This is a genomic window from Nocardioides sp. GCM10030259 (assembly GCF_042666375.1).
Classification (GTDB): Bacteria; Actinomycetota; Actinomycetes; order Propionibacteriales; family Nocardioidaceae; genus Nocardioides.
Window position 1 is genome coordinate 1 of the sequence record NZ_JBHTDF010000006.1, and the last position, 112,121, is coordinate 112,121.

At 72.6% G+C, this 112,121-nt stretch carries 107 protein-coding genes, 1 tRNA gene, 1 rRNA gene, 2 pseudogenes and 4 riboswitches (1 of these 115 running past the window's edge); of the genes and pseudogenes, 65 read left to right on the forward strand and 46 right to left on the reverse strand.

Annotation, left to right across the window (positions count from 1 at the left end; translation table 11 throughout):
• Positions 1 to 78 (forward strand): 5S ribosomal RNA (gene rrf, locus ACFQQI_RS06860); the annotation flags it as partial.
• Between the two features lie 435 nt (positions 79 to 513).
• On the opposite strand, the gene ACFQQI_RS06865 is transcribed toward rrf, so the two are convergent.
• Positions 514 to 918 (reverse strand): VOC family protein, encoded by a 405-nt coding sequence (locus tag ACFQQI_RS06865; protein ID WP_378559907.1) that lies wholly within the window; start codon positions 916 to 918, stop codon positions 514 to 516.
• 18 nt (positions 919 to 936) lie between these two features.
• Positions 937 to 2,259 (reverse strand): annotated as a pseudogene (locus ACFQQI_RS06870) (ISL3 family transposase).
• Between the two features lie 224 nt (positions 2,260 to 2,483).
• On the opposite strand from ACFQQI_RS06870, the gene ACFQQI_RS06875 reads away from it, so the two are divergent.
• Positions 2,484 to 2,855, forward strand: a complete 372-nt coding sequence (locus ACFQQI_RS06875) for a single-stranded DNA-binding protein (protein ID WP_378559910.1) — start codon at positions 2,484 to 2,486, stop codon at positions 2,853 to 2,855.
• Here the strand turns inward: ACFQQI_RS06875 and ACFQQI_RS06880 are convergent.
• Entirely contained in the window at positions 2,833 to 3,951 is a 1,119-nt protein-coding gene (locus ACFQQI_RS06880; protein ID WP_378559913.1) for a DUF1015 family protein, read from the reverse strand. The genes ACFQQI_RS06875 and ACFQQI_RS06880 overlap by 23 nt on opposite strands.
• Before the next feature lie 67 nt (positions 3,952 to 4,018).
• Between ACFQQI_RS06880 and ACFQQI_RS06885 the strand changes: the two genes are divergently transcribed.
• From ACFQQI_RS06885 to ACFQQI_RS06945, 13 genes are all read left to right on the forward strand, one after another.
• On the forward strand, positions 4,019 to 5,002 hold the full coding sequence (locus ACFQQI_RS06885; protein ID WP_378559916.1) for an HAD-IIA family hydrolase: 984 nt from the start codon (positions 4,019 to 4,021) through the stop codon (positions 5,000 to 5,002).
• A gap of 10 nt (positions 5,003 to 5,012) precedes the next feature.
• Positions 5,013 to 5,234, forward strand: coding sequence for a hypothetical protein (locus ACFQQI_RS06890; protein ID WP_378559919.1), 222 nt, complete (start codon positions 5,013 to 5,015; stop codon positions 5,232 to 5,234).
• A 2-nt stretch (positions 5,235 to 5,236) separates the two neighbouring features.
• Positions 5,237 to 6,076, forward strand: a complete 840-nt coding sequence (locus ACFQQI_RS06895; protein ID WP_378559922.1) for a TlyA family RNA methyltransferase — start codon at positions 5,237 to 5,239, stop codon at positions 6,074 to 6,076.
• Entirely contained in the window at positions 6,073 to 7,071 is a 999-nt protein-coding gene (locus ACFQQI_RS06900) for an NAD kinase (RefSeq protein WP_378559925.1), read from the forward strand. The genes ACFQQI_RS06895 and ACFQQI_RS06900 overlap by 4 nt, the downstream gene beginning before the upstream one ends.
• Entirely contained in the window at positions 7,064 to 8,815 is a 1,752-nt protein-coding gene (gene recN / locus ACFQQI_RS06905) for a DNA repair protein RecN (protein ID WP_378559928.1), read from the forward strand. The genes ACFQQI_RS06900 and recN overlap by 8 nt, the downstream gene beginning before the upstream one ends.
• Before the next feature lie 57 nt (positions 8,816 to 8,872).
• Positions 8,873 to 10,504 (forward strand): methyl-accepting chemotaxis protein, encoded by a 1,632-nt coding sequence (locus tag ACFQQI_RS06910; RefSeq protein ID WP_378559931.1) that lies wholly within the window; start codon positions 8,873 to 8,875, stop codon positions 10,502 to 10,504.
• A 104-nt stretch (positions 10,505 to 10,608) separates the two neighbouring features.
• A complete protein-coding gene (gene steA, locus ACFQQI_RS06915; protein ID WP_378559934.1) occupies positions 10,609 to 11,781 on the forward strand; it encodes a putative cytokinetic ring protein SteA in 1,173 nt (390 codons plus the stop codon).
• A complete protein-coding gene (locus ACFQQI_RS06920; protein ID WP_378559937.1) occupies positions 11,778 to 12,644 on the forward strand; it encodes a copper transporter in 867 nt (288 codons plus the stop codon). Before steA ends, ACFQQI_RS06920 begins: the two co-directional genes overlap by 4 nt.
• 11 nt (positions 12,645 to 12,655) lie before the next feature.
• Positions 12,656 to 14,347 carry a CTP synthase gene (locus tag ACFQQI_RS06925; RefSeq protein ID WP_378559940.1) on the forward strand — a complete coding sequence of 564 codons (1,692 nt, stop codon included), beginning with the start codon at positions 12,656 to 12,658 and terminating at the stop codon, positions 14,345 to 14,347.
• Between the two features lie 3 nt (positions 14,348 to 14,350).
• A complete protein-coding gene (locus tag ACFQQI_RS06930) occupies positions 14,351 to 14,953 on the forward strand; it encodes an NUDIX domain-containing protein (protein ID WP_378559943.1) in 603 nt (200 codons plus the stop codon).
• Positions 14,954 to 15,004: 51 nt separating this feature from the next.
• Positions 15,005 to 16,120, forward strand: a complete 1,116-nt coding sequence (gene ald, locus ACFQQI_RS06935) for an alanine dehydrogenase (RefSeq protein ID WP_378559946.1) — start codon at positions 15,005 to 15,007, stop codon at positions 16,118 to 16,120.
• Positions 16,121 to 16,132: 12 nt separating this feature from the next.
• Positions 16,133 to 17,065: a site-specific tyrosine recombinase XerD gene (gene xerD / locus ACFQQI_RS06940; protein WP_378559949.1), complete on the forward strand. Its 933-nt coding sequence runs from the start codon at positions 16,133 to 16,135 to the stop codon at positions 17,063 to 17,065.
• A complete protein-coding gene (locus ACFQQI_RS06945) occupies positions 17,058 to 19,568 on the forward strand; it encodes a DEAD/DEAH box helicase (protein WP_378559952.1) in 2,511 nt (836 codons plus the stop codon). Before xerD ends, ACFQQI_RS06945 begins: the two co-directional genes overlap by 8 nt.
• 19 nt (positions 19,569 to 19,587) lie before the next feature.
• On the opposite strand, the gene ACFQQI_RS06950 is transcribed toward ACFQQI_RS06945, so the two are convergent.
• A complete protein-coding gene (locus ACFQQI_RS06950; protein WP_378559955.1) occupies positions 19,588 to 20,688 on the reverse strand; it encodes a glycerophosphodiester phosphodiesterase in 1,101 nt (366 codons plus the stop codon).
• Positions 20,689 to 20,783: 95 nt separating this feature from the next.
• Here ACFQQI_RS06950 and ACFQQI_RS06955 point away from each other — a divergent pair, with 95 nt between their 5' ends.
• The 6 genes from ACFQQI_RS06955 to ACFQQI_RS06980 all read left to right on the forward strand — a co-directional run bounded on the left by ACFQQI_RS06955 (position 20,784) and on the right by ACFQQI_RS06980 (position 24,985).
• Complete coding sequence (locus ACFQQI_RS06955) at positions 20,784 to 21,095, forward strand: GNAT family N-acetyltransferase (RefSeq protein ID WP_378559957.1); 312 nt, start codon at positions 20,784 to 20,786, stop codon at positions 21,093 to 21,095.
• Between the two features lie 253 nt (positions 21,096 to 21,348).
• Positions 21,349 to 22,293 (forward strand): ParA family protein, encoded by a 945-nt coding sequence (locus tag ACFQQI_RS06960; protein ID WP_378559960.1) that lies wholly within the window; start codon positions 21,349 to 21,351, stop codon positions 22,291 to 22,293.
• The gene (locus tag ACFQQI_RS06965) at positions 22,278 to 22,619 is read left to right on the forward strand and encodes a hypothetical protein (protein WP_378559963.1); all 342 of its coding nucleotides are present in this window, start codon (positions 22,278 to 22,280) and stop codon (positions 22,617 to 22,619) included. Before ACFQQI_RS06960 ends, ACFQQI_RS06965 begins: the two co-directional genes overlap by 16 nt.
• Entirely contained in the window at positions 22,616 to 23,539 is a 924-nt protein-coding gene (locus tag ACFQQI_RS06970; protein ID WP_378559966.1) for a segregation and condensation protein A, read from the forward strand. The genes ACFQQI_RS06965 and ACFQQI_RS06970 overlap by 4 nt, the downstream gene beginning before the upstream one ends.
• Positions 23,532 to 24,233 (forward strand): SMC-Scp complex subunit ScpB, encoded by a 702-nt coding sequence (gene scpB, locus ACFQQI_RS06975; RefSeq protein ID WP_378559969.1) that lies wholly within the window; start codon positions 23,532 to 23,534, stop codon positions 24,231 to 24,233. The genes ACFQQI_RS06970 and scpB overlap by 8 nt, the downstream gene beginning before the upstream one ends.
• Complete coding sequence (locus ACFQQI_RS06980; RefSeq protein ID WP_378559972.1) at positions 24,230 to 24,985, forward strand: pseudouridine synthase; 756 nt, start codon at positions 24,230 to 24,232, stop codon at positions 24,983 to 24,985. Before scpB ends, ACFQQI_RS06980 begins: the two co-directional genes overlap by 4 nt.
• A gap of 12 nt (positions 24,986 to 24,997) precedes the next feature.
• Here ACFQQI_RS06980 and ACFQQI_RS06985 read toward each other — a convergent pair whose 3' ends face one another.
• Entirely contained in the window at positions 24,998 to 25,399 is a 402-nt protein-coding gene (locus ACFQQI_RS06985; protein ID WP_378559975.1) for a VOC family protein, read from the reverse strand.
• A gap of 51 nt (positions 25,400 to 25,450) precedes the next feature.
• On the opposite strand from ACFQQI_RS06985, the gene ACFQQI_RS06990 reads away from it, so the two are divergent.
• The 11 genes from ACFQQI_RS06990 to ACFQQI_RS07040 all read left to right on the forward strand — a co-directional run bounded on the left by ACFQQI_RS06990 (position 25,451) and on the right by ACFQQI_RS07040 (position 33,584).
• Complete coding sequence (locus tag ACFQQI_RS06990) at positions 25,451 to 26,257, forward strand: helix-turn-helix domain-containing protein (RefSeq protein WP_378559978.1); 807 nt, start codon at positions 25,451 to 25,453, stop codon at positions 26,255 to 26,257.
• The gene (locus tag ACFQQI_RS06995) at positions 26,254 to 26,646 is read left to right on the forward strand and encodes a VOC family protein (protein WP_378559981.1); all 393 of its coding nucleotides are present in this window, start codon (positions 26,254 to 26,256) and stop codon (positions 26,644 to 26,646) included. The genes ACFQQI_RS06990 and ACFQQI_RS06995 overlap by 4 nt, the downstream gene beginning before the upstream one ends.
• A 152-nt stretch (positions 26,647 to 26,798) precedes the next feature.
• On the forward strand, positions 26,799 to 27,185 hold the full coding sequence (gene aroH / locus ACFQQI_RS07000) for a chorismate mutase (RefSeq protein ID WP_378559984.1): 387 nt from the start codon (positions 26,799 to 26,801) through the stop codon (positions 27,183 to 27,185).
• Entirely contained in the window at positions 27,178 to 28,275 is a 1,098-nt protein-coding gene (locus ACFQQI_RS07005; RefSeq protein ID WP_378559987.1) for a prephenate dehydrogenase, read from the forward strand. Before aroH ends, ACFQQI_RS07005 begins: the two co-directional genes overlap by 8 nt.
• Positions 28,276 to 28,286: 11 nt before the next feature.
• Positions 28,287 to 28,988, forward strand: a complete 702-nt coding sequence (gene cmk, locus ACFQQI_RS07010) for a (d)CMP kinase (protein ID WP_378559990.1) — start codon at positions 28,287 to 28,289, stop codon at positions 28,986 to 28,988.
• Positions 28,985 to 29,749: a lysophospholipid acyltransferase family protein gene (locus ACFQQI_RS07015; RefSeq protein ID WP_378559993.1), complete on the forward strand. Its 765-nt coding sequence runs from the start codon at positions 28,985 to 28,987 to the stop codon at positions 29,747 to 29,749. Before cmk ends, ACFQQI_RS07015 begins: the two co-directional genes overlap by 4 nt.
• Positions 29,746 to 31,098, forward strand: a complete 1,353-nt coding sequence (gene der / locus ACFQQI_RS07020) for a ribosome biogenesis GTPase Der (protein WP_378559996.1) — start codon at positions 29,746 to 29,748, stop codon at positions 31,096 to 31,098. The genes ACFQQI_RS07015 and der overlap by 4 nt, the downstream gene beginning before the upstream one ends.
• Complete coding sequence (locus tag ACFQQI_RS07025) at positions 31,095 to 32,024, forward strand: hypothetical protein (protein ID WP_378559999.1); 930 nt, start codon at positions 31,095 to 31,097, stop codon at positions 32,022 to 32,024. The genes der and ACFQQI_RS07025 overlap by 4 nt, the downstream gene beginning before the upstream one ends.
• A gap of 38 nt (positions 32,025 to 32,062) precedes the next feature.
• Positions 32,063 to 32,587 (forward strand): DinB family protein, encoded by a 525-nt coding sequence (locus ACFQQI_RS07030; protein WP_378560002.1) that lies wholly within the window; start codon positions 32,063 to 32,065, stop codon positions 32,585 to 32,587.
• 82 nt (positions 32,588 to 32,669) lie between these two features.
• Positions 32,670 to 32,743 (forward strand) — tRNA-Pro (locus tag ACFQQI_RS07035).
• Between the two features lie 214 nt (positions 32,744 to 32,957).
• Positions 32,958 to 33,584, forward strand: a complete 627-nt coding sequence (locus ACFQQI_RS07040) for an alpha/beta hydrolase (protein ID WP_378560005.1) — start codon at positions 32,958 to 32,960, stop codon at positions 33,582 to 33,584.
• A 65-nt stretch (positions 33,585 to 33,649) separates the two neighbouring features.
• On the opposite strand, the gene ACFQQI_RS07045 is transcribed toward ACFQQI_RS07040, so the two are convergent.
• Positions 33,650 to 35,011: a DUF2786 domain-containing protein gene (locus ACFQQI_RS07045; RefSeq protein ID WP_378560008.1), complete on the reverse strand. Its 1,362-nt coding sequence runs from the start codon at positions 35,009 to 35,011 to the stop codon at positions 33,650 to 33,652.
• A 118-nt stretch (positions 35,012 to 35,129) separates the two neighbouring features.
• Positions 35,130 to 35,417, reverse strand: coding sequence for a DUF1330 domain-containing protein (locus ACFQQI_RS07050; RefSeq protein ID WP_378560011.1), 288 nt, complete (start codon positions 35,415 to 35,417; stop codon positions 35,130 to 35,132).
• A gap of 39 nt (positions 35,418 to 35,456) precedes the next feature.
• Here ACFQQI_RS07050 and ACFQQI_RS07055 point away from each other — a divergent pair, with 39 nt between their 5' ends.
• Both ACFQQI_RS07055 and ACFQQI_RS07060 read left to right on the forward strand, forming a co-directional pair.
• Entirely contained in the window at positions 35,457 to 35,999 is a 543-nt protein-coding gene (locus tag ACFQQI_RS07055; protein ID WP_378560014.1) for a hypothetical protein, read from the forward strand.
• 66 nt (positions 36,000 to 36,065) lie between these two features.
• Positions 36,066 to 37,214 carry an NDMA-dependent alcohol dehydrogenase gene (locus ACFQQI_RS07060; protein ID WP_378560017.1) on the forward strand — a complete coding sequence of 383 codons (1,149 nt, stop codon included), beginning with the start codon at positions 36,066 to 36,068 and terminating at the stop codon, positions 37,212 to 37,214.
• A 120-nt stretch (positions 37,215 to 37,334) separates the two neighbouring features.
• On the opposite strand, the gene ACFQQI_RS07065 is transcribed toward ACFQQI_RS07060, so the two are convergent.
• Positions 37,335 to 38,144 carry a siderophore-interacting protein gene (locus ACFQQI_RS07065; protein WP_378560020.1) on the reverse strand — a complete coding sequence of 270 codons (810 nt, stop codon included), beginning with the start codon at positions 38,142 to 38,144 and terminating at the stop codon, positions 37,335 to 37,337.
• Positions 38,145 to 38,208: 64 nt separating this feature from the next.
• Between ACFQQI_RS07065 and ACFQQI_RS07070 the strand changes: the two genes are divergently transcribed.
• From ACFQQI_RS07070 to ACFQQI_RS07105, 8 genes are all read left to right on the forward strand, one after another.
• Entirely contained in the window at positions 38,209 to 39,876 is a 1,668-nt protein-coding gene (locus ACFQQI_RS07070; protein WP_378560023.1) for an ABC transporter ATP-binding protein, read from the forward strand.
• The gene (locus ACFQQI_RS07075; RefSeq protein ID WP_378560028.1) at positions 39,873 to 41,609 is read left to right on the forward strand and encodes an ABC transporter ATP-binding protein; all 1,737 of its coding nucleotides are present in this window, start codon (positions 39,873 to 39,875) and stop codon (positions 41,607 to 41,609) included. The genes ACFQQI_RS07070 and ACFQQI_RS07075 overlap by 4 nt, the downstream gene beginning before the upstream one ends.
• Before the next feature lie 65 nt (positions 41,610 to 41,674).
• The gene (locus tag ACFQQI_RS07080) at positions 41,675 to 42,628 is read left to right on the forward strand and encodes a hypothetical protein (RefSeq protein WP_378560031.1); all 954 of its coding nucleotides are present in this window, start codon (positions 41,675 to 41,677) and stop codon (positions 42,626 to 42,628) included.
• A gap of 45 nt (positions 42,629 to 42,673) precedes the next feature.
• A riboswitch (cobalamin riboswitch) is annotated at positions 42,674 to 42,797 on the forward strand.
• A 26-nt stretch (positions 42,798 to 42,823) separates the two neighbouring features.
• Positions 42,824 to 46,369 carry a cobaltochelatase subunit CobN gene (locus ACFQQI_RS07085; protein WP_378560034.1) on the forward strand — a complete coding sequence of 1,182 codons (3,546 nt, stop codon included), beginning with the start codon at positions 42,824 to 42,826 and terminating at the stop codon, positions 46,367 to 46,369.
• Positions 46,366 to 47,136 (forward strand): precorrin-6A synthase (deacetylating), encoded by a 771-nt coding sequence (gene cobF, locus ACFQQI_RS07090; RefSeq protein WP_378560037.1) that lies wholly within the window; start codon positions 46,366 to 46,368, stop codon positions 47,134 to 47,136. Before ACFQQI_RS07085 ends, cobF begins: the two co-directional genes overlap by 4 nt.
• Positions 47,136 to 47,657 carry a 2'-5' RNA ligase family protein gene (locus tag ACFQQI_RS07095; protein ID WP_378560040.1) on the forward strand — a complete coding sequence of 174 codons (522 nt, stop codon included), beginning with the start codon at positions 47,136 to 47,138 and terminating at the stop codon, positions 47,655 to 47,657. Before cobF ends, ACFQQI_RS07095 begins: the two co-directional genes overlap by 1 nt.
• Positions 47,654 to 49,150, forward strand: a complete 1,497-nt coding sequence (locus ACFQQI_RS07100; protein WP_378560043.1) for a cobyric acid synthase — start codon at positions 47,654 to 47,656, stop codon at positions 49,148 to 49,150. The genes ACFQQI_RS07095 and ACFQQI_RS07100 overlap by 4 nt, the downstream gene beginning before the upstream one ends.
• Positions 49,147 to 49,902 (forward strand): cobalt-precorrin-6A reductase, encoded by a 756-nt coding sequence (locus tag ACFQQI_RS07105; RefSeq protein ID WP_378560046.1) that lies wholly within the window; start codon positions 49,147 to 49,149, stop codon positions 49,900 to 49,902. Before ACFQQI_RS07100 ends, ACFQQI_RS07105 begins: the two co-directional genes overlap by 4 nt.
• Here the strand turns inward: ACFQQI_RS07105 and ACFQQI_RS07110 are convergent.
• On the reverse strand, positions 49,814 to 50,698 hold the full coding sequence (locus ACFQQI_RS07110; RefSeq protein WP_378560049.1) for a cobalamin biosynthesis protein: 885 nt from the start codon (positions 50,696 to 50,698) through the stop codon (positions 49,814 to 49,816). The two genes, ACFQQI_RS07105 and ACFQQI_RS07110, sit on opposite strands and share 89 nt — an antisense overlap.
• 2 nt (positions 50,699 to 50,700) lie before the next feature.
• On the opposite strand from ACFQQI_RS07110, the gene cobU reads away from it, so the two are divergent.
• Entirely contained in the window at positions 50,701 to 51,219 is a 519-nt protein-coding gene (gene cobU, locus ACFQQI_RS07115) for a bifunctional adenosylcobinamide kinase/adenosylcobinamide-phosphate guanylyltransferase (protein ID WP_378560052.1), read from the forward strand.
• A 38-nt stretch (positions 51,220 to 51,257) separates the two neighbouring features.
• Here cobU and ACFQQI_RS07120 read toward each other — a convergent pair whose 3' ends face one another.
• The 9 genes and pseudogenes from ACFQQI_RS07120 to ACFQQI_RS07160 all read right to left on the reverse strand — a co-directional run bounded on the left by ACFQQI_RS07120 (position 51,258) and on the right by ACFQQI_RS07160 (position 60,540).
• Positions 51,258 to 51,956 carry an adenosylcobinamide-GDP ribazoletransferase gene (locus ACFQQI_RS07120; RefSeq protein ID WP_378560783.1) on the reverse strand — a complete coding sequence of 233 codons (699 nt, stop codon included), beginning with the start codon at positions 51,954 to 51,956 and terminating at the stop codon, positions 51,258 to 51,260.
• Positions 51,957 to 51,958: 2 nt separating this feature from the next.
• Positions 51,959 to 52,996, reverse strand: coding sequence for a nicotinate-nucleotide--dimethylbenzimidazole phosphoribosyltransferase (gene cobT, locus ACFQQI_RS07125; RefSeq protein WP_378560055.1), 1,038 nt, complete (start codon positions 52,994 to 52,996; stop codon positions 51,959 to 51,961).
• Positions 52,993 to 53,751 carry a CbtA family protein gene (locus ACFQQI_RS07130; RefSeq protein ID WP_378560058.1) on the reverse strand — a complete coding sequence of 253 codons (759 nt, stop codon included), beginning with the start codon at positions 53,749 to 53,751 and terminating at the stop codon, positions 52,993 to 52,995. Before ACFQQI_RS07130 ends, cobT begins: the two co-directional genes overlap by 4 nt.
• A gap of 14 nt (positions 53,752 to 53,765) precedes the next feature.
• On the reverse strand, positions 53,766 to 53,984 hold the full coding sequence (locus tag ACFQQI_RS07135) for a CbtB-domain containing protein (protein ID WP_378560061.1): 219 nt from the start codon (positions 53,982 to 53,984) through the stop codon (positions 53,766 to 53,768).
• A 58-nt stretch (positions 53,985 to 54,042) separates the two neighbouring features.
• A riboswitch (cobalamin riboswitch) is annotated at positions 54,043 to 54,119 on the reverse strand.
• Between the two features lie 15 nt (positions 54,120 to 54,134).
• Positions 54,135 to 56,559: pseudogene (locus ACFQQI_RS07140) on the reverse strand (cobyrinate a,c-diamide synthase).
• Positions 56,556 to 57,170, reverse strand: coding sequence for a cob(I)yrinic acid a,c-diamide adenosyltransferase (gene cobO, locus ACFQQI_RS07145; protein ID WP_378560064.1), 615 nt, complete (start codon positions 57,168 to 57,170; stop codon positions 56,556 to 56,558). The pseudogene ACFQQI_RS07140 and the gene cobO overlap by 4 nt, the downstream one beginning before the upstream one ends.
• A gap of 1 nt (position 57,171) precedes the next feature.
• A complete protein-coding gene (gene bluB, locus ACFQQI_RS07150) occupies positions 57,172 to 57,801 on the reverse strand; it encodes a 5,6-dimethylbenzimidazole synthase (RefSeq protein WP_378560067.1) in 630 nt (209 codons plus the stop codon).
• Positions 57,798 to 59,798, reverse strand: a complete 2,001-nt coding sequence (locus tag ACFQQI_RS07155; protein WP_378560070.1) for a VWA domain-containing protein — start codon at positions 59,796 to 59,798, stop codon at positions 57,798 to 57,800. The genes bluB and ACFQQI_RS07155 overlap by 4 nt, the downstream gene beginning before the upstream one ends.
• 33 nt (positions 59,799 to 59,831) lie before the next feature.
• A riboswitch (cobalamin riboswitch) is annotated at positions 59,832 to 59,986 on the reverse strand.
• A complete protein-coding gene (locus ACFQQI_RS07160) occupies positions 59,980 to 60,540 on the reverse strand; it encodes an AAA family ATPase (RefSeq protein ID WP_378560073.1) in 561 nt (186 codons plus the stop codon). (Overlaps the previous riboswitch by 7 nt.)
• Before the next feature lie 40 nt (positions 60,541 to 60,580).
• On the opposite strand from ACFQQI_RS07160, the gene cbiE reads away from it, so the two are divergent.
• Both cbiE and ACFQQI_RS07170 read left to right on the forward strand, forming a co-directional pair.
• Positions 60,581 to 61,792: a precorrin-6y C5,15-methyltransferase (decarboxylating) subunit CbiE gene (gene cbiE / locus ACFQQI_RS07165; protein ID WP_378560076.1), complete on the forward strand. Its 1,212-nt coding sequence runs from the start codon at positions 60,581 to 60,583 to the stop codon at positions 61,790 to 61,792.
• The gene (locus ACFQQI_RS07170; protein ID WP_378560079.1) at positions 61,789 to 62,529 is read left to right on the forward strand and encodes a cobalt-precorrin-4/precorrin-4 C(11)-methyltransferase; all 741 of its coding nucleotides are present in this window, start codon (positions 61,789 to 61,791) and stop codon (positions 62,527 to 62,529) included. The genes cbiE and ACFQQI_RS07170 overlap by 4 nt, the downstream gene beginning before the upstream one ends.
• Here the strand turns inward: ACFQQI_RS07170 and ACFQQI_RS07175 are convergent.
• The 4 genes from ACFQQI_RS07175 to ACFQQI_RS07190 all read right to left on the reverse strand — a co-directional run bounded on the left by ACFQQI_RS07175 (position 62,506) and on the right by ACFQQI_RS07190 (position 65,998).
• The gene (locus ACFQQI_RS07175; RefSeq protein ID WP_378560082.1) at positions 62,506 to 64,026 is read right to left on the reverse strand and encodes a precorrin-2 C(20)-methyltransferase; all 1,521 of its coding nucleotides are present in this window, start codon (positions 64,024 to 64,026) and stop codon (positions 62,506 to 62,508) included. The two genes, ACFQQI_RS07170 and ACFQQI_RS07175, sit on opposite strands and share 24 nt — an antisense overlap.
• Positions 64,023 to 64,679 carry a precorrin-8X methylmutase gene (locus tag ACFQQI_RS07180; protein ID WP_378560085.1) on the reverse strand — a complete coding sequence of 219 codons (657 nt, stop codon included), beginning with the start codon at positions 64,677 to 64,679 and terminating at the stop codon, positions 64,023 to 64,025. Before ACFQQI_RS07180 ends, ACFQQI_RS07175 begins: the two co-directional genes overlap by 4 nt.
• A complete protein-coding gene (locus ACFQQI_RS07185; RefSeq protein WP_378560088.1) occupies positions 64,676 to 65,485 on the reverse strand; it encodes a nitrite reductase in 810 nt (269 codons plus the stop codon). Before ACFQQI_RS07185 ends, ACFQQI_RS07180 begins: the two co-directional genes overlap by 4 nt.
• 56 nt (positions 65,486 to 65,541) lie before the next feature.
• A riboswitch (cobalamin riboswitch) is annotated at positions 65,542 to 65,727 on the reverse strand.
• A gap of 31 nt (positions 65,728 to 65,758) precedes the next feature.
• On the reverse strand, positions 65,759 to 65,998 hold the full coding sequence (locus ACFQQI_RS07190; RefSeq protein WP_378560091.1) for a hypothetical protein: 240 nt from the start codon (positions 65,996 to 65,998) through the stop codon (positions 65,759 to 65,761).
• 90 nt (positions 65,999 to 66,088) lie between these two features.
• On the opposite strand from ACFQQI_RS07190, the gene ACFQQI_RS07195 reads away from it, so the two are divergent.
• Complete coding sequence (locus ACFQQI_RS07195; protein WP_378560094.1) at positions 66,089 to 66,880, forward strand: spermidine synthase; 792 nt, start codon at positions 66,089 to 66,091, stop codon at positions 66,878 to 66,880.
• On the opposite strand, the gene ACFQQI_RS07200 is transcribed toward ACFQQI_RS07195, so the two are convergent.
• Positions 66,837 to 67,493, reverse strand: a complete 657-nt coding sequence (locus tag ACFQQI_RS07200) for an NAD(P)-dependent oxidoreductase (RefSeq protein WP_378560097.1) — start codon at positions 67,491 to 67,493, stop codon at positions 66,837 to 66,839. The genes ACFQQI_RS07195 and ACFQQI_RS07200 overlap by 44 nt on opposite strands.
• A gap of 146 nt (positions 67,494 to 67,639) precedes the next feature.
• Here ACFQQI_RS07200 and ACFQQI_RS07205 point away from each other — a divergent pair, with 146 nt between their 5' ends.
• Positions 67,640 to 68,596, forward strand: a complete 957-nt coding sequence (locus ACFQQI_RS07205; RefSeq protein WP_378560100.1) for an AraC family transcriptional regulator — start codon at positions 67,640 to 67,642, stop codon at positions 68,594 to 68,596.
• Between the two features lie 9 nt (positions 68,597 to 68,605).
• Here the strand turns inward: ACFQQI_RS07205 and ACFQQI_RS07210 are convergent, their stop codons facing one another.
• The 6 genes from ACFQQI_RS07210 to ACFQQI_RS07235 all read right to left on the reverse strand — a co-directional run bounded on the left by ACFQQI_RS07210 (position 68,606) and on the right by ACFQQI_RS07235 (position 74,875).
• Positions 68,606 to 68,941: a hypothetical protein gene (locus ACFQQI_RS07210; protein WP_378560103.1), complete on the reverse strand. Its 336-nt coding sequence runs from the start codon at positions 68,939 to 68,941 to the stop codon at positions 68,606 to 68,608.
• Between the two features lie 78 nt (positions 68,942 to 69,019).
• Positions 69,020 to 69,226 (reverse strand): hypothetical protein, encoded by a 207-nt coding sequence (locus ACFQQI_RS07215; RefSeq protein WP_378560106.1) that lies wholly within the window; start codon positions 69,224 to 69,226, stop codon positions 69,020 to 69,022.
• A gap of 42 nt (positions 69,227 to 69,268) precedes the next feature.
• On the reverse strand, positions 69,269 to 70,840 hold the full coding sequence (locus ACFQQI_RS07220; RefSeq protein ID WP_378560109.1) for an MFS transporter: 1,572 nt from the start codon (positions 70,838 to 70,840) through the stop codon (positions 69,269 to 69,271).
• Between the two features lie 63 nt (positions 70,841 to 70,903).
• Positions 70,904 to 72,451 (reverse strand): long-chain-fatty-acid--CoA ligase, encoded by a 1,548-nt coding sequence (locus ACFQQI_RS07225; RefSeq protein ID WP_378560112.1) that lies wholly within the window; start codon positions 72,449 to 72,451, stop codon positions 70,904 to 70,906.
• Between the two features lie 114 nt (positions 72,452 to 72,565).
• Positions 72,566 to 73,678, reverse strand: a complete 1,113-nt coding sequence (locus ACFQQI_RS07230; protein WP_378560115.1) for an acyl-CoA dehydrogenase family protein — start codon at positions 73,676 to 73,678, stop codon at positions 72,566 to 72,568.
• Between the two features lie 6 nt (positions 73,679 to 73,684).
• A complete protein-coding gene (locus ACFQQI_RS07235; protein WP_378560118.1) occupies positions 73,685 to 74,875 on the reverse strand; it encodes an acyl-CoA dehydrogenase family protein in 1,191 nt (396 codons plus the stop codon).
• A 95-nt stretch (positions 74,876 to 74,970) separates the two neighbouring features.
• Here ACFQQI_RS07235 and ACFQQI_RS07240 point away from each other — a divergent pair, with 95 nt between their 5' ends.
• From ACFQQI_RS07240 to ACFQQI_RS07255, 4 genes are all read left to right on the forward strand, one after another.
• Complete coding sequence (locus ACFQQI_RS07240; RefSeq protein ID WP_378560121.1) at positions 74,971 to 76,140, forward strand: Rieske 2Fe-2S domain-containing protein; 1,170 nt, start codon at positions 74,971 to 74,973, stop codon at positions 76,138 to 76,140.
• 1 nt (position 76,141) lies between these two features.
• Positions 76,142 to 76,435 carry a hypothetical protein gene (locus ACFQQI_RS07245; RefSeq protein ID WP_378560124.1) on the forward strand — a complete coding sequence of 98 codons (294 nt, stop codon included), beginning with the start codon at positions 76,142 to 76,144 and terminating at the stop codon, positions 76,433 to 76,435.
• A 4-nt stretch (positions 76,436 to 76,439) separates the two neighbouring features.
• Positions 76,440 to 77,537, forward strand: a complete 1,098-nt coding sequence (locus ACFQQI_RS07250; RefSeq protein WP_378560127.1) for a 2Fe-2S iron-sulfur cluster-binding protein — start codon at positions 76,440 to 76,442, stop codon at positions 77,535 to 77,537.
• A 107-nt stretch (positions 77,538 to 77,644) separates the two neighbouring features.
• Positions 77,645 to 78,283, forward strand: a complete 639-nt coding sequence (locus tag ACFQQI_RS07255; protein WP_378560130.1) for a hypothetical protein — start codon at positions 77,645 to 77,647, stop codon at positions 78,281 to 78,283.
• Between the two features lie 22 nt (positions 78,284 to 78,305).
• On the opposite strand, the gene ACFQQI_RS07260 is transcribed toward ACFQQI_RS07255, so the two are convergent.
• Both ACFQQI_RS07260 and ACFQQI_RS07265 read right to left on the reverse strand, forming a co-directional pair.
• A complete protein-coding gene (locus tag ACFQQI_RS07260; protein WP_378560133.1) occupies positions 78,306 to 78,983 on the reverse strand; it encodes an MBL fold metallo-hydrolase in 678 nt (225 codons plus the stop codon).
• 1 nt (position 78,984) lies between these two features.
• On the reverse strand, positions 78,985 to 79,689 hold the full coding sequence (locus ACFQQI_RS07265; RefSeq protein WP_378560136.1) for a maleylpyruvate isomerase family mycothiol-dependent enzyme: 705 nt from the start codon (positions 79,687 to 79,689) through the stop codon (positions 78,985 to 78,987).
• A gap of 147 nt (positions 79,690 to 79,836) precedes the next feature.
• On the opposite strand from ACFQQI_RS07265, the gene uvrA reads away from it, so the two are divergent.
• Positions 79,837 to 82,809 carry an excinuclease ABC subunit UvrA gene (uvrA, locus tag ACFQQI_RS07270; RefSeq protein WP_378560139.1) on the forward strand — a complete coding sequence of 991 codons (2,973 nt, stop codon included), beginning with the start codon at positions 79,837 to 79,839 and terminating at the stop codon, positions 82,807 to 82,809.
• Positions 82,810 to 82,815: 6 nt separating this feature from the next.
• On the opposite strand, the gene ACFQQI_RS07275 is transcribed toward uvrA, so the two are convergent.
• Positions 82,816 to 83,403: a hypothetical protein gene (locus tag ACFQQI_RS07275; RefSeq protein ID WP_378560142.1), complete on the reverse strand. Its 588-nt coding sequence runs from the start codon at positions 83,401 to 83,403 to the stop codon at positions 82,816 to 82,818.
• A 116-nt stretch (positions 83,404 to 83,519) separates the two neighbouring features.
• On the opposite strand from ACFQQI_RS07275, the gene ACFQQI_RS07280 reads away from it, so the two are divergent.
• On the forward strand, positions 83,520 to 83,933 hold the full coding sequence (locus ACFQQI_RS07280) for a Rieske (2Fe-2S) protein (protein WP_378560145.1): 414 nt from the start codon (positions 83,520 to 83,522) through the stop codon (positions 83,931 to 83,933).
• A 29-nt stretch (positions 83,934 to 83,962) separates the two neighbouring features.
• On the forward strand, positions 83,963 to 84,460 hold the full coding sequence (locus ACFQQI_RS07285) for a Rieske (2Fe-2S) protein (protein ID WP_378560148.1): 498 nt from the start codon (positions 83,963 to 83,965) through the stop codon (positions 84,458 to 84,460).
• A 3-nt stretch (positions 84,461 to 84,463) separates the two neighbouring features.
• On the opposite strand, the gene ACFQQI_RS07290 is transcribed toward ACFQQI_RS07285, so the two are convergent.
• Positions 84,464 to 85,756, reverse strand: a complete 1,293-nt coding sequence (locus tag ACFQQI_RS07290; RefSeq protein ID WP_378560150.1) for a pyridine nucleotide-disulfide oxidoreductase — start codon at positions 85,754 to 85,756, stop codon at positions 84,464 to 84,466.
• Between the two features lie 105 nt (positions 85,757 to 85,861).
• On the opposite strand from ACFQQI_RS07290, the gene uvrC reads away from it, so the two are divergent.
• From uvrC to ACFQQI_RS07340, 10 genes are all read left to right on the forward strand, one after another.
• Complete coding sequence (gene uvrC / locus ACFQQI_RS07295) at positions 85,862 to 87,862, forward strand: excinuclease ABC subunit UvrC (protein WP_378560153.1); 2,001 nt, start codon at positions 85,862 to 85,864, stop codon at positions 87,860 to 87,862.
• 17 nt (positions 87,863 to 87,879) lie between these two features.
• On the forward strand, positions 87,880 to 88,770 hold the full coding sequence (gene rapZ / locus ACFQQI_RS07300; protein ID WP_378560156.1) for an RNase adapter RapZ: 891 nt from the start codon (positions 87,880 to 87,882) through the stop codon (positions 88,768 to 88,770).
• A gap of 7 nt (positions 88,771 to 88,777) precedes the next feature.
• Complete coding sequence (gene yvcK, locus ACFQQI_RS07305; protein ID WP_378560159.1) at positions 88,778 to 89,767, forward strand: uridine diphosphate-N-acetylglucosamine-binding protein YvcK; 990 nt, start codon at positions 88,778 to 88,780, stop codon at positions 89,765 to 89,767.
• Positions 89,768 to 89,827: 60 nt separating this feature from the next.
• Complete coding sequence (gene whiA / locus ACFQQI_RS07310; RefSeq protein ID WP_378560163.1) at positions 89,828 to 90,814, forward strand: DNA-binding protein WhiA; 987 nt, start codon at positions 89,828 to 89,830, stop codon at positions 90,812 to 90,814.
• Between the two features lie 463 nt (positions 90,815 to 91,277).
• Complete coding sequence (gap, locus tag ACFQQI_RS07315) at positions 91,278 to 92,276, forward strand: type I glyceraldehyde-3-phosphate dehydrogenase (protein WP_378560166.1); 999 nt, start codon at positions 91,278 to 91,280, stop codon at positions 92,274 to 92,276.
• Between the two features lie 3 nt (positions 92,277 to 92,279).
• A complete protein-coding gene (locus ACFQQI_RS07320; protein ID WP_378560169.1) occupies positions 92,280 to 93,479 on the forward strand; it encodes a phosphoglycerate kinase in 1,200 nt (399 codons plus the stop codon).
• Between the two features lie 6 nt (positions 93,480 to 93,485).
• A complete protein-coding gene (gene tpiA, locus ACFQQI_RS07325; protein ID WP_378560172.1) occupies positions 93,486 to 94,280 on the forward strand; it encodes a triose-phosphate isomerase in 795 nt (264 codons plus the stop codon).
• Between the two features lie 31 nt (positions 94,281 to 94,311).
• Positions 94,312 to 94,542 carry a preprotein translocase subunit SecG gene (gene secG, locus ACFQQI_RS07330; RefSeq protein WP_378560175.1) on the forward strand — a complete coding sequence of 77 codons (231 nt, stop codon included), beginning with the start codon at positions 94,312 to 94,314 and terminating at the stop codon, positions 94,540 to 94,542.
• Positions 94,543 to 94,602: 60 nt separating this feature from the next.
• Positions 94,603 to 94,962 (forward strand): RNA polymerase-binding protein RbpA, encoded by a 360-nt coding sequence (locus ACFQQI_RS07335; protein ID WP_378560178.1) that lies wholly within the window; start codon positions 94,603 to 94,605, stop codon positions 94,960 to 94,962.
• 12 nt (positions 94,963 to 94,974) lie between these two features.
• Positions 94,975 to 95,946, forward strand: a complete 972-nt coding sequence (locus tag ACFQQI_RS07340; RefSeq protein WP_378560181.1) for an N-acetylglucosamine kinase — start codon at positions 94,975 to 94,977, stop codon at positions 95,944 to 95,946.
• Here the strand turns inward: ACFQQI_RS07340 and ACFQQI_RS07345 are convergent.
• From ACFQQI_RS07345 to tkt, 11 genes are all read right to left on the reverse strand, one after another.
• A complete protein-coding gene (locus tag ACFQQI_RS07345) occupies positions 95,943 to 96,845 on the reverse strand; it encodes a MurR/RpiR family transcriptional regulator (RefSeq protein ID WP_378560184.1) in 903 nt (300 codons plus the stop codon). The genes ACFQQI_RS07340 and ACFQQI_RS07345 overlap by 4 nt on opposite strands.
• A gap of 26 nt (positions 96,846 to 96,871) precedes the next feature.
• On the reverse strand, positions 96,872 to 97,768 hold the full coding sequence (locus ACFQQI_RS07350) for a carbohydrate ABC transporter permease (RefSeq protein ID WP_378560187.1): 897 nt from the start codon (positions 97,766 to 97,768) through the stop codon (positions 96,872 to 96,874).
• Positions 97,765 to 98,763 carry a carbohydrate ABC transporter permease gene (locus ACFQQI_RS07355; RefSeq protein WP_378560190.1) on the reverse strand — a complete coding sequence of 333 codons (999 nt, stop codon included), beginning with the start codon at positions 98,761 to 98,763 and terminating at the stop codon, positions 97,765 to 97,767. Before ACFQQI_RS07355 ends, ACFQQI_RS07350 begins: the two co-directional genes overlap by 4 nt.
• Positions 98,760 to 100,175 (reverse strand): N-acetylglucosamine/diacetylchitobiose ABC transporter substrate-binding protein, encoded by a 1,416-nt coding sequence (ngcE, locus tag ACFQQI_RS07360; protein ID WP_378560193.1) that lies wholly within the window; start codon positions 100,173 to 100,175, stop codon positions 98,760 to 98,762. The genes ACFQQI_RS07355 and ngcE overlap by 4 nt, the downstream gene beginning before the upstream one ends.
• Positions 100,176 to 100,203: 28 nt before the next feature.
• On the reverse strand, positions 100,204 to 100,965 hold the full coding sequence (locus ACFQQI_RS07365; RefSeq protein WP_378560196.1) for a sugar isomerase domain-containing protein: 762 nt from the start codon (positions 100,963 to 100,965) through the stop codon (positions 100,204 to 100,206).
• Positions 100,966 to 101,177: 212 nt separating this feature from the next.
• Complete coding sequence (gene pgl, locus ACFQQI_RS07370) at positions 101,178 to 101,897, reverse strand: 6-phosphogluconolactonase (RefSeq protein ID WP_378560199.1); 720 nt, start codon at positions 101,895 to 101,897, stop codon at positions 101,178 to 101,180.
• Positions 101,894 to 102,805, reverse strand: a complete 912-nt coding sequence (locus tag ACFQQI_RS07375) for a glucose-6-phosphate dehydrogenase assembly protein OpcA (RefSeq protein WP_378560202.1) — start codon at positions 102,803 to 102,805, stop codon at positions 101,894 to 101,896. Before ACFQQI_RS07375 ends, pgl begins: the two co-directional genes overlap by 4 nt.
• A 70-nt stretch (positions 102,806 to 102,875) precedes the next feature.
• A complete protein-coding gene (gene zwf, locus ACFQQI_RS07380) occupies positions 102,876 to 104,420 on the reverse strand; it encodes a glucose-6-phosphate dehydrogenase (RefSeq protein WP_378560205.1) in 1,545 nt (514 codons plus the stop codon).
• Positions 104,417 to 106,075, reverse strand: a complete 1,659-nt coding sequence (pgi, locus tag ACFQQI_RS07385; protein ID WP_378560208.1) for a glucose-6-phosphate isomerase — start codon at positions 106,073 to 106,075, stop codon at positions 104,417 to 104,419. The genes zwf and pgi overlap by 4 nt, the downstream gene beginning before the upstream one ends.
• Positions 106,072 to 107,181 (reverse strand): transaldolase, encoded by a 1,110-nt coding sequence (gene tal / locus ACFQQI_RS07390; protein ID WP_378560211.1) that lies wholly within the window; start codon positions 107,179 to 107,181, stop codon positions 106,072 to 106,074. The genes pgi and tal overlap by 4 nt, the downstream gene beginning before the upstream one ends.
• A 42-nt stretch (positions 107,182 to 107,223) precedes the next feature.
• Positions 107,224 to 109,260 carry a transketolase gene (gene tkt, locus ACFQQI_RS07395; protein ID WP_378560786.1) on the reverse strand — a complete coding sequence of 679 codons (2,037 nt, stop codon included), beginning with the start codon at positions 109,258 to 109,260 and terminating at the stop codon, positions 107,224 to 107,226.
• 182 nt (positions 109,261 to 109,442) lie between these two features.
• On the opposite strand from tkt, the gene ACFQQI_RS07400 reads away from it, so the two are divergent.
• Complete coding sequence (locus ACFQQI_RS07400) at positions 109,443 to 110,387, forward strand: heme o synthase (protein ID WP_378560214.1); 945 nt, start codon at positions 109,443 to 109,445, stop codon at positions 110,385 to 110,387.
• Between the two features lie 263 nt (positions 110,388 to 110,650).
• Here ACFQQI_RS07400 and ACFQQI_RS07405 read toward each other — a convergent pair whose 3' ends face one another.
• Both ACFQQI_RS07405 and ACFQQI_RS07410 read right to left on the reverse strand, forming a co-directional pair.
• Positions 110,651 to 111,535 carry a heme A synthase gene (locus ACFQQI_RS07405; RefSeq protein ID WP_378560217.1) on the reverse strand — a complete coding sequence of 295 codons (885 nt, stop codon included), beginning with the start codon at positions 111,533 to 111,535 and terminating at the stop codon, positions 110,651 to 110,653.
• A protein-coding gene (locus ACFQQI_RS07410; RefSeq protein WP_378560789.1) for an ABC transporter permease crosses the window boundary here: on the reverse strand, positions 111,526 to 112,121 show its 3' portion. 154 nt of this gene lie beyond the right edge of the window; only the last 596 of its 750 coding nucleotides appear in the window; the start codon falls outside the window, past its right edge — the gene reads right to left on this strand; its stop codon occupies positions 111,526 to 111,528. The genes ACFQQI_RS07405 and ACFQQI_RS07410 overlap by 10 nt, the downstream gene beginning before the upstream one ends.

Here is a 112,121-nt window from a genome sequence, read left to right on the forward strand (position 1 = left end):
CCGAACCCGGAAGTTAAGCCTTTCAGCGCCGATGGTACTGCAACCGAGAGGCTGTGGGAGAGTAGGACGCCGCCGGACATACTTTTTGAACAGGGCCGTCCCTTCGGGGGTGGCCCTGTTCGCATTTGCGCCGCATTGTCGAAGTGCGTAGCCGTTCTCTGTGGGCTGGATTCCGGCCCACTTTCCAGGCTCATCCCAATCGAGGGTGTAGGTGGGGTCTGAAGCCGCCGGTCTCGAGCACGTCGTCGTAGGCCGCGCGGCGGCCCCGCGGCCGGGCCGCCGGCACCCCCCGGGGGGGAGGCTGAGCAGCTGGTGATGGATCCGACGTACGTCGGCCGCGATCCGCTCGATCGGAGGGCCGGCAGGCCCCCGGCGCAGGGGGCGTGGTCGATCGCTGGGACGAGCGGCCGGCGACGAGGTTCGAGCGCAAGGGACTGCCGCCGGCCGCGGCATCGCCGACCTGCGGTACCGACGGACAGCCTGACCGACCGGGCGCAGCGCGGATCGGGTAGGTCAGCCGCCCCCGGCGATGTTGACCAGCCACGAGGTCCCGAACCGGTCGACGCACATCCCGAACTCGTCGCCCCACGGCTGGGTGGCCAGCTCGACCGTCACGGTCCCTCCGTCCGACAGCGCCTGCCAGTAGCCGCGCAGTTCCTCGGTGTCGTCCCCGCCGAGGCTGACCGCGAGGTTGTTCCGCAACGTCTCGCCCGGCAGCATGTCGGCGGCCATCAGCGTGAGGCCAGACGCTGTTTCCAGCTGGCCGTGCATGACCTGGTCGCCCATGCCGTGGTCGTCGGTGCCGAAGTCGCCGAAGTGGTTGATCGTGAGATCGCCGCCGAAGACGTCCTGGTAGAACGCCAGGGCGGCCGAGGCATCACCCGCGAAGCTGAGGTAGGGGTTCAGTCGAGTGGTCATGGACCGACGATAGAGGGCTCATTCCAATCGAGGGTGTAGGAGTTGGGGTCTGAAGCCGCCGGTCTCGAGCAGCGATCTGGCGATGTAGTTGGTCAGGTTGCGGAACCCGAGTGCGGACCCGCGGAGGTGCTCGAGGCGCCCGTTGAGCGCCTCGGTAGGGCCGTTGCTGGTGCCGGGTCGGTCGAAGTAGGCGAGCACGTCGGGGGCACGCTTCTTCAGCGTCCGGCCGAGGGTGATGACCTCGGTGAGCACTTCGGTACGCCGGTGCTGATCGATTCGATCAGCTTCACCATCGTCTCTCGGCCACGCGCCCGGTCCTCGTCGCGGTAGGCGGCGACCATGCGCTGGTAGATGCCCCAGATCGCTTCGACTTCGACGTGCGCGTCGTCGGCGAACAGTGCGGTGAGCCTGGTGATCTGCTTGTCGGTGAGCAGGCCGGTGCCGGCGTGCAGGGTCCGACGGACTTGTAGAGCGGGTCGTCCTTGAACCCGCGGTGGCCGTGGATGGCGTGCTGGACTCGTCGTCGGCACTTGTCGAGTGCGTCGCCAGCCAGGCGGACCACATGGAAGGGATCCATCACCGCGACGGCGTCGGGGACTTCCTCAGCAGCTGCGGTCTTGAAGCCGGTGAACCCGTCCATCGCGACCACCTCCACGGCGTCGCGCCACGCCTGCGGACGCTCGTTGAGCCAGGTCTTGAACGCCTGCTTGGAACGGCCCTCGACCATGTCCAACAGGCGGGCTGGTCCGGTGCCGTCCCGCACGGGAGTGAGATCGATGATCACGGTGACGTACTTGTCGCCGCGCCTGGTGTGGCGCCACGCGTGCTCGTCGACCCCGATGACTTTCACCCCGTCGAACCGGGCCGGTTCGTTGATCAACAGCCGCTTGCCCTCCGTCAGAACCGCGTTGTTCGCGGTGTCCCAGCGACCCCGAGGCCTTCGGCGATCCGGGCGACCGTGAGGTGCTGCACGACGATGCCCGTCAACGCCCAGGCCAACCCGGACCGCGAGAGCTTCGCCCTGGGCTCGGCTGCGGCGCTGGTGTCCTGGCGCCACACGTGACCGCACTCGCTGCAACGGTAACGGCGGACGACGACTTCCAGCATCGCTGGCCGCCAACCCAGCGGCTCGTGGGCAAGTCTTCGGACCACGCTGTCGCGCGGCGCGCCTTCACAACCGCAACGCCTGCACCACTGATCGGGTTCGGCGACCCGGCACGCGAGGACCGCACGGTCAGGCTCGAGTCGCTGTCCAACGACTTCGAGGCCGAGCCGGTCGAGCCGGGCGAAGGTGGTCAGGTCGGGGCGGCCGAAGCCGGCCGGCGGGGTAGCGTCGGGCACGTCGAGGTCTTCCAGATGGCGAGCGTGAGAACTTCCAACTTCGGGAGGCCTCGACTCCTACCCGCTCAACGACGCGCCGACGAACCCACAGCGCTACACCCTCATCTGGGAAGAGCCACTTTCCATCCACAGCGCAGCCCGCGGCGTCTCCGTCCACAGGTGCCTCGCAGCGCGTCGCTGATTGTCGGTCGCCGGCGGAATCGTCGCTGCCGGAGGTGGTGCAGATGGCAGCACACGAAAAGGCAACGAAGGCGAAGAAGGCGGCGCCCGAGCCCGCCGTCAACGAGGTCCGGCTGGTCGGGCGCGTGTCCCAGGCGCCCGAGGAGCGGGTCCTGCCCAGCGGCGACGTGCTCTGGACGTTCCGGGTGGTCGTGCAGCGGCCGAAGGCGCAGGGCCGGACCACGGTCGACGCACTCGACTGCGCGGCGTGGAGCTCGAGGGCGCGACGCTCGGTCGCGTCCTGGGCGCCCGACGACGTCGTCGAGGTGACGGGGGCGATGCGACGGCGGTTCTTCCGGACCGGCGCCGGCGCGGCGTCCCGGGTGGAGGTGGAGGTGACCCGCGGCCGGGTGCTCAGGCGCGCAGGGAGCGGATGAGCACCCCGACGCTCGGCTTCGGCTGGAAGGAGGTGACCTTCTCCGGCAGCAGTCGCCCGATGCTCGCGACATGCAGCACGTCGGCGAAGTCCGGTGCGGGCATGAGCACGGCCAACCCGCGCCGACGCGCCACGGCTCGGAGCGCGTCGTCGACGGAGTGGGCATGAGCGATCGCGGTCGGAGCCCGCCCGAGCAGGGGGAGCACGTCGTCCTGGAGGATCTCCACGGTGAGGCGCTCGTCGTCGTGCGGCAGGCGGATCGTCGCCCACTCGCGCCCATCGGTGGCGACCACGGTGTCCTGGGACAGCGCGGCGACCGCTTCCTGCGGACCCAGCCCGCGCTGGACCTGCGGACCGGGACGATCGAGGTCGGAGATGCGGAGTCCGAGGAGCACGCGATGGATCGCGCCCAGGAAGAGCGGGGTGTCCTCCTGGTCCACGAGCATCGCGAGCCCGGCGTCGGTGGCCGGCGCCAGCTCGGGGTGGTCGGTCCGGAGCAGGCCGTAGGCGGCGTACCGGTGATGGCCGTCGGCGATCAGTGCTCGGCTGCCCTCGAGGGCGTCCTGGATCGCTGCGATCGTGGCGGGGGTGCGGATGGTCCACAGCCGGTGGTACTGACCGGAGCGGTCCGTGAACTGCCGATCTGCCGGCGCCGACCGAACGGCACGCAGGAGCTCGCGCAACACGGCGGGTGCGCGGTGGGTCAGGAGGATCGGGGCCGGGTTCATGGCCATCTCAGCCATCCGGTCCGCGAGCTCGCTGGCCTGGGCAGGGTGCACACCCTCGTGCGGGAAGACGGCGATCTCGTCACGAGACGCCGCGCGCCGGGTGAGCGCGAGGGCGCCGACGAGTCCGCGGATGGTGACGCCGGAGGTGGTGTACTCGTGCAGGTACAGCGCCGGTTCGGTGTCGTGCGTGACCTGGCCGGAGCGCTGCCAGGCAGCGAACCGGTCGGCGACCTCCGTGTAGGGACGGCTGAACGCTCGAGCGGCTGCCTGGGCGCCGATCCGGTTCGGGGCGAGCATCAGGGCCGGGAAGGGCTCCAGTCGCAACGGTCGCGCCACGAGCGCCGGGGTGGCCACGACTCCGGAGTCCATCGGAGCATCGTAGGGTGCGGGCACGTGCTGAGAACGAAGGGAGGCGCGTGTGCTCGGCGAGTCGGCGATGCCCCTGAGCCAGGCCTACGACCTCGCGATGCTCGACCTCGACGGGGTCGTCTACATCGGCGGCGACGCCGTCCCGGGTGCCGCCGCACACCTGGGCTCCGCGCGCGTGGCGGGGATGCGGATCGCGTTCATCACCAACAACGCCTCGCGGACGCCCGACCAGGTCGCCACGCACCTGCGCGAGCTGGGCGTCGACGCCGCGGCGGCGGACGTGGTGACCTCCGCCCAGGCCGCGGCGCGGCTGCTGGCCGAGCGGTTCGGTGAAGGCGCGCGGGTGGTCTGCCTCGGCGCGGACGGCCTCGAACAGGCCCTGCGTGCGAACGACCTGGTCCCGGTCGGCGCGGAGGACGAGGCGGTGGCGATCGCGACCGGCTACGGCCCTGAGGTGCGCTGGCGCGAGATCATGCGGGCCGCGGTGCGGATCCGCGACGGGCTGCCGTGGGTGGCGAGCAACACCGACCACACCTTCCCGGCGGCCTTCGGGGTGGCGCCGGGACACGGGGTGCAGGTCGCGATGCTGCGGGACTTCACCGGGGTGGAGCCCACGGTGGCCGGGAAGCCGGCGCGGCCGCTGCTCGACGAGACGATCCGGAGGGTCGGCGGGGAGCGGCCGCTGATGGTCGGTGACCGGCTGGACACCGATATCGAAGGCGCGAACGCGGTGGGCCTGGACTCGTTGTTGGTGCTCACCGGGGTGACCGGGCTCGCGGAGCTGGCGCGGGCGCCGCGCGAGCTGCGGCCGACGTACGTCGCGACGGACCTGCGTGGCCTGCTCGAGCCGCAGCCGGCACCGGCTGCTGCGGCGGGGGAGCAGCGCCTGGACGGGTGGGCTGCGAGCGTGGACGCCGGAAGCCTGCGGGTGGTCGGGTCCGGCTCGCCTGCCGACTGGTGGCGGGTGGCCGTCGCGGCGTCGTGGCAACACCTCGACGCCACCGGCGAGCCGGTGGACCTGGCTGCCACCACCGCGCCCGCCGACGAGTAGCCTCGACCTCATGAGCGAGGACCCCGGCGTGCCCGTCCCCGAGGAGCCCGAGGGGACCCCGCCCGAGCCCGAGCGGGTGCGCACCGGGGTCGAGCACGTCGAAGAGGTGATCACGGCGGTCGAGGCGCTCGAGGAGCGCCCGCTGGAGGAGCACGTCGGGGTGTTCGAGACCGCGCACGCCGAGCTGCGCCGGGCGCTGGACGACACCGACCGGCCGGCCGACCCCGCCTGACCGTGCCGCCGAGACGTCTCCGCCTGGACGCCGAGCTGGTACGCCGCGGGCTGGCCCGATCGCGCGAGCACGCCAGCGAGATGATCGCCCAGGGTCGGGTCAAGGTGGGCGGTGCGCGTGCCACGAAGGCGGCGACCGGCGTCACGACCGACGTGGCGATCGTGGTCGCGGAGGACCCGGACCGGCCGGACTACGTGTCCCGGGGCGGGCACAAGCTGGCGGGGGCGCTGGCGGCGTTCGGGCCGCACGGGTTCGTCGTCGACGGACGGCGGTGCCTGGACGCGGGCGCGTCGACGGGTGGGTTCACCGACGTGCTGCTGCGCCACGGAGCCCGCGAGGTCGTCGCGGTCGACGTCGGGTACGGCCAGCTGGCGTGGAGGCTCCAGCAGGACGAGCGCGTCGTGGTGCACGACCGCACCAACATCCGCGACCTGACCGCCGAGCTGATCGGCGGCCCGGTCGAGGTGGTGGTGGGCGACCTCTCGTTCATCTCGCTCGAGCTGGTGCTGGACGCCCTGCTCGGCGTCGCGGCGCCCGGTGCGGACCTCGCGCTCATGGTGAAGCCGCAGTTCGAGGTCGGCAAGGAGCGCGTGGGCAAGGGTGGAGTCGTGCGCGACCCGGAGCTGCGCGCGGAGGCCGTCCTGAACGTCGCCGCCGCGTCGGCACGGCGTGGCTGGGGAGCGCGGATGGTCGCGACCAGCCCGCTCCCGGGACCGTCCGGCAACGTCGAGTTCTTCCTCTGGCTCCGGCAGGGGCCGGCCGAGCTCTCCGACGAGGACATGCACAGCACGGTGGTGGCTGCCGACCCGCAGGGGGTCGCGGGTGAGAGGCTGGACCCGTGACGACCTCGACCTCGCCGACCGACGCGTCGGCGCGCCGCGTGCTGTTGGTCGCCCACACGGGGCGCGACGAGGCCCGAGAGGTCGCGCGCGCGTTCGCCAAGGCCCTCGGCACCCACGGGATGGTGGTGCGCCTGCTGGCGGACGAGGCGGCCGACCTGGGACTGTCTCCCGCCGGCGACGGCGTCGAGATCGCCGAGGATGGCACGCCGAGCGGCGATTGCGAGCTGGTGCTGGTCATCGGCGGCGACGGCACGATCCTGCGCGCGGCCGAGCTGACCCACGCGTCCGGGACGCCGGTCCTCGGGGTGAACCTGGGACACGTGGGGTTCCTGGCCGAGGCGGAGTACGACGATCTCGAGTCGACCATCGACGCGATCGTGCACCGGCGCTACACGGCCGAGGAGCGGCTGACGCTCGACGTGACCGTGCACCGCGACGGTGAGGTCATCGACCGGACGTTCGCGCTCAACGAGGCCAGTGTCGAGAAGGCGGCTCGCGAGCGGATGCTCGAGGTCGTCGTCGAGATCGACGGGCGACCGCTGTCCCGCTGGGGCTGCGACGGCGTCGTCTGTGCGACGCCGACCGGGTCGACGGCGTACAACTTCAGCGCGGGCGGGCCCGTCGTGTGGCCGAGCGTCGAGGCGCTGCTGCTGGTGCCGATCAGCGCACACGCGCTGTTCGCGCGGCCGCTGGTGGTCGCACCGACGTCGGTGCTGGCGGTCGAGGTCCTGGCCAACACCGAGGGTTCGGGCGTGTTGTGGTGCGACGGGCGGCGCGCGGTCGACCTGCCGCCCGGCGCTCGCATCGAGGTACGCCGCGGCGCCACGCCGGTGCTCCTGGTGCGACTGCACGAGGCACCGTTCACCGACCGCCTGGTCGCGAAGTTCGGGCTGCCGGTCGAGGGGTGGCGCGGCTCGACCGAGCGCCGCCGCCGGCTGGCCCAGGAGCTCTCGCAGGACACCGCCCACCGAAGCGCAGAGGGGCACGATGCTTGAGGAGATCCGGATCAGCTCGCTGGGAGTCATCGACTCCTCGACCCTGGAGCTCGGGTCCGGCCTCACGGTGATCACCGGTGAGACCGGAGCCGGCAAGACGATGATCGTGACCGCGCTCGGGCTGCTGCTCGGCGGCCGCGCGGACACCGGGGCCGTGCGCACCGGCGCGAAGACCGCGCGGGTCGAGGGCGTGGTCCGGGTTGACGGCGTCGACGGGTTCGGCACCGCGATCGAGGACGCCGGCGGCGAGGTCGAGGACGACCGGGTGGTGCTGGCCCGCAACGTGTCGGCCGAGGGGCGCTCGCGGGCGTTCGTCGGCGGGGCGTCGGTGCCGGTCACCACGCTGGCGCAGGTCGCCGAGCCGCTGGTGGCGGTGCACGGCCAGTCCGACCAGCACCGGCTGCTGCAGGCGCGGGCGCAGCGGGAGGCGTTGGACCGGTTCGGCGGCGAGAAGCTCGCGAAGCTGCTGGCGACGTACGCCGACCTCCACCGCCGGCTCGAGGACACCGAGCGGGAGCTCGAGGAGGTCGTGGCGACGGCGCGGGAGCGCGCACAGGAGGCCGACCTGCTGCGGTTCGGCCTCGGCGAGATCGAGGCGGTGGCGCCCGAGGCGGGCGAGGACGCGACGCTGGCCGCCGAGGAGACGCGCCTCGGCTTCGCCGACACGTTGCGCACCGCCGCCGAGCAGGCGCGCGAGGCACTCTCGAGCGAGGACGGTGGCCCCGACGCGCTGACTACCGCGTCGGCCGCGCGCACGCTGCTCGACGGCGTCCGCGAGCACGACGCCGAGGCGGGCGAGCTGGCGGACCGGCTGGCGGAGCTCACGTACCTGCTGTCCGACCTGTCGGCCGACGTCGCGTCGTACGCCACCCGCATCGAGATCGATCCGGCCCGGCTGGCAGCCGTGTCGGAGCGCCGTGCGGCGCTGACGGCGCTGACCCGCAAGTACGGCGAGACCATCGACGAGGTGCTGTCCTGGGCGGAGCAGTCGGCCCGCCGGCTGCTCGACCTCGACCACACCGACGAGCGGATCGAGGAGCTGCGCGGCGAGCAGGAGAGCCTGCGCGCGCAGCTCGCGACCGCCGCGGCGGCGCTCTCGGCGGCGAGGTCGAAGGCCGCCACCCGGCTGGCGAAGGAGGTCACCGCCGAGCTCGGCCTGCTCGCGATGCCGCACGCGCGGCTGACCTTCGAGGTCCGGCAGACGGAGGTGGACGCGCCCGCGAAGCTCCTCCACGGCCCGCTCCACGTCGAGGGCCGATGGCTGCGGCACACGTCCTCCGGTGTCGACGAGGTCGAGATGATGCTGGCCGCCAACACGGGTGCCGAGCCGCGGCCGCTGTCGAAGGGCGCCTCCGGCGGCGAGCTGTCGCGGGTGATGCTCGCGCTCGAGGTCGCACTGGCGGGCACCAGCCCGGTGCCGACGTTCGTCTTCGACGAGGTCGACGCCGGCGTCGGCGGAGCGGCCGCGGTCGAGGTCGGCCGCCGCCTCGCCCAGCTCGCCCGCAGCGCGCAGGTGCTGGTCGTGACGCACCTGCCGCAGGTGGCGGCGTACGCCGACCGCCACGTCGTCGTCGAGAAGTCCTCGGACGGCTCGGTGACGAGCTCCGGCCTGACGATGCTCGACGACGAGCAGCGGGAGCGCGAGCTGTCCCGGATGCTCGCGGGTCTCGCCGACTCCGACACCGCCCTCGCCCACGCCCGCGAGCTGCTCGAGGTCGCGCAGGAGGCCCGCGACAGCGCCTGAGCCGAGGGTGAGCAGGGTCACCCTCAGGTCGATCGGGCGTGACCCGATGGGGCCGGTGTGACGGCAGACACCCGACGGTCCAGGCTGCGCCACCTCATCGGCGACCGCAGCATCCGCACCCGCGTCCTGGCGCTGGCCGCCTTCCTGGGGGTGATGACGCTGGTCGTGACGGTGACCGCCGCGGTCGGCGCCCGCCAGGTGGCCGGGTACGGCGACGACCTCGACCGCGCGGTCGCCGTGCAGGACTCCGTCGAGCAGGCCCGCTACGACCTGCTCTGGGCGTCGAACTGGCAGAACATCACCGCCTGGAAGTCGCGCTCCGAGGGCGGCGAGACCGCCGCGGCCCCCGACGGCGACAACCTGAAGAACTACCAGGACGGCGTCGACGGCTTCGAGCAGATCTTCGACATCGACCGGGCGGTGCTCACCGACTCGGCGGCGAAGAACCTCGAGACCATCCAGGCAGAGTGGTCGCAGCTGCTCGACTACAACGACCAGATCCACGACCTCTGGCACAGCGGCGAGCTGGACAAGGGCGACCAGGTCTCCGGCGGCCCGAAGTGGGACATCTACTACGTGATCGCGACGGCGCTCGACGAGCTGTCCGCGTCGGCCGACAGCCGGGTGGAGGCCATCCAGGTCGACACCGAGGCCGCCCAGGACCGCACCCGCACCCTGACGTACGCCGTCACCGCCGTGGCCCTGCTGCTCGGCGCGCTCCTGGCCCTCGGCCTGGCCGCCTCGATCATGGCGCCGGTGCGCCGGATGCGCGACGGCCTGGTGAAGGTGGCCGAGGGCGACCTGCAGGTGCGGGTGCCGGTCGAGTACGACGACGAGATCGGCCAGATGGCCGGGTCCCTCGACACCGCCTTGCAGTCGCTGCGCGGCCTCGTCGGCTCGGTCGCCGAGTCCGCGACCACGGTCGCGTCGGCGGCGGAGGAGCTGACCGCCACGGCGTCCTCGATCGAGGACTCCGCCCTGCAGACGTCCGCCCGGTCCGAGGCCGTCTCGGGCGCCGCGGACGAGGTCTCGCAGAGCGTCGGGGCCGTCGCGGCCGGTGCCGAGGAGATGGGCGTGTCGATCCGCGAGATCGCCGAGAACGCCCACCGCGCGGCCGAGGTCGCCTCGGACGCGGTCGCCGTAGCCGCCGCCACCAACGAGACGGTCGCGATGCTCGGCTCCTCCAGCGCCGAGATCGGCAAGATCGTCAAGGTGATCACCTCGATCGCCGAGCAGACCAACCTGCTGGCCCTGAACGCGACCATCGAGGCCGCGCGTGCCGGCGAGGCCGGCAAGGGGTTCGCCGTCGTCGCCGGCGAGGTCAAGGAGCTCGCGCAGGAGACCGCGCGCGCGACCGAGGAGATCGCGGTGCAGGTCGGCACCATCCAGAAGGACACCGCGGCCTCGGTCGCGGCCATCACCCAGATCTCCGAGATCGTCGGGTCGATCAACGACTACCAGACCACGATCGCCACGGCGGTCGAGGAGCAGACCGCGACGACCAACGAGATGAGCCGCCGGGTCGGCGAGGCCGCCGCGAGCTCGAGCCAGATCGCCGAGCACATCTCGGGCGTCGCGAGCAGCAGCTCGGCGACGACGGGAGCGGTCGACCAGACGACGACCGCGATCTCCGAGCTGGCCGGCATGGCCGAGTCGCTGCGGGCCCAGGTCAGCGCCTTCCGCTACTGATCCGCACCCCTCCCGGAGCCGGGCGCGCCACCCACGGGGGGCGACGCGCCCGGCTCCGCGTGGTTCCGGAATCGCCCTGACCGGTTTGGCACGATGACAGCGTCATGAGCAGCCCGATCACCTCCTCGGTCCAGCAACGCGCCGACACCGGCTCCGGGACGGTCGGGACCGCTCGGGTCGGCCGCCGTGCCCGCGACGTGGCGTCGCGCCTGCGGCCCGGCGACGTGGCGGTCGTCGACCACCTGGACATGGACCGCGTCAGCGCGCAGGTCCTCGTGGACGCCGGCGCCGCGGCGGTCGTCGACGCCGCGGCGATCATCTCGGGTCGCTTCCCGAACCTCGGCCCCCGCGCGCTCGCCGATGCGGGTGTGGTCGTGATCGACCAGGTCGGCGCGGCCGGCCTGGCGGCGATCAGCGACGGCGCCGAGATCCGCCTGGACGGCGGGCGCGTGCTCGTCGGCGGCGCCGAGGTCGCCAGCGGCCGGCGCCTGGACCGGGACGCCGTCGAGGCCGAGATGGAGCAGGCGCGCAGCGGGCTGGCGCGCCAGCTCGCCACCCTCACGCACAGCAGCACCGAGCTGCTGCGGCACGAGGAGGACCTGCTGCTGCACGGCGTGGGCGTGCCGCGGCTCACCACCCGGGTGGCCGGCCGGTCCGCCGTGGTCGTGGCGCGCGACTTCGAGCACGACGCCGGGCTCGCCGGGGTCCGGACCTTCGTCCGTGAGCAGCACCCGGTGGTCATCGGCGTGGGCGCCGCGGCCGACGCCCTCCGGGCAGAGCGGGTGCGCTGCGACGTGGTCGTCGTCGACGCCGGTGAGGACCTGCCGACGGCACCGACCCTGCGAGCCGCGCGCGACGTCGTGGTGCGTACGTCGGGTGGCAGCGCCGCGGCCGTCGTGGAGCAGCTCGAGCGGCTCGGCGTACGACCGTCGCTGATCCACACCGACGCGGCCGCCGAGGACGCCGCGCTCCTGGTCGCCGACGCGGCAGACCCGACCGTGATCGTCGGCGTCGGACTGCGGGCCGCGCTCGAGGAGCTGCTCGACAGCGCCCGGCCAGGGGTGGCCGGCACGGTCCTGACCCGCCTCAAGGTCGGTCCGCGACTCGTCGACGCGACCGCGGTGCCGCAGCTCTACGCCGGCCGCGTCCGGCCCTGGCACCTGCTGCTGGTGATGCTCGCCGGCCTGCTCGCCCTGGCCGCCGCGGTCTCCGTGACCCCCGTCGGCCAGGAGTGGGCCGACTCGTTCTCCGACACCATCCAGGGACTCTTCACGTGATCTCCTACCGACACCACATCGTGTCGCTGGTCGCCGTCTTCGTCGCGCTCGCCGTCGGGGTCGTCCTCGGCGGCGGCCCGCTGACCGACCTCGGTCGCGGCGACGAGCAGGCCGCGGCCACCGTCAGCGCGTCGCGCGCCAACGAGCGCACGGCGGAGTACGGCGACGCCTTCGCGACCGCCGCGGCCCCGACGCTGTACGGCGCCGGCCTCCAGCAGACCTCCGTCGCGATCGTGGCCATGCCCGGCGCGCAGGCCGAGGTCGTCGGCGCGCTCGCCGACCAGGTCGCCGCCGCCGGCGGCCAGGTCAGCGGCACGTACGACGTGCGTGCGGCGCTCGTCGACCCGGGCGAGAAGTCGCTCGTCGACACGCTCGGCTCCCAGCTCGCCGGCGAGCTCGGTGACGGTGTGGTCGCGCCCGACGCGTCGACGTACCCCCGGATCGGGCAGCTGCTCGGGCTCGCGGCCACTCCCGGGGACTTCGGCGCGGCCGGCGTCCGGGCGGTGCGCGAGAGCCTCGCGGGCGCGGAGCTGGTCGAGAGCCCCGCGGAGGCGGGCGGAGCCGGGCTGGCGCTGGTCGTGCTCGGCGACCGCACGGACCCAGCGGTGCTGAGCGGGATCGTCGCCGGCCTCGGGGCGAAGGCACCGGGGGTCGTGGTGGCGGGGGAGACCGCGGCAGCGGCCGCCAACGGCGACCTCGGGGCGCTGCGCGCCGAGCCGGTCGCGGACAACGTCGCCACCGTCGACGGCGCCGAGAACCCGCTCGGCCAGGTGACGACCGTCCTCGCCCTGATCCGGTCGCTCACCACGCCGGGAGGATCCTTCGGTGCGTCGGGTTCGGACGGAGCGGTACCTCTCACGTAGCATGGAGTTCCGTGATCAACGGGACGCCCACCAAGCACGTTTTCGTGACCGGAGGCGTCGCCTCCTCGCTCGGCAAGGGCCTGACGGCCTCCAGCCTCGGCAGCCTTCTCAAGGCTCGAGGGCTGCGGGTGACGATGCAGAAGCTCGACCCCTACCTCAACGTCGACCCCGGGACGATGAACCCGTTCCAGCACGGCGAGGTCTTCGTGACCAACGACGGCGCCGAGACCGACCTCGACATCGGGCACTACGAGCGCTTCCTCGACACCGACCTCAGCCAGATCGCGAACGTCACGACGGGCCAGGTCTACTCGAGCGTGATCGCCAAGGAGCGTCGCGGCGACTACCTCGGCGACACCGTCCAGGTGATCCCGCACATCACGAACGAGATCAAGGAGCGGGTCCTCGCAATGGGCGGGCCCGGGGTCGACGTGGTCATCACCGAGGTCGGCGGCACCGTGGGCGACATCGAGTCGCTGCCGTTCCTCGAGGCCGCGCGCCAGGTGCGCCACGACATCGGCCGCGACAACTGCTTCTTCCTGCACGTCTCGCTGGTGCCCTACATCGGCCCGTCCGGGGAGCTCAAGACCAAGCCCACCCAGCACTCGGTCGCCGCGCTGCGCCAGGTCGGCATCCAGCCCGACGCCGTCGTCTGCCGCGCCGACCGGGAGCTGCCCGACTCCATCAAGCGCAAGATCTCGCTGATGTGCGACGTCGACCAGGAGGCCGTCGTCACGGCGGCCGACGCGCCGTCGATCTACGACATCCCGAAGGTGCTGCACCGCGAGGGGCTGGACGCGTACGTCGTACGCCGTCTCGACCTGCCGTTCCGCGACGTCGACTGGACCGTGTGGGACGACCTCCTGCGCCGGGTGCACCACCCCAAGGAGGAGGTCACCATCGCGCTGGTCGGCAAGTACATCGACCTCCCCGACGCCTACCTCTCGGTCGGCGAGGCGCTCCGCGCCGGCGGCTTCGCCCACGAGGCCAAGGTCAACATCCGCTGGGTGGCGTCCGACGAGTGCCAGACCCAGGCGGGCGCCGCGAAGATGCTCCAGGACGTCGACGCCGTCTGCGTGCCCGGTGGCTTCGGGGTGCGCGGCATCGAGGGCAAGCTCGGCGCGCTCACGTACGCGCGCACCCACGGCATCCCGACCCTCGGGCTGTGCCTGGGCCTGCAGTGCATGGTCATCGAGTACGCCCGCACGGTGCTGGGCCTCGAGAAGGCCGGCTCCACCGAGTTCGACCCGGACACCCCGGAGCCGGTGATCGCCACGATGGAGGAGCAGCTGCGCTTCGTCGAGGGCGCCGGCGACCTGGGCGGCACGATGCGCCTGGGCCTCTACCCGGCCGCGCTCAAGGAGGGCAGCATCGCCCGTGAGGTGTACGGCGCCGCGGAGATCGACGAGCGGCACCGGCACCGGTACGAGGTCAACAACGCCTACCGCGACCAGCTCGAGGCCGCGGGGATCGTCTTCTCGGGGACCTCTCCGGACAACAGCCTGGTCGAGTTCGTCGAGCTCTCGCGCGACGTGCACCCCTACTACATCGCCACCCAGGCCCACCCCGAGCTGCGATCGCGGCCGACCCGGCCGCACCCGCTCTTCCGGGGGCTGGTCGGCGCGGCCATCGAGCGGCAGAAGGAGCTGCGCTTCCCGATCGACGAGAGCGGCCTGCGCCGCGAACCGGTCGACGAGGACTGACGCGTGCCGGAGCTCGCTGACCGCGACGAGCGGTGGCCGGTCGCCCGTTCGGAGGACCGGCACCGCGACGACTGGGTGGTCGCGCTGCGCGAGGACTGGATCCGGCGGCCCGACCACCCCGACGACGAGCCGTTCAGCCGCCTGGTGCTCGAGCATCCCGGCGCGGTCGTCGTGCTGGCGGTCGACGACCGGGAGCGGGTCTTCTGCCTGTGGCAGTACCGCCACCCGGCCGGGCGCCGGTTCGTCGAGCTGCCGGCGGGGCTGCTCGACGTCGACGGCGAGGACCCGCTCGAGACCGCGCGGCGCGAGCTGGTCGAGGAGGCCGGGCTCGAGGCCACCGACTGGGTGGCGCTCGGCACGGCGTACTCCTCACCGGGCATCTCCGCCGAGATCCACCACTACTTCGTGGCCCGCGGGCTCTCGGAGGCCGACCGCGGCGACTTCGTGGCCCGGCACGAGGAGGCCGACATGGAGACCGCATGGGTGCCGTACGCCGACCTGCGCGCCGCCGTCCTGGGCGGGCGGGTGACCGACGCCCACACGGTCCTCGGGGTGCTGCTGGCGGGGGACCGGGGCCTGGCGGGAAGGGCCGAAGGCCGGGAGTAGGCTCGCGGCGCGCCACAACGACGTGGCGCAGGTCACTGAAGGAGCACCAGGGTGAAGGTCGGCGTCCCCAAGGAAGTCAAGAACCACGAGTACCGGGTGGCGATCACCCCGATCGGTGTCCACGAGCTGGTGGCGCACGGGCACGAGGTGCTGATCCAGCAGGGCGCGGGCGAGGGGTCGCAGGTCCCTGACGAGGAGTACGTCGCGGCCGGAGCCCGGATCGTCCCGGACGCGGACGAGACCTGGGGCGCCGCCGACATGGTGCTCAAGGTCAAGGAGCCGGTCGCCGAGGAGTACCACCGGCTGCGCGAGGACCTCACGCTCTTCACCTACCTCCACCTCGCGGCCGACAAGCCGCTGACCGACGAGCTGCTCGAGACCAGGGTCACCGGCATCGCCTACGAGACCGTGCAGCTGCCCTCGGGCGGGCTGCCGCTGCTCTACCCGATGTCGGAGGTCGCCGGCTGCCTGGCGCCGCAGGTCGGCGCCTACTCCCTGATGAAGGCCCAGGGCGGCCGCGGCGTGCTGATGGGCGGCGTCGGTGGCGTCGCCAACGCGAAGGTCGTCATCATCGGCGCCGGCGTCTCGGGGCAGAACGCCGCGAACATCGCGCTCGGCATGGGCGCGGACGTGACGCTGCTCGACACCGACCTGGACAAGCTGCGGATGTCCTTCTGGCGCTACAACAACCGCGTGCACGGGCTCGCGAGCTCCAGGCTGGCGATCGAGCAGCAGGTCACCGAGGCCGACATGGTCATCGGCGCGGTGCTGATCCCCGGCGCGGCGGCGCCGAAGCTGGTCTCCAACGAGCTGGTGTCCCGGATGAAGCCGGGCTCGGTGCTCGTCGACATCGCCGTCGACCAGGGCGGCTGCTTCGAGGACACCCACGCCACCACGCACGCGGACCCGACCTACCAGGTGCACGGGTCGACGTTCTACTGCGTGGCGAACATGCCCGGCGCGGTGCCCAACACGTCGACGTACGCGCTGACCAACGCGACCATGCCGTACGTCGTGGCGCTCGCCGACAAGGGCTGGCAGCAGGCCTGCCGCGACGACCGCTCGCTGGCACTCGGCCTCAACACCCACGCCGGCCAGCTCACCAACGCCCCGGTCGGCGAGGCCGTCGGCATCGACGCGGTGAGTCTGGAGAGCGTGCTCGCCTAGGCTTCTCCCGCCATGGGAGATCCACAGCGCGCCGTGCGCACCTATCTCGACCACCTCTCGGTCGAGCGCGGCCTGGCCGCGAACACGCTGTCGTCGTACCGCCGCGACCTGCGGCGCTACCTCGACTTCCTCGCGCAGAGCGGGGTCGAGGACCTCGACCAGGTGAGCGAGGCGACGGTGACCGGGTTCCTGGTGCGGCTGCGCGAGGGCGACGCCGAGCACCCACCGCTGAGCTCGACGTCGGCGGCCCGTACCGTCGTGGCGGTGCGTGGGTTCCACAAGTTCGCGGTCGCCGACGGGCTGGCCACCGCCGACCCGGCCCACGGGGTCAAGCCACCGGCGCCGGCGAAGCGGCTGCCGAAGGCGCTGCCGCTGGCCGACGTCGAGGCGATCCTCGACGCCGCCGGGTCGCCCGGCACCACGCTCGCGCTGCGCGACCGGGCGCTGCTGGAGCTGCTCTACGGCACCGGTGCGCGGATCTCGGAGGCCGTCGGGCTCGACGTCGACGACCTCGATGCGGTCGAGGGGACCGTTCTGCTGCGCGGCAAGGGCAGCAAGGAGCGGATCGTGCCCGTCGGGTCGTTCGCCCGCGAGGCGCTGGACGCGTACCTCGTGCGCGGGCGGCCGGAGCTCGCGGCGGTCACGACGGGCCCGTCCACCGGGGGAGCGCTCTTCCTCAACGCGCGGGGCGGGCGGCTGTCGCGGCAGTCGGCGTGGGCCGTCCTCGTGAAGGCGGCCGACCGGGCGGGCGTGACGAAGGACGTCTCGCCGCACACGCTGCGCCACTCGTTCGCGACCCACCTGCTCGACGGCGGTGCCGACGTACGCGTCGTGCAGGAGCTGCTCGGGCACGCGTCGGTGACGACCACGCAGGTCTACACGCTGGTGACCGTCGACAACCTGCGTGAGGTCTTCGCCACGGCCCATCCGAGGGCCCGTGACTGACCTCCTCGACGAGATCACCGCCGCGGCCGCCGACCGCGGCCTGGAGCTCTATCCCCACCAGGAGGAGGCGGTCCTCGCGCTGCTGGCGGGGGACAACGTCGTGCTGGCGACGCCCACCGGGTCCGGCAAGTCGCTGGTCGCGGAGTCCGCCCACCGCGCGGCGCTCGCGGAGGACCGGGTGTCCTTCTACACCGCGCCGATCAAGGCGCTGGTCAACGAGAAGTTCTTCGCGCTGGTCGAGACGTTCGGCGCCGACGACGTCGGCATGCTGACCGGCGACGCGTCGGTGAACCCGGACGCCCCGATCATCTGCTGCACCGCCGAGGTTCTCGCCAACATCGCGCTGCGTGAGGGTGCCCGCGCGGACGTCGGGCTCGTGGTGATGGACGAGTTCCACTTCTACGCCGAGCCCGATCGCGGCTGGGCGTGGCAGGTGCCGCTGCTGGAGCTGCCGCAGGCGCAGCTCCTGCTGATGTCGGCGACGCTCGGCGACGTCACCGACCTCGCCGCCGACCTGACCCGTCGCAACGGGCGCGAGACCACGGTCGTCGCCGACGCCGAGCGCCCGGTGCCGCTGTCGTTCTCGTGGTCAGTGACGCCGATGGCCGAGACGCTCGAGGAGCTGGTGACGACCGGCCAGGCGCCGGCGTACGTCGTGCACTTCACGCAGAAGGACGCCGTCGAGCACGCGACGACCCTGCTCAAGGCGGGCTGGATCCCCAAGCCCGACCTCGGCACCCGCCTCGACCACGTGCGGTTCGGCAGCGGCTTCGGCAAGACGCTCTCGAAGCTGCTGCGGCGCGGCGTCGGAGTCCACCACGCCGGGATGCTGCCGCGCTACCGGCGGCTGGTCGAGCAGCTCGCCCAGGCCGGTCTGCTCTCGGTCATCTGTGGCACCGACACGCTCGGGGTCGGCATCAACGTGCCGATCCGGACCGTGCTGTTCACCGGGCTGGCGAAGTTCGACGGCAACCGGCAGCGGGTGCTGCGCACCCGCGAGTTCCTGCAGATCGCCGGGCGTGCGGGCCGCGCGGGCTTCGACACGGCGGGGTACGTCGTCGTGCAGGCGCCCGAGCACGTCATCGAGAACGAGAAGGCCAAGGCGAAGGCCGAGGAGCGGCGGGCCGCCGGGAAGAAGAACTCCAAGGCCCAGCTGAAGAAGCCGCCCGAGGGCACGGTGGTGTGGACCGAGCAGACCTACGAGAAGCTCGTCGGCGGCGTGCCCGAGCAGCTGGTCTCGCGGATGAAGGTCGACAACGCGATGCTCGTCAACGTCCTCGCCCGCGAGGAGGACGCGTTCCCCGTCATGCGGCGGCTGCTCACCGACAACCACGAGGACCGGCGCCAGCAGGTCCGGCTCGCCCGCCGCGCGTTGCGGCTGGCCCGGTCGCTGGTGCACTCGGGGGTGGTGACGCGGCTCGACCAGCTCGACGAGCTCGGCCGGCGCTACGTGCTCACCGTCGACCTGCCGGAGGACTTCGCGCTCAACCAGCCGCTGGCGCACTTCGCCCTCGCGGCGCTCGACGTGCTCGACCCGGAGGCGGTCGAGCGCACCCTCGACATCGTGTCGGTGATCGAGGCGGTGCTTGAGGGGCCGCGGCAGGTGCTGCTGCAGCAGCAGTTCGCCGCGCGCGGCGAGGCGGTCGCCGAGATGAAGGCCGACGGGATCGAGTACGAGGAGCGGATGACGCTGCTCGAGGACGTCACCTGGCCGCAGCCGCTGGCCGAGCTGCTGGGGGCGACGTACGAGATCTACCGACAGACGCACCCATGGCTGCCCGACGACGCGCTGCAGCCGAAGTCGATCGCGCGCGAGATGTACGAGCAGGGCATGTCGTTCACCGACTTCGTCTCGCGCTACCAGCTGGCGCGGTCCGAGGGGCTGGTGCTGCGCTACCTGACCGACGCCTACCGCACGCTGCGGCAGACCGTGCCCGAGCAGCACCGCACCCCCGAGCTCGACGACCTCGTCGAGTGGCTGGGGGAGACCGTGCGCCAGACCGACTCGTCGCTGCTCGACGAGTGGGAGGCGCTCGCCGACCCCTCGCACGTGCGCTCGGACGTGGCCCACCACGAGCCCCCGCCGTCCCCGCGGCCGATCTCGAAGCAGTCCCGGGCGTTCGCCGTGATGATCCGCAACGCGATGTGGCGCCGCGTGGAGCTCGTCGCGCGCGACGACCTCGACGGGCTGGTCGCGCTCGAGCGGATGGCGGCGGACCGCACCGATCCTCCTGGCGAGGTCGTGATGACGCGATCGGCGTGGGACGAGGCGATCGAGGACTACTACGCGGAGCACGACCGGGTGCGGCTCGACGCCGACGCCCGCGGGCCCGCGCTGCTGGCCGTCACCGAGTCCGGGCGCCGCTGGGAGGTGCGGCAGACGATCCACGACCCCGAGGGCCACCACGACTGGGTGATCGAGGCGGTCGCCGACCTCGACGCGTCCGACGAGGCCGGCGAGCTCGCGCTCTCGGCGGTGGCGATGCGGCGGCTGGGCGGCTGATCCGCCCGCTGGTCCGGCGTCAGCCGAGCCAGGCGTCGCGGGTCTGCACGGCGGTGTCGGGGTAGTCGGCGAAGAGGCCGTCGACGCCGGCGTCGAGGAACGCGGCGATCTCGGCCTCCACGTCACCTCGGGCGTTCGGGTCGGTGCCGATCCGCCAGACGGGCGCGAGGAACTGGTTCTCGTTGCGGATCGTCCACACCACGACCTTCAGGCGAGCCCGGTGCGCGTCGTCGACGACGGTCGTCTCCTGGGGCGCGGTCGCCGGCGGGATGACCCACGACTTGTTGGCGCCGAGCCAGTCGGCGTACGTCGCGATCGCCCTCAGCCCGGTGGGAGTGACCATCTGGGCGTACGTCGTGCCGGGCTGGTCGAAGGGGCCGCCGGCGCCGTCGACGAGCTGCACGAGCGGCACCTTCGTCATCCGGTCGAGGTCGCGGAGGTTGCCGATCTCGAACGACTGGACGGCGACGTCGGCGTGCTTCGAGTCCAGCCCGTGGCGGCGCAGCGTGCGCACCAGCGGCTCCTCCATCGACAGGCCGATGGAGTCGAAGTACGTCGGGTGCTTGGTCTCGGGCGCGACGCCGATGTCGCGGCCGCTCCGTCGCTCCGCGAGCCGCACGAGCCGCAGCACCTCGTCGAGCGTGGGGATCTCGAACTGGCCGTCGTACGCGGTGTTCCCGGGCCGCACCTGCGGGAGCCGCTCCTTGGCGCGCAGCGTCTTGAGCTCGGCGAGCGTGAAGTCCTCGGTGAACCACCCGGTCACGGCACGGCCGTCGATGGTCTTGGTGGTGCGCCGGTCGGCGAACTCGGGGTGCGCGGCGACGTCGGTCGTGCCGCTGATCTCGTTCTCGTGGCGAGCGACGAGGACGCCGTCCTTCGTGGACACCAGATCGGGCTCGACGTAGTCGGCGCCGAGGTCGATGGCGAGCTGGTACGCCGCGAGCGTGTGCTCGGGGCGGTAGCCGGAGGCGCCGCGGTGGGCGAAGACGAGGGGAGCGGCCTCGTGGCCGTGGCCGTGGTCGCGGCCACGGTCGTGTGCGGCGACCGGGGCGGCGACGAGGATCGGGGCGGCGATGATGCCGGCGACGGCACCCAGCAGGGGGATGGTCCGAGATGTCATGGCCGTGATCGAAGCGGCTCCGGGTGACCTCCCGGCGAGGCGCCGGTGAACAGGATGCCTCGGTTGGTCGCCCAAGCGATCCGTAGGCTGGCGGCATGGCCGACGTGCAGACCACCCAGAATCCGTCCGCGAGCCGCTACGAGGCGCACATCGACGGCGAGCTGGCCGGCTTCGCCGAGTACCAGCTCACCGACCAGCTGATCATCTTCACCCACACCGAGGTGGACGAGAGGTTCGAGGGGCAGGGCGTCGGCTCGGCACTCGCGCGCTTCGCTCTCGACGACGTCCGGGCCGACGGTTCCCGTCGGGTGCTGCCGCTCTGCCCGTTCATCAAGCGCTGGATCTCCAAGCATCGCGACTACGTCGACCTGGTCTACGGCGCCCCAGCGAGCACCGTGAACGACTAGCGGTCGTCCACAGGCCTGTGCACAGGGCAGCCCGTCCCTGTGCACCACCCGACTGCGCAGTACACACCTCATCAACAGATTTCCCGGTCGGCTTGGGGGTTTCGATCCCGGTGTTGTCGCTGTCGGAGGGCGGTCCTAGGCTCGCCCGGGAGTCGACCACAAGTCGCCGTGTCGACAAGTCGGGAGGAGAAATCGGATGAGTGCAGGTGGCACCTTCGGAGGACCGGTCCCCCCGTCCGGAGCGGCCGGTTCGATGCCGCCCCTGGTGCGCACCCCGACTCCTTCCCCCGACCCACGAGATGAGCTGCCCGTGTCGTCAGACCCCCTTCCCTTCGAGCGTCCCGCCGTCGCCGAGCGTGAGCTCGGCCCGACCGGCCGCCCGATCCCGGACCTGCCCGAGCCCCGGCCGTTGAGCACCCACGGCCGCGCCCGGGTGGTGTCGATGTGCAACCAGAAGGGCGGGGTCGGCAAGACCACGACGGCGATCAACCTGGGCGCGTCGCTGGCGGAGTACGGCCGCAAGGTGCTGCTCGTCGACTTCGACCCGCAGGGATCGCTGTCGGTCGGACTGGGGCTCAACCCCCACGAGATGGAGCTGACCGTCTACAACCTCCTGATGGAGAAGGACGTCGAGCTGTCCGAGGTCGTCGTCCCGACCGGCGTCGAGGGGATGGACCTGCTGCCGTCCAACATCGACCTCTCCGCCGCCGAGGTGCAGCTCGTCCACGAGGTCGCCCGCGAGCAGACCCTGCAGCGCGTACTGGCGCCGGCGATCGAGCACTACGACGTGATCCTCATCGACTGCCAGCCCTCGCTCGGCCTGCTGACCGTCAACGCCCTCACCGCGTCCGACGGCGTCATCGTGCCGCTGGAGTGCGAGTACTTCGCCCTGCGCGGCGTCGCACTGCTGAAGACGACCATCGACAAGGTGCGCGAGCGGCTCAACCCGCGCCTGGAGATCGACGGCGTGCTCGGCACCATGTACGACGGCCGCACGCTGCACAGCCGCGAGGTCATGGAGCGGCTGGTCCAGGCCTGGGGCGACCGGGTGTTCCACACGGTCATCCGCCGCACGGTGAAGTTCTCCGACTCGACCGTGGCCGGCGAGCCGATCACGTCGTACGCGTCGTCCTCCACTGGCGCCGACGCCTACCGCCAGCTGGCCAAGGAGGTGCTCGCCAGGTGGCCCGTCGCGTGAGCCTTCCCGCCGCCGACGACCTCTTCCGCCGCACCGCCCCCCACGCCGAGGACGCGCCCGCGGCAGAGGAGCCGGAGGAGGCGGCGTCCGGATCGAGCCGGCCCCGGCGGCCGAGCGGCCGGGTGCGGCACGACGAGAAGATGACGGTCTACGTGACCTCCGACGAGCTGCTCGACCTCGAGCACGCCCGGCTGGTGCTGCGTCGCTCGCACGGCCTCGCGGTGGACCGCGGCCGGCTGGTGCGCGAGGCGATCGCGATGGTGCTCGCCGACTTCGACGCGCACGGTGACGACAGCGCGCTGGTCCGACGATTGACCGAGGAATGACCGCGGGCGTCCAGCAGCCCGAGGGGACCGTCGATCCCGCCGTCGCACAGACGGCGGGGGAGGCCGCGCCCGCGTTCGAGGTGCGCCTCGCCAACTTCGAGGGCCCCTTCGACCTGCTGCTCAACCTGATCGCCAAGCACAAGCTCGACATCACCGAGGTCTCGCTCTCCAAGGTGACCGACGAGTTCATCGCCCACGTGAAGGCGATGGGCTCGTCCTGGGACCTCGAGCAGACCACGTCGTTCCTGCTCGTCGCCTCCACCCTGCTCGACCTCAAGGCCGCGCGGCTGCTGCCGCAGGGCGACGTCGAGGACGAGGAGGACCTCGCGCTGCTCGAGGCCCGCGACCTGCTCTTCGCCCGGCTCCTGCAGTACAAGGCGTTCAAGCTGGTCGCTGGCGTGATCGAGGAGCGGCTGGCGACGGAGTCGCGGCGGCACGCGCGGGCCGTGGGTCTCGAGGAGCGGTACGCCGGGCTCCTGCCGGACGTGCTGATCGGCATCGGGCTCGACCAGTTCGCCCAGCTCGCGGCGAAGGCGCTGGAGCCGAAGCCGGTGCTCGAGCTCTCGCTGCACCACATCCACGCCGCCAAGGTGAGCGTGCGCGAGCAGGCGGCGCTCGTGGTGGAGCGGCTGCGGCGCAGTGGCGCGATGACGTTCCGGGCGCTGTGCGGCGACTCGCCGGACCGGCTGACGACCGTGGCCCGGTTCCTGTCGCTGCTCGAGCTCTTCCGCGAGGGCGCGGTGGGGTTCGAGCAGCTCACGCCGTTGGGCGAGCTGACCGTACGGTGGACAGGAGACGACGACGCCGACGTCGACGACCTGGTCACCGACGAGTTCGACGGGGCGCCGCCCGAGGTCGCCGCTGTGTCGGAGAGCGGCGCAGGCGAAGCAGCAGACGAGGGAGATGACGGGGATGACTGAGGCCGAGGTCGAGGAGCAGATCGCCGTACCGGTCGCCGCCCTGCGGCCGTCGCTGGAGGCGCTGCTGATGGTGGCAGACCAGCCGATGGAGACGGTGGCGCTGGCGACGGCGGTGGGCTACCCCGTCGACGAGGTGACGGCTGCGCTGGGCGAGCTCGCGGCGGAGTACACCGAGCAGGGGCGCGGCTTCGAGCTGCGCAACGTCGGGGGCGGGTGGCGCTACTACACCCGCGACGAGTACGCCGCGGTCGTCGAGGGCTACGTGCTCGAGGGCCAGCAGGCCCGGCTCACGCAGGCCGCCCTGGAGACGCTCGCTGTCGTGGCCTACAAGCAGCCCGTGTCGCGCGCCCGGGTCTCGGCGATCCGCGGCGTCAACGTCGACGGCGTGATGCGCACGCTGCTGACCCGCGGGCTGGTCGAGGAGGCCGGGCAGGACCACGAGACCGGCGCCAACCTCTACCGGACGACCGGCTACTTCCTGGAGCGCATCGGCATCACGTCGCTCGACGAGCTGCCCGAGCTCGCGCCGTACCTGCCCGACATGGCGGACCTCGAGGACGAGCTCGCCGAGATGGTCGCGCCGGCGCCGGTCGCGACGGAGTCGGCGCCCGAGCCGGAGCCCGGGCCGCACCACCCGCACTCGCCGCACTCCGGTGACGGCACCGAGCCCGACGGCGGGACCGAGCCGACGTGAACCCTGCCGGTATCGAGACCGACGACGAGGGCCTGGTCCGGCTGCAGAAGCTGCTCGCGCAGTCCGGCGTCGCGTCGCGGCGCAAGTGCGAGGAGCTGATGCTCGACGGACACGTGGAGGTCGACGGCGAGGTCGTGACGCGACTCGGCACCAAGGTCGACCCGCGCACCGCGGTGATCCGCGTCGACGGGAAGCGTCTCCCGCCGATCTCGGAGAAGGTCTACCTGGTGCTCAACAAGCCCCGCGGCGTGGTGTCGACGATGTCCGATCCGGAGGGGCGCCGCACGCTCGGTGACCTCGTCGCCGACCGGCCGGAGCGGCTCTTCCACGTCGGCCGGCTCGACACCGACACCTCGGGACTGATCCTGCTGACCAACGACGGCGACTTCGCGCAGCGGATGGCGCACCCGTCGTACGAGGTCGACAAGACGTACGTCGCCGAGGTCGAGGGCGAGGTCTACCGCCGGATCGTCAAGCAGCTCCTCGAGGGCGTCACGCTGGAGGACGGCCCGGTGACCGTGCGGAAGGCCCGGATCGTGGAGGCGTCGGCGTCGCGGTCGATCGTCGAGCTCGTCATCCACGAGGGCCGCAACCGCATCGTGCGCCGGCTGCTCGACCACGTCGGCCACCCGGTCCGGCGGCTGACCCGCACCGCCATCGGTCCGGTCCCGCTGGGTCGGCTGCCGGTCGGCGAGATGCGGGAGCTGAGCCAGGCGGAGCTGGGGGAGCTGCTCGACCGGGCGCAGCTCTGAACGACGCGCGCGTCAGTGCCTGCTGAGCGGTGACCGGTCGCCGACCAGCCAGCGGTGCCCGAACGGGTCGTCGAAGCTGCCCTGGCGGTGCCGGCCCCACGGCATCTCGTGGTCGCGCACGGGGTCGCGGCTGCCGTCGGCGCCGGCGGCGACCGCCCGGGCCACGAACGCGTCCGGGTCGTCGACGAACACCTCGATCCTGACCGTCCGGGAGCCGAGGCGCTCGGGCGTCTCCCAGCCGTTGTCCTCGGGCTCGCCGAGGAAGAACGGCGCGCCGGCGACGGCCAGCCCGACGACGCCGCCGAGGTCCCACAGGACCTCGGCACCGAGCGCCTGCTCGTACCACGACCGGGCCGCGCTCGCGTCGGCGACGGCGAGCATCACCGAGATCGTCAACGCCGGCGGTTCGGCCACCGGACCATCGTGGTCCGACCGGGTGGGGTTGGCAACGTCTACTGTGGAGGCGTGGGCGCGGCGATCCACCCGGCGCTGGCGCCGTACGTCGCCTCGGTGACGGCGTACGACGTCGACCTCGGCGCGCCCGGGGTGCACCGAGGCCTGCCGGGGACGACGCTCACCTTCGTGCTGCCGGTGGGCGAGCCGCTGGACGTCGGGTGGCGGGGTCGGCCGGGGAGCCGGGGGACCCGATGGTCGACGCTGTCCGGACTCCATGCGGGACCGGCGGAGATCCACCACGACGGGCACCAGGTCGGCGTGCAGCTCGCGGTGACGACGGCCGGGGCTCGGGCGCTCTTCGGCCTGCCCGCCGCCGCGCTCGCCGGGGCGCTGGTCGAGCTCGACGACGTCGCGCCCGCGCTGCGGGACCTGCCCGAGCGGCTCGACGGCTGTCCGCCGGAGGCGCGCGTGCGGGTCGTCGAGGAGGCGCTGCTCCGGCAGCTCGCCCGCGACGACGCCCCCGGTCCGCAGGCGGAGGTCGGCCGAGCGCTCGCCCGGCTCACCCGGGGTGCCAGCGTGCAGGCGGTGGCCGACGACGTCGGCTACAGCCGCCGCCACCTCGGCACGCTCGTCCGCCGGGAGTGCGGACTGACGCCGCAGGAGGTGCGGCGGGTCGGCCGGTTCGAGCGGTCGCGCGCGGTGCTGGGCCGGATCCCGCTCGCCGACGCGGCGCAGCGGTGCGGGTACGCCGACCAGGCGCACCTCGCCCGCGAGTGGGTCACCCTGGCGGGCTGCCCGCCGACGACGTGGCTGCGCGAGGAGTTCCCGTTCCTTCAAGACCTGCACGCAGGTGCGGAGGGAGAGTCGGAGTCATGAGCAACGCAGCAGAGGTCAGGCTCTGGCACACCATGTCCTTCCGCGACGCCGACGCGATGATCGCGTGGCTGGGCGCCGTCGGGTTCGTGGAGCACGCGACGTACCGCGACGAGAAGGACCCGACCGTCGTCGTCCACGCGGAGTGGCTCTGGCCGGGTGGGGGCGGGCTGATGTTCGGCAGCCGGCGGCCCGACGCCGCCGTCGACAACGTGGGCGGCTCCGCGGCGTACCTCGTCACCGACGACCCGGACGCCGTCTTCCAGCGCGCGGTCGACGCCGGCGCGAAGGTCACCCGCGAGCTGGTCGACCAGGACTACGGCGGCCGCGGCGGCAGCGTCGAGGATCCCGAGGGCAACCACTGGTCGTTCGGGAGCTATCAGCCGTCGTAGCCGGGGTGTCGGTTTCCCCGGTGGGCCGGGGAAACCAGAACTTCCGGGCCGAAACTTCGGCCGAGAACGTCAGGCTTCCCCGGTGGGCCGGGGAAACCTCCACGGCTGAGACGGCGCGTCCGGTGCAGGCGGCCGCTCGTTAGGGTGGCCGCGTGGCAGTGAGGGCAGTGCGAGGAGCGACCCAGCTCGACGAGGACGTGCGCGACCACATGCTCGAGCGGGTCGCGGAGATGGTGACCGACGTGATGGAGGCCAACGGCCTCGACGTCGACGACTTCATCTCGGTGGTCTTCACGGCGACGTCCGACCTGCACTCGGAGTTCCCGGCGTACGCCGCCCGCCGGCTCGGGTTCGGCGACGTGCCGCTGCTGTGTGCGCGCGAGCTCGAGATCGAGGGGTCGATGCCCCGCGTCGTGCGGATGATGGCGCACGTCGAGACCGACCTGCCGCGCGCGGACATCACGCACGTCTACCTCCACGGTGCCGCCGCGCTGCGTCGCGACCTCACCCGCGTCCGCGCGGTGCCCGACGATGAGTGACGCCGCACCGACGACAGCACCGACGACAGCACCGACGCTGGTCGGCCCCGTCGAGGTCGTCGGCACCGGGCTGCTCGGCACGTCCGTCGCCCTCGCCTGCCGCCGGGCGGGCCTCGAGGTGCTGCTGTCGGACGTCGTGCCCGAGCACGTGCGAACGGCGTCCGCGCTCGGCGCCGGCCGCCCGCGCCGGGCGGAGGACCGGCCCCAGCTCGTCGTCGTGGCCGTGCCGCCCGACCACCTCGGCCCGGCGATCGCCGCCGCGCTCGATGAGGGTGACTCCGTCGTCACCGACGTCGGCAGCGTGAAGTCCGGTCCGCTCGCCGCGGTCGGCGACCACCCGGGAGTACGCCGCTACGTCGGCAGCCACCCGATGGCCGGCAGCGAGCGGTCCGGGCCGCTGGCGGCGTCGGCAGACCTGTTCGAGGGCCGCCCGTGGGCGGTCGCACCGCACCCGGACGCCGACGCCGATGCCGTCGCGCTGGTCGAGCAGCTCGTGAAGCTCTGCGCGGCCGTCGTCGTACGCCTCCGGCCCGAGGACCACGACCGGGCGGTCGCCCGGACCTCGCACGTGCCGCACCTGCTCGCGTCGCTCGCGGCCGGACGCCTGGCCGACGCGCCCGCCGACCACCTCAGGTTGTCCGGCCAGGGGGTGCGCGACGTGACGCGCGTGGCCGCCGGCAGCCCGGCGCTCTACGGCCAGATCGTCACCGCGAACGCCGACGCCGTGCTCGGCCTCCTCGGCGAGGTCCGCGGGGAGCTGGACGCGCTCATCGCCGCCATCGCGACCGCGGACGGCGACGCGCTCGCTGCGGTGCTCCAGCAGGGCGTCGCCGGCACCCACGCGATCCCCGGCAAGCACGGCGGACCGGTGCGGCCGACGGCGTCGGTGTTCGTCTCGGTGCCCGACGAGCCTGGCGTGCTTGCCCGGCTCTTCGCAGCGGCGGGGGAGAGCGACGTCAACATCGAGGACGTCCGCATCGACCACGACCTCGGCCGCGCCGTCGGCCTGGTCGAGCTCATCGTCGACGTGGCGAGCAGCGAGCACCTGCTGGAGTCGCTCGAATCTCGTGGGTGGGTGACACACCGGTAGGCTGCGGCCCCGTGAACAGCTCCGCGCGCATCGCTCCTGCCGGCCTCGTCGTCGCCATCGACGGCACCTCGGGCTCGGGCAAGTCGAGCACGTCGCGCGGGGTCGCCGATCGGCTCGGTCTGCGCTACCTCGACACCGGCGCGATGTTCCGCGCGATGACCTGGTGGATGCTCGAGCACGACGTCGACGTGCACGACCCGGCCGCGGTGGCCGCCCGCGCCGGCGACCCGGAGATCGTCTCCGGCACCGACCCGCTCGGGCCCACGATCACCGTCGACGGCACCGACGTCGCCGTCGGCATCCGCAGCGACGCCGTCAACGCCGCCGTCTCGCCGGTCAGCGCGGTCCCCGAGGTGCGCGCCCGGCTGCTCCAGCTCCAGCGCGCCGTCATCGCCGCCGAGACCGTCGCGGGCGGCATCGTGGTGGAGGGGCGCGACATCGGGTCGGTCGTCGCTCCCGACGCCCCGGTCAAGGTCTACCTCAGCGCCGACCCCGCTGCCCGGGCCGCGCGCCGCGCCGCCGAGCAGGGTGGCGCCGACGTGGCGACCACCCAGGAGTCGCTGCTCGCGCGCGACCGGATCGACTCGGGCCGGGCGACCGCCCCACTGGTGCAGGCCGACGGCGCCGTCCACATCGACACCACGCCGTACACCCTCGACGAGGTCATCGGCCTGGTCGTCTCCCTCGTCGAGGACGCCGGAGCGCGCAGATGATGACGCAGCGCGCCCACCTCGCCCCGCCGCGCAGCGACCGGGTCAAGGGAGCCCCGCGCTACCTGCTCCACTCGCCGCTGCGGCCGCTGTCGCGCTTCATCATCCGGCGGCGGTACGTCGTGCGCGTGCACGGCAGCGCGCAGGTGCCGACCGACGGCCCGGTCATCTACGCCTCCAACCACGTCGGAGTGATCGACGGGCCGATGCTCGCGATCTTCGGGCCCCGGCCCGCCCACGCCCTGACGAAGATCGAGATGTTCAGGGGCGTCCTCGGCCGCTTCCTGTGGCACTCGGGCCAGATCCCGCTGGACCGGTTCAACACCGACCCGCGCGCGGTGAAGACCTGCCTGCGTGCGCTGCGCGACGGCCGGGCGATCGGCATCTACCCCGAGGGCAGCCGCGGACCGGGCGACCTCGAGCGGTTCCACCGCGGCGCGGCCTACCTGGCGCTGGTGTCGGGCGCGCCCGTCGTACCCGTGATCATGCTCGGCAGCCGTGAGCCGGGCGGCACCAGCGGGTCGCTGCCCCGGCGCGGAGCCACGATCGACATGGTCTTCGGCGAGGTCTGGCGCACCGACGCGGTGCCGTGGCCGCGGACCCGGGAACAAGTCGAGAAGGCCTCGTTGTTGCTGCGGGAGCACATGCTGGTCCAGCTGGACCGGGCGCGCGCGTCGACCGGGAGAGAGCTCCCGGGTCCGCTGCCGCCGACCGACGTAGATCCCGACCCCGCTACCGGGGTCACCGATGAAGGAGCACCATGACCGAGCTCGAGCCTGCCACCGCGGAGGCGCTCGGCCCCGTCCCCGTCCTCGCCGTGGTGGGGCGACCCAACGTCGGCAAGTCGACGCTGGTCAACCGGATCATCGGCCGCCGTGAGGCGGTCGTCGAGGACGTCCCGGGCGTGACCCGCGACCGCGTGTCGTACGACGCGAACTGGAACGGCCGCGCCTTCACCGTGGTCGACACCGGCGGCTGGGACCCCGACGCCCGCGGCCTCGCCGAGCGGATCGCCGCGCAGGCGGAGGTGGCTGTCAGCCTGGCCGACGCGGTGCTCTTCGTGGTCGACGCGACCGTCGGCATCACCGACGCCGACGAGGCCGTCGTCAGGATCCTGCGGAAGTCCGGCAAGCCCGTCGTGCTGGCGGCCAACAAGGTCGACGACCAGCGGACCGAGGCGGAGGCCTACGGGCTGTGGAACCTCGGCCTCGGCGAGCCGTTCCCGGTCTCCGCGCTGCACGGCCGGGGTTCGGGCGACATGCTCGACGCCGTACTGGCGGCGCTGCCGGAGCCGCCGCCCGAGCGGGAGGCCGAGGTCGGCGGGCCGCGCCGGATCGCGATCGTCGGCAAGCCGAACGTCGGCAAGTCCTCCATGCTCAACAAGCTCGCGGGGGAGGAGCGCGTCGTCGTCGACAACGTCGCCGGCACGACCGTCGACCCCGTCGACGAGCTCGTCGAGCTCGGCGGCCGCACCTGGCGCTTCATCGACACCGCCGGCCTGCGCAAGCGCGTCAAGGAGGCCTCGGGGCACGAGTACTACGCCTCGCTGCGCACGTCGACCGCGATCGACCGCGCCGAGGTCGCCGTGCTGGTGCTCGACGCCGACCAGAACATCTCCGAGCAGGACGTCCGCATCCTGCAGACCGTCCGCGAGGCCGGTCGGGCGCTGGTGATCGCGTTCAACAAGTGGGACCTCGTCGACGAGGAGCGCCGCTACTACCTCGAGCGCGAGATCGAGCGCGAGCTCGTGCAGGTCCAGTGGGCGCCGCGGATCAACGTCACCGCGCGCACCGGTTGGCACATCGACCGCCTCGTGCCCGCGCTCGACAAGGCGCTCGAGGGCTGGGAGACGCGCATCTCGACCGGCGCGCTCAACGGGTTCCTGGGCCGCCTGGTCGCCGAGCACCCGCACCCGGTGCGTGGCGGCAAGCAGCCGAAGATCCTCTTCGGCACCCAGGCGACGACGGCGCCGCCGACGTTCATCCTCTTCACGAGCGGCAAGCTCGACGCGTCGTACGAGCGGTTCATCGAGCGGCGCCTGCGCGAGGAGTTCGGCTTCGTCGGCACGCCGATCGTGCTGCAGCAGCGGCCCCGGGAGAAGCGCAAGCGGTGATCTCCGTGCTCGCGGCCCTGGCGCTCGCCGTCGGTACGACGGTGGCTCCGGTGAGCGCGAGCCCGGTCGCGGGGACGTCGTGCCCGACGTTCCCCGCGGACAACTGGTGGAACGCCGACGTCAGGGACCTGCCGGTGCACCCGCGCAGCGACGCGTGGCTCTCGCACATGTCCACCGAGCGGGACCTGCACCCCGACTTCGGGGGCCGGTACGGCATCCCGATCACCGCCGTGAAGGGCTCGCACCCGAAGGTCCGGGTGCGGTTCGACTACGCCTCGGAGAGCGACCGGGTGCGCTACCCGCTGGGCCGCGACACCAGGATCGAGGGCGGCCGGGGCTCGGACGGCGACAAGCACGCGATCGTCGTCGACCGCGACCGCTGCCGGCTCTACGAGACCTGGAACACGCGGGTCCGGGGCGGTCGCTGGGTCGTCGGCTCCGGGGCGGTGTGGTCGCTGCGCTCCAACGCGCTGCGCCCCGACGGCTGGACGTCCGCCGACGCGGCCGGGCTGCCGATCCTGCCCGGCCTGCTCCGCTGGAGCGAGGTGCGGGCGGGCCGGGTCGACCACGCCATCCGGTTCACGACCGACGTCACCAGCCGGCACCACCTCTGGCCGGCGCGGCACGACGCCGGCTCCCGGTCCTCGCTGGCCTACCCGCCGATGGGGGCGCGGTTCCGGCTGCGGTCCGACTTGCCGACGCGCGGCTTCTCGGCGTACGCCGTCGCGGTGCTCGACGCGATGAAGACCTACGGCCTCGTGCTCGCCGACAACGGGTCGCCGTGGTACTTCCAGGGCGAGCAGAGCCGCCGCTGGCCCGCGGGGCTGGTGGAGGAGCTGAAGGAGATCCCGGCCGCCGCCTTCGTCGCCGTCGACACGTCCTCGCTGCGGGTCTCCCGGAACTCCGCCGAAGTCAGTCCCGATTGAGGACAGAATCTGGCCGCAGGGCTTCCTAGAGTCGTGGCATGACCACCGAACGCGACGACATCATCGACACCCTCCGCAAGCACCGCGAGTTCCTCCGCTTCACGGTGCGGGGCCTCTCCGACGAGCAGGCCTCGGCCACCCCGACCGCCAGCGAGCTCTGCCTCGGCGGGCTGATCAAGCACGTCACCGCCGTCGAGAGGAGCTGGGCCGACTTCGTCGTCAACGGCCCGACCCCGATGCCGGCCGTCGACTGGGAGAACATCGACTGGTCCGACCCGCCGGCCGCGGTGCTGGAGTACCGGGACGGCTTCCGGATGGTCGGCGACGAGACGCTCGAGAGCCTGCTCGCGGCGTACGACGGCGTCGCGGCGGCCACCGACAAGCTCGTCGAGACCGTCGACCTCGACCGGCGGCACCCGCTGCCGGAGGCGCCGTGGAACGAGCCCGGTGCCACCTGGTCGGCGCGGCGCGCGTTCGTGCACATCATCGCGGAGACCGCCCAGCACGCCGGCCACGCCGACATCATCCGCGAGACCCTCGACGGGCAGAAGACGATGGGCTGAGCCCGGGAGGACCCGATTCCGGGGATGCGGTCCGGCTGCGATAGGGTTCACGCGGTTTGCCGCTCACGAGGCGGCGACCGTTCGGGCTGTGGCGCAGCTTGGTAGCGCACTTGACTGGGGGTCAAGGGGTCGCAGGTTCAAATCCTGTCAGCCCGACCGATCCGCGAGGGTCAGAACTACGCTCTGACCGGCGGAACAGGCCCGGTGATCCACGGATCGCCGGGCCTGAAACGTTGGCGGCAAGGCGCTGTCGACGCCGGACTGGCGGCGCGGATGGTCAACACCAGGTCCGGTAGCCGTGGGAGTACGAGCCGAACCGTCGGTGCGATCACAGCGAATGACCTCACCACCCCCGGGGGACAGTAGGTCCGTGTCCGAGGCTCGCCTGATGACGACCTACGCGCCACGCCGCCCCGAGGCGGTTGTCCTGATCCTGCACGGCGGGTCGTCTCGCCCCGGCCGCACGCGGGTGAGTCCGGCGCAGCTGTCCGTGCTGCGCATGGTCCCCATCGCCCGCCGGATCGCCCGGGACGGGCGAGGTCGGGTAGCGGTGTTGCGGCTGCTCAACAGCCACCGCGGCTGGAACAACGCGCACACTCCGATCGAGGACGTGAGGTGGGCGCTGGCGCAGGTGGGGGCCAGGTACGGCGACCTCCCGATCGGTCTCGTCGGCCACTCGCTCGGGGGCCGTGCGGGGCTGCTGACCGGCGGCGAGGGCGGGGTCCGCAGTGTCGTCGCGTTGAATCCATGGGTCTATCCCAGCGACCGCTCCGATCTGGGTGGTCGACGTGTGCTGGTGGTGCACGGCACCGCCGACGCGGTGGCGGACATCGGCAAGGTCCGCGTGGTCGTCGCCGCACTCGCGACGACCACCGACGTCGAACTCCTCGAGGTCGAGGGCGGCAACCACTCCATGCTCCGCCAGGGCGCGACGTTCGAGCGCGCCGCGTCGTCGTTCACGCTGGACGCGCTGCTCGACGGTTCGCCATCGACGTGAGAGCCATCCGAGCAGCGCGACGCGGCCACGCGTCTGGAAACCACTGGCTCACGTCGGCCACGAGGTCACCGGCCTGACGGGAGCGGGCGCTCGGTGCCGAGACGGGCGCGGGCGGCCGCGGCGGTGCCCGCCTCCCAGGACCCGGGGGCCGCGGCGCCGGCGTGCAGCGCGCCGCGCCAGGTGCCGCGGACGCCGTGCTCGTCCTTCATGCGGGCGAAGTAGTCGACCACCTCGATCTCCTTGGCGCGCAACGCCAGCTCGGTCGAGACGGGCGCCGATCGGCTGGCGGCCGCGTCCTCGGCCCGCGCGCGAGCGTGCGCTCGTGCGGCCGCCAGGCGGTCCGCCACGTGCACCGTCCAGGCCTCGTAGAAGGCAGTTCGCGCCGTCGAGCCGTGGACCGCGCGGCTCACCCAGCGTCGTCGGCGCGGATCCCAGACCTCCTGACGGTCGGCCTTGTGGGCTCCGGAGCGCAGGTGGTCGTCGCCGTCGGCGACCATCTGGGTCACCAGGGCGGCGTAGAGCGCCTTCGCGATGGCGATGTCGCTCGGGTAGCCGTAGAGCGTGACCCGGGTGTTGTCGGAGTAGATCGCGGCCTCGAGGTCGTTGACCCTGGCGACCTCCAGGAGGAGCCGCACGTAGCGGGCCAGCGAGCGCTTGCCCGGCTCGCCGGTGCGGACCGTCTCGTAGGTGGGCTCCTCGCGTCGCTCCTCGTCGCCGGCGCTCGCGCGGGCGACCGCCAGCGCGATCTGGTGCCGGGTGGCCAGTGCCTGGGCCTTCGCGAAGAATGCCTCCCGTTCGGCGAGGTTGCCGGTCCGCTCGGCCTGGCGGAGCAGGCGGCCGATGCGCAGGAGGGTGCGGTCGTCGCCGTCGACGCCGGTGTCGAGGGACTGCAGCCGGTACGCCGTGTGGAGGAGCTCCGCCTGCACGGGGAGCCCGAGGTCCTCCAGCAGCCGGAGGTGGGTCGCGCGGAAGGCTGGCCCGTGGCCGCCGCCCGCGGTGAGGTGGTGGGCGACCTCGTGGAGGACGACGGCGGCCCGCAACGACCACCGACCGCCGACCTCCCTCGTGGGGAGCGCGATGACCCCGTGGTCCGGCAGCTCGTCGGCCTCGTAGACCGCGCGCAGGCGGCCGCGGCGGGGACGCACGCGGAGGGGGACGCGCGTCAGGTCGTGGCCGCCCCGATCCAGGTACGTCGCGTCGGTCGCGGCGAGGTGGTGGAGAACCCGGTCGACGTACGTCTGGACGTCTCCTGGGTCGGAGAAGCGGGGCTCGAGCTCGGGCTCGAAGGACCGGACCTCGTCGCCGACGCGCACGTGCAACGCCTGCCCGGGCGCTCGCCGCGCGTGGTCGAGCCAGGTGGCGTACAGGTCCTCGGCGGCATAGACGGCGCTGGTCTCGTCGTGAGCTGCATCGCGCGTCTCCGTCATGCGGCCAGCCTCTCAGGCGGCACCGACACCCATCGGTGCGGTGCGGGTCGGCTCGACGTCGCACGCGACCTTCGCCCAGGTCGGTCACCAGCTGACGCGGGTCGTCTTCGTCCTGCGGTCAGACGCCCGGCACGATGCGCAGGTCGCGGACGGCGCCGCCGTCGAGCGCGGTCAGTGCCTCCTGGTACGCCGGGCTCTCGTGCGCCGCGACGGCCCGCTCCACCGAGTCGAAGGCGATCAGCACCGAGCGCGTCGGCTGCCCTGCCTCGTAGACCGCCTCGGGGACGCCGCGCGCGAGGAACGTCCCTCCCGCGCCGGTGAGTGCCGGCCCGGCCAGGGCGGCGTACGCCGCCAGCTTGGTCTCGTCGGTGATCTCCACGTAGGTGCTGACCCAGTACGCCGTCATGCGGCCATCCTGCCGGACGGCGCCGGTAGGTTGCGAAGCGTGCTCTGCCACTCCTGCTACGCCGAGCCGGACCTCGTGCCGGACTGTGCCGCGTGCCGCGGCACCGGGCGCGCGACGTCGATGCCGCTGTGCGCCGACCCGTGGAACGAGGTGGTGCCGGGGCTGTGGCAGGGCGGCCACGACGTACGGTCCCAGTCGGCGACGGCGTGCGTCGTCGGCGCCGAGTTCGACCTGGTCGTCAGCCTCGCGACCCGGGACGGCCACGGACCCGCCGACGGGGTCGACCACGTCGTGCTCCGGATCGCCGACGCCACCCTCGACCCGGGCACGGCGGCCAGGGTGGACGTCGCCGCCCGGCAGGTCGCCGAGGCCGTCGCGGGCGGGCGGCGCGTGCTGGTGCGGTGCTCCGGAGGGCTCAACCGGTCGGGGCTCGTGGTCGCCGGTGCGCTGGTGCGGATGGGCCACCGGCCGGACGACGCGATCGCGCTCGTGCGTGCCGCGCGTGGCCCGTGGGCGCTGACCAACCCCGGGTTCGTCGACCACGTCCGCGGCCTCGTCCCGAACCTCCCCGGGAAGGCGTGACAGGGGACACACGACCGGCTACCTTGCAGGGACAAGAACGCGTTCTACTTTTCCCGAGGAGCCAGCATGAAGACCCGCGCCGCCATCTTGTGGGAACCGCACACCGAGTGGAGTGTGGAGGACATCGAGCTCGACCCGCCGAAGCAGGGCGAGCTCCTCGTCAAGCTGGCCGCCTCGGGCCTGTGCCACTCCGACGAGCACATGGTCACCGGTGACATGGTGCTCGACCCGGAGCTCGCGGAGGCGTTCGGGCTCAAGCAGTTCCCGGTCATCGGCGGCCACGAGGGCGCGGGCGTCGTCCAGGAGGTCGGTCCCGACACGGTCGGCTTCGAGGTCGGCGACCACGTGGTCTTCAGCTTCATCCCGTCGTGCGGCAAGTGCCCGTCGTGCTCGACGGGCCACCAGCACCTCTGCGACCTCGGCGCCTTCCTGCTCAGCGGCATGCAGCTCTCGGACTTCTCCTACCGCCACCACGCCAAGGACGGGCGCGACCTCGGGATCATGGTCGGCCTCGGCACGTTCTCGCCCTACACCGTGGTCAACGTCGACAGCGCGGTGAAGATCGACAAGAGCGTCCCGCTGGAGAAGGCAGCGCTGGTCGGCTGCGGCGTGACCACCGGGTGGGGCTCCGCGACGTACGCCGCCGACGTGCAGTCGGGCGAGACCGTGGCCGTGGTGGGCATCGGTGGGATCGGCATGAGCGCCGTCCAGGGTGCGGCGATGGCGGGCGCCCGGCACGTGGTCGCGATCGACCCCGTGGACTGGAAGCGCGAGAAGGCGCTCACCCTCGGCGCCACGCACACCGCGGCCTCGATGGAGGAGGCGCAGCCGCTGATCAGCGAGCTGACCCAGGGCGCCATGGCGGACAAGGCGATCCTCGCCGTCGGGCTCGCCACCGGCGACCTGATCGCGCCGATGATGAGCCTCGTCAAGAAGGCCGGCCGCGGTGTGGTGACCGCCGTCGCCAACATGATGGCGACCGACGTGCAGCTGAACCTCTTCGAGATGTCGATGATGCGCAAGGAGCTCGTCGGCTGCATCTTCGGCAACGCGAACCCGCGCTACGACATCCCGCGCCTGCTGAACCTCTACATGGACGGCAAGCTCAAGCTCGACGAGATGGTGACCACGACGTACACCCTCGACGAGATCAACCAGGGCTACCAGGACATGCGCGACGGCAAGAACATCCGCGGCGTCATCGTCTACGAGTGAGGTCGGGATCGGCGGGGTCTGTCGGCTCACCGGGTCTCGACACGCTCCGTCACGGCTTCGCAGGCTCAGCCGTGGTCGCTGCTCGACCACCAACGATCGGGTCCGCTGGCGCGGCCCCGATCACGCGACGTCCTCGTCCATCGCGGCGACGTAGTCGCGCTTGACCGCGCGCCAGGCCTCGTCGGTCATCGTGCGCCGCCAGTACGGCGAGCACGACATGGCCGCCCGGTCGAGCCCGCGGTCGGCGAGCAGGTGCCGGCGGATCGCGCGGATCTCGTCGGCCTCGCCGTGGACGAACGCGTGCACGCGTCCGGGAGGGAACACCAGGTCGGCGACGGCGTCGGGCAGCAGGTCGACGTCGTCGTCGGCGCCGGTGCGGTGCAGCCACTCCAGGTCGAGGTCGCCGGAGCAGCGCAGCGCGATCTCGTGCTCGGGGCCGTCGCAGACCAGGCGCACGACCGCGGCCGCGCCCGGCGGGATCGCCTCGAGCGACGCGGCGATCGCCGGCAGCGCCGACTCGTCGCCGACGAGCAGGTGCCAGTCGGCGGTGGGGTCGGGTCGGTAGCCGCTGCCCGGACCCTCGAAGACCAGCACGTCGCCGACGTGGGTGCCGGCGGCCCAGGGCCCGCCGGCGCCGTGGTCGCCGTGCACCACGAAGTCGAGCGTCAGGCGTGCAGCCTCGGCGTCCCAGCGGCGCACGGTGTAGCGACGGCGCGCCGGCCAGTGCTCCCGGTCGTGCTGCTCCCTGACCTCGGCGGGGGAGAAGACGCCGGCGTACGGCGCCCCCGCGGGCGGGATGGCGACGTTCACGTAGGCGTCGGTGGCGTCCGGGGATGCGAAGCCGGTGAGGCCCTCACCACCCAGTACCACCCGCACCAGCGCGGGGGTCAGCCACTCCATGGTCTCCACCTGTCCGTGCCACGTGGGCATCCGGTCTCCCTTCGTCGTACACCCGGTGAGGTAAGGGTAGCCTTACTTGGTTCATACTGTGCGCGTGACGTCCGATCCTCAGACCCCGGGCGGTCTGATCCGTCGGACCCTCCACCGCCAGCGGCGGCGCCTGGCCGGTGCGATCGCGCTGATCACCCTGTGGCAGGTCTGCGAGGCGGCGGTGCCGATCCTGATCGGCATCGTCATCGATCGCGCGATCGCGGCCGGGGACCTCGGTCGGCTGATCCTGTGGGGCGCCGTGCTGTGCGTGCACTTCGCGGTCCTGAGCCTGGCGTACCGGTTCGGCTCGCGCGTCGGGTTCCGGGCGTTCCAGGAGGAGGGCCACCTGCTCCGCACCGAGGTGTCGGCGCACGTGCTCGCGCCGCGCGGCGCGCGGCTGGACCGACTCCCGGGTGACGTGCTGGCCGTGGCGACCGGCGACGCCGAGGGCGTCGCGGCTGTCATCCGCCAGATCACGTTCACGGTGGCCGGCATCGCGGGGCTGGTGGTCAGCGCCGTCGTCCTGGCCACGATCGACCCCCTGATCGCGTCGGTCGTGCTGGTCGGCGTGCCGGTCGTCCTGGTGTGCACCCAGGTGCTCGCTCCGCGGCTCGCCCACCGAGCCCACGAACGGCAGGAGGCGATCGGCCGGGCGACGGGCCTCGCCACCGACCTGGTCCGCGGGCTGCGCCCGCTCAAGGGCATCGGCGCCGAAGCGGTCGCCCACGCGCGCTACCAGGGACAGAGCCGGAGCGCGATGCGCGCGAGCATGGTCGCGGCGCGGTCGGAGGGGGTGCTGTACGGGCTCACGAACGCGCTGAGCATGGCCTTCCTCGCCGTCGTCGCGCTGGTCGCGGGACGGCAGGCGCTCGACGGTGACCTGTCGATCGGCGAGCTGGTGTCGGTGGTGGGGCTGGCGCAGTTCGTCGCGGAGCCGATGGGGATGATCGCCTACCTGGTAGCCCAGCTCGCACGGTCGCGCGCGTCGGCTCGACGGCTCGTGGTGCTCTTCGGGGCGCCGCCGCTGGTCGAGGTCGGTGACCGCGTCTCGTCAGGGGTCGCGTCGCTCGTCCTGGGCGAGGTGACCGACGGGTCGCTCCGGTCGGTCTCTCTCGAGGTCGCGCCCGGCGAGACCGTCGCCGTCGTCGCGGAGGACCCGGCGGACGCCGAGGCCCTCATGCACCTGCTGCGCGGCGAGGGCCGGCCGACGTCCGGCCAGGTGCTCGTGGGCGGCGTACCGCTGACCGAGCTGCGCATCGAGGAGGCGCAGCGGATGCTGGTCGTGGCCGAGCACCACGTGGACCTGTTCGAGGGCACGCTCCGCTCCAACGTCGATCACGCCGACCGCCTGACCGACGAACGGTTCGCGACGGTGATGGCCGCCTCGTCGGCGACCGACCTCCCCGACGAGCCGGTCACCGTCGACGGCACCACGCTGTCCGGTGGCCAGCGGCAGCGACTCGGCCTGGCGCGAGCGCTGGCGGCAGACCCGCCCGTGCTCGTCCTGCACGACCCGACGACGGCCGTGGACGCGGTGACCGAGCAGCGGATCGCCGAGGGGATCGACGCCGTACGCCGTCCTGACGGTGCCACGCTCGTGCTCACGAGCAGCCCGGCCCTGCTCGCTCGCGCCGACCGGGTCGTGCACGTGGTCGACGGACGGGTGGCCGCCGTCGGCACGCACGCCGCGCTGGCGGAGCTCGAGGCCTACCGGGCGGCGGTGCTGCGATGACCAGGCTCCCCGTCTCCACCGCCCGCGAGGCGGCGGCCCTGTCCCGCCGGCTGCTCGGTCAGCGACCGTGGGCGCTCGGCGTCTGCATGCTGATGTTCGCCATCGAGGGCCTCGCCGGCCTCGTCGCCCCGTGGATGCTCGGCCGGATCGTCGACGTGGTGGTCGACGGCGGGTCGGCCTCGGACATCACCGGGCCGGCCCTGTGGATCCTCGGCGCCGCACTGGTCGGTGGCGTCGCGACGTACCTCTCGGTCGCGTTCCTCGCGCGCACGGCGGAGCCCGCGCTCGCGGACCTCCGCGAGACGGTCGTCGAGCGGGCACTCTCACTCGAAGCCGTGGAGCTCGAGGCGAGCGGCTCCGGGGACCTGCTGTCCCGGGTCGGTGACGACGTCCGCCTGATCACCGAGTCGTTCACCGAGGTGATCCCGATCCTCGTGAACTCGGTGGTCGCGGTGCTCTTCACCGTCGTCGGCCTGTTCGCCCTCGACTGGCGGCTGGGACTGGCCGGCCTCGGGGCGGTGCCGTTCTACCTCGCGGCATTGCGGTGGTACCTGCCGCGCTCCGGCCCGTACTACCGACGGGAGCGGGAGGCCAACAGCGAGCGCGCCGAGGCGCTGATCACCGGCCTCCACGCCAGCCGGACGCTGCGCGCCTACGGCATCGGCGGTCAGCACCAGGAGCTCACGACGGCCGCGTCGTGGCGCTCGGCGGCCCTCTCGATCGACGTCTTCCACCTGCTGACCCGCTTCTACGGCCGCAACAACCGCGCCGAGCTGGTCGGGCTGCTGCTGATCCTCGGCACCGGCTACGCGCTCGTGTCGCGGTCGCTGGTCACCGTCGGGGCGGTGACGGCCGCGGCCCTGCTCTTCCACCGGCTGTTCAACCCGATCGGCGCGATCCTCGGGCTGTTCGACGCGGTGCAGTCGGCCGGTGCCTCACTGGTCCGTCTGGTCGGGCTCGCCCAGCTGCCGGCGCCGGCCTCGTTGCAGGCACCGGAGTGCCCGGCGGACGGGCGCCTCGTCGTACGCGACCTGCACCACGAGTTCGTCGAGGGTCGAGCGGCCGTCGACACGGTCTCGCTCGACGTCGCGCCCGGCCACCGGGTGGCGGTCGTGGGTGCGTCGGGCGCCGGCAAGACGACGCTGGGCGCGGCGATCGCCGGCCGACTGGCCCCGACCCGGGGCTCGGTGGTGCTGGGCGGGGTGCCGCTGGCGCGCGTCGACGGGACCGGACGGCCGCCGGTGGCGATCGTCAGCCAGGAGGTGCACGTGTTCGCCGGCACCGTCCGGGACAACCTCACGCTCGCCGCACCGTCGGCCCCGGAGGACGAGCTCACCCGGGTGCTCGACGCCGTGGGCGCGCGGGCGGCGGTGGCGGCACTGCCCGACGGGCTCGCGACCGTGGTCGGCGACGGTGCCGTCACGCTGACGCCGGCGCTGGCGCAGCAGCTCGCGCTGGCGCGGGTGCTGCTCGCCGACCCCCTGGTGGTCGTGCTCGACGAGGCGACGGCCGAGGCCGGATCGGCCGGAGCGAGGTCGCTGGAGCGCGCTGCCGACGCCGTGACGGAGGGGCGTACGTCGCTGACGATCGCGCACCGTCTCACCCAGGCCGTCGACGCCCACGAGGTCGTCGTCATGGACGCGGGGCGGATCGTCGAGCGCGGCACGCACGCCGACCTCGTCGCCGCCGGCGGGGTGTACGCCGGGCTGTGGTCGGCGTGGGCCGCACGCTGAGCTCTTCCGAATCCTCGGCGAGGCGGGTCGTGTAACGGTGGCAGGTGGTGGCACGCTGTCCAGGCATGACGCCTTTCCGGATCCGCCGTCGGACCGTCGCCGTCGCGGCGGCGCTGCTCGCGATGGCCGGAGTCGGTCCGGTCACCCCGTCCTCAGCGGCCGACACGGGGTCCTGCCGCGGGAAGCTCCCGACGCTCGTCGCCACCAGCGACGGGCAGGTCATCAACGGGACGGACGGCGACGACGTGATCATCGCCTGGGGCTTCCGGGACGTCATCGTGAACGCCGGCCTCGGCAACGACCGCATCTGCGGCGACCCGGCGGTCGCCGACGGCGGTGACGGCAACGACGTGATCTACACGGTCGGCGGAGCTGTCGTCGGGGGCGCCGGGAACGACGTGGTGTCGCACGCCGGTGGCACCACCGACGGTGGTCCCGACAACGACCGCATCCGGCAGCGGCAGTTCGGCACCGTCCGTGGTGCCGACGGGAACGACTGGGTGACCGCGGCGATCTTCGTCGGCGTGGCCGACCCGCTGCTGCCGCCCTGGGAGACGGCCACCCCTGCCGGCGACCCTGTCTTCCACCTCGACGGCGACGCCGGCGCCGATCGCCTCACGGTCAGCGCCCCCACCGACGGCACGACCAGCAAGCGTTGCCCCGCCTGCGGCTTCTCGGTGGACGGCGGCGACGGACGCGACGCCGTCGGCGTGCGCGGGAACAGCGCGCGGATCAACCTGGCGAAGGGCACGGTCCGGTTCGCCGGCACGGAGGTGCGACCCCGCGACGTCGAGGGAGCCGTCGGCACCGCCGGCCCCGACCTGATCGTCGGCGACGAGCGCCGCAACACGCTGAGCGGCAAGGGCGGCCGGGATCGGATCCTCGGCGGACCGAGTGGGGACCTCCTCAAGGGCGGAGCCGCGCGCGACGTGCTCCTCGGGCAGGGCGGCCTCGACGGCGCGCTCGGCGGCGGCGGCAACGACAAGTGCCGCGCCGAGCTGTCCCAGAACTGCGAGTGACCTCCTGGGACGGGTGCGTGCGCACCCTGCTCGCCCACTAGGCTGACCCCACTCACGTCTCGTGGCGCAGGAACCCGGTGTGATTCCGGGGCGGTTCCGCCACTGTGAGGCCACTTCTCGGGCGAGGGGTGGCCGAAGCCAGACACTGGCCACGGGACCTCCGTCGATCAGGGGCGAGAACCCCAGGAGAAACCCGTGACGCTGGCGCTGCTGTCCACCTCCGACACCGACCTGCTCTCTGCCCGCGCGTGCGGGGCGGACTGGCTCTGGAGCAACCCGACCCGGGGGATCCCGGACCTGGACGGCGTCGACCTGGTCGTCGTACGGCTCCTCGGGTCGCCGCACGACCTCGAGCCGTGGCGCGACCGGCTGTTCGCCGGCGGCCGGCCGGTCGTGGTGCTCGGTGGCGAGGCCCAGCCGAGCGCGGAGCTCATGGAGCTCTCCACCGTCCCGATGGGCATCGCCGCGGAGGCGCACCGCTACCTCGCCGAGGGCGGCCCGGGCAACCTCGGCCAGCTGCACGCGTTCCTGTCCGACACCGTGCTGCTCACCGGCGAGGGCTTCGAGCCGCCCGTCGCGGTGCCCGGCTGGGGGGTGGCGGAGCGCCCGTCCGGGAAGCCGCGGGTCGGCGTGCTGTACTACCGCGCCCACGAGATCAGCGGCAACGACGCGTTCGCCCACGCGCTCGTGGACGCGATCGACGCGACCGGCGAGGCGGTCGGCGTGCCGGTCTTCGCCGGCAGCCTGCGGTCGGCGCCGGACGAGCTGTACGACGCGCTCGGCACGCTCGACGCGCTCGTCGTCACCGTGCTGGCCGCCGGTGGCAGCAGGCCGGCTGGCGCGAGCGCCGGGGGAGACGACGAGGCGTGGGACGTCGAACGGCTGCGGCGGCTCGACATCCCGGTGCTGCAGGGGCTCTGCCTCACGACCAGCCGGGAGGAGTGGGAGGCCTCCGACGACGGCGTCACGCCGCTCGACTCGGCCACGCAGATCGCGATCCCGGAGTTCGACGGCCGGATCATCACCGCGCCGTTCTCGTTCAAGGAGGTCGACGAGGACGGACTGCCGCGCTACGTCGCCGACGCCGAGCGGTGCGCCCGAGTCGCCGGGATCGCGGTCAACCACGCCCGTCTGCGCCACATCCCGACGAGCCAGCGGCGGATCGCGCTGATGCTCTCGGCGTACCCGACCAAGCACTCGCGGGTCGGCAACGCGGTCGGCCTCGACACCCCGGTCTCTGCGGTGCGGCTGCTGCGCCGCATGCGCGACGGGGGGTACGACGTCGGCGAGATCCCGGCGCTCGACCTCGCCGACGACACCGAGGCCGGTGACGCGCTCATCCACGCGCTGATCGCAGCCGGCGGCCAGGACGAGGAGTGGCTGACCAGCGCCCAGCTCACGGACGCGCACGTGCGGATCACCCGGGCGGAGTACGACGCGTGGACGGCTGACGTCCCGGCGGCACTGATGGACGAGATCGTCGAGGCGTGGGGCCCGTCGCCCGGGCGGCTCTTCGTCAACGACGCGGGCGAGATCGTGCTGGCCACGATCCAGGCGGGCAACGTGGTGCTGCTGATCCAGCCGCCGCGCGGGTTCGGCGAGAACCCGGTCGCGATCTACCACGACCCCGACCTCGCGCCCTCGCACCACTACCTCGCGGCGTACCGCTGGCTGGAGCACGGGTTCCGGGCACATGCGGTCGTCCACCTGGGCAAGCACGGCTCGATGGAGTGGCTGCCGGGCAAGAACGCCGCGCTGTCGGCGTCCTGCGCGACGGACGCGGCGATCGGCAACCTGCCGCTGGTCTACCCGTTCCTCGTCAACGACCCGGGCGAGGGCGCGCAGGCCAAGCGTCGCGCGCACGCGACGATCGTCGACCACCTGGTGCCACCGATGGCGCGGGCGGAGACGTACGGCGACATCTCGCGGCTGGAGCAGCTGCTCGACGAGCACGCCAACATCGCGGCGATGGACCCGGCGAAGCTGCCAGCCGTCCGCGGCGAGATCTGGCAGCTGATGCACGCCGCGGAGATGCATCGCGACCTCGGCCTGGACGAGCGACCGGAGGACGACGACTTCGACGACTTCCTGCTGCACGTCGACGGCTGGCTGTGCGAGATCAAGGACGCGCAGATCCGCGACGGCCTGCACGTCCTCGGCCAGGCGCCCGAGGGTGAGGCGCGGGTCAACCTGGTGCTCGCGATCCTGCGCGCCGCCCAGGTCTGGGGCGGCGAGGCGAACGCCGTGCCCGGGCTGCGGATGGCGCTCGGGCTCAAGGACGGCGAGTCGGTGACCGCGGTCGACGCCATCGAGGAGCAGGCGCGTGGGCTCGTGCAGCGGATGGAGGCGGCGGGCTGGTCCCCGGACGCCGCGGACGGACTCCACGACGACCCGGAGGTGCAGCGGGTGCTGCGCTTCGCCGCCGAGCAGGTGGTGCCGCGGCTGCGTCGTACGACGGACGAGCTGGACGCCGTGCTGCACGCGCTCGACGGCGGCTTCGTGCCGGCGGGGCCGAGCGGCTCGCCGCTGCGCGGGCTGGTCAACGTGCTGCCGACGGGCCGCAACTTCTACACGGTCGACCCGCGCGCCGTGCCGTCGCGCCTGGCCTGGCAGACCGGTCAGGCGATGGCCGACTCGCTGGTGCAGCGCTACCTGGAGGAGTCCGGCGACTACCCCTCGTCGGTGGGCCTGTCGGTGTGGGGCACGAGCGCGATGCGCACCTCGGGCGACGACGTGGCCGAGGTGCTCGCGCTGCTCGGCGTCCGGCCCGCGTGGGACGAGATGTCGCGCCGGGTCAGCGACCTGCACGTCGTACCCCTGGAGGAGCTGGGCCGTCCGCGCATCGACGTGACGGTGCGGATCTCCGGCTTCTTCCGGGACGCCTTCCCGCACGTCGTGGCGATGCTGGACGACGCCGTTCGGCTGGTGGCGGGCCTCGACGAGTCCGACGAGGCCAACTTCGTGAGGGCGCACGCAAGGGCGGACCTCGCCGACCACGGCGACGAGCGGCGCGCGACGAGCCGGATCTTCGGCAGCAGGCCGGGGTCGTACGGCGCGGGCATCCTGCAGGTGGTCGAGTCGGGCACGTGGCGGTCGGACGAGGACCTGGCCGAGGTCTACACGGCGTGGGGCGGCTTCGCCTACGGGCGCGACCTCGACGGGGCGCCGGCCGCCGACGACATGCGCGCCAACTACCGCCGCATCAAAGTAGCCGCGAAGAACGTCGACACCCGCGAGCACGACATCGCCGACAGCGACGACTACTTCCAGTACCACGGCGGCATGGTCGCCACGGTGCGCGCGCTCACCGGCGCCGACCCGAGGGCGTACGTCGGCGACTCGACGTCGCCGGACGCCGTACGCACCCGGACGCTGCAGGAGGAGACCAACCGCGTCTTCCGCGCCCGCGTCGTCAACCCGCGCTGGATCTCGGCGATGCAGCGGCACGGCTACAAGGGCGCGTTCGAGCTCGCCGCGACGGTCGACTACCTGTACGGCTTCGATGCCACTGCCGGCGTCGTGCAGGACTGGATGTACGAGGCGCTCGCGCAGGAGTACGTGCTCGACCAGACCAACCGCGAGTTCATGACCCGCTCGAACCCGTGGGCGCTGCGCGGCGTCGTCGAGCGGCTGCACGAGGCCGCGGACCGTGGGTTGTGGGAGTCGCCCGACCCGGAGACGCTTGCTGCCATGCAGGCCGTCTACCTCGAGCTCGAGGGTGACCTGGAGGACCGCGGGTGACCAAGCGCGTGCGCGTCATCGGTGTGGGTCCCGGCGACCCCGACCAGGTGACGCTCGAGGCCGTGCACGCGCTGCGCGCCGTGGACTACTTCGTCGTCACCGACAAGTCCGGCCGCGGCGGCATGCCCGACCCGCTCGTCAACGCCCGCGAGCGGCTGCTGGACCGGCACCTCGAGCGGCCGCCGGTGATCGTGCGCGTCGACGACCCCGAGCGTGAGCGGCGACCGGACCGCACCGCGACGCAGGAGGAGTACGACGCGGTCGTCGCGCAGTGGCACGAGGCGCGTCAGGAGGCGTTCGCGGAGGCGCTGCTCTCACGCGAGGGGGACGCGGGCTTCCTGGTGTGGGGCGACCCTGCCTTCTACGACTCGACCATCCGGATCCTGCAGTCGCTGCAGGAGCGCGGTCGCGTCGACCTGGCGATGGACGTCGTGCCGGGCATCTCGAGCATCCAGCTGCTCGCTGCGCGGCACCGGATCGTGCTGCACGAGGTCGGCCAGCCGTTGCACGTCACCAGCGGCCGCCGCCTCCTGGAGGCGGTCGAGCAGGGCCAGGACAACCTCGTCGTGATGCTCAACCGGGTGATCGACCTTCCGGGCCTCGACGACTGGATGATCTGGTGGGGCGGCAACCTCGGCACGCCGGCGGAGGAGCTGGTGGCCGGGCGCGTGGGCGATGTGGTGCCCGAGATCGACGCGGCGCGCGAGCGGCTGCGCGAGTCCGCCGGCTGGGTGATGGACATCTTCCTGCTGAGGAAGCCCGGCTGATGGCGCACACCGTGCTCGTCGTACCGGTGCCCGAGCTGGAGCCGTTCGTGCGCGAGCGGACCGAGCACTACGACGCGTCGTTCCTGTCCCCGGACCCGGCCTTCGTGCACGCGCACATCACGGTGCTCGGCCCGTTCCTGCCCGACCCGTCGCCGGCCGCCCTCGAGGTGGTCGCCGGCATCGTGGCCGACGTGGTGGCGTTCGACTTCCGGCTGGCGCGGCTGGGGGAGTTCGCCGACGGGATCATCCACCTGCCGCCCGACCCTGACGACGGGTTCCGCGAGCTGACCCGGCGACTGGTGGCGGCGTTCCCGCAGTGCCCGCCGTACGCCGGCGAGTTCCCCGACCCGGTCCCGCACCTGACCCTCGACCGGCGCTCGGCGGACATCACGCCGTCGTCGGTGCTGGCCGCGCTCGGCGGCGTCGTGCCCGCCACCTGCCGCGCCGACCGGGTCGCGCTGCACCGCTACGCCAACCACGACTGCCGCGTGCTGGCCGACTGGAAGCTGGGCACGCCGTGAGCGGCCTCCTGGTGGCCGGCACCACCTCCGACGCCGGCAAGAGCGTCGTCACCTCCGGGCTGTGCCGAGCGTTCGCGCGGCGGGGCGTCCGGGTCGCGCCGTTCAAGGCCCAGAACATGTCCAACAACTCGATGGTCGTGACCGCGGCCGACGGGACTCCCGGGGAGATCGGCCGTGCGCAGTGGGTGCAGGCGCTCGCCGCCGGGGTCGAGCCCGAGGTCGCGATGAACCCCGTGCTGCTCAAGCCCGGCAGCGACCACCGCAGCCACGTCGTCGTGCTGGGACGGCCGGCGGGCGAGGTGTCCGCGCGCGACTTCGTCGACGGCCGGGACCACCTGGCCCGCGCGGCGTACGACGCGTTCGACGACCTGTCGTCGCGGTTCGAGGTCGTGGTGGCCGAGGGCGCCGGCAGCCCGACCGAGATCAACCTGCGGTCCAGCGACTACGTGAACATGGGCCTCGCCCAGCACGGCGCCCTCCCTGCCGTGCTCGTCGGCGACATCGATCGCGGCGGCGTCTTCGCGTCGCTCTTCGGGAGCGTGGCGCTGCTGGCGCCGGAGGACCAGCGGCTGGTGGCGGGGTTCGTGGTCAACCGGTTCCGCGGCGACGAGTCGCTGCTCGCGCCCGGCCTGGCGGAGCTGGAGTCGCTGACGGGCCGTCGCGTGTACGGCGTGCTGCCCTTCAGCAGCGGCGTGTGGCTCGACAGCGAGGACACGCTCGACGTCGGCGACCGGCGCGTGGTCGACGGTCCGGCGCCGCTGCGCGTCGTGGTCGTGCGGTCGCCGCGGATCAGCAACTTCACCGACATCGACGCCCTCGGGCTCGAGCCGGGCGTCGACGTCGTCTACGCCTCGGACGGGCGCTCGGTCGCCGACGCCGACCTCGTCGTGCTCCCCGGGTCGCGGGCGACGCTCGCCGACCTCGCGTGGCTGCGCGACCGCGGCATCGATCGTGCGGTGGCCGCCCACGCGGCCGCCGGACGGCCGGTGCTCGGGATCTGCGGCGGCTTCCAGATGCTCGGCCGCTCGGTGCTCGATCCCGACGGCGTCGAGCGGCCGGCGGGCGCCTCCGCCGACGGGCTCGGCCTGCTGGACGTGACGACCACGTTCGCGCACGAGAAGGTGCTGCGACTGCCCCGCGGCGCCGCTCTCGGCACCGAGGTCGGCGGCTACGAGATCCACCACGGCCGGGTGACCGTGGGCTCGGGCGAGGAGTTCCTCGGCGGTGCCCGGGACGGCCACCTCTTCGGCACCATGTGGCACGGGTGCCTCGAGCACGACGCCTTCCGGTCGGCGTTCCTCCGCGAGGTCGCGTGGTTGACCGGACACGTGTGGACGCCCTCCAGCGTGAGCTTCCCGGCTGCCCGCGAACGCCGGCTCGACCTGCTCGGCGACCTCGTCGAGCACCATCTCGACGTCGACGCGCTGCTCGACCTCGCCACGTCCGGGGCGCCGGCCGGGCTGCCGGTGCTGCCGCCGGGGGACCGCCGATGAGGGTGCTGGTTTTGGGCGGTACGGCGGAGGCGCGGTCGCTCGCCGCGGCCCTGGTCGACGTCGGGTGCGACGTCACCACCTCGCTGGCCGGCCGCGTCGCCGAGCCGCGGCTGCCGGTCGGCGGCGTGCGGATCGGCGGGTTCGGCGGGGTGGCCGGGCTGGCGGCGTACGTGCGGGACTTCGACGCGGTCGTCGACGCCACGCACCCCTTCGCCGCGCAGATCTCGGCGCACGCGGCCGAGGCCTGCGTCGACGTACCCCTGCTGCGGCTGGAGCGACCCGGGTGGACCGGCGACTGGTTCCGGGTCGGCGACCACGATGCTGCGGCCGCGGCGACCGTGGGACTCGGGGTGCGGCCGTTCCTGACGATCGGGCGTCAGGCGCTGGACCGCTTCGTCGGGCCGCTGGCGGACCGCGCGGTGTTGGTCCGGGTGGTCGACGAGCCCGAGGTGGCGCTGCCGCCGTCGTGGGAGGTGTTGCGTGACCGGGGCCCGTACGCGCTCGAGGACGAGGTGGCGCTGATGCAGCGGCACGGCACCGACGTGCTCGTGACGAAGGACTCCGGCGGCGCGCACACGTGGCCGAAGATGCAGGCGGCAGCGGGCCTCGGCATCCCCGTCGTGGTGGTGCAGCGGCCGCCTGCGCCGGCCTGTGTGCCGACGGTCAGCGACGTCGACGACGCAGTGCGATGGGTGCGGTCACGACCAGCGCGGCGAGCCCGGTCCGACGCGCAAGACGTCGGGCGCGGGTGATGTCGTGGCGGTCCGGAGCCCGTCCGTCGCCCAGCGTGCTCCGGTCGTCGATGCGGCCCGCGTACACGTTCACCCCGCCGAGACGGACGCCGAGCGCGCCCGCGAACGCCGCCTCGACCGGCCCCGCGTTGGGGCTCGGGTGACCGGCGGCGTCGCGGCGCCAGGCCCGCCAGGCGCCGCGACGGTCGTCGCCGAGGAACACGGCCAGCGTGGCCGTGAGACGCGAGCCGGGGAGGTTGAGCAGGTCGTCGAGGCGGGCCGCCGCCCAGCCGAACCGCTCGTAGCGCTCGGTGCGGTGGCCGATCATGGCGTCGAGCGTGTTGGCCGCGCGGTGGGCGAGCAGCCCGGGTACGCCGGCGACCGCTCCCCACACGAGCGGGGCGACGACCGCGTCGGAGGTGTTCTCCGCCAGCGACTCGACGACCGCGCGCGCGACGCCCGCCTCGTCCAGGTTGCTGGTGTCCCTCCCCACCAGGTGGGTGAGCCGCTGCCGTGCGGCGGGCAGGTCACCGGCAACGAGGTGGGCCTGGACAGCGGCCGCTTCGCGGTCGAGGCTGCGGCCGCCGAGGACCGCCCACGTCGCGAGCGCGACCGGGATCGGGGCCCGACCGACGGCAGCCGCTCCGCCGACGAGGAGGGCGACGTGGAGCACGCCGGGCGCGCGACGGTCGGCGAAGGTGACGGCCTCGAGCGCCGCGGCGGTCCGCCCGAAGCCCGCGACGGGGTGCCAGCGCGTCGGGTCACCCAGCAGACTGTCGGCGGCGTAGCCGAGCACGAGGCCCAGAGCGAGGTTCATCGATGAAGGTCCTGGTCACCGGGGGAGTCCGGTCGGGCAAGTCGCGGCATGCGGAGTCGCTGGTCGCGGATGCGCCCGCGGTGCAGTACGTCGCGCCGGGGCCGGTCCGCGACGACGCGGACTGGCAGGAGCGGATCGCCGCCCACCGGGCCCGTCGGCCGGCGCACTGGACGACGGTGGAGACCGGCGACCTCGCGGCGGCGCTGGCGACCGGCGACGCCGTGCTGGTGGACTGCCTCGGCACTTGGCTGACCCGGCTGGTCGACGACGCCGGTCTGTGGGACGCCGCGATGCCCGACCTCACGGCGTACGTCGACGCGGAGGTCGACCGGGCGCTGGCACCACTGTCGGCGGCCGGTGGCACGGTGGTCCTCGTGACCAACGAGGTCGGGATGGGGGTGGTGCCGGAGCACCGGTCGGGCCGGGTCTTCCGCGACCTCCTCGGCTCGGTCAACCAGCGGTTCGGGGCGGCCTGCGACGAGGTGCACCTGGTGGTGGCCGGACGCGTCCTCATGGTGTAGGGCGTGGCCGCCGAATGGATAGCCACGCCCTGGCCCGCTCACAGCCACGCCCAGGTGAGGAGCGTGGTGGCGAGGGCGAGCTCGATCGCCGCGCCGAACACGTCGCCGGTGACGCCCCCGAAGCGGGCGGTCGCCCGGCGGACGAGCGCGAGCACGACCAGGCCGCCGGTGACCGAGAGCAGCAGGCCGCCGAGCGCGGCGACCGGCACGGGGACGGTGCTGGTGTAGGTGACCCCGAGGCCGTCGGCGCGCGCCGCCGGCACCCGGGTGCAACACACGATCCAGAGCGCGCAGCGGCTCAGGCAGACGAGGGCGCCCGCGAGCAGGGGGAGCGCGCCGGTGTCGACGTACGCCGTCAACGCGGCGGCCTGCACGCCCGCGACGACGACGGTCGCCGTGACTCCCGCGGGGCCGCTCGTGCCGGTCTTCATGACGGCGAGGGAGCGCTCGCGGTCGTACGACGCGGTGAGCCCGTCGGCGACGTCGGAGAGCCCGTCCCAGTGCAGCGCGCGGGAGCCGGCGGCGAGCGCGCCGACGGCCACGAACGCGACCGCCAGCGACGGAAGGGAGGCGAGCGCACCGAGCCACAGCAGCGCGGCCACGAGCGCGCCCAGCGGCAGCACCGCGAGCGGAGCGAGCAGCATCGCGCCGCGGGCGGTGCCCCGATCGATGCGCTCCGGGGGCCGGACCGGCAGGGCCGTCAGCGTCCCGGTCGCGAGGCGCCAGGCGTCACCCATCGTCACGCACGGAGGTCGGGCGGCAGCAGCTCCGAGAGCAGGGCGACGTCGCGGAGCAGCGCGACCGCGCTGCGCAGCACGGGCACCGCGGCCACGGCACCACTGCCCTCGCCCAGGCGCAGGCCGAGGTCGAGCAGCGGCTCGAGCCCGAGCTTGGCGAGCGCCAGCGACTGCGCGGGCTCCGTCGAGCGGTGGCCGGCCGCGAACCACGCGGCCGCCCCCGGCTCCATCCGGTCGGCCGTGAGCCCGCACGCGACCGCCATCAGCCCGTCGAGCAGCACGGGGACCCCCTGGCGGGCGGCCTCGAGCAGGTAGCCGGTGCTCGCCGCCAGGTCGGCGCTGCCGAGGGCGGTCAGGCACGCGACCGGGTCGTCGCGGCGGTCTCCGGCGCGGTCGAGCGCCTGCTGGACCACGGCCTCCTTGTGCGCGAGCGCGTCGCCGGCCACGCCGGTGCCGCGGCCCGTGACCTCCTGCGCCGGCAGGCCGAGCCCCGCCGCGACCAGTGCGGCGGCGGGGGTGGTGTTGCCGATGCCCATGTCGCCGCTCAGCAGCAGCTGGGCCCCGGCGGCGACCTCCTCGCGCGCCACGGCGGCTCCGGCCGCGAGCGCGCGCTGCGTCTCGTCGGCCGTCAGGGCGTCCTCGAGGTGGATGGCGCCGGAGGAGCGGCGCACCTTGTGGCGGCGAACGTCGTCGGGCACGCCGTCGAGGTCGTCGTCGACCCCGAGGTCGAGCACGCGGACGCTGACGCCGTGCGCCGCGGCGAGCGCCGAGACACCGGCCCGGCCCGCGACGAACGTGCGCACCATGGCGGCCGTGATCGCGGGCGGGTACGCCGAGACGCCGTGCCGCGCGACCCCATGGTCGCCGGCGAAGATCACGAGCCGCACGTTGTGGAGCTCGCGCGGAGGCACCGCGTCCTGGGTGGCCGCGACCCAGACCGCGAGGTCGCCGAGCCGCCCGAGCGCCCCCGCGGGGGTCGCCAAGGCGGCCAGGCGCTCGGATGCCGCAGCCGCGACCGCGGGGGACGGTGGGGCGATCACAGGCTCGCCGCCAGCTCACGCCGCTCGGTCACGGCCGACGCGCGGCTGTGCAGGCGGCCGACGAGACCGGTGAGACCGATGCCGATGGCGCCCCACAGCGTGGCCAGCGTCAGCAGCGACGCGCGGCGGAAGTACCAGAGCACGTCGGCCGGGAAGTCGCCGATCTCGTTGACAGCCGGCAGCAGCTGGCCCGTGACGACGACCGCGACGACGTAGAGGCCGGCGCCGGCGAGCACCGCGCCGTACGTGCCGATCTCGTCGAGCAGCCGGATGGCGAGCAGCGACGAGAGCGCCGCGAACGCGACCGAGATCAGCATGAAGCCGAAGTACCAGCTGGTGCGGTCACCGATGGTGTCGCCCGAGCCGACGGCCGGTGGCGTGGCGGGGTACTTCAGGAACGGCACCAGCGCCACCGAGACGAAGCCGATCAGGCAGACCAGTGCGGTGGACTGGCCCGGGCTGAGCCGGCCGATGCGGCCGACCACCGACGCGGCGACCAGGGCGACGAGCCCTCCGATCGCGACGCCGACGGCGACGGAGCCGGTGAGCAGGCCCCAGGTGCGCTGGTCGTGACGGGACACCGTGGTGCCCTCGTCCTCGTGGGAGTGCGCCGTCCCGTCCGCCGATGCCGCCTCCTCGAGGGCGATGGCGGTCTCGACGTGCGGTTCACCGACCTGGTGCGCGACGAGGAACGTCGCGAAGCCGGCGAGGAGGCCGACCAGCAGCCCCCGGACGAGGAACGCTCGTGCGGTCATGCTGGCGCCCCGTCTCAGTGGCAGGGGTAGCCGAGCAGGTGCCGGCCGTCATGGACCCACTCGTGGATCGCGGTTCCGGCCGGGATCGAGATGGCGCCCTGGTCGGCGCTGATGAAGAACAGGACGAGCAGCCCGAGCAACCCGAAGAAGAGCGCCCACGGGGCGATCTCCCGGAACGGGATCGAGGGAACCTCGACGACGGGCGAAACGGGTGCGGCAGACGTCTGCGACATGTGTCCTCCTCAGGGATTCGTGCGTCCCTGCTCGAATGGGGATTGGACGGACACTCGGGTCTGACTCCACCGCCCTCGAACTGGTCGGAGGCGGTGTCACAGTAGCGCGACTGTGCCGGATTCCCACCGGCTTCCTCGTGCCCGCGGGCGTCAGCCTAGGGCATCCACACCGATGGCGGACAGGGCGTCCAGCAGTGCGGTCGTGCGCGCCGGCGGACGCACTGCGATCCGCACCCACGACGGCCCGAGTCCGGGGAACGTGTCCGCCCGGCGTACGGCGACTCCCACTCGGCGCAGCGCGGTGTGGACGTCGGGGCCGACCTCGGCGAGCACGAAGCTGGCCCGCGACGGGATGTGCCGGATCCCCATGGTTGACAGGGATTCTTCGAGGAAGCCGCGCCAGTCGGCGATCTCGCGGGCCCGTCGGGCTGCCTCGGCGCGCGCGGTGTCGGTCGAGCAGGCGACCATCGCGGCGGCGGCCGTGGTCGAGACCGACCACGGCACCTGGCCCTCGCGCAGTCGGTGCACGGTGTCGGCGTCGCCGAGCACGTAGCCTGCCCGCACTCCCGGTATGCCCCAGTGCTTGGTGAGGCTGCGGATGACGACGAGGCCGGCACGCTGCTCGCCCGCGAGGGACTCCGGCTCCCCGGGGACCGCGTCCATGAACGCCTCGTCGACGACGACGAGCCGGTCGTCGCGCAGCAGGGCCTCGACGTCGGCCCGTGAGTGCAGGACCCCGGTCGGGTTCGTCGGGTTGCCGAGGACGACGAGGTCGGCGTCGTCCGGCACCACCGACGGATCGAGGGTGAAGGGCGCGGAGAGGACGACCTCGGTCACGACGTGGCCGGCCTGGCGCAGCGCGGCGTGGGGCTCGGTGAACTGGGGGTGCACCACCACCGGACGCCGCCAGCGCCGGAGGCGGGCGAGGAGCGAGAACGCCTCCGCCGCTCCGGCGGTCGCCAGGACGCCGTCGGCCGCGCGACCGTGGTGCGCGGCGATCGCGTGCTCGGCCGCGGTCGCCGACGGGTAGCGGACGGCGGCGTCCAGGCTGTCGTGGAGCGCCCGGTCGAGCCACGGTGGGCGCGGGCCGTCGTAGACGTTGACGGCGAAGTCCAGGAGGCCGTCGACGGCCTCGACGTCGCCGTGGTGGCGGAGTGCCTGATCCAGGGCCAGGTCATCCACGGGCGTGCACCGCCTCCGCGAAGCGTCGGGCCAGCTGCGGGTGGCCGGCCCAGTGGGTGTGCAGGTACGACGCGTGCAGGGTCTCGGACGCGAATCCGACCGCGTCCCCGTCCACCGTCCAGGCGGCTCGGCCGTTGCTAGCCGGGACGACCTGCGTGCGGTGGAACTCGTGCCCGGTGACCGTCTCGCCCGCGCGGGTCAGGAGGTTGTCGGTGGTCGCCGTCATCGTGGGGTAGCGCAAGGTCAGCCGCTCGGTCATCGCGGCCTCCGCCGCGACCGCGCCGACCATGGGGGAGGAGTCCAGTGACGTGCAGAGGTAGAGCAGCCCGGCGCACTCGGCCACGGTCGGGACGCCGTCCGCGAGCGCCGCCGCCAGCTCGCGCCGGAGCACCACGTTGCCGGTGAGCTCGCTGGCGTGCACCTCGGGGAACCCGCCCCCGAGATAGATGCCCGCGGTGCCGTCGGGTAGGCGCGGGTCGACCATCGGGTCGAAGCCCACCACCGCGCACCCGGCCGCCCGGAGCAGCTCCTCCGTCTCGGCGTACCGGAACGTGAACGCACGCCCACCCGCCATGGCCACCACGGGCCGCACGGTGGTCGAGGAAGGCGCGCCAGCGCCTGCCCTTCGAGACGGTTGCTGCGCAACCTCCTCAGGAACCATCTCGAAGCCACCGAGCGCAGCATCTGCGTCCCACGGCTCGGCGTCGAGGTCCGGCGCGGTCCGCGCGAGCGCCAGGACGGCGTCGAGGTCGACCAGCTCGGCGATCCGGTCGGCGAGCCCGTCCAGGGCGTGCCGCGCCTCCTCGCGCTCGGCGGCCGGCACGAGGCCCAGGTGCCGGGACGGGACGCCGAGCGCCGGGTCCCGCCCGATCGTGCCGAGCACCGGCAGGTCGATGGAGTCCGCGACCTCGCGCGCGTGCCGGGGCGAGCCGGCCTGGTTGAGGATCACGCCGGCAACGCGCACGCGGGGGTCCCAGGACGCCAGGCCGTGCACGACGGCGCCGATCGTCCGCGACGAGCGGGAGATGTCGACGACCAGCACGACCGGCGACCCGGTCAGCTGCGCGACGTGCGCCGTGGAGGAGAAGCCGCGGCCGCCGATGCGACCGTCGAAGAGGCCCATCACGCCCTCGATCACGGCGACGTCGGCGCCACGGGCACCGTGCAGCAGCAGCGGCACGATGCGCTGCTCGCCGACCAGGTGCGGGTCGAGGTTGCGGCCGGGTCGTCCGCAGGCGAGCGCGTGGTAGCCGGGGTCGATGTAGTCGGGCCCGACCTTGTGCCCGGAGACGGTGTGGCCGGCCCGGGTCAGGGCGGCCATGAGGCCGGTGGCGACCGTCGTCTTGCCCTGGCCGGTGGCCGGGGCGGCGACGACGAGGCGCGGCAGGCTCACCACTCGATCCCCGCCTGGCCCTTCTGGCCGCGGTCCATCTGGTGCTTGACCTTGGTCATCTCGGTGACGAGGTCGGCGGCGTCGACGAGCGCGGGGTGGGCGCGGCGGCCGGTGACCATCACGAACTGCCGGCCGGGCCGCTCCCGGAGCGTCGCGACCACGTCGTCGACGTCGACCCAGCCCCACTGCATGGGGTACGTGAACTCGTCGAGGACGTAGAGGTCGTGCCGCTCCTCGGCGATCCGGCGCTTGACCTCGGCCCAGCCCTCGGCGGCGTCGCGGGCGTGGTCCTCGTCGTCGCCGGCCTTGCGCGCCCACGACCAGCCGGAGCCCATCTTGTGCCACTCGACGGGGCCGCCCTCGCCGGTCTGGGCATGGAGCTCGCCGAGGCGCTCGAGCACGGTCTGCTCGCCGATGCGCCACTTGGCGGACTTCACGAACTGGAAGACCCCGATGTCCCAGCCCTGGTTCCAGGCGCGGATCGCCAGCCCGAAGGCCGAGCTCGACTTCCCCTTGCCGTCGCCGGTGTTGACCATCAGCAGCGGGAGCCGCCGTCGCTGCGCGGTGGTGAGCCCGTCGTCGGGCACGACGAGCGGTTGGCCCTGTGGCATCTCAGCACCCCCACGTCTCGTGGTGGATGGCGTCCGCGAGGGGACGCCGCTGCCGCCACCCGTGACGCTCGAGGTCGGGCTTCTGCTGCAGCCGGGTGACCGGTCCGAGGCACAACCACGCGACCGGGCGCACGCCCTGCGGGAGCCCGACCAGGTCGGCCAGGAACTCCTCGCGGTAGAAGGAGACCCAGCCGAGGCCGAGGTCTTCGGCGGTGGCGGCGAGCCAGAGGTTCTGGATGGCCAGGCAGGTCGAGTAGAGGCCGGCGTCGTCGATCGCGTGCCGGCCGAGCACCTGGCTCCCGCCACGTGCCGGGTCGTAGGTGACGACGATGCCGAGCGCTGCCTCACGGATGCCCTCGATGCGGATCCGGTCGAAGGTGCCGCGCCGGTCGGCGGGCAGCGAGTCGGCGTACGTCGCGCGCTCGGCGTCGACGTGCCGGTGGAAACGATCCCGGGTGACGGGGTCGCGCACGAGCACGAAGTCCCAGGGCTGGCTGAGGCCGACGCTGGGAGCCGCGTGGGCGGCGCCGAGGATGCGCTCGAGCGCGTCGTCGGTCAGCGGCTCGCGGCTGAACTCGGCGCGGACGTCTCGGCGGCGTTCGATGACGTCGTACAGGGCCGCGGCGCTCACGCGGCCCGCCCGTCCCGCACGACCCCGGTGAGCGCCTCGGCGCTGACCTCGGCGACCGGCAGGTGCTCGGCCCGCAGGTGCTCGGCGAGCGCGGCGGCCAGGCCGAGCCGGAAGGATCCGCTCTCGCAGTCGACGACGACCGTGCTGGCATCGGTGCCGGCCACCAGCCCGGCGGCCACGCGGGACCGGGCCACCGGGTCGGCTCCCGCCGTGGCGCGGCCGTCCGTGACGACGACCAGCAGCGGCCGGCGGCGCGGGTCGCGGATGCGTTCGAGCTCGATCACCCGCGCGGACGCCAGGAGCCCCTCGGCGAGGGGCGTCCGCCCGCCCGCGGGGAGGGCGTCGAGGCGGGTGGCGGCCACGTCGACCGAGTGCGTCGGCGGCAGGGCCAACTCTGCGGCGTCGCCGCGGAACGTCACCAGGCCCACCTTGTCGCGCCGCTGGTAGGCGTCGAGCAGCAGGGACAGGATCGCGGTCTTGACCTGCTCCATCCGCCTGCGGGCCGCCATGGATCCCGACGCGTCGACGCAGAACAGCACCAGGTTGGACTCCCGCCCCTCCCGCGCGGCGCGGCGCAGGTCGGTCGGCAGCAGCCGGAGCGCCCCGCCCGTGCGACCGCGAGCGACCTGGTGGGGCGCGGCCGCGCTGACCGTGGCCGGGAGGTGCAGCGGGCCGCGGCCGTCGGTCGACGCACCGATCCGGCGGCCGTCGTCGGTGAGCGCCCGGCTGCGTCGCCCCGCTTCACCGGCACCGGTGCCTCGGGCGGTGAGCAGGCGGGCACGGTACGGCGTACCGCTGCCGACCGTGCTGGTCGAGGACGGCGTGCTCTCGGTGGTTGAGGAAGGCGCGTCCTCGGTGGTTGAGGAAGGCGCGTCCTCGGTGGTTGAGGAAGGCGCGTCCTCGGTGGTTGAGGAAGGCGCGCTAGCGCCTGTCTCGAAACCATCACCACCCGGGCCGTCCGGATCCGGATCGGGATCCGGCTCGTCGCCGAGCACCTCGTCGAGCAGGTCCTCGTCGAGCCCGGGGGCGTCGAAGGGGTTGCGTCGCCGGCGGTGCGGGAGGGCCAGGCGCGCGGCGGCGCGGATGTCCTCGGTGGTGACCTCGTCACGGCCGTGCCAGGCGGCGTGGGCGACCGCGGTGCGGGCGGTGACGATGTCGGCGCGCATCCCGTCGACCTCGAACGCCGCGCAGAGCTCGGCGATCCGGAGCAGGGCGGCGTCGGTGAGCGCGACGTCGGCGACCCTGCTGCGGGCGGCGGCGATCCGCTCGGTGAGGGCGCGCTCGGCCTCGGCGTACGACGCGGCGAAGCCGTCGGGGTCGGCGTCGTGGGCCATCCGGCGGCGCACGACCTCCATCCGCGTCGCCGGGTCGCGCGGCGCAGCGACCTCGACGGTGAGCCCGAACCGGTCGAGGAGCTGGGGGCGCAGCTCGCCCTCCTCGGGGTTCATGGTGCCGACCAGCACGAACCGGGCCGCGTGCGAGACCGAGACGCCGTCGCGCTCGACGGTCGACCGGCCCATGGCCGCGGCGTCGAGGAGCAGGTCGACGAGGTGATCGTGGAGCAGGTTCACCTCGTCGACGTAGAGGATGCCGCGGTGGGCCCTGGCGAGCAGGCCGGGCTCGTACTCCGTGCGGCCCTCGGACAGCACGCGCTCGAGGTGCAGCGACCCGAGGACGCGGTCCTCGGTGGCGCCGACGGGCAGCTCGACCAGCCGCACCGGTCGGGCCTCGACGGGTACGTCGGCGGCGAACGGGCCGTCGGGGGAGAGCGGCGCCGGGTCGAGCGGGTCGCTGGAGAAGCGGTCCCCGGCCACGACGTCGATCGGCGGCAGCACGGCCGCGAGCGCCCGCACGATCGTCGACTTGGCCGTGCCCTTCTCGCCGCGGACGAGCACGCCGCCGATCTCGGGCGACACGGTCGTCAGCATGAGGGCCAGGGCCATGCCGCCGGGCTCGTCGGAGCCGACGACGGCGCTGAAGGGGTACTGCTGTGGCATGTGAGGCTCCCGCTCGCTCGCCAACGGACATCTGTCGGATGCGTGGCGCGAGGCCGGTCTTCGGACTTCCCGGGTCTGTGTCTCCACAGCCACGGGTCACCGCAGCGGGCCTGTGCCGGACTCTCACCGGCTTCCCAGATTCTCCCCACCCGTCGGACGGGCGGAGCACCTCGTGCCGCGGTCAGGCTAGCGGCTCGACGACCTCGCGGACCCAGCGGTCCACCTCGCGGCTGCTGCGCAGCCGCACGATCGGCAGGTCGGGACGGGCGGCGGCCACGAGGGGGATGCGCTCGTCGTAGAGGTTCCGGGTGTTGATCGCCCAGCGCACGATGTGCTCGCGGTCGGTGAAGAACGTGTGCAGCGGGCCTTCCTGGTTGCCGTTCCACAGCTCCTCGCGACGCACTCGCCGCCGGACCGTGCGACGTACGACACGGCTCAGCGTCACGGGGAACGGCAGGTCGACCCACACCACCAGGTCCGCGCGCTCGATCAGCAGCGGACGGGCGTAGTCGTACTGCCACTCGCAGACCCAGGCCTCGGACGCCACGACCGCGTCGACGTCGGCCTCGAACTCCGGGCGCTTCGTCCACCCGGCCCCGTGGTGCAGCGCGTCCATCTCGGTGTAGGGCAGCCCGAGCAGCGCGCCGACACGACGAGCGAGCGTGCTCTTGCCGCTGCCGGAGACGCCGGCCACCGTCACGCGCCGGGGCCGGTGCGGCAGCGGGTCCGTGGCGGTGAGCACCGCGGAATCCTACGACCGCTGGTGCTCTAGGGTCGGGCGAGTGCCCGAGCCCGAGAAGTCCCGCATCGCCGTCGTCGGCATCGGCGCGGACGGCTGGGCGGGGCTGACCGACGACGCCCGCGACCGGGTGCTCGGCGCCGAGGTGCTGCTCGGCGGCGAACGCCATCTCCGCCTGGTGCCCGACGTGTCGGGACAGCGCCGCGAACCCTGGCCGCGGCCGCTCGCGGACGGGCTCGCCGCGTTGCTCGCCGCCCACGACGGACGACGCATCGCGGTGCTGGCGTCCGGTGACCCGTTCCTCTCGGGCATCGGCTCGAGGCTGGCCGGGCTGCTCGGCGCCGCGCGCCTCGACGTGCTGCCGGCGGTCTCGTCGGTCGCCCTCGCCCGCGCGCGGATGGGCTGGTCGGCCGAGGCGAGCACGGTCGTCACGGTCGTCGGCCGCGACCTGCACGCGGTGCTCCGCGAGCTCGCCCCCGGCTGGCGCGTCCTCGTGCTCTCGTCGGACGCCGACACCCCGGCGGCGCTGGCGGCACTGCTGGTCGATCACGGGTACGGCGGGTCGCTGATGACCGTCCTGGGCGACCTCGGCGCCACCACCGAGTCGCGCGTCGAGGCGACGGCGGACGCGTGGACCGGTCCGGCGCCCGCCCTCAACGTGGTCGCGCTCGAGCTGCGCGGACCGGTCGTCGGGGCGTGGGCGGCCGGGCTGCCCGACGAGTCGTTCGAGCACGACGGCCAGCTGACCAAGCGTGACCTCCGGGCGAGCGCCCTGGCGCGCCTCGCGCCCCAGCCCGGCCAGCTGCTCTGGGACGTCGGCGCCGGAGCCGGCTCGGTCGCGATCGAGTGGATGCGGTCGCACCCCACGTGCGCGGCAGTCGCGGTCGAGGCCGACCTCGACCGGCTGTCCCGGATCGCGCGCAACGCCGCGCGGCTCGGCGTACCCGGCCTCGAGGTGGTCGGCGGACGCGCCCCCGAGGCCCTGGCCGCCTTGTCGGCGCCGCACGCCGTCTTCGTCGGCGGCGGGGCCACGGCGCCCGGCCTGCTCGACCTGTGCACTGACCGGCTTCGTCCCGGCGGCCGGCTCGTCGTGCACGGGGTCACGCTCGAGACCGAGTCAGTCCTCGCCGCGGCGTACGCCGAGCACGGTGGCGAGCTGACCCGGCTGGCCGTCGAGCACGCGACACCGATCGGGTCGTTCACCGGCTGGGCACCCGCCCGCACCGTCACCCAGTGGAGCTGGAGCAAGCCATGACCGTGCACTTCGTCGGGGCCGGCCCCGGCGCCGCCGACCTGATCACGCTCCGCGCGGCCACGATGCTGGCGGCGGCCGACGTGGTGCTCTACCCGGGCACGTACCTCGACGAGGCGGTGCTCGGGCACTGCCGCGCCGACGCCCGGCTCGTCGACACCCAGGCCCTCGACCTGGACGGCATCCTGGCCGAGCTGGTCACCGCCCACGAGGCGGGCCGAGACGTCGTCCGGCTCACCTCCGGCGACCCGTCGGTCTACTCCGCCGTCGCGGAGCAGACCCGCCGCCTCGACGCCGCCGGCGTGCCGTGGGACGTCACGCCCGGCGTGCCGGCGTACGCCGCCGCGGCCGCCCTCGTCGGCCGGGAGCTGACCGTCCCGCTGGTGTCGCAGTCGGTCGTGCTGACCCGCACCCAGGCGCGGTCGAGCGCGATGCCGGAGACCGAGTCGCTGGCAGCGTTCGCGGCCACCCGCGCGACCCTGGTGCTGCACCTCGCGATCTCCCGCACGCGGGAGCTGATGGGCGAGCTGGCGGGGGAGTACGGCGCGGACTGCCCGGTCGTCGTCGTCCACCGCGCGTCGCAGCCGGACGAGCTCGTCCTTACCGGCACCGTCGGCGACATCGCCGACCGGGTCGAGGCGGCGGGGCTGCGCCAGGCCGCGGTGATCCTGGTCGGCCGGGCGCTGGCCCGCGACGGTGGCGAGTCGTGGCTGTACTCAGGAGTCCGCGACCGCGCGTGACGTCCAGACCGCGCCGCTCGGTGCGACACGGGTGCGCGAGCACCCCACGATCAGCAGGCATTTCATGTCGATCGACGCGGGATCGAGCTCGGCCAGCGTCGTGACGGTCAGCGACTCCTCGGCCCGCCCGACGTCGCGGCCGACGACGACCACCGTGTCGTCGGGCCGGTGCGCCAGCAGCACCTTCTGCATCTGCGCGACCTGGTGCGTGCGGCTGCGCGACGCCGGGTTGTAGACGGCCAGCACCAGGTCGGCCCGGGCGATCCCCTCGAGGCGCTGCTCGATGACCGCCCACGGCTTGAGCCGGTCGGACAGGCTCATGACGGCGAAGTCGCCGCCGACCGGCGCGCCCGCCCGGGCGGCGACCGCCTGCACCGCGCTGACACCGGGGAGCACCCGCACCGGCACGTCGGCGTACGTCGCGTCCTCCGCGGCCTCGAACACGGCCGCGGCCATGCCGAACACCCCCGCGTCGCCGCCCGACACCACCGCCACCCGCTCGCCGGCCTTCGCGAGGTCGAGCGCCAGCCGCGCCCGGTCGAGCTCGACGGTGTTGCCCGACGCGTGCCGGGTGAGCCCCGGGCGCTGGGGCACGCGGTTGACGTACGGCGCGTAGCCGACCACGTGGTCGACCTCCGCGAGCGCCGCCGCCACCTCGGGGGTCACCCACCGGTCCGGACCCGGTCCGAGCCCGACCACCAGCAGCTCCGCGCCGCGTTCGGTCGTCGTCTGGTCACCAACGACGGGACCCCGCGCCCGGCGGCCCACACCGTGCCGCGAGTCACCGGCCACGACGATGAGGGAGAAGTACGGCACGGACGCCGGGTCGACCTCGGCAGCGGGCAGCCACCGCTCGGCGGGCATCGACGCGCGCTCGACGTACACCGCGTCGTCGAGCCGGCCGGCCGCCTCCAGGGCACGGCGGACGGCGGGGAAGGTCCGGCCCAGCTTCATGATGATCGCGCCGTCGGTGTCGGCGAGCCGGCGGGCGAGCTCGGGCTCGGGCAGGGTGCCGGGGAGGACCGTGAGCACGTCGGTCTGACGCACCAGCGGGGAGGAGACGACGGCCGCCGCCGCGGCGAACGCGGGGACGCCCGGCACGATCTCCGTCTGGTACGTCGCGGACAGCCGGTCGTGCATGTACATGTACGACCCGTAGAACAGCGGGTCGCCCTCGGCCAGCAGCACGACGTCGCGGCCCGCGTCGAGGTGGGCGGCGAGGCGGGACGCCGCGGACTCGTAGAACTCCGCCATCGCGCCCGCATAGCCGCCCGGGTGCGCCGTCGACCCGGTCGTCACGGGGTAGCGCAGCTCCTCCTCGATGACGCCGGCCGGGATGAGCGGGTCGGCGATCCGGCGCGCGTTCGACTGCCGGCCGACGCCGGCGTGGAAGGCGACCACGTCGGCGGACCCGATCAGGCGCGCGGCCTTGAGCGTGACCAGCTCGGGGTCGCCCGGCCCGACGCCGACGCCCCAGAAGCGTCCCGGCGTCGTCACTCCTCCTCCTGCGCGAGTGCGTTGACGGCGGAGGACGCCATCGCGGATCCGCCCCGGCGACCGCGGACGGTGACGAACGGGATGTCGATCCCGTGGTCGGCGCCGAAGGACGCCAGCGCGGCCTTCGACTCCGCCGCGCCGATGAACCCGACCGGGCAGCCGACGATCGCCGCGGGGCGCGGAGCACCGTCGACCAGCATCTCGAGCAGGTGGAAGAGCGCGGTCGGCGCGTTGCCGATCGCGACGACCGCTCCGTCGAGCAGCGGCTCCCAGAGCGACACCGCCGCGGCGGTGCGCGTCGTGCCCCACGCCGACGCAAGATCGGGCACGCGGGGATCCGTCAGGAAGCAGTGCACCCGGTTGCCCGCCGGCAGCCGCCCGGCGGTGATGCCCATCGCGACCATCCGCGCGTCGGCGAGGATCGGCGCTCCGAGCATGAGCGCCGACCGCGCGGCGTCGACGACACCCGGGTGGATCACCAGGTCGTCGACGAGGTCGGTCTGGCCGGAGCCGTGGATCATCCGGACGGCCAGCCTCTCGGCGTCGGCGGGTACGCCGTCCAGTCGTGCCTCCCGCCGGATCGTCGCGAACGAGTCGACGTAGATGGCCGGCCCGTCGGCGACGTACTCGTAGCGGCGCGTCGGGGCCCTCATGCCGGCACCAGGACGCCACGCCACGGGGTGACCACGAGGTCGCCTCCGCGGGCCGCCAGGTCCGGCGCGATGACGCCGTCGACCGCAGGCACGTGCTCGCCGCCGGGCACCGCGCCGTACGGCAGTGGTGGCGACGGCGCCGGGACGCGTGGATCGGCCGGTGCCGTCGGCGCCAGCTGCGCCGGCAGCTCGGCCGCGTGCCACTCCGACGTCCGCGCGGCCAGGAACGCCGTCGCGAGCTCGACCAGTCTCGTCGGCGCGTCGGTGAGGTCGACGACCTCGGACCACGCGTCCGCGACCCGCAGCTGTGCCGCCGACGAGTCGAGCGCAACCAGGCCCAGGTCGGCGGTCCGGTCGAGCAGGTCGCCGCGGCCGTCGTCGAGCACGAAGAGGAAGCGACCCGGCAGCGCCGCCAGGGCGGGGGTGGCGCACAGCAGCCGGTCCAGCTCTGCAACGACCGGGCGCAGGTCGGCCCGGCCGCCGGCGAGCCCGGTCTGCGGGGAGGCCATCACGTTGCGGGCGAGCTCGTGCGTGCGGGAGGGGAGCAGGCCCGTGGCCTCGAAGGCCGCGACGATGCCGTCGGTGACGGGCGGGAGGCCGCGCACCTGGAGGTTCGCCCGGTGGGTGAGGCGCACGTGCCCGTCGCCGTACGTCGTGGCCACCTCGCCGAGGGCCCGCAGTCCGGCCGCCGGGAGCCGTCCGCCGGGCAGCCGGAGCCGGACCAGGTTGCCGTCGGCGGCCGGCCACGGCCGGAGCACGCCGGGGCAGCGATCGCGCCGCGTTCGGGTGGTGGAGCTGCTGGTCACGAGGGTGGTCCTCCGCGGTCAGGGGCTCGTGCGCGGAGCCCGCGGGGTACCTCGCGGCGAGTGCCGGGAGGGCCAGCAGGTCTTCGGACTCGGGATCCTCCGGCACGGGACGCCTTCCCGAGCCCCGAGGGGCCCAGTGGCTGCGTGTCCCGCCCGTCACCCTCACCGCTGCGCGTCAGTCCCGGACTTGCACCGGGTTCCCTGACCACCGAGGTGGCACGACTGGCAGGCGCGACGTTACCAACTCCGGGCGTCGCCCACCCTCCGGGTTCGTCAGGCGGCGTGCGGCGCGCCCGGCGTCGACGGCTCCGCCGGCTCCGGGAGCGCGGCGACGGACGACGCCGGGGTCTCGACGTCCTGCGCAGCCCGCGTGGCCCGGCTGTTGCGGTGGACCATGAAGAGGAAGAGCCCCAACATCGCGATGGTGAGGGTGATCGCGCTCCCGAGGTAGGTCGTCCAGAAGAGGATGCCGTGCTCGTCGATCGCGTAGTTGTTCTGTGCTGCAGGAGGCATGGGCTCACGCTCTCCCGCGCGGTCCGTGCCCGACAGTGACGGCGGCCCCGGCCCGGTGGGACCAAGGTCCCGCCGTGACAGGCTGCCCCCGTGGAGCACGACGCCGAGATCCTGCCTGCCGACCGGCCCGGCTCCTACGTGGTCCGGATGTCGGGCATGGACCAGTCCCACGTCGACCTCGACGACCCGCGCAGGCTGGTGTTCGAGTACGTCCGCCGGCTCGGCGACGTCGTCGACGCCGTGGCCCCCGAATCGGTGCCGTTGCGCGTCGTCCACGTCGGCGGCGCCGGCCTGACGCTCCCGCGGTACGTCGCAGCGACGCGGCCGCGGTCGTCGCAGATCGTGTTCGAACCCGCGACCGCGGTGACCGAGCTGGTCCGGGCCGAGCTGCCGCTGCCGCGCCAGAGCGGGATCAAGGTGCGGCCGATCGACGGGCGGGCCGGGGTGACCGCGCTGCGGGACGCCAGCGCGGATCTGGTCGTCGTCGACGCCTTCGCCGACGCCCGGGTCCCGGGATCGCTCGTCACCGACGCGTTCCTCGCGGACGTCGCTCGCGTGCTCGGACCCGCCGGCGTCGTCGCCCTCAACCTCACCGACCGCGCTCCCTTCGGCTGGACCCGCCGCGCCGTCGCCTCCGTGCGCTCGGCCCTCCCGCACCTGCTGCTGACCGCCGAGCCGGCCACGCTGCGGGCCAAGCGGCTCGGCAACCTGGTGATCGTCGCCTCCCGCGGCGACGTGCCGCTCGACGCCCTGCGCCGGCGCGCAACCACCGCCGCCTCGCCGTACCGCGTGCTCGACGCCGTCGCCGTGTCCGACTCGTTCGGCGGCGGCACCCCGTTCACCGAGGCGGATGCGGAGCCGTCGCCGCCTCCGTCACCGTGAGCACCTGATCCGCGGTCCGGCTGCTCTCGAGCGCGTCCGCCATGACACGGGCCACCTGGCGACGGGAGACCCGCATCGTTGGCGCCCGGTCGTCGGTGCCGACGTACGCCGCGTCGTCCGTCGGGTCGTCGTGCAGCACGGTCGGCCGCACGATCGTCCAGTCCCGCCCGCTGCCGCGGACCAGCTGCTCCTGGCGCTCGTGGTCGTCGACCTGCGGCCGGATCCCGAGCGCGAAGAACGCCTTCAAGGCGAACGGCAGGTTGGCGTAGGTGTCCCCGATCCCGTACACCGTCTGCACGACGAGGCGCCGTACGTCGTGCTCCCGCATCGCCTCGATCACGCCCTGCGTGCCCCGCGACCGGATGTCGAGCGGCGAGCTCGCCCGCCGGGTCAACCGGACCAGGAACGGGTTGTCCGGGATCCCCAGGGTCACGGCGACGGCGTCCTGACCGACGATCGCCTTGCCGAGCGCCTCTCGATCGAGCACGTCGGTGGCGACGTACCGGACCCGGTCGTCCTCGCCGGCCGCCTGGCGCGAGTACGCCGTCACCAGGTGCCCGCGCTCGACCAGCTCGCTGACCAGCTCCGCGCCGGTGCCCCTGCTCGCTCCCACCACCAGAATCCTCATCGCTCCTCCTGGAGTCCGTGCCCGGACCGGTTCCGGGCTTGCTCCCAGCGTCCGGCCTTGGTGCTGGACGTTCAATGCCGGAAATGCCGCCGCTCTTGCTCGTTCGTCCAGCGCCGACGCATACTGGCGTGGTGGACCGGGACGTGCTCACCGAGACCCTCACCGACTTCGGGATGAGCGGCGTGTTCTACGCCGTCTCCGAGCTGGGCGCGCCCTGGGGCATCGAGATCCCGCCGCTGCCCGGCACGATCGTCTTCCACCTGGTCACGGACGGCGAGCTGGTGCTCGAGGTCGACGGCGAGACGACGCGGATGACCTCGGGCGACATCGCGCTCGTCCCGCACGGCACCGGGCACGCCATCCTCGACGCACCCGGCAGCGAGGCCACCCCGCTCTTCGACCTCCCCCGTGACGAGGTCGGCGAGCGCTACGAGCGACTCCGCATCCCCGGTCCCGGGCCGCGCGCCGAGGTGGTGTGCGGCGCGGTGAGCTTCACCGGGCTCGGGGTGGCCCGCCTGATCCGCAGCCTCCCGGCGGTCCTCCCGGCCCGACGGGACGAGGACACCGCCTGGATGCGGGCCGCGTTCGAGGTGATCGGCGCGGAGTCGCAGCATCCCCGTCCCGGCAGCGACGTCGTCACGGCGCGGCTCGCCGACATCCTCGTCGTCCAGGTCGTGCGCTCGTGGCTGGAGTCGGGGGAGCACGACCGCGGCTGGGTGGCCGGCCTGCGGGACCCGCTCGTCGGCAGCGCGCTGGCGTCCTTCCACGCCGAGCCCGGCGCTCCGTGGACCCTCGCGTCGCTGGCAGCCGAGGCGGGCATGTCCCGCTCGGCGTTCGCCGCCCGGTTCCGCGACCTCCTCGGCGAGCCGCCGATGAGCTACGCGACCGCCTGGCGGATGGACGTGGCGGCGCGTCTGGTGCGCGAGGACGACCTGCCTCTCGCCCGCGTCGCCGAGCGCGTGGGCTACCGGTCCGAAGCCGCGTTCAACCGCGCCTTCCGCCGCGCACACGGCGTGACGCCGGGCGCCTTCGCGCGTCGCGGCCCCGCGTTCCTCGACCACGTCACGGGTCCCGCCGGCGCCAGGTGAGGGGCGTCCTCAGGACGGCTCGCGCCAGCGCCGTCGACCTGCCACCTCGTCGTTGATGTGCGCCACGAGGTCGTACGCCGTCGCCGTCAGCCTGCGCGGCACCTTGAGCGCGAACGGGTCCGCGCGGTGGTGCTCGACCTCCGGAGCGCCGACCACCGCGACCCTGATGACGGCGCGACCCTTGCGCGACGTGTGCACGCTCGCGCCGGTCACCTGCTCCCACTCGATGTCGCGCACCCTCGCGGTGTCCCGACGTTCGGCGTCGGGCTGGGACCGGGTGAACCGGATGCCATCGAGGGAGACGTCGATGCGGGCTCGACGGCCCGCGAGATGACTGACCGGCACGCGGCGAGTGGACCACACCAAGATGAACGGCCGCCCGGAGACCGTGGAGGTCCGGGTGCGCTCTTCGTCACGTGAGGGTCATCGACGGCCGTGACCGGCGGTCGGGCGGCGAACCACCTCGCGGAGGTCCAGCGGGTAGGGGCCGGGCTCGTCCACCGGTCCGACGCCCTTGTGCCGCTCGAGCCACTTGTGGTCGTCGCGCCAGACGACGAGGAGCGCCAGCACGGCAAGGATCGAGATCAGCACGCACACGCCGATCTGGAGAGTCACCGGGACGTCACCCACGTCGATCAGTGTGGCCCCGGTGCCTGCCGACGCGCCAGACCGTCACAGGTCCAGGCCCTCGACCGACGACTGCGGCTGGAGGTCGGGCAGGCGGACGATCAGGAACGACAGCACGAGCCCGACCAGCGCGGCGATGACCGGGACGAGCAGGCCGATCTGGAGCGCGAGGGGGCGCGCGTCGGTGTTGATGCGGATGATCTCGTCCTGGATCTCCTCCGGCTCGTCCGCGAGCTGCTCGTCGAGCTGGGTGTTGCTCATGACCTGGGCGTCGTCCTCGAGCGCCTGGGCGACGCGCTCCTGGTCGCCGCTCGGGAGCACGTCGGAGTCCTCGGCCATCGTCGTGAAGATCGTGGACAGCGCCGCCAGCATGATCGCGCCGGCGAAGGCCAGGCCGAAGGACAGCCCGAACGACCCGGCTGCCGAGTTCACCGCCGCGGCCTCGCTGACGCGTTCCTCCGTGATCGGGGCGAGCGTGAAGTTGTTGAGCTGAGACACGAGGATGCCCAGCCCGGAGCCGACGACGACGAGCGCGGGTGCCAGCGCCCAGCCCGAGTCGGCGCGCGGGACGACCAGGCCGACGACGACCAGCCCGCCGAGCAGCAGCAGGAACCCCCAGCGGATCAGCACCCCGGCGCGGACCCCGTGCAGCTTGCGTCCGGCGTAGATCGACAGGGCGAACATGCTGAGCGACAGCGGCGCCAGGGAGAGGCCGGCCTCGAGGGCGTTGTACTCCAGCACCATCTGCAGGTAGATCGGCAGGGTGATCATCGCCCCGCCGAGGGCGATCTGCTGGAGCATCTGGCTGGAGATGCCGAGCCGGAAGTACACCGACGAGAAGAGGGCCGGGTCGACCAGCGCCGGCCGGCCGGCACGCTTGCGGTGCCGCAGCCACCCGGCCAGCGACCCGAGGCCGACCAGGCCGACCGCGATGAGGGCACCGACGGCCTCGCCGCCCTCCTGCCAGACCAGGATGCCGAGCACGAGGCCGCCCATGCCGAGCACGGAGAGCAGCGCACCGACCAGGTCGATGTGCCGGGAGCCGGTGAAGGGCACGTCCCGGACCAGGCCGAGCCCGCTGAGCACGACCACGATGATGAGCGCCTCCAGGAGGAAGCCGACCCGCCACGACAGCGCCGTCGTCAGGAAGCCGCCGATGAGCGGTCCGACGGCGGCGGCGATCGCGGCGGAGGCGCCGACCAGGGCGTAGACGCGCTTCTGCGCGGCGCCCTCGAAGTTGCCGTGGATCAGGGCCTGCATCCCCGGCAGCAGCAGGGCGGCGCCGATCCCTCCGATCACGGCCCAGAAGACGATGATCGGCAGGATGCTCTGCGCGAGCGTCATCGAGATCGCGCCGATGCCGTACCCGCACAGGCCGAGCGCGTAGGCGCGCTTGCGGCCGATCAGGTCGGCGACCTTCCCGCCGATCAGGATGAACGCCGCCGACACGAGCGCCTCGAGCGCGATGGCCGACTGCACCCCGCTCACCGTCGCGTCGATGTCGTGCACGACGGCCGAGATCGAGACGTTCATCAGCGACGTGTCGACCACGAGCACGAACATCGCCATCGCCAGCAGCAGGGCGAGGCGGTGGTTGAACGCCGGCTCGGGCTCCATCCGGCGACAGTAGGGCCGGCCGGGGTGGGTGCGGGTGGTCGCGAGGGGTGGAATCCGGGGTGGCTAGTGGTACGCCGTGCCCCGGGCGTCCCGCGTCCACAGCACGCCGTCGCCGGCGACCGGGCCGTCGGCGGCGAGGGTGCGCTTGAGCACCTTGTTGGTCGCGGTCCGGGGGAGCGTCGAGACCAGCCGGACGTACCGCGGCCAGGCCTTCGTCGACAGGTCCGGCTGGCCGGCGAGGAACTCCTCGAACCCTTCCGGCTCCAGCCCGTCGTGGACCACGAGCGCCGCCATCACCTGATCGCCGACCGCCTCGTCGGGTACGGCGTACACCGCGGCCTCCGACACGGACGGATGGCGCAGCAGCACGCGCTCGATGGGCGCGGCCGCGAGGTTCTCCCCGTCCACGCGCAGCCAGTCGGCGATGCGGCCGGCGAAGTACACGAACCCGTCGGCGTCGCGGTAGGCGAGGTCGCCGGACCAGTACATCCCGCCCCGCATCCGCTCGGCCTCGGCGTCCGGGTCCTTGTAGTAGCCGGCGAAGGCGCCCGCGCCGGTGGTGTTCACGAGCTCGCCGGTCGCCTCCTCGGCGTTGAGCAGCGAGCCGGACTCGTCGAAGACCGCGTCGGGCGTCTCCGCCATCGTCTCGGGATCCAGCACCCGGACCCCGTCGAGCGGCCGGCCCAGCGACCCCGGCGGCATCTCCGGCACGCGTTGCACGATGACGGCGTTCTCGGTCGAGGAGTAGGAGTCGACCACGACGCAGCCGAAGCGCCGCCCGAAGGCGTCGATGTCGCGGTCGTTGGCCTCGTTGCCGAAGACCAGGCGCAGCGGGTTGTCCGCGTCGTCGGGCCGCTCCGGCGTCGCCATGATGTAGGTGAGCGGCTTGCCGACGTAGTTGGCGTACGTCGCGGCGTACCGCCGGACGTCGGGCAGGAACCCGGACGCCGAGAACCGCCGGGCCAGCGCGACGGTCGCGCCGGCGGCCAGCGCCGGGCCCCAGCCCGCCATGATCGCGTTGGAGTGGAACATCGGCATCGACACGTAGGCGACGTCCCGCGGTCCGAGCCCGAACCGCTCCGACAGGAACTGCCCCGGAAGGGCGACCTTCGCCTGCGTGACGTTGACCGCCTTCGGGTCGCCGGAGGTGCCCGAGGTGAAGATCAGCATCATCAGGTCGTCGGGGCCGACCTCGACGTCGGGCACCGCTGCCTCGGCGTGCTCGTCGAGCAGCGCGCCCCAGTCGGGGCACTCCAGCGGCAGCACGGGTACGTCGACGTCCGCGAGCAGGTCGGCGTGCGCCGCGTCGGTGACGACGACCTGGACGTCGGCCCGGCGTACGTCGGCGGCGAGCGCCGCGCCCCGGCGGGTCGGGTTGAGCCCGACGACCACGGAGCCGCCGAGGGCCGCCCCACCGAGCAGGAACGCGAACTCGGGCACGTTCTCGAGGAGCACGCCGACATGTGGCGGATCGCCGGCCGGGAGCAGGGTCTGCAGCACCGCCGCGCGCACGCAGGACTCGTGCACGACCTCCGCCCAGGTCCACGACGCGTCCTCGAACAGCAGCCCGGGGGAGTCGTTCCCGGCTCGCGCGAGCAGCTGCTCGCGCACCGTGGGGGTTTCGAGGCTCGTCGCTGGCGCTCCTCGCACCTCAACCACCGCACAGCCCCGGTGGTTGAGGTGTGAAGGCGCCCTGGCGCCTGAGCCTCGAAACCACCTGACCGGTCATGCCGGTTCGGCGGCCAGCGCCCGTCCGATCGCCAGCGCCTGCTCGGTGGCGCCGCCGTGCAGGAACTCGAAGCGCTTGGCTCCCGTGAAGTAGCGGTGCGTCTCGCCGTCCAGGTCGATGCCGACACCGCCGTGCACGTGCACCGCCGTGTGCGCGAGCCGGTGGCCGGCGTCGGCCGCCCACAGCTTCGCGATCGCGAGCTCGGTGTCGGCGGGCAGCCCCTCGTCGAGCCGCCACGCGGCCTGCCAGAGCGTGAGCCGCTGGCCGAGCACGTCGATGTAGCCGTCGGCGAGCCGCTGCGACACGGCCTGGAAGGTCCCGATCGGCCGGCCGAACTGCTCGCGCGTCTTCGCGTACGTCGCGGTCAGCCGCAGCGCGCCCTCCGTGATGCCGAGCTGCTCCGCGGAGCCGCCGAGCACCATCAGCTGCCGCAGCCGGTGTGCGGCGGCGCCGTCCGCCGCGCCGACGAGCCGGTCCGCGCCGAGCACGGCGCCGTCGAGGTCGAACCGGGCGACCGCGTCGCGGTCGGAGAACCGCTGGGCGACGACCGTGACCCCGGCGTCGCCGGGCTCGACGAGGAAGACACCGACGCCCGCGGGCGTCTCGGCCGGGACCAGGAACAGGTCGGCGTAGGTGCCGGCCGGGACGACGGCCTTGCTGCCCGTCAGGCGGTGGCCGTCGCCGTCGGGCGTCGCGACCGTGGTCGGGCGAGCCGGTGCCCACGCGTGCTCCTCGGCGATCGCCGCGGTGACCACCGCGGCGCCCGAGGCGGCGCGGGGGAGCCAGGCCGACTTCTGCTCGTCCGAGCCGTGCTCGGCGATCAGCCGGGAGGCCGGGCCGTGCGCGGCGAGCGGGACGGGCGCGACCGTGCGGCCGACCTCGACCAGCACGCGGCACAGCTCGACGAGACCGAGTCCGGCGCCGTCCTGCTGCTCCGGCAGCGCGAGGCCGAGCAGGCCGGCGTCGCCGAGCGCTGCCCACAGGTCGCGGTCGAAGCGGTCGCCGCCGGCCTCGACGGCCTTCATCCGCTCGTTGGTGGCGCGGTCCTTCAGGATGCTCGCGGCGAGCTCCGCGGCCTCGTCCTGCTCCTGGGTGAACTGGAAGTCCATGCTCGTTCAGCTCCTCTTCGCCGCGGGGAGGCCGAGGCCGACGTACCCGATGATGTCGCGCTGGATCTCGTTGGTGCCGCCGCCGAAGGTCATCACCAGCGCGGACCGGTAGAACCGCTCGAGCCGGCCCTGGAGCACCGCGCCCTCGGAGTCGCCCGTGAGCCCGGCGTTCGGGCCGACGACCTCCATCAGCGTGCGGTAGACCTCGGTCGCGAGCTCCGAGCCGTAGATCTTGGTGGCCGACGCCTCGGCCGGAGACAGGTCGACGCCCGCGTCGGCGTCGGCCGCCAGCTTCCAGTTGATGAGGCGCAGCGCATCGGTGCGGGCGTGCGCCCGGCCGAGCGCGATCTGGACCCACTCGCTGTCGATGACCCGCTCGCCGTTGGGCGCCTTGGTCGCCTGCGCCCAGGTGCGCACGATGTCGATCGAGTGCGTGAGGGGCGCCGCGGAGGTGAGCGCGACGCGCTCGTGGTTGAGCTGGTTGGTCATCAGCGACCACCCGCCGTTGAGCTCGCCGACCAGATTGGACGCCGGGACCCGCACGTCCTCGTAGTACGTCGCGCTCGTGCTCACGCCGGCGACCGTGTGCACCGGGGTGTAGGAGAAGCCGTCGGCGTCGGCCGGCACGAGGATCATCGAGAGGCCCTTGTGGCGGGGCAGGTCCGGATCGGTGCGGCAGGCGAGCCAGATCCAGTCGGCGTACTGGATGAGCGAGGTCCACATCTTCTGGCCGCTGATCACCCACTCGTCGCCCTCGCGCACCGCGCGCGTCCTCAGTGAGGCGAGGTCGGTGCCCGAGCCGGGCTCGGAGTAGCCGATCGAGAAGTGCAGGTCGCCCTGGAGGATCCGCGGCAGGAAGTACTCCTTCTGCTCGTCGGTGCCGTAGCGCATGATCGTCGGCCCGACCGTGTTGAGCGTCAGGTAGGGGATCGGTACGCCGGCCACCGCGGCCGCGTCGGTGAAGATCAGCTGGTCGATCATCGAGCGGTCCTGGCCGCCGTACTCCTCCGGCCAGCCGATGCCGAGCCAGCCGTCGGCGCCGAGCCGGCGGATCACGTCCTTGTAGACCTGGGCGTCGCCGAACTCGCCGGAGGCAGCGGCCAGGCCGGCCTTCACCTCGGGCGTGACGAGGGAGGCGAAGTACTCGCGCAGCTCCTCGCGGAGACCCTGCTGCTCGGGCGTCAACGCAATGTGCATGGGGCAACCTTGCTCTCGTGTGCTGGAATCCCGGCGGGCAAAACTATAACCTGTTCTAAGTTTGGTCCACAGGGCTCGGAAGCTGGAGGCAGACCATGAGCGACACCGGAACGCGCGCAACGGGCACCAAGGGGGCCGTGCGGGCGCTCGACCACGGGACACCGCCGGAGCGGTTCGCCCGCGGCTGGCACTGCCTGGGCCTCGCGGACTCGTTCCGCGACGGCAAGCCGCACGGCGTCGAGGCGTTCGGCGGCAAGGTCGTCGTCTGGGAGGACTCGAAGGGCGAGATCAACGTCCTCGACGGGTACTGCCGGCACATGGGCGGCGACCTGACGCAGGGCGAGGTCAAGGGCGACGAGGTGGCGTGCCCGTTCCACGACTGGCGCTGGGGCGGCGACGGCAAGTGCAAGCAGATCCCGTACGCCCGCCGGGTCCCGCTGCGCGCGCGCACCCAGAAGTACCCCGTCGTGATCCGCAACGGGCAGGTGCTGATCTGGCACGACGTCGAGGGCTCCGAGCCCGACCTGGACATCCTCCCGCCTGTGCTGCCCGGCCTCGACGAGGGCCTCTACACCGACTGGGCCTGGGAGGTCGTGCCGATCTCCGACTCCCACTGCCGCGAGCTCATCGACAACGTCGTCGACATGGCGCACTTCTACTACGTGCACTTCTCGTTCCCGACGAGCTTCCGCAACGTCTTCGAGGGCACCCAGGCGACCCAGTACATGGAGTCGAAGGGGCGCCCCGACAAGTCCGGCGGCTACGGCAGCGCCGAGCTGTTCCTGAAGTCCGAGGCGACGTACTACGGACCGTCGTACATGATCAACTGGCTCGACGTCGACTACAAGGGATTCCAGACCGAGGTCATCCTCATCAACTGCCACATCCCGACCGGGCCGGACTCGTTCACGCTCCAGTACGGCATCACCGTGAAGAAGCCCGAGGGCATCGACGACGACACGGCGCGGTTCATCTCCTCGAAGTACGCCCAGATGTTCGGCGAGGGCTTCCTCCAGGACGTGCACATCTGGAAGAACAAGGTCCCGGTGCAGAACCCGCTGCTGTGCGAGGAGGACGGGCCGGTCTACCAGCTCCGCCGGTGGTATGAGCAGTTCTACGTCGACCAGTCCGACATCTCGCCCGAGATGGTCGACCGCTTCGAGTTCGAGGTCGACACGACCAAGGCCAACGAGTTCTGGCAGGAGGAGGTCGCCGAGAACCTCGCGAAGAAGGCGGCCGAGGACACCGCGACCGCGGACGCCTGACATGCCGTCCTTCGTCCCGACCAGCCCCGACACGCTGGAGGACCAGCGGCTCTACACGAGCGCGCGGCTGGTCGAGGTCGCCTGCCTCGACTGCCTGGCCAAGGTCGGTGTGAAGAAGAACAGCGAGCACCACACGTCGATCCAGTGGTCCGGCGAGGCGCGGGCGCACTGCCCGGAGCTGTCTCGCCGGTCGAGCGGTCGCGAGTCGCACCCCGCGTGTCCCCGCATGATCGCCAGCATCGAGGCGGCCGCTCGCGACGGCCACATCCCCATCGGAGCCGAGGACGGTTACTGAGCGCATGACGGAAGAGTCCTTCGAGCTGAAGGTCGTCGAGGTGGTCGAGGAGACCGCCGACGCGCACTCCATCTCCTTCGAGCCCCCCGCCGGGGCCGAGGAGCAGTTCGCCTACAAGCCGGGGCAGTTCCTGACCCTCGCCGTACCCTCCGACCGGACGGGCGTGGCGGCGCGCTGCTACTCGCTGTCCAGCAGCCCGGTCGGCGGCGGCCCGCTCACGATCACCGTCAAGCGCACCGAGGAGGGCTACGCCTCCAACTGGGTCTGCGACCACCTGCGGGAGGGCGACAGCATCCGGGTGCTCCCGCCGAGCGGCATCTTCACGCCCGCGTCGCTGTCGGCCGACCTGCTGCTCTTCGCCGGCGGCAGCGGCATCACGCCCGTCATCTCGATCACCCGCACCGCCCTCCAGCAGGGGAGCGGCCGGATCGTGCTCTTCTACGCCAACCGCGACGAGTCGTCGGTGATCTTCGCCCGCGAGCTCACCGAGCTGGCGGCCGCGCACCCCGACCGGCTCCAGGTGGTGCACTGGCTCGAGTCGGTGCAGGGCCTGCCGAGCCAGGAGCAGATCCGGGCGTTCGCGTCGGCGTTCACGTCGTACGACGCCTTCGTCTGCGGGCCGGCACCCTTCATGAAGCTGACGGTGGCGGCGCTGAAGGAGCTGGAGTTCCCGCGCGAGCGGCGGCACCAGGAGAAGTTCATCTCGCTGGGCGGCAACCCGTTCGGCGACCTGCACGACCAGGAGGTCGCCGAGCACGAGATCGAGGACGCCGAGCGCGACGAGGACGACACGACGGTCGACGACGGCGGGCCCTCGCCCGAGGGCCCGGTCCGGCTCGAGGTCGAGCTCGACGGCGAGCAGTACGCCTTCGACGACTGGGCGCCGGGCACCAAGATGCTCGACCACCTCGAGGCGAAGGGCGTGAAGGCGCCGTACTCCTGCCGCGAGGGGGAGTGCTCCGCGTGCGCGGTGCGCCTGCTCGAGGGCGACGTGAAGATGCTCCACAACGACGTCCTCGACGACGACGACCTCGCCGACGGGATACGCCTCGGCTGCCAGTCGGTCCCGGTCACCGACGTGGTCAAGGTGACCTACCACTGACCCACCGGGCCGGCATCCCCAAAGTGGGGGACAGGCTCAAGATTGGCGCAAGATTTCTGGTCTAGTCATCGGCCACTTCGGGGCGTCCACGCGTCAGGATTTCGGCCATGTACCTCGGTCTGTGCGCGGCTGGCGCGATCGCCGTCGTCTGGGCGATCGCGATCCTGGCGCGCCCCGACACGGGGCGTCCCCGCGGCCGTGACCTCGCGCGGCGTACCCACCGCCTGCGGGCCTGCCCGGACCGGGCGACGATCCTCGACGTCGAGCAGGCGATGCGGGCCCACCCGCTGCCCGAGGCGACGGTCGAGCGGGTGCTCCGTGCCGCGGCCGCGCGGCGGATCGGCTCGCGGACCCTGTGGTGCTGGCTGGACCGCTTCGGCGCCGACAAGCTGGTCCTCGTGGTCGACGCCGACGTCGCAGAGCGCCGGATGCAGCGGCACCTCGACGCCGGCACCACCCCGGACTGGGAGGCGCTCGCCGTCTTCGCCGACCTCACGCTGGACTCTCTCGTCGGGAGCATGCCCGTCGCCGAGATCCTCGACCTCGACGCCGTCCCGTCGGTCGAGGAGCTGAGCTTCGACGTCGCCGGCTGGGAGACCCCGTCCGGGTCCGGTGGGCTGGTCGCCACCGACGACGACCTCGGCCAGTTCGACCACCTGCCGCCGATCTTCGAGCCCGGCCTGCCCCGCGCCCGCCCGGTCGCCCCGCCGGCCGGTGGCGACGACCCCTGGCCGATGGTGGCCTGAGCAGGGTTCGAGGCGGCGTCGGCTACCAGCCGCGCTCGCGCCACTCCGGCAGGGAGGGCCGCTCGACGCCGAGCGTGGAGTCGTCGCCGTGGCCCGGGTAGAACCAGGTGTCGTCGGGCAGCCGCCCGAACACCTTCTGCTCCAGGTCGTCCATGAGGGATCCGAACTCCTCGGGGCTCGTCGTCCGGCCCGGGCCTCCCGGGAAGAGCGAGTCGCCGGTGAAGAGGTGCGGGTGTCCGCCGTCGGAGCCGCGGTCGTCGTACAGCAGCGCGATCGAGCCCGGCGTGTGCCCGGTGAGCCGGATGACGGACAGCGTGCACGAGCCGACGGCAACGGTGTCGCCGTCCTCGACGGCCCGCGCGACCGGCACGTCGGTCTGCTCGGTGACCGCGTCCGCGTCCGGAGCACCGGCCACGACGGCGGCGCCGGTCGCCGCCACGACGTCGGACAGCGCGCGGTGGTGATCCCAGTGCTGGTGGGTGGTCACGACGGTCGTCAGCCCGTCGGAGCCGATGAGGGGCAGCAGTGTGTCGGGGGAGTCGGCCGCATCGACGAGGACCTGATCCCCGGTCTCGCGGCAGCGCAGGAGGTAGCAGTTGTTCGACATCGTCGGGTCCACGGCCACCTTGGTGATGACCAGGTGCTCCAGCGTGCGTACGTCGGGGTCGGCCCCGACCTTCACTGCTCCGGTGTAGGCCACGTCAGAATCCTCCGATCTGCGGCAGGTCGCCGCCCTCGCTCGTCAGCCCGGGGGCCGGGCGGCCGGTGAGCCACCAGGCCAGCTCGCTCGCGGTGCCCGAGACGACCGGCCCGCCGTCGCCGGGGGCCCAGGTCCGGTCGAGGTCGGTCGCACGCACCGAGAAGGCGGGGGCCGCGGGCTCGCGGTCGCTCATGTCGTCCAGGAGCTGCACGACGAACGGCGTCGACCACTGCTCATGGGTGTAGCCCGCGCCGAGGTCGGCGTGGTGGATCTCGACCTCGCGCAGCCGCATCCAGGGGACCTCGTCGACGTGGAACGCCCGCCTGCCCGGGGTCCGCTCGAGCAGCGTGCGGCCCTCGTCGCCGGGCACGGCGTCGATCGCGTCGGCCAGGTCGGTGCAGGCACCGAGCAGGCGCGACCGGAGCACCGCCGGCCCGGCGTCCGCGAGGGCGTCGATGTCGCCGTCCCTCGCCTCCTGGGAGCGGTACATCGGCACCGGGCTGCCCTCGACCACGCCGGTCAGCGCGCCGGCGAGGCCCTCCGCGTTGAGCGCGAGGTGGGCGACGACGTGGCCGCGGGACCAACCGGGGAGCCCGCTCGGCTCGGCGTACGCGTGGTCCGGCAGCGCGTCGACCGTGCGCACCAGGCGGCGGGTCGCCTCCGGCAGGATCGTGCCGACGACGGACTCGCGCGTGACCTCGGTCATGGGGCACATCCTGCCGGACGATCGGGGAAACCGGCGTTGTCGGTGCCCCGTGAGATTGTGGGGAACACCGGCGCGTCCGAGGTCGTTCACCCTTGCTCACGCCGGTTAGGATGGCGAACGTCTGTTCGAAGCGAGGGGAATCAGTCAGTGGCGGACCAGCTCATCATCCGGGGTGCCCGCGAGCACAACCTGAAGGACGTCTCTATCGACCTTCCCCGCGACTCGCTGATCGTCTTCACCGGCCTGTCGGGCTCGGGCAAGTCCTCGCTTGCGTTCGACACGATCTTCGCCGAGGGCCAGCGGCGCTACGTCGAGTCGCTGTCGGCGTACGCCCGCCAGTTCCTCGGCCAGATGGACAAGCCCGACGTCGACTTCATCGAGGGCCTCTCGCCCGCGGTGTCGATCGACCAGAAGTCGACCTCGAAGAACCCTCGCTCGACGGTCGGCACCATCACCGAGGTCTACGACTACCTCCGCCTGCTCTACGCCCGCGCCGGCCGGCCGCACTGCCCGACCTGCCACGCGCCCATCGAGCGGCAGACGCCGCAGCAGATCGTCGACCGCGTGCTCGCGCTCGAGGAGGGCCGGCGCTTCCAGGTGCTGGCCCCGGTGATCCGCGGCCGCAAGGGCGAGTACGTCGAGCTGTTCAAGCAGCTGCAGGTCCAGGGCTTCTCCCGGGCCCGCGTCAACGGCGAGACCCACCCGCTCGACGAGCCGCCCAAGCTCGACAAGCAGAAGAAGCACACGATCGAGGTCGTCATCGACCGGCTCGCGGTCAAGGCGTCGTCGAAGCGACGCCTGACCGACTCGGTCGAGACCGCGCTCCAGCTGGCCGGTGGCCTGGTGCTGTTCGACTTCGTCGACCTGGATGCCAAGGACCCCGGCCGCGAGCTGCGGTTCAGCGAGAAGATGGCGTGCCCCAACGAGCACCCGATCGACACCGACGAGCTCGAGCCGCGCTCGTTCTCCTTCAACTCGCCCTTCGGCGCCTGCCCGGCCTGCCACGGCCTCGGCACCCGCCTCGAGGTCGACCCCGAGCTGGTCGTGCCCAACCCGCAGGCGACCCTCGGCGAGGGTGCGATCCAGCCGTGGAGCCAGGCGCATGTCGCCGACTACTTCCTGCGGCTGATGGGCGCTCTCGGAGACGAGCTCGGCTTCGACCTCAACACGCCGTGGGAGGACCTGCCCGCGAAGGCGCAGAAGGCGATCCTCAACGGCCACGGGACCAAGGTCCACGTCGTCACCCGCAACCGCTACGGCCGCCAGCGCGCCTACTACGCCGAGTTCGAGGGCGTGGGTTCCTACATCGAGCGTCGCCACAACGAGGCCGAGTCCGACGTCAGCCGGGAGCGCTACGAGGGCTTCATGCGCGAGGTCCCCTGCCCGTCCTGCAGCGGCAGCCGACTCAAGCCGGTGTCGATGTCGGTGACGCTGGGCGCCTCCCTCCAGGACGGCGGCAAGAACATCGCCGAGGTCTGCGCGCTGCCGATCAACGAGACCGCCGACTACCTCCGCAACCTCGACCTGACCGCGCGCGAGCGGCAGATCGGCGAGCGGGTCCTCAAGGAGATCCAGGAGCGGCTCAACTTCCTGCTCGACGTGGGCCTCGACTACCTCTCGCTCGACCGGCCGTCAGGCTCGCTCTCCGGTGGCGAGGCGCAGCGCATCCGGCTCGCGACCCAGATCGGCGCCGGCCTGGTCGGCGTGCTCTACGTGCTCGACGAGCCGTCGATCGGCCTGCACCAGCGCGACAACCACCGGCTGATCGAGACGCTGGTCCGGCTCAAGGAACTCGGCAACACGCTGATCGTCGTCGAGCACGACGAGGACACGATCCGGGTCGCCGACTGGGTGGTCGACATCGGCCCGGGCGCCGGCGAGCACGGTGGCCAGGTCGTCCACAGCGGCAAGGTCGCCGACCTGCTCACCCACCCCGACTCGATGACCGGCCAGTACCTCTCCGGTCGCCGCGAGATCCCGGTGCCGCCGGTCCGCCGACCCCGCACCAAGGGCCGCGAGCTGACCGTCCACGGCGCCCGCGAGCACAACCTGAAGAACGTCGACGTGTCGTTCCCGCTCGGCATGTTCGTCGCCGTCACCGGCGTGTCCGGGTCCGGCAAGTCCACGCTGGTCAACGACATCCTCTACACGTCGCTGGCCAAGCAGATCTACAACGCCCGCGCCGTCCCCGGCCGGCACCAGAAGATCACCGGCCTCGACCACGTCGACAAGGTCATCCACGTCGACCAGTCGCCGATCGGCCGCACCCCGCGGTCCAACCCGGCGACGTACACCGGCGTCTTCGACCACATCCGCAAGCTGTTCGCCTCGACGCCCGAGGCGAAGATGCGCGGCTACCTCCAGGGCCGGTTCTCGTTCAACGTCAAGGGCGGCCGCTGCGAGGCGTGCGCCGGCGACGGCACGATCAAGATCGAGATGAACTTCCTCCCGGACGTCTACGTCCCCTGCGAGGTCTGCCACGGGGCGCGCTACAACCGCGAGACGCTCGAGGTGCACTACAAGGGCAAGACCATCGCCGAGGTCCTCGACATGCCGATCGAGGAGGCCGCGGACTTCTTCGCCGCGGTCCCGGCGATCGCGCGCCACATGAAGACGCTGGTCGAGGTCGGCCTCGGCTACGTGCGGCTCGGCCAGCCGGCCACGACGCTCTCCGGAGGCGAGGCGCAGCGCGTGAAGCTGTCCTCCGAGCTCCAGAAGCGCTCCACCGGACGCACCGTCTACGTGCTCGACGAGCCGACCACCGGCCTGCACTTCGAGGACATCCGCAAGCTGCTGCTGGTGCTCGGTCGCCTGGTCGACCAGGGCAACACGGTGCTGGTCATCGAGCACAACCTCGACGTCATCAAGACCGCCGACTGGCTGGTCGACATGGGTCCCGAGGGCGGCTCCCGCGGCGGCACGATCGTTGCCGAGGGCACGCCGGAGGCCGTCGCGGCCAACCCGGACAGCTACACCGGCCAGTTCCTGGCGCCGCTGCTGGAGGGCAGGGCCGTCGAGCAGGCGGCGGCCAAGAAGCCAGCCGCCAGGAAGGCGGCGGCCAGGAAGGCACCGGCCAAGAAGGCCGCCGCCAAGAAGGCAGCGGCTCGGAAGGCCGGCTGAGGCCGGCTACTCCGCGGCGGCGTAGATCGCGAGCTCGGCGGCGAAGAAGTCCTCGAGCCGGCGGCGTACGTCGGGGTCGAGCTCGGCCGGCCGCTCCGGCGACTGGTTGAGCCGGCGCAGCTCCAGCGCGGTCCCGACGCGGTCGCCGACCCACGTGAGCAGGCCGTCGATGTGGTCGTACTTCCACAGCCGGTCGACCAGCACGGCGCCGGCGTCGTCGGCGAGCCAGACCGACGGCCTGGTGAAGCCGCCTTCCCCGGCGATCACCTGCTCGGCGTACTCGTCGAGCGTCAGGTCGGCCGTCGAGCGGGCCTGGCCGTCGAGGTCCGGGCGGGACCGGTAGCGCCACCAGGACGCGACGAGCTCGAGCGGGTGCCGGACCATCGCGATCGTCTCGTAGCGGTCGCGCGGGTAGCCGTCGTCCGCCAGTCGGGGCGCCACCTCCGCCTCGAACCGCCGCGGCGGCATGTGCTTGTCGGACGGCGGGGTCCGGATCTCGAGGTGGGCGTAGGGACGCAGCGCGCGCTGGACGGAGGTCGATCCGGCCTTCGACGCCGCGAGGAAGACGAAGCCGTGCTGGGGCGCCGCGAGCATGCCGGCAGTGTAGGGCCGGCCCTCTCATCGGACTCTCATCGCAGTCTCATCGGGCGCGCTGCTGCCGCCGCTAGGGTGATGTTCGACGGACGTAGACCCCAGGAGGACGACGACTCGTGACTACCGACGGCATCACCCGCCGCCAGACGTTGACAGGAGTTGCCGCCCTCGGGGTGGCGACGCCGCTGCTCGCCGCGTGCGGGGGCGACGACGGCGGTGACGCCAGCGAGCCGCCGGCCTCCGGCACCGAGCTCGGTCCGGTCAGCGACGTCCCCGTGGGCGGGGGCACGGTGTTCGGGGACCAGAAGGTGGTCGTCACCCAGCCCGCCGAGGGTGAGTTCAAGGCGTTCTCGGCCGTCTGCACGCACCAGTCATGCCTGGTGTCGAAGGTCGCCGACGGCACGATCGACTGCTCGTGCCACGGGAGCAAGTTCTCGGCCGAGGACGGCTCCGTCGTCAACGGCCCGGCCACGTCACCCCTCGCCTCCGTCGACATCAGCGTCGACGGGGACACCATCTCGACCGCCTGACCGGGGCGGTCTCGCTCGGGAGGTACGCCATGACCGCTTCGCTCGACCACACCCGCCTCAGCCGGCGCCGCACCCTCAGCGGCGCGGCGATCGCCGGCGTCGGCGTGCCGCTGCTCGTCGCGTGCGGTGACGACGACGGCGGCGGCGAGGACACGGCGGCCGAACCGACGCCGACGAGCGAGGAGACGCCGTCCGAGGAGGCTCCGACCGAGGAGGCGCCGACCTCGGAGGCACCCGCAGCGAACGCGTTGGCGGCGACGGCCGACGTGCCGGAGGGCGGCGGCGTGGTGCTCAAGGCCGAGGAGCTCGTCGTCACCCAGCCGACGGCGGGGGAGTTCAAGTGCTTCGCGGCCGTGTGCACCCACCAGGGCTGCGTGGTCGGCGGCGTCGACGGCGGCACCATCAACTGCCCCTGCCACGGCAGCAAGTTCTCCATCGCGGACGGGTCGGTCGCCAACGGCCCCGCGTCGTCGCCGCTCGAGCAGGTCGCGATCCAGGTGCAGGGCGACTCGATCGTCCGCGCGTGAGGGTCAGCCCGGCGCGGCCGCGCTGACGCACTCGTCGCGCCACCGTCGGTCGCGGACGGAGCTGCGGCGGTCGAGGCGACGGTCGAGGACGTCGCGCGCGTCGTCCAGCCGGCCGGCGCGGACGAGCGCGGCGATCCGGGCCTCCTCGACGACCTCGCGCTGGGCGTCGGAGCCGCCGAGGCGCCAGAGGTGCGCCTGGAGGCCGGCCAGCCGGTCCGCACCGACCGAGCAGCTGCCGTCGGCCATCGACCGGAACGCCCCAGCGAGCGGAGCGACCACCTCCCGCTGGGCGGCATGGTCGTGGCCGGCCGCCCACCGCTCGAGGCTCGCCAGGGCGGGACGGTCGTCGAGAGCCAGGTGCAGCACGGCAGCGTGCAGGGCGAGGAACGGCGTCGCCGGCCGGTGCAGGGTCGCCTCGGACGTCACGGCGGCGACCGCCGTCAGGTCCGGTACGTCGGCGGCGCCCGGCGTGAGTGCCCAGCGGAAGAGCAGCGAACCGGTGTCGACCAGCGCCCGGCACCCGGTCGCCCGCTCGGGCCGCAGCTGCGCGTCGTACCGGCGGCGGACGGCGTCGAGGTCGCCGAGCGAGAGCTCGTGCAGGGCCGCGTGCCACGAGAAGTGGCTGATGCTGTCGGTGTCGGCACCGTCGCCGCGGACCCAGGCGTCCATCCAGTCGAGGCCGGCGTGGTGGTCGCCGGTCTCGTAGTGCGCGTGCGCCCGGGCGTGCGCCGAGTGGCCGGCGCCGGGCTCGACGTGGAGTGACCGGCAGGCGAGGTCCATGGCCTCGTCGAAGCGTCCCTGCTCCTGACGCACGAAGGCGAGCAGCCCGGCGTACCACCAGTCGTCGCCGTACGCCGGCGCCGCGCGCTCGACGATGTGCCAGCCCTCGGCGGGCACCTCCGTGACACCGGCGAAGGCGATGGTCGGAACGGCGGTCGAGAGCAGCACGGCGTCGCCGGGATGGGCCTCGAGGTGCCGGACGATCGGCCGCCCGTCGCCGCGGAGGTGCGCGGCGATGGCGTGGACGTGGCTGCGCTCGCGGTCGGTCGCGCGCGGCGCGAGGGTCAGCGCGTCGGAGATCCGCGCCTCGACGTCCACGGCGGCGCACATCTCGTGGCCGAGGAGCGCGAGCGTCGCGTGGGCGAGCGCGAACGTGGGGTCGAGGGCAAGTGCCGCGGCCACCCGGTGCTCGGCGCCGCTGCGGAGCCGGAGCAGGTCGTCGACGCCGCGGTTGAAGGCCGCGGCGGCGTCGGGGGAGCAGGTCAGGCCGTAGCCGTACCGATCGCGACATCGCACCAAAGCAGAGTAACTCACTCGACATACGGACGGCGTTCGTCGTGAGACGAGTCCTCGAGTGTGGCGCGGCGCGGCGATGTCCCCGGTCGCCCGTAGGGTTGAGGCGTGCCTCCCGCTCCACCCGCGCGCTCTCTCCGAGGCCCGCTGTCCTACCGTCCCGCGCCCGGTTCGATCCCGACGCAGCCCGGCGTCTACCGGTTCCGGGACCCGCGCGGTCGCGTCGTCTACGTCGGGAAGGCGAAGAACCTGCGCGCCCGGCTGTCGTCGTACTTCCAGGACGTCGGCAACCTGCACCCGCGCACGGCCACGATGGTCACGACCGCGGCGTCGGTCGAGTGGACGGTCGTCAAGACCGAGGTCGAGGCGCTGCAGCTGGAGTACTCCTGGATCAAGGAGTTCGACCCGCGCTTCAACGTGAAGTACCGCGACGACAAGTCCTACCCGTGGCTCGCGGTGACGGTTGGCGAGGAGTTCCCCCGGGTGATGGTCGGGCGCGGCGCCAAGCGCAAGGGCACCCGCTACTTCGGCCCCTACAGCCACGCCTGGGCGATCCGGGAGACGGTCGACCTGCTGCTGCGGGTCTTCCCGATGCGCTCGTGCAGCAACGGCGTCTTCAAGCGGTCCAGCCAGATCGGCCGACCCTGCCTGCTCGGCTACATCGACAAGTGCTCGGCACCCTGCGTCGGCAGCGTCTCCGCCGAGGAGCACCGCGAGATCGTCGACGACTTCTGCGACTTCATGGCCGGGCACACGTCGGCGTTCGTCAAGCGGATCGAGAAGGAGATGTACGCCGCCTCCGACGCGCTCGACTTCGAGAAGGCGGCGCGGCTGCGCGACGACCTCGGGGCCCTCAACAAGGCGCTCGAGAAGCAGGCCGTCGTGCTCGGCGACGGCACCGACGCCGACGTGATCGCGCTCGCCGAGGACCCGCTCGAGGTCGCGGTCCAGATCTTCTACGTGCGCGGCGGCCGGATCCGCGGCCAGCGCGGCTGGGTCGCCGACCGCGTCGACGAGGGCGACACCGCGAAGCTGGTCGACGACTTCATCCTCCAGCTGTACGCCGGCGCCGGGTCCGACGAGATCCCCCGCGAGATCCTGGTGCCGGCGCTCCCGCCCGACCACGCGACGTACGAGCAGCTGCTCGGCGACCTGCGCGGCTCGAAGGTCGCGATCAGGGTGCCGCAGCGGGGCGACAAGAAGACCCTCCAGGAGACCGTCCAGCAGAACGCCGGGCAGGCGCTGGCCCTGCACAAGACCAAGCGCGCCAGCGACCTGACGACCCGCAACCGCGCGCTCGAGGAGATCCAGGACGCGCTCGCGCTCGACGAGGTGCCGCTGCGGATCGAGTGCTACGACGTCTCGAACCTCCAGGGCACCGAGGTCGTGGCGTCGATGGTGGTGTTCGAGGACGGCCTGCCGCGCAAGAGCGAGTACCGCCGCTTCGTGATCCGCGGCGTCGACGGGCAGAACGACGTCGCGTCGATGCACGAGGTGATCACCCGGCGCTTCAAGCGACTCCTGGACGAGCAGGCGACGTCGACGGAGCAGGTGACCGAGAACGGCCCCATGCTCGTCGACCCGGAGACGGGGCGGCCGCGGAAGTTCGCCTACGCGCCGGGCCTGGTCGTCGTCGACGGCGGGCCGCCGCAGGTGGCCGCGGCGCAGCGCGCGCTCGAGGAGCTCGGCATCGTGGACATCCCGGTGTGCGGGCTGGCGAAGCGGCTCGAGGAGGTCTGGCTGCCCGACCAGGAGGACCCGGTCATCCTGCCCCGGTCGAGCGAGGGCCTCTACCTGCTCCAGCGAGTGCGCGACGAGGCGCACCGGTTCGCGATCACCCACCACCGCTCGCGCCGGTCGAAGTCGATGGTGGAGAGCCTGCTCGACGGCGTACCCGGCCTCGGCGAGGTGCGCCGCAAGACGCTGCTGAAGCACTTCGGCTCGCTCAAGAAGCTGCGCGCGGCGACCGTCGACGAGATCGCCATGGTCCCCGGCATCGGAGAGCGCACCGCGACCGCGATCAAGGAGGCGGTCGCGCAGGAGAACGGCAAGACTGTCACCAGCATCGTCAGCGTCAACACCGCGACCGGCGAGATCGAGGAAGGCTGAACGCCGATGGAGGGCCAATGACGGAGGACGCCGCGGCAGCCGGCGCCGACCACCACGGCGAGCTGGTCGTCGTCACCGGGATGACCGGTGCCGGCCGCAGCACGGCCGCCAAGGAGCTCGAGGACCTCGGCTACTACGTCGTCGACAACATGCCGCCGAGCCTGCTGCGCGACGTCGTACGACTCGTCGACGAGAGCCGCGGCAAGGAGCAGCCGATCGCGGTCGTGGTCGATGTGCGCTCGGGCTCGTTCTTCCAGTCCCTCCAGGCCAACCTGGCGCAGGGCGCGACCGGACGTCGTACGACGCTGGTCTTCCTCGAGGCGACCGACGACGTCCTGGTCCGCCGCCAGGAGGCCGCGCGCCGCCCGCACCCGCTCCAGGGCACCGGCCGCCTGCTCGACGGCCTCCAGCGCGAGCGCCACGTGCTCGCCGACCTGCGCAGCGGGGCCGACCTCGTGATCGACACCTCGGCGCTCAACGTCCACCAGCTCACCGACCGGATCGCCGAGGCGTTCGGCACGCCCGACACGACCCGCCTCAAGGTGACCGTGACCAGCTTCGGGTTCAAGTACGGCATCCCCGTCGACGCCGACTTCGTCGCCGACATGCGGTTCCTGCCCAACCCGCACTGGATCCCCGAGCTGCGGCCCGGCAGCGGCAAGGACGCCGAGGTCGCCGACTACGTGATGGCCCAGGCGGGCGCGGCCGAGTTCCTGGCCGGCTACGTACCGCTGCTGGAGGGCGTCGCCGAGGGCTACCTGCGGGAGGGCAAGCGCTTCATGACCGTGGCGGTCGGGTGCACGGGCGGCAAGCACCGCAGCGTCGCCATGACCGAGGAGATCGCGCGACGCCTGACCGACGCCGGCTTCGACGCCCGGGCGACGCACCGCGACCTGGGACGCGAGTGAGGCGCCGATGAGCGACGTGGCGCCGTCCTCGGTCGACCGCGCCCAGGCGGTCGTCGCGTTCGGGGGCGGGCACGGGCTCGCCGCGTCGCTGCAGGCGCTGCGGCTGCTGGTCGCCGACCTGGCGGTCGACGACCTCACCGCCGTCGTCACGGTCGCCGACAACGGCGGGTCGTCGGGCCGGCTGCGCGACGAGTTCGGCGTACTGCCACCCGGCGACCTGCGGATGGCGCTGGCCGCGCTCTGCGGGGAGCACCAGTGGGGCGACACCTGGGCGCGGGTGCTCCAGCACCGGTTCGCCGGGCAGGGCGAGATGAACGGCCACGTGATCGGCAACCTGCTGATCGTCGGGCTGTGGGAGCAGCTCGGCGACCCGGTGGCGGCGCTCGACTGGGTCGGGCGCCTGCTCGGCACGAGCGGCCGCGTGCTGCCGATGGCCCTGGACCCGCTCGACATCACGGCAGCGGTGCGTGGCCTCGACCCCGCACGCCCGGAGTGGGTCACGACGGTGCGCGGCCAGGTCGAGGTCGCCACCACGCAGGGGCAGATCGTCTCGATCGCGCTCGACCCGCCCGACCCGCGGCCGTGCCCGGAGACGCTTGCCGCCGTGACCGCGGCGGACTGGGTGGTGCTCGGTCCGGGCTCGTGGTTCACCTCGGTGATGCCCCACCTCATGGTCCCCGCGCTGCGCGCGGCGCTCGTCCGGACGGAGGGCCGTGTCGTGGTCGTGCTGAACCTCGTCGACGAGGCGGGGGAGACCTTCGGGTTCCGTCCGCGCGACCACCTCGCCGCCCTCATGGAGCACGCCCCCGACCTGCGCGTCCACACCGTGCTCGCCGACCGGGGCAGCGTCGGCGACGGGCTCGACGAGCTCGAGGAGGCGGTCGCGTCGTACGGCGCGCGCCTGCACGTCGCCGACGTCGCGATGGCCGGCGACGAACCCCATCACGACCCGTCGCGGCTGGCCGCGGCGTACGCCGAGATCATGGCCCGCGGCTGAGTCCTCGGACTGCCGGGGTTCGTGCGCGGGGTCGTTGACTCCCGTGGGAAGATCGGCACCATGGCGATGACGGCACAGGTGAAGGCAGAGCTGTCGAGCACCCAGGTGACGAAGACCTGCTGCCGCAAGGCCGAGGTCGCCTCGATGCTCCGGTTCGCCGGGGGCCTGCACATCGTCAGCGGCCGGATCGTGGTCGAGGCGGAGTTCGACACCGGGGCCGCGGCGCGCCGCCTGCGCACCAACATCGCCGAGGTCTACGGCCACCAGTCCGATGTCGTGATGGTGCAGGGCAACGGCATCCGCAAGGGCAGCCGCTACATCGTGCGCGTCGTCAAGGACGGCGAGGCGCTGGCCCGCCAGACCGGCCTGCTCGACCAGCGCGGCCGACCGGTGCGCGGCCTGCCGCCGGCGGTGGTCTCCGGTGGTGGCTGCGACGCGGTCGCGGCATGGCGGGGCGCGTTCCTCGCCCACGGATCGCTCACCGAGCCCGGCCGCTCGTCGGCCCTCGAGGTGACCTGCCCCGGTCCCGAGGCCGCCCTGGCCCTCGTCGGCGTCGCCCGCCGCCTGGGGATCCACGCCAAGGCCCGTGAGGTCCGCGGCGTCGACCGCGTGGTGATCCGCGACGGCGACGCGATCGGGCAGCTGCTCACCCGCCTCGGCGCCCACGAGTCGCTGATGGCCTGGGAGGAGCGCCGGATGCGACGCGAGGTCCGCGCTACCGCCAACCGGCTCGCGAACTTCGACGACGCCAACCTCCGCCGCTCGGCGCGGGCCGCGGTCGCCGCCGGAGCTCGAGTGGGCCGGGCGATGGAGATCCTCGGCGAGGACGTGCCCGACCACCTGCGGATGGCCGGCGAGCTCCGCCTCGAGCACAAGCAGGCCTCGCTGGAGGAGCTCGGCCAGCTCCACGACCCGGTGCTCACCAAGGACGCGATCGCCGGCCGCATCCGCCGCCTGCTCGCCATGGCCGACAAGCGCGCCGAGGAGCTCGGCATCCCCGACACCGAGGCGTCCCTCACCCCGGAGATGCTCGCCGAGGACGCCTGAGCGGGGACGCGCCAGCGGACCCGCTGATGGTGGTCGAGCAAGGCGCGCGGCTGAGGAACGAAGCCGCGACCGCCGTGTCGAGACCCAGTGAGTTGCCTGACGACCTGGTGTTCGGTCATCACGCTGTCGGTTTCCGGCCTGTCGCGCGGGTGGCGGTGGCTCAGCCACCGTTTCGGGCCGCGAGACGGTGGATTTCCCACCGCCGAGTCGCTGGCCGACCCCAGGGACGACCCACAGATCCGGCGGGATCCCCGGCGCACCGGGGATCCCGACGCTCTTGGGGTGTTGCATCGGGCCAAAAGCGACAGGACTGCCCCAACAGTTCCTGCCGGGTCAGCGGGCTTCGGGACCTTCGTCCGTTACCGGCACGTACGACGGACGTGGGCGTGGAGCAACGGCGCCCTAGCGATAGGGTCGAGACGTTCCGTTTGCACGCCGTGATCGAGAAGCAGGAGCCAGAGAAGTGACTGTTCGAGTAGGTATCAACGGGTTCGGCCGCATCGGCCGCAACTTCTTCCGCGCCGTCCGTGCCTCGGGCCTGGACATCGAGATCGTCGCCGTCAACGACCTCACCGACAACACCTCCCTCGCCCCGCTGCTGAAGTTCGACTCGATCCTCGGTCGCCTCGACGTCGACGTGACCGCGACCGAGGACGAGATCCGCGTGGGCGACCAGGTCGTGAAGACCTTCGCCGAGCGCGACCCCGCCAACCTCAAGTGGGCCGACCTGGGCGTCGACGTCGTCGTCGAGTCGACCGGGTTCTTCACCGACGCCACCAAGGCCCGCGCCCACGTCGACAACGGCGGCGCGAAGAAGGTCATCATCTCGGCGCCGGCGTCCAACGAGGACGTCACGGTCGTGATGGGCGTCAACCACACGTCGTACGACCCGGCCGCCCACACGGTCATCTCCAACGCGTCCTGCACCACCAACTGCCTGGCGCCGATGGCGAAGGCGCTGCACGAGGGCATCGGCATCAACAAGGGCCTGATGACCACGATCCACGCGTACACCGCGGACCAGAACCTGCAGGACAACATCCACAAGGACCCGCGCCGCGCCCGCGCCGCCGCCCTCAACATGGTCCCGACCTCGACCGGCGCCGCGAAGGCGATCGGCCTGGTGCTGCCGGAGCTCAAGGGCAAGCTGGACGGCTACGCCATGCGCGTCCCGGTCCCGACCGGCTCGGCGACCGACCTGTCCTTCGAGGCGTCGCGCGAGACCTCGGTCGAGGAGATCAACGAGATCGTCAAGGCGGCGGCCGACGGCAAGTTCCTCAAGTTCTCCACCGACCCGCTGGTCTCGACCGACATCGTCACCGACCCGGCGTCGTGCATCTTCGACGCCCCGCTGACCAAGGTGATCGGCAACCAGGTCAAGGTGCTCGGCTGGTACGACAACGAGTGGGGCTACTCCAACCGCCTCGCCGACCTGATCACCTACGTCGGCGAGACCCTCTGACGCATGGGTGAGTACGCCGGCCTCGGTGATGTCCGAGGCAAGCGGGTCCTGGTCCGCTCCGACCTGAACGTGCCCCTGGACGGCACCCGCATCACCGACGACGGCCGCGTCCGCGCGAGCGTGCCGACCATCCGGGAGCTGGCCGACGCCGGCGCCCGGGTGGTCGTCGTCGCCCACCTGGGCCGCCCGAAGGGCGCACCGGAGGAGCGGTACTCCCTCCGTCCGGTGGCCGCCCGCCTCGGCGAGCTGCTCGGCGCGGACGTCGCGTTCGCGTCCGACACGGTCGGCGACAGCGCCCGGACGACGGTGGCCGGCCTGGCGGACGGCCAGGTCGCGGTGCTGGAGAACGTCCGGTTCAACGCCGGCGAGACCAGCAAGGACGAGGCCGAGCGCGGCGCCTTCGCCGACCAGCTCGCGGAGCTGGCCGACGCCTTCGTGTCCGACGGCTTCGGCGTGGTGCACCGCAAGCAGGCCTCGGTCTACGACGTCGCGCAGCGGCTGCCGCACGCCATGGGCCAGCTGGTCTCGACCGAGGTCGACGTGCTGCGTCGCCTGACCGAGGACCCCGAGCGCCCGTACGTCGTGGTGCTCGGCGGCTCGAAGGTCTCGGACAAGCTCGGCGTGATCGACAACCTGCTCGGCAAGGCCGACCGGCTGCTGATCGGCGGCGGCATGGTCTTCACCTTCCTCAAGGCGCAGGGCCACGAGGTCGGCAAGAGCCTCCTCGAGGCCGACCAGCTCGACACCTGCCGGGCCTACCTCGAGCGGGCCCAGCAGACCGGCGTCGAGATACTGCTGCCCACCGACATCGTGGTCGACACCGAGTTCCCGTCGGGCGACCGGACCCCGGAGCCCCGCGTCGTGCCCGCCGCGGAGATCCCCGCCGACGCCCTGGGTCTCGACATCGGGCCCCAGGCGGCCCAGGCGTTCGCCACGGCCCTCGCCGACGCGCGCACCGTCTTCTGGAACGGCCCCATGGGCGTGTTCGAGACCGACGCGTTCGCCGGCGGCACCCGCGCCGTGGCGGAGGCGCTGACGAAGGTCGACGGCCTCTCGGTCGTCGGCGGCGGCGACTCCGCGGCCGCCGTCCGCACGCTCGGCTTCGACGAGGCGGCGTTCGGCCACATCTCCACCGGCGGCGGTGCCAGCCTCGAGTACCTCGAGGGCAAGGAGCTGCCCGGCATCCAGGTCCTGGAGGACTGACCCAACATGGCGAAGAATCGCACCCCGCTCATGGCGGGGAACTGGAAGATGAACCTGAACCACCAGGAGGCCATCGTCCTGGTGCAGAAGCTGGCGGTGACGCTCGCCGACAAGAAGCACGACTACGGCCGGGTCGAGGTCGTCGTGCTGCCGCCGTTCACCGACCTCCGGTCGGTGCAGACGCTCGTCGACGGCGACCGGCTGCAGATCCGGTACGGCGCGCAGGACGTCTCGACCCACGACTCCGGCGCCTACACGGGCGAGATCTCGGCGGGCATGCTCGCCAAGCTCGGCTGCTCGTACGTCGTGGTCGGCCACAGCGAGCGTCGGCAGTACCACCGCGAGACCGACGAGGTCGTCAACGCCAAGGCCCACAAGGCGCTGGGCGCCGGCATGACGCCGATCGTCTGTGTCGGCGAGCAGCTGGACGTCCGGCAGGCCGGTGAGCACGTCCCGCACTGCGTCACCCAGGTCGACGGGTCGCTGGCGGGCTTCTCGGCCGAGCAGGTCGCGGGCCTGGTCATCGCCTACGAGCCGGTCTGGGCGATCGGCACCGGCGAGGTCGCGACCCCCGACGACGCGCAGGAGGTCTGCGCCGGGATCCGGGCGCGGATCCGTGAGGTCCATGGCGACGCAGCCGCCGACGGCGTACGCATCCTCTACGGCGGCTCGGTGAAGGCGGCGAACGTGGCGGGGATCATGACCCAGCCCGACGTCGACGGCTGCCTCGTGGGCGGTGCGAGCCTCCAGGTGGACGAGTTCGGCGGCATCTGCCGCTACTACGACATGCCGGTCCTGTGATCCCGGGCAACCTGACGTAGGCTTTGCGACCGTGGAACTGATCTTCACCATCGTGCTAATGCTCACCAGCGCCTTCATGATCCTGCTGGTGCTGCTTCACAAGGGTCGCGGTGGCGGCCTCTCTGACATGTTCGGCGGTGGTGTCTCGAGCTCACTGGGCGGTTCGTCGGTCGCCGAGCGCAACCTCGACCGCCTGACGGTCGGCATCGGTCTGATCTGGTTCGCCTGCGTCATTGCTCTCGGGCTGTTGCTGGCCTACTGACACCTGGCTTTCGTACAACACAGGGTTCGGTCTCTCGAAGCAGTCGAAAGGGAAACATCCGTGGCTGGTGCAGGAAACGCGATTCGCGGAAGCCGGGTGGGGGCCGGGCCGATGGGTGAGGCGGAGCGCGGCGAGGCCGCTCCGCGACAGACGGTGACGTACTTCTGCGCCCGGGAGCACCGCTCCGTGGTGCCGTTCTCGACCGAGGCCCAGGTGCCCGAGTCGTGGGACTGCCCGAAGTGCGGGCTGCCGGCGAGCCTCGACTCCGACAACCCGCCGCCGGCTCCGAAGATCGAGCCGTACAAGACCCACCTCGCCTACGTGAAGGAACGGCGCTCCGACAAGGAGGCCGAGGACATCCTCGACGAGGCCCTCGAGCTGTTGCGCTCGCGGCGCAAGTCGGGCGACATCATCTTCTGACGCGACCCGCTGATGTTCCTCGCTGTCGACGCCGGCGGCTCGTCGACCAGAGCAGTGGTGGTCGACCCCACCGGTCGTTGCCTCGGCCTCGGTGTCGCCGGCAGCGGCAACCCGCGGTCCTCGGGGCCCGACCGCGTCGTGCTCGCGCTGGCTGATGCCGTACGACGAGCGACGGCCTCGGCCGGCGTGCCGGGCGCGTCGATCACCGGCGTGGTCGTGGCGATGGCGGGATCCCGCACGCTCGGCACCGATGTCGGGGACTCGATGATCGACCAGGCCCTGGCCGCGGCGGAGGTCAGCGCCGCGGTGGCCCTCGAGTCCGACATCCTCGCGATGTTCCACAGCGGATCGTGGGCGCTGGACGGCTACGCCCTGGTCGCCGGGACCGGTGCGGCCGCGATCCGGATCCGCGCCGGGCACGTCGACGGGGTGGCCGACGGCCTCGGCTGGCTGCTCGGCGACGACGGGTCCGGGTACTGGCTCGGGCACCAGGTGGTGCGTGCCGTCGCCGCCGCCCTCGACGGGCGCGGCCCGGCCACCGGGCTCACCGACCTGGTGCTCGCCGAGCTCGGCATCGACGGCCCCGCGGACCGCTCCGCGCTGGTCCCGCTGGTCGACGCCGTCTACGACCGGAGGCCGGTGGAGCTGGCGCGACTCGCCCCGCTGGCCTTCGCCGTCCGCGACGAGGTCGCCGGCGGCATCGTCGAGGCGGCGGCCGCCGGCCTGTCCCAGACGCTCGACAAGGTCCTCGACGACCCGCCCGCGGGTCCGCTCGTGCTCGGCGGCAGCGTCCTGCTCCACCAGGACGTCCTGGCCGCCGCGGTCGAGGCGTCGTACCGCAGCCGCGGGGCGACCGACGTGGTCGCCAGGGCCGTCGACGGCGCGGCCGGGGCGGCGGCTCTCGCGCTCCGGCACGGCGGCGTCCGCGTCGACGAGGCCGTCTTCACGAGGCTCACGGAGTCGCTGGCGACGCTCCGTAGCTAGACACTGCTGCTGGCGCGGCGGGTACGCCGCCCGGCGACGGCGTGCGACGGCGCGATGTGCTCGGTGAGCGCCAACGACTCGCCCGTCCGGTCGGGGGTGAGCTGGCCGACCCGGATGTAGAGGCAGTCGGCGACCATGAGCTGCGAGTGCCGGGCCGCCAGGCTCCCGTTGCGGTACGACGTCTCCAGTGCGGCGGTCGTCAGCACGTCGCGGGACTCCGCGGCGACGGCCGAGCGCGGGTCGCCGGTGATTCCGATGGTCACCGCCCCGCGGTCGCCGGCGAGCCGGAAGGGCTCCACGACCTCGGACGTGGCGCCCGAGTGGGAGATCGCGATCGCGACGTCGTCGGCCGTCAGCAGGCCCGCTGACGTCAGCGCCTCGTGGACCTCGATCCAGGCCCGTACGTGCACGCCGATCCGGAAGAGCCGCGTCTCGAGCTCCCGGGCGATGCTCGCCGAGCTGCCGATGCCGTAGACGTCCACACGCCGGGCCGAGGCGATCGACTTGCTGGCCCGGTCTAGGGCCTCGGGGTCGAGCTGGCTGAGAGTCTGGGTGATCGCCCGGATGTCGGCGTTGGCGACCACGGTCATGACATGGCTGATCGAGTCGTCGAGGCCGATCTGGAGCCCGACGTCGGGGGAGACCCCGCGCGCGGTCGCCCGACCGACCTGCTCGGCGAGCGCGAGCCGGAGCGCCGCGTGGCTGGCGAGGCCGATCGACTGGGCGAACCGCGTGACCGACGCCTGCGACACCCCGGCCCGGTCGGCGAGCGCCCCGGCGGACAGGCGCGCCGCGTCCGCCGGGTCGGCCAGCACGGTGTCGGCGACCTCGCGGAGCGCGCCCGTCATCCGCGGAGCGAGCGTGTGGATCCGGTCGATGAGGTCGGCATGGTCCGTCACCGGTTCGGCGTTGCGGGGCCCGGGTGTCACTTCGACGATCCCTGGCTCACCGAGCCCTGCAGCTGCCGCTGGAAGATCGAGTAGACGATCAGGACGGGGACCACGGTGATCACCACGCCGGCGAACAGCCGGCCGTAGTCGACGTTGTAGCCCGCCTGGGAGGCGAAGGACGCCATGCCCTGTGAGAGCACGTAGTTCTCGCGCCGGGTGTTCAGCGCGACCGGCAGGAGGAACTGGTTCCACAGGCCGAGGAAGTTGAAGATCGCGACCGACGCGATGCCCGGCTTGGCCATCGGGAGCATCACCCGGAAGAACTTCTGCCACTCGCCGGCTCCGTCGATCTCCGCGGCCTCGGCGATCTCGTCGGGCAGGGCCTTGAAGAAGGGGTACATGAAGAACACGGTGAACGGGAGGGCGAACGCGACGTACGTGACGATCAGCCCGGGCAGCGTGTTCAGCAGGCCGATGTTCCGCAGCACGAAGAAGAGCGGGACGATCGCCATGAAGATCGGGAAGGTCAGGCCGGCCAGCATCAGGTAGTAGACGAGCCTGCTGCCGCGGAAGGAGTAGCGCGCCAGCACGTAGGCGCACATCGAGCCGAGGATCATCACGATGACCAGGGCACAACCGACCACGATCACGGTGTTCAGGAACCAGCGCCCGATGCCCACGGTCGTCCACGCCGAGACGTAGTTGTCGAAGTTCCAGTTGGCGGGGAGCCCGAACGGCGAGGCGAAGATCTCGCTGCTCGTCTTGAAGGACGACATCAGGGCCCACAGGAGCGGGGCGAGCACGAGCAGCGACCAGAAGGCGAGCACGACGTGCGAGACGCTCGCGACCACCCGGTCGCCGGCGGGCGGCTTCTGGTCGGCGGTGGGCTGCGTGGTGGCCGGCCCGGAAGTCTCGCTGAGGTGGGTGGTCATCGCTGCGCCACCCCCTCCCGGCCGCCGGTCAGGCGGTTCACGGTGAAGACGATCGCCGCGAACACCAGGGTGGCGACCGCCATCACGACGCCCATCGCGCTGGCCAGGCCGAACTGGCCCTTGGTGAACGCCGTGTCGAGCAGTCGCTGCGGCATGACGAGCGTCGAGTTGTCCGGCCCGCCGCCGGGGTTGAGCGCCGCCATGTAGACGAACGCGTCGAGGGCCAGGATGCCGAGGTAGATGTACGCCGTCTGCACGGTGTCACGCACCAGCGGGATCGTGACCGACCAGGCGATGCGCAGCCGGCCGGCGCCGTCGATCCGGGCTGCGTCGTAGAACTCCGCGGGGATGCCCTTGATGGCGGCGACGAACAGCACCATGTAGAAGCCCACGAAGCCCCAGATGATGACGAACATCGAGGCCGGCATCGCGGTCCGGGTGTCGCCGAGCCAGGGGAACGACTCGAACCGCTCGAACCCGAGGCCGGTGAGGATGCCGTTGAGCAGCCCGCTCGACGGGTCGTACATCTGGGCCCAGATCAGGCCGATGACGATCCCGGGCACCGTGTAGGGGAAGAACGAGATCACCCGGTAGAAGCTGGACCCCTTCAGGCCGCGCGTGGTGCCGTGGGAGGAGCCGCCCACCGTGACCATCGTGGCCAGCGCGAAGCTGAGCACGATGGTCACGATGGGGACGACGACCGCCAGCAGGATGTTGTTGCCGAGCGCCGTCATGAAGACGGAGTCGTCGAACAGCCGCTGGTAGTTCTCGACACCGACGAAGTTCATGTCCGGCGTGAATCCGGACCAGTCGGTCATCGAGTAGTAGATCGCCTGGATGAACGGCCACACCACGAAGACCAGGAAGAGTGCCAACGGCAGTCCGAGGAACACCAGGAAGAAGCTCACCCGGTCGAACGTCAGCGGCCGCCGCGACTTGCGGCGGGACGGAGGTCTCCTGGCCTCCGTGGTGGGTGCCAGGGCGGTATCGATCACGTGACCTCGATCTTCTCGACCGAGTCGTCCTCACGGATCTTGTCGGTGATCTCCTGCAGCCGCGAGGTCAGCTCCGACGCGCTCGCGTCGCCGGCGAGGAAGCTGTTCCACACCACCAGCTGGTCGACGTTCATGCCGTAGAGGTCGACGAACTTCCAGGTGAAGACGTCCGACCCGGCGTCGGTGAGCATCTGGCTCTGCGACACCAGCGCGGTCGAGCCGAAGCCGTCGGCCGGCACGGTGTCCATGACGATGGTGGGCGCGAGCTTCGTCTTGGCGAAGTTGGTCGCGGCCTCCTTCGACAGCATCGTGCGCAGCAGCTCCTTGCCGCCGGCGACGTTCTTGCCCTGCGACGGGATGATGAAGGGCTCGCCGGCCGCGCTGTGCATGGCGGTGTACGGCATCGCGGAGTTCGCGGTGACCGTCATCTCGGGGAACCCGGTCATCTGGAAGTCCGCCTTGGTCTGGTCCTTCATCTCGTTCTCGATCCACGAGCCCGAGGGGTAGAGCAGCGCGTCCTGGTTGTTGCTCCACTGGGCCTGCGCGGCGGTGAACTGGGTGCCCGCGCCGCCCGGCTTCATGTAGCCGGCCGAGACGATCTCGCCCATCGCCGTGAAGACGTCCTGGACGGCGGGGAGCGACCAGCAGCCCTCCTCGAGGTTCTCGAGCGCCAGGCGCACCTCGTCGCCGCCCTCCTTGATCGCGGACCCGATCGCGAGGGTCTGGTAGTAGGTGGCGGCCTCCTTGCCCCAGAGGAAGAGGTACTTGTTCTTGGCCTTGGCCTTCGCGCCGAGGTCGATCGCCTCGTCCCAGGTCTGCGGCGGCGTCCAGCCGTTCTCCTCGAACAGGCTGGCGGAGTACCAGACGGCGTACACCGTCATCACGTAGTTGAGCGCCGCGAACTTGTCGCCGAACGTGCCGGGCTCCTCGACGCCGCCGAAGAGGGTGTCGCGGATCGGGACACCCTCGAGGCTGTCGGCGTCCAGGACGTCGCTGAGGTCCTCGAGCTGGTCGAGGATGGTCGCGAACCCGATGGCGTTCTCGCCGGAGTTGTCGATCAGGTCCGGCGGGTCGCCGCCGACGAACCGGGGCTGGAGCTCCTGGGCGATCTCGGTGGTCGCCGAGACCTTGACGGTCGACCCGGAGAAGTTCTTCTCCATGATCGTCGCGGCGAAGGCGACGTAGTCGGTGCCGTAGCCACCGTCGAAGATGACCGCGTCGACGGTCGAGCTGTCGGCAACGCCGAAGGGGTTCTCGGCGCTCTTGGTGCCGCCCTCCGACTCGTTGTCGGAGTCGTCGCTGCCGCTACCCGCGCAGGCGACGAGGGCGCCGCCCAGGGGGGCGACAGCGGCCGCGGCCAGCGCGCCGCGCATGAAGGTGCGCCGGCCGACGTTCCTCTGTTGGATGTTCATGCACTGCAACCTTTCCGTGGACGGGTAGTCAGGCGTGGCGTCGGAGCCGGTCGCCGTACTTGTCTTCGAGCTGATGGTTGTGTTCGTCGCCACCGGGGATGTTCGCCGAGAGGTAGATCGGCGGGACGGCGCCTGCGGCAGCGATCCGCTCGGCCACACCGATCGTGAGGAGCTGGGCGATGTACGCCGCCGTCATCGAGGAGACGGCCCCGACGCCGGTGGCGCCGTCGAGACTGAGGGTGGTGTCGCCGTACGGCGCCAGGTTGTCGATCACGACATCGGCGATCTCGCTCAGGCGCTTGCCGCTGGGGTGCTTGGGCGTGACCCGGGCGGTGTGCTCCAGGCTGGTGACGGCGATGACGCCGTGCCCGTGCTCCTTGGCGGCGAGGGCGATGCCGACGATCGAGCCGTTGACGCCGGAGTTGGACGCGATGACGAACACGTCCTCGGGGTGCGGCTGGATCGTGCGCCACAGCTCGTCGACGATGCCCGGGTCGCGCTCGAGGATGGACGCGCGTGAGGTCAGGATCTCCAGGTCGCGGCCGCCGATGAGCACGACGTCGCGCAGCGCGACGTTGTTCGTCGGGATCAGGCCGCCCGCGCGGCCGGCGATCTCCATCGCGAAGGCCTGCGAGTGACCGGTGCCGAACGCCTGCACGATCCCACCGGCGTCGAGCGCCTTCGTGATCATGTCGATCGCGCCGTCGAGACCGCCGGCGTCGGCGAGCTCGCCGAGGCGTTCGAGCCGCGTCGTGACCTCGTGCAGCAGCTGCCGCGAGTGGTCGATCACCGGGCCGCCCGGGCCATGAATGAGCCATTCAGGTGCTTCATGGGAAGTGAACCAAGCAGTTACAGCAGGTGACTGTCAAGGGTCTCCGCGGCGCGTTTACCAGACCGGTATGCGCCGCGACTCCGCGGGTGCGCTCAGCGCCGCGAAAAGGTGGTCCATCTCGCCCCGCGAGGGGTCGGTGGACCCCGCGGGTCAGCAGGACCGTCCCGGTCCTACAGCGCGGAGGCGGCCTCGCGGTCGAGGAACCAGATCGTCTCCTCGCGCCCCGAGACGCCGGCGGCGGGGGTCTCGTGGACGTCGGCGCCGCCGAGGGCGGACGCGACGGCCGGCGCCTTGCCCGCGCCGCTCACGAGGAACCACACCGACCGGGCCCGGTTCAGCGCGGGCAGCGTGAGGCTGACCCGCTCCGGGGGCGGCTTGGGGGAGCCGGTGACACCGACCGCGATGGCGTCGGCGTCGAGCTGTGGGAAGCCCGGGAAGAGCGAGGCGATGTGGCCGTCGGGCCCGACGCCGAGCATCACGATGTCGAACTCCCCGCTGCCGTGCCGGCGCAGCGTCTCGGCGTACGCCGCGGCGCCGGCGTCGACGTCCGCGGCGTCGGCCGTCGATGGCATCTCGTGGACCTGCGTCGCGCCGACGGCGTCGAGGAAGTGCTCCCGGGCCTGGCCCCCGTTGCGGTCGGGGGAGTCGGGGGCCACGAAGCGCTCGTCGCCGAACCAGACCACGACCCGGGTCCAGTCGACCCCCGAGTCGGGCGTCAGCCGGGCGATCTCGCGGTGGATGTCCACGGCGATGGTGCCGCCCGTGAGCGCGATCTGCGGGACGCCACCGGCGGCCTGGGCGTCGGCGAGCCGGCTGAGCAGCTCGCCGGCGACGGCCGTGGCGAGGCCGGCGGAGCCCTCGTGCACCTCGACGCGGGGTTCGTTGGTCACTTCGCGCTCTCCATCTTCAGCAGTCGTCGAACGGTCTCGGCGTAGACGTCGTCCTCGTCGAGCCTGCGGAGCTCCTCGGCCAGAAGCTCCGGGAGCTCGCGGCGCTTCAGGGCGACCGGCCGGTCGGGCTTGTCCGGCACGGAGAACATCGCGAGCTTGCCGTCCGGACGGGAGATCCGGGCGTCGCCCTGGTCGGTGTGCAGCACGACCTCGGTGATGCCGGGACCCTGCGAGCTCTTGCGCTCGACGGGGATCCGGAGGCGATCGACGAGCCACGCGGCGAGCAGGTCCGCGCTCGGGCTGATGCGCTCGGCGGTCACCGAGGCCGCCTTCACCTTGACGGGCCGCTGGTCGAGGATGGCGGCGAGCAGGGCGCGCCACGGGGTGAGTCGCGTCCAGGCCAGGTCGGTGTTCCCGACGGTGTAGGCCTCGCACTGCTGGTGGATCGCCCGGGTCTTGCCCCGGGCGGCGGCCGCGGCATCGGTGATCCTGCGCTGCGCCAGCCGCCCCAGTGGGTCGTTGGCGGGGTCGGCGGGCGGATGGTTCGGCCACCAGACGGCGACGGGGGAGTCCGGCAGCAGCAGCGGCAGTACGACGGACTCGGGGTGCTTGACGACCTCGCCCTTGAGGCGGATCAGCGCCGTCTCACCGGTCCAACCCGAGCCGGTGCCGACCTGCGCGCCGATCTCGGACGCCCCGCGGCCGTCGCCGAGGATCACGCCGAGCACTCGCGCGGGGTGCTCGTGGGACGCCGCGCGGGCCGCGCGCATCGCGCCCTCGGCGTCGTCCTCGTCCACGACGATGATCAGGGTCATCACCATGCCCATCGCGGGGCTGCCGGCGCGCACCCGCGCGCGCTGGAGCTCGGCGGCGATCTCGGACGCGTTCGTGTCGATGAGCTCGATCATCTCGGGGTCCCCTCGAAAGTGTGGGGCGGAGGAGCGGAGCGGGGGAGCACCGCAGTTTCGTGGGGTGAGGTCATGGTCGGCGCCACACCCTTCCGTCGCGGGCCAGCATCGCATCGGCGGAGGCCGGCCCCCAGGTGCCCGACTCGTACTGGTCCGGCTTCCCCTTGCCCTTCTCGTCCTGCCGCGCCCAGAAGTCCAGGATCGGGTCGAGGATCTGCCAGGACAGCTCGACCTCCTCGTGGCGCGGGAAGAGCGGCGGGTCGCCGAGGAGCACGTCGAGGATCAGCCGCTCGTAGGCCTCCGGGGACGACTCGGTGAAGGCACCGCCGTACACGAAGTCCATGTTGACGTCGCGGATCTCCATCTGCGTTCCCGGCACCTTCGAGCCGAACCGCAGGGTCACGCCCTCGTCGGGCTGGATCCTGATGACCAGGGCGTTCTGCCCGAGCTCCTCGATCGCGGATTCCGCGAACGGCAGGTGCGGGGCGCGCTTGAAGACGATCGCGACCTCGGTCACCCGCCTGCCGAGCCGCTTGCCGGTACGCAGGTAGAACGGCACGCCCGCCCAGCGGCGGGTCTCGACGTTGAGCGTCACCGCGGCGAACGTCTCCGTGGTCGACGTGCGCTTGATGCCCTCCTCGTCGAGGAAGCCGGGCACCTTGACGCCGCCGGCCCAGCCCTCGGCGTACTGCCCGCGCGCCGTCGTCAGGTCGAGGCGGCGGGGGAGCGTCACGCTCGAGAGCACCTTCTGCTTCTCGATGCGGAGCGCGTCGGCGTCGAACGACGTCGGCTCCTCCATCGCGACCAGGCTGAGGAGCTGGAGCAGGTGGTTCTGGATGACGTCGCGGGCGGCGCCGATCCCGTCGTAGTAGCCGGCGCGACCGCCGATGCCGATGTCCTCGGCCATCGTGATCTGCACGTGGTCGACGTAGTTGGAGTTCCAGATCGGCTCGAACATCTCGTTCGCGAAGCGCATCGCGAGGATGTTCTGCACGGTCTCCTTGCCGAGGTAGTGGTCGATCCGGAAGATCGATCCCGGCGGGAAGACGTCGCCGAGGATGGCCTGGAGCTCGCGCGCGGACTGGAGGTCGTGGCCGAAGGGCTTCTCGATGACGACCCGGCGCCATGAGTCGTTGCGCGGATGGGCCAGCCCGTGCTCCTTGAGCTGGCCGACGACGTTGCCGAAGAAGCCGGGCGGGATCGCCAGGTAGAAGGCGTGGTTGCCGCCGGTGCCGCGCAGCTCGTCGAGCTCCTCGATCGTGCGGCGCAGCCGGTCGAAGGCGTGGTCGTCGTCGAAGTTGCCGGGCACGAAGCGGAAGCCTTCGGCCAGCTGCTGCCAGACCTCCTCGCGGAACTCCGTGCGTGCGTGCGCCTTCACCGAGTCGTGCACGATCTGGGCGAAGTCCTGGTCGGCCCAGTCGCGGCGGGCGAAGCCGGTGAGGCTGAAGCCCGGCGGGAGCAGGCCACGGTTCGCCAGGTCGTAGATCGCCGGCATGATCTTCTTGCGCGACAGGTCACCGGTCACGCCGAAGAGCACCATCCCGCACGGCCCGGCGATCCGCGGGAGGCGTCGGTCGCGCGGGTCGCGCAGCGGGTTCACGTGGGCCTCGGTCACCTGCGGTGCCTCCGGTAGTAGTCGATCAGCGCCTGCGTCGACGCGTCCTGCGCCGCCGCGACGGCGCCGTCGCCCGCGACCGCCGGACTGATCTGCTGGGCGAGCTGCTTGCCGAGCTCGACGCCCCACTGGTCGAACGAGTCGATGCCCCAGACCGCGCCCTGGGTGAACGTGATGTGCTCGTAGAGCGCGATGAGCTGCCCCAGCACCGCCGGCGACAGCGCGGGCGCCATGATCGAGGCGGTCGGCCGGTTGCCGGTGAAGACGCGCGCCGGAACGATCTCCTCACGCGTCCCCTCGGCGCGCACCTCGTCGAAGGTCTTGCCGAAGGCGAGCGCCCGGGTCTGCGCGAAGAAGTTCGCGAGGAAGAGCTCGTGGACGTCCTGGGCGCCGTCCTGCAGGGGGTACGCCGGGGTGGCGAACGCGATGAAGTCCGCCGGGACCAGCCGGGTGCCCTGGTGGATGAGCTGGTAGAACGCGTGCTGCCCGTTGGTGCCGGGCTCGCCCCAGAAGACCTCTCCGGTGTCGGTGGTGACCGCCGAGCCGTCCCAGCGGACTCCCTTGCCGTTGGACTCCATCGTGAGCTGCTGGAGGTACGCCGGGAACCGGTGCAGCAGCTGCGCGTAGGGCAGCACGGCGTGGGTCTGGGCGTCGAGGAAGTTGGTGTACCAGACGTTGAGCAGGCCCATCAGCGCCGGCACGTTCTCCGCGATCTCCGCCGTGCGGAAGTGCTCGTCCATCGCGTGGAACCCGGCGAGGAGCTCGCGGAACCGCTCCGGTCCGATCGCGATGACCAGCGACGTGCCGATCGCGGAGTCGACCGAGTAGCGGCCGCCGACCCAGTCCCAGAAGCCGAACGCGTTCTCGGGGTCGATGCCGAAGTCGGCGACCTTGTCGAGCGCCGTCGAGACGGCGACGAAGTGCCTGCGCACCGCGTCGGCCTCGTCGTGGCCCGCCAGCCCCTCGAGCAGCCACGCCTTGCACAGCCGCGCGTTGGTGAGCGTCTCGACGGTCCCGAACGTCTTGCTGGACACGATGAAGAGCGTCGTCGCCGGGTCCAGGTCGGCCAGGGTGGTCGCCGCGTCGGTCGGGTCGATGTTGCTGATGAAGCGGCACTCGAGGCCGTCCTGTCGGTACGCCGCCAGCGCCTCGTAGGCCATCACCGGCCCGAGGTCGGAGCCGCCGATGCCGATGTTGACGACCGTGCGGATGCGCTCGCCGGTGACGCCGGTCCACGCGCCCGACCGGACCCGGTCGGCGAATGCGTAGACCCGGTCGAGCACCTCGTGGACGTCACGGACGACGTCCTGCCCGTCGACCTCCAGGGTCGCGTCGGCCGGCAGGCGCAGCGCGGTGTGCAGCACGGCACGGTCCTCGGTGACGTTGACGCGCTCGCCTCGGAACATCGCGTCGCGTAGCTCCGTGAGCCCGACCTCGTCGGCGAGCGCCAGCAGGGCGGACAGGACGTCGTCGTCCACCAGCCCCTTCGACAGGTCGACGTGGAGGTCGGCCGCGGTGAAGGTCAGCCGCCCGACCCGACCGGGGTCGTCGGCGAACCAGCGACGGAGGTCGGGCTCGAAGTCGGACGCGATCGTCGCCAGCCGCGACCAGGCCTGCGTGGTCGTTGGATCCACCGGCCCGGCCGACCCGGTCATGCGTTGGCGGCCTTGTCCATCTGGGTCTTGACCGTCTCGACGAGCTCGTCCCACGACTTCTTGAACTTGTCGACGCCCTCGGTCTCGAGGACCACGAGCACGTCCTCGAAGTCGATGCCGACGGCGGTCAGCTGGTCGAAGACGGACTGCGCGACGTCGGCCTTGCCGGTCACCTGGTCGCCCGTGACCTCGCCGTGGTCCGCGAAGGCCTCGAGCGTCTTCTCCGGCATCGTGTTGACGGTGTCGGCCACCACGAGGTCGGTGACGTAGAGGGTGTCCGGGTAGTCGGGGTTCTTGACCCCGGTCGACGCCCACAGCGGACGCTGCGGGTTGGCGCCCGCCTCGGCCAGCACCTTCCACCGGTCGGAGGTCACGACGTCCTGGAAGGCGGCGTACGCGAGCCGTGCGTTGGCGACGGCGGCCTTGCCCCGCAGCGCGAGCGCCTCGTCGGAGCCGATCTTCTCGAGGCGTGGGTCGATCTCTGTGTCGACGCGGGAGACGAAGAACGACGCGACCGACTGGATGCGGCCGAGGTCCAGCCCGGCGTCGCGCGCGGCTTCGAGGCCGGACAGGTAGGCGTCCATGACCTCGCGGTAGCGGTCGATCCCGAAGATGAGCGTGACGTTGACGCTGATGCCCTCGGCGATCGCGGCCGTGATGGCGGGCAGGCCCTCCTTGGTGCCCGGGATCTTGATGAGCGCGTTCGGGCGGTCGACGGCCGTCCACAGCGCACGCGCCGACGCGATCGTGCCCTCGGTGTCGTTGGCGAGCGAGGGCTCGACCTCGATCGACACCCGGCCGTCGGCCGCGGTGCGCTCGGCGACGGGCTTGAGGATGTCGCAGGCGTTGCGGACGTCCTCGGTCGTGAGCTCGAAGATCACGCGGTCGACGGGCTCGGCCTTGTCGACGAGCTGGGCGACCTGCTCGTCGTAGCGCTCGCCGTTGGCGATGGCTGCGGCGAAGATCGTGGGGTTGGTGGTCACGCCGACCACCGACTTCTCGTCGACGAGCTTGGCGAGGTTGCCGGTCTCGATGCGCTCGCGGGACAGGTCATCGAGCCAGATGGACACTCCGGCGTCGCTGAGGGCCTTCAGACGGTCACTCATGGGGTTCCTCCCAGGTCGGACTTCTCGAGGTGGCGGCCGCGGTCAGCGGTCGGCCACCGTGCGGATGCTGTCGCGCGCGGCGTTGGCCACGGCCTCGCCGGTGATGCCGTACTCCTCGTAGATGCGGCTGAAGGCGGCCGAGGCGCCGTACGTCTCGATCGAGACGATCCGGCCGTGGTCGCCCACGATCTCGCGCCAGCCCTGGGCCACACCGGCCTCGACCGAGACGCGGGCCTTCACGGTCGGCGGGATGACCGTCTCGCGGTAGGCCTCCTCCTGCTGGTCGAACCACTCGCGGCACGGCATGGAGACGACCCGGGCGCGGATGCCGTCGGCGGCCAGGAGGTCACGAGCGGCGACCGCGACCTGCACCTCGGAGCCGGTGCCGATCAGGACGACGTCGGGCTGGCCGCCGTCGGCGTCGAGCAGGACGTACCCGCCCCGGTGCACGTTGCTGGTGTCGCTGTAGCCGTCGACACCACGCGGGAAGACCGGCACGTTCTGGCGCGTGAGCGCGAGACCCGCGGGCCGGTCGGTGTGCTGGAGGATCGCGCGCCACGCGGCGGCGGTCTCGTTGGCGTCGGCCGGCCGGACCACGTCGAGGCCCGGGATGGCCCGCAGCGCAGCGAGGTGCTCGATCGGCTGGTGGGTCGGGCCGTCCTCGCCGAGGCCGATCGAGTCGTGCGTCCAGACATAGGTGACCGGCAGGCCCATGAGCGCCGCGAGGCGCACCGAGCCGCGCATGTAGTCGGAGAAGGTGAGGAACGTGCCACCGAAGACCCGGGTGCCGCCGTGGAGGGTGATGCCGTTGAGGATGGCGCCCATGCCGTGCTCGCGGATGCCGAAGTGCAGCACGCGGCCAGCGTACGGGTCGCCCTCCCACTCGCCGGTGGAGCGGACCTTCGGCACGAACGACTTGGCGCCCTCGATGGTCGTGTTGTTGGACTCCGCGAGGTCGGCGGAGCCGCCCCAGAGCTCCGGCATCACGCCGGCGATCGCGTTGATGGTGGCGCCGGAGGCCTTGCGGGTCGCCATGCCCTTGGGGTCGGCGTCGAAGGACGGCAGCACGTCGTCGAGGTCGCGGGGGAGCGCGCGGTCCTGCATCCGCTTCCAGAGCGCGAGGGTGGCCTCGTCGGCGGCGGAGTGCCACGCGGCGAACGACTCGGACCACTCGGACTGCCACTGCTTGCCGCGCCCGACCAGCGAGCGCGTCTGCGCCAGGACGTCGTCGGGCACCTCGAAGGTCTGCTCCGGGTCGAAGCCGAGGATCTTCTTGGTCGCCGCGACCTCGTCGTCGCCGAGCGCGGAGCCGTGGGACTTGCCGGTGCCCTGCGCGTTGGGTGCGGGCCAGGCGATGATCGTGCGCAGCACGATCATGCTCGGCTGGTCGGTGACGGCGTCCGCGGCGTGGATCGCGTCCCACAGCGCCTGCACGTCCTCGACGTACTCGGTGCCGTCGTTGGTCCAGTCGACGGTCTGGACGTGCCAGCCGTAGGCCTCGTAGCGCTTGCCGACGTCCTCGGTGAACGCGATGTCGGTGTCGCCCTCGATCGAGATGCGGTTGGCGTCGTAGATCACCGTCAGGTTGCCGAGCTGCTGGGTGCCCGCGATCGACGACGCCTCCGCGCTGACGCCCTCCTGGAGGTCGCCGTCGCTGCAGATCGCGTAGATGTGGTGGTCGAACGGCGAGTCACCCTCGCCCGCGGTCGGGTCGAGCAGGCCGCGCTCGCGACGGGCGGCCATCGCCATGCCGATGGCGTTGCCGACGCCCTGGCCGAGCGGCCCGGTCGTGGTCTCGACGCCGGCGGTGTGGCCGAACTCCGGGTGGCCCGGGGTCTTGCTGCCCCAGGTGCGCAGCGACCTGATGTCCTCGATCTCCAGGCCCCAACCGCCGAGGTAGAGCTGGTTGTAGAGCGTGATCGACGAGTGGCCGGCGGACAGCACGAACCGGTCGCGGCCGGCCCAGTTGGGGTCGGCGGGGTTGTGCCGCATCACCTTCTGGAAGAGCAGGTACGCCGCCGGGGCCAGGCTCATGGCCGTTCCCGGGTGGCCGTTGCCGACCTTCTGCACCGCGTCCATGGCGAGGACCCGGACCGTGTCCACCGCCTTCTGGTCGAGGTCGGTCCAATCGAGGGCAGGGGTCTTGCTCACAAGGATCCTTTCAGGGGTTCGGCCAATGCCGAGCCTACTCACGTCGGGCGATAGACTCCCATCCGTCCACGCACCCGCTCAGGTGCCCACCATTCCGCCCGAGGACTCCCGTGACGTACGTCGGCCATTCGGCCTCTGCCGCGAGGCAGCCAGCGGCCGAGCGGGCGACCGTCAAGGACGTGGTCGCGGCGTACGTCGGACTCACCAAGCCGCGCGTCATCGAGCTGCTGCTCCTGACGACCGTGCCGGTGATGTTCTACGCCGCGCGCGGCGTCCCGGACCTCGGCCTCGTGGTCGCGACCGTGATCGGCGGCACGTTCTCCGCCGGCTCGGCGTCGGTGTTCAACTGCGTCTACGACCGCGACATCGACGAGCAGATGCGGCGTACCCGCCGCCGGGCCCTGCCGCGGCACATCGTCTCGCCCGGCGCGGCGCTGGTGTTCGGCTTCGTGCTCGCCATCCTGTCGACGGTGATCCTGCTGCTCTGGGTCAACCCGCTGTCGGCGCTGCTCTCGGTGGCCGCCAACGCGTTCTACGTCTTCGGCTACACGATGCTGCTCAAGCGGCGCACGACCCAGAACATCGTCTGGGGCGGGCTGGCCGGCTGCTTCCCCGCGCTGATCGGCTGGACGGCCGTCACGGGGTCCCTGTCGTGGACGCCGGTGGTGCTGTTCCTGGTCGTCTTCTTCTGGACGCCGCCGCACACCTGGGCGCTCGCGCTGCGCTACCGCGAGGACTACGCCAACGTCGACGTCCCGATGCTCCCGGTGGTGAAGCCGGCCGGCGAGGTCGGGCGGCAGATCGTGATCTACAGCTGGGTGATGGTGGCGACGTCGCTGGTGCTGTGGCCGGTCGCCGACACCAGCCTCTTCTACCCGGTCGCCGCGGCCGTGCTCGGCGCGGTGTTCCTCGTGGAGGCGCACCGGATGTGGCGCCGGGCCCGGGGCACCGAGAGCCTCGCCCTGATCCAGCCGATGCGGCTCTTCCACACCTCGAACCTGTACCTGTCGCTGCTCTTCGTCGCCGTCGCGCTCGACCCGTTGCTGGCGCGCTGATCCTTCGCCGCGCCCGGCGGGGCGCAGGCGGGTTCCGACCGTTCGTCGCACCAGATCGACCGTTCGTCGCTCCGCTGAGGGCGGCTGCGTCCCGTTGCGCGGCCGATCGCGTCTGACCAGATGAACGGCGGCCTCCCTGCCGCGGGGGAGCAGGGCGGCTGCCGTTCGCCATGCCTCCATCCGGGATAGTCCGTCACGTTCTGGCCGCGGACCGGGCGATCGGGCGACCGGAACGTGACGGACTATCGCCATCCGGCGACGGGTCAGTCGCGGACCGGCTCCCGCACCTGGATCAGCGCCCAGGTCACGGTGGCGGCGACCAGGGCGGCGCCGAGCATGTGGAAGCCGACGAGCGCGATCGGCAGGTCGGTGAAGTACTGCACGAAGCCGATCAGCCCCTGCGCGAGCTCGACCACGAGGAGCGCGACGACGGCAGTGACGGTCCGGCGCGGCTGGCGGGTCGCCAGGGAGCCGAGCAGCAGGCCGATCGTCAGGCCGAGCAGGAGGAAGACGAGGTCGGCGTGCACCTGGCTCCACTGGAGCGGGTCGAGGCCGTTGCGCGCCGAGCCCGCATCACCGGCGTGCGGCCCGGCGCCGGTGACGATGGTGCCGATGTAGAGCACCGCCCACGCGGCGGCGAACGTGCCCCACGCCAGCCAGACGAGCGGCCCGCGGGCGGGTACGTCGGGGGCCGGCCGGTGCACCCGCTGGAGCAGGACCACCGCGACGGTGATGATCGCCATGGAGCACATCAGGTGCAGCGAGACGATCCACGGGTTCAGGTCGGTGAGCACCGTGATGCCGCCGATGACCGCCTGGGCCGGGATGCCGAGCGCGATCACCAGCGCGAGCCCGCGCAGGTCGCGACGGCGGGACTGCCAGGCGGCGACGAACGTCGCGACGGCGATGGCGACCAGCACCCACGTGAGCAGCCGGTTGCCGAACTCGATCGCCGAGTGCACGTCGTACGCGCCGTGCGGGGTGAAGGACTCCTCGGTGCACCGGGGCCAGGTCGGGCAGCCGAGTCCCGAGTCGGTCAGGCGGACCACGCCGCCGGTGACGACGAGCAGGCAGTTCGCCACGATCGAGGCCCACGCCCAGCCGACGAGCCACTCGTCGAGACGGCGCAGCCGTGAGGTCACTCCCACTTGAAGGTCCTAGCCGTGAGTGCCGTGCCGAGCACGGCCCAGAGGGTGAGTACGCCGAGGTCGCGCCACGCGACGCCGCCGTCGATGAAGCCCGTGCGCATGGCCTCGCCGAGCGCGCCGGAGGGAAGCCAGCGAACGACCTCGCCCCAGGATCCGTACGCCGAGAGGGGCAGCACCACGCCGCCACCGGTCATGAGCAGCAGGTAGACGAGGTTGGCCGCGGCGAGGGTCGCCTCGGCGCGCAGCACGCCGGACACGAACAGACCCAGTGACGCGAACGCCGCCGTTCCGAGCGCGACCGCGAGCGCGACGCCCAGGACGCCGGGTTCGGGCGTCCATCCGAGCAGCTGGCCGACGGCGCCGATCACGATGATCTGGAACAGCTCGACCACCAGCAGCGCGAGGACCTTGCCGGCGAGCAGGCCCGAGCGCGGCAGTGGCGAGCTCCCGAGCCGCTTGATCACGCCGTACCTGCGCTCGAAGCCGGTCGCGATCGCGAGCGAGGTGAAGGACGTCGACATCACCGCGAGCGCGATCACGCCCGGTGTGAGCACGTCGACCAGCGGCTGCGAGGTCTCGAGGTCGA

What these genes read in the sequence shown, in the direction of transcription:
- der (WP_378559996.1), top strand. Translation starts at nt 29,746, where the DNA reads ATGACCGAGCTCGAGCCTGCCACCGCGGAGGCGCTCGGCCCCGTCCCC.
- ACFQQI_RS07075 (WP_378560028.1), top strand. Translation starts at nt 39,873, where the DNA reads ATGACCAGGCTCCCCGTCTCCACCGCCCGCGAGGCGGCGGCCCTGTCC.
- ACFQQI_RS07245 (WP_378560124.1), top strand. Translation starts at nt 76,142, where the DNA reads ATGCCGTCCTTCGTCCCGACCAGCCCCGACACGCTGGAGGACCAGCGG.
- xerD (WP_378559949.1), top strand. Translation starts at nt 16,133, where the DNA reads ATGGGAGATCCACAGCGCGCCGTGCGCACCTATCTCGACCACCTCTCG.
- ACFQQI_RS07250 (WP_378560127.1), top strand. Translation starts at nt 76,440, where the DNA reads ATGACGGAAGAGTCCTTCGAGCTGAAGGTCGTCGAGGTGGTCGAGGAG.
- ACFQQI_RS07230 (WP_378560115.1), bottom strand. Translation starts at nt 73,678, where the DNA reads ATGGACTTCCAGTTCACCCAGGAGCAGGACGAGGCCGCGGAGCTCGCC.
- ACFQQI_RS07340 (WP_378560181.1), top strand. Translation starts at nt 94,975, where the DNA reads ATGTTCCTCGCTGTCGACGCCGGCGGCTCGTCGACCAGAGCAGTGGTG.
- whiA (WP_378560163.1), top strand. Translation starts at nt 89,828, where the DNA reads ATGGCGATGACGGCACAGGTGAAGGCAGAGCTGTCGAGCACCCAGGTG.
- ACFQQI_RS06890 (WP_378559919.1), top strand. Translation starts at nt 5,013, where the DNA reads ATGAGCGAGGACCCCGGCGTGCCCGTCCCCGAGGAGCCCGAGGGGACC.
- scpB (WP_378559969.1), top strand. Translation starts at nt 23,532, where the DNA reads ATGACTGAGGCCGAGGTCGAGGAGCAGATCGCCGTACCGGTCGCCGCC.
- ACFQQI_RS07240 (WP_378560121.1), top strand. Translation starts at nt 74,971, where the DNA reads ATGAGCGACACCGGAACGCGCGCAACGGGCACCAAGGGGGCCGTGCGG.
- ACFQQI_RS06950 (WP_378559955.1), bottom strand. Translation starts at nt 20,688, where the DNA reads ATGACATCTCGGACCATCCCCCTGCTGGGTGCCGTCGCCGGCATCATC.
- cobU (WP_378560052.1), top strand. Translation starts at nt 50,701, where the DNA reads ATGAAGGTCCTGGTCACCGGGGGAGTCCGGTCGGGCAAGTCGCGGCAT.
- ACFQQI_RS07275 (WP_378560142.1), bottom strand. Translation starts at nt 83,403, where the DNA reads ATGCTCGCGGCGCCCCAGCACGGCTTCGTCTTCCTCGCGGCGTCGAAG.
- ACFQQI_RS07135 (WP_378560061.1), bottom strand. Translation starts at nt 53,984, where the DNA reads ATGTCGCAGACGTCTGCCGCACCCGTTTCGCCCGTCGTCGAGGTTCCC.
- steA (WP_378559934.1), top strand. Translation starts at nt 10,609, where the DNA reads ATGAGCAGCCCGATCACCTCCTCGGTCCAGCAACGCGCCGACACCGGC.
- ngcE (WP_378560193.1), bottom strand. Translation starts at nt 100,175, where the DNA reads ATGAACATCCAACAGAGGAACGTCGGCCGGCGCACCTTCATGCGCGGC.
- ACFQQI_RS07180 (WP_378560085.1), bottom strand. Translation starts at nt 64,679, where the DNA reads ATGAGGGCCCCGACGCGCCGCTACGAGTACGTCGCCGACGGGCCGGCC.
- ACFQQI_RS07060 (WP_378560017.1), top strand. Translation starts at nt 36,066, where the DNA reads ATGAAGACCCGCGCCGCCATCTTGTGGGAACCGCACACCGAGTGGAGT.
- cobO (WP_378560064.1), bottom strand. Translation starts at nt 57,170, where the DNA reads ATGCCACAGGGCCAACCGCTCGTCGTGCCCGACGACGGGCTCACCACC.
- yvcK (WP_378560159.1), top strand. Translation starts at nt 88,778, where the DNA reads ATGAGCGACGTGGCGCCGTCCTCGGTCGACCGCGCCCAGGCGGTCGTC.
- ACFQQI_RS07015 (WP_378559993.1), top strand. Translation starts at nt 28,985, where the DNA reads ATGATGACGCAGCGCGCCCACCTCGCCCCGCCGCGCAGCGACCGGGTC.
- pgi (WP_378560208.1), bottom strand. Translation starts at nt 106,075, where the DNA reads ATGACCGGGTCGGCCGGGCCGGTGGATCCAACGACCACGCAGGCCTGG.
- ACFQQI_RS07320 (WP_378560169.1), top strand. Translation starts at nt 92,280, where the DNA reads ATGGGTGAGTACGCCGGCCTCGGTGATGTCCGAGGCAAGCGGGTCCTG.
- tal (WP_378560211.1), bottom strand. Translation starts at nt 107,181, where the DNA reads ATGAGTGACCGTCTGAAGGCCCTCAGCGACGCCGGAGTGTCCATCTGG.
- ACFQQI_RS07265 (WP_378560136.1), bottom strand. Translation starts at nt 79,689, where the DNA reads ATGACCGAGGTCACGCGCGAGTCCGTCGTCGGCACGATCCTGCCGGAG.
- rapZ (WP_378560156.1), top strand. Translation starts at nt 87,880, where the DNA reads ATGACGGAGGACGCCGCGGCAGCCGGCGCCGACCACCACGGCGAGCTG.
- ACFQQI_RS07235 (WP_378560118.1), bottom strand. Translation starts at nt 74,875, where the DNA reads ATGCACATTGCGTTGACGCCCGAGCAGCAGGGTCTCCGCGAGGAGCTG.
- ACFQQI_RS07375 (WP_378560202.1), bottom strand. Translation starts at nt 102,805, where the DNA reads ATGATCGAGCTCATCGACACGAACGCGTCCGAGATCGCCGCCGAGCTC.
- ACFQQI_RS07030 (WP_378560002.1), top strand. Translation starts at nt 32,063, where the DNA reads ATGACCACCGAACGCGACGACATCATCGACACCCTCCGCAAGCACCGC.
- ACFQQI_RS07130 (WP_378560058.1), bottom strand. Translation starts at nt 53,751, where the DNA reads ATGACCGCACGAGCGTTCCTCGTCCGGGGGCTGCTGGTCGGCCTCCTC.
- tpiA (WP_378560172.1), top strand. Translation starts at nt 93,486, where the DNA reads ATGGCGAAGAATCGCACCCCGCTCATGGCGGGGAACTGGAAGATGAAC.
- recN (WP_378559928.1), top strand. Translation starts at nt 7,064, where the DNA reads ATGCTTGAGGAGATCCGGATCAGCTCGCTGGGAGTCATCGACTCCTCG.
- ACFQQI_RS06875 (WP_378559910.1), top strand. Translation starts at nt 2,484, where the DNA reads ATGGCAGCACACGAAAAGGCAACGAAGGCGAAGAAGGCGGCGCCCGAG.
- ACFQQI_RS07105 (WP_378560046.1), top strand. Translation starts at nt 49,147, where the DNA reads ATGAGGGTGCTGGTTTTGGGCGGTACGGCGGAGGCGCGGTCGCTCGCC.
- ACFQQI_RS07190 (WP_378560091.1), bottom strand. Translation starts at nt 65,998, where the DNA reads ATGCCTCCTGCAGCACAGAACAACTACGCGATCGACGAGCACGGCATC.
- ACFQQI_RS07255 (WP_378560130.1), top strand. Translation starts at nt 77,645, where the DNA reads ATGTACCTCGGTCTGTGCGCGGCTGGCGCGATCGCCGTCGTCTGGGCG.
- ACFQQI_RS06970 (WP_378559966.1), top strand. Translation starts at nt 22,616, where the DNA reads ATGACCGCGGGCGTCCAGCAGCCCGAGGGGACCGTCGATCCCGCCGTC.
- ACFQQI_RS07095 (WP_378560040.1), top strand. Translation starts at nt 47,136, where the DNA reads ATGGCGCACACCGTGCTCGTCGTACCGGTGCCCGAGCTGGAGCCGTTC.
- ACFQQI_RS07350 (WP_378560187.1), bottom strand. Translation starts at nt 97,768, where the DNA reads ATGACCACCCACCTCAGCGAGACTTCCGGGCCGGCCACCACGCAGCCC.
- ACFQQI_RS07285 (WP_378560148.1), top strand. Translation starts at nt 83,963, where the DNA reads ATGACCGCTTCGCTCGACCACACCCGCCTCAGCCGGCGCCGCACCCTC.
- ACFQQI_RS06955 (WP_378559957.1), top strand. Translation starts at nt 20,784, where the DNA reads ATGGCCGACGTGCAGACCACCCAGAATCCGTCCGCGAGCCGCTACGAG.
- ACFQQI_RS07045 (WP_378560008.1), bottom strand. Translation starts at nt 35,011, where the DNA reads ATGACGGAGACGCGCGATGCAGCTCACGACGAGACCAGCGCCGTCTAT.
- ACFQQI_RS06995 (WP_378559981.1), top strand. Translation starts at nt 26,254, where the DNA reads ATGAGCAACGCAGCAGAGGTCAGGCTCTGGCACACCATGTCCTTCCGC.
- ACFQQI_RS07080 (WP_378560031.1), top strand. Translation starts at nt 41,675, where the DNA reads ATGACGCCTTTCCGGATCCGCCGTCGGACCGTCGCCGTCGCGGCGGCG.
- ACFQQI_RS06865 (WP_378559907.1), bottom strand. Translation starts at nt 918, where the DNA reads ATGACCACTCGACTGAACCCCTACCTCAGCTTCGCGGGTGATGCCTCG.
- ACFQQI_RS07065 (WP_378560020.1), bottom strand. Translation starts at nt 38,144, where the DNA reads ATGCCCACGTGGCACGGACAGGTGGAGACCATGGAGTGGCTGACCCCC.
- ACFQQI_RS06880 (WP_378559913.1), bottom strand. Translation starts at nt 3,951, where the DNA reads ATGGACTCCGGAGTCGTGGCCACCCCGGCGCTCGTGGCGCGACCGTTG.
- ACFQQI_RS07170 (WP_378560079.1), top strand. Translation starts at nt 61,789, where the DNA reads ATGACCGTGCACTTCGTCGGGGCCGGCCCCGGCGCCGCCGACCTGATC.
- tkt (WP_378560786.1), bottom strand. Translation starts at nt 109,260, where the DNA reads ATGGACGCGGTGCAGAAGGTCGGCAACGGCCACCCGGGAACGGCCATG.
- ACFQQI_RS07005 (WP_378559987.1), top strand. Translation starts at nt 27,178, where the DNA reads ATGAGTGACGCCGCACCGACGACAGCACCGACGACAGCACCGACGCTG.
- ACFQQI_RS07050 (WP_378560011.1), bottom strand. Translation starts at nt 35,417, where the DNA reads ATGACGGCGTACTGGGTCAGCACCTACGTGGAGATCACCGACGAGACC.
- ACFQQI_RS07110 (WP_378560049.1), bottom strand. Translation starts at nt 50,698, where the DNA reads ATGAACCTCGCTCTGGGCCTCGTGCTCGGCTACGCCGCCGACAGTCTG.
- ACFQQI_RS06960 (WP_378559960.1), top strand. Translation starts at nt 21,349, where the DNA reads ATGCCGCCCCTGGTGCGCACCCCGACTCCTTCCCCCGACCCACGAGAT.
- ACFQQI_RS06885 (WP_378559916.1), top strand. Translation starts at nt 4,019, where the DNA reads ATGCCCCTGAGCCAGGCCTACGACCTCGCGATGCTCGACCTCGACGGG.
- ACFQQI_RS07220 (WP_378560109.1), bottom strand. Translation starts at nt 70,840, where the DNA reads ATGGAGCCCGAGCCGGCGTTCAACCACCGCCTCGCCCTGCTGCTGGCG.
- ACFQQI_RS07120 (WP_378560783.1), bottom strand. Translation starts at nt 51,956, where the DNA reads ATGGGTGACGCCTGGCGCCTCGCGACCGGGACGCTGACGGCCCTGCCG.
- ACFQQI_RS07155 (WP_378560070.1), bottom strand. Translation starts at nt 59,798, where the DNA reads ATGCCACAGCAGTACCCCTTCAGCGCCGTCGTCGGCTCCGACGAGCCC.